The organism is Sporofaciens musculi (assembly GCF_009830285.1).
GTDB classification, from domain to species: domain Bacteria; phylum Bacillota; class Clostridia; order Lachnospirales; family Lachnospiraceae; genus Sporofaciens; species Sporofaciens musculi.
On the sequence record NZ_WUQX01000001.1, the window covers coordinates 3,592,459 to 3,707,801 of the forward strand.

Annotated in this window: 124 protein-coding genes and 3 pseudogenes (2 of these 127 only partly in view); 38 read left to right on the forward strand and 89 right to left on the reverse strand. The window is 43.6% G+C overall.

Annotated elements, in window-relative coordinates:
* The 15 genes from GN277_RS18245 to GN277_RS18300 form a co-directional block, all read right to left on the reverse strand.
* Nucleotides 1-372, reverse strand: partial view of a tyrosine-type recombinase/integrase gene (locus GN277_RS18245; RefSeq protein ID WP_159752415.1) — the start only. Its footprint begins 693 nt before the window's first position; 372 of the gene's 1,065 nt are visible here — the first part of the coding sequence; its start codon is at nt 370-372; its stop codon lies off the left edge, out of view.
* A 158-nt stretch (nt 373-530) separates the two neighbouring features.
* Nucleotides 531-695, reverse strand: a complete 165-nt coding sequence (locus GN277_RS18250; protein ID WP_159752417.1) for a hypothetical protein — start codon at nt 693-695, stop codon at nt 531-533.
* Nucleotides 673-978, reverse strand: a complete 306-nt coding sequence (locus tag GN277_RS18255; protein WP_159752419.1) for a hypothetical protein — start codon at nt 976-978, stop codon at nt 673-675. The genes GN277_RS18250 and GN277_RS18255 overlap by 23 nt, the downstream gene beginning before the upstream one ends.
* Before the next feature lie 9 nt (nt 979-987).
* Nucleotides 988-2,145, reverse strand: a complete 1,158-nt coding sequence (locus tag GN277_RS18260) for a YopX family protein (RefSeq protein WP_159752421.1) — start codon at nt 2,143-2,145, stop codon at nt 988-990.
* A 157-nt stretch (nt 2,146-2,302) separates the two neighbouring features.
* Entirely contained in the window at nt 2,303-2,707 is a 405-nt protein-coding gene (locus GN277_RS18265; RefSeq protein ID WP_159752423.1) for a YopX family protein, read from the reverse strand.
* 14 nt (nt 2,708-2,721) lie between these two features.
* Entirely contained in the window at nt 2,722-3,132 is a 411-nt protein-coding gene (locus GN277_RS18270; RefSeq protein ID WP_159752425.1) for a hypothetical protein, read from the reverse strand.
* Nucleotides 3,133-3,275: 143 nt separating this feature from the next.
* Nucleotides 3,276-3,440, reverse strand: a complete 165-nt coding sequence (locus tag GN277_RS18275; RefSeq protein WP_159752427.1) for a hypothetical protein — start codon at nt 3,438-3,440, stop codon at nt 3,276-3,278.
* A gap of 26 nt (nt 3,441-3,466) precedes the next feature.
* Nucleotides 3,467-3,772 carry a hypothetical protein gene (locus tag GN277_RS18280; RefSeq protein ID WP_159752429.1) on the reverse strand — a complete coding sequence of 102 codons (306 nt, stop codon included), beginning with the start codon at nt 3,770-3,772 and terminating at the stop codon, nt 3,467-3,469.
* A 230-nt stretch (nt 3,773-4,002) separates the two neighbouring features.
* A complete protein-coding gene (locus GN277_RS30375) occupies nt 4,003-4,287 on the reverse strand; it encodes an IS66 family transposase (RefSeq protein WP_244324778.1) in 285 nt (94 codons plus the stop codon).
* Nucleotides 4,256-4,588, reverse strand: coding sequence for a hypothetical protein (locus tag GN277_RS30380; RefSeq protein WP_244324779.1), 333 nt, complete (start codon nt 4,586-4,588; stop codon nt 4,256-4,258). Before GN277_RS30380 ends, GN277_RS30375 begins: the two co-directional genes overlap by 32 nt.
* Complete coding sequence (locus tag GN277_RS30385) at nt 4,585-5,061, reverse strand: hypothetical protein (RefSeq protein ID WP_244324780.1); 477 nt, start codon at nt 5,059-5,061, stop codon at nt 4,585-4,587. Before GN277_RS30385 ends, GN277_RS30380 begins: the two co-directional genes overlap by 4 nt.
* The gene (locus tag GN277_RS30390; RefSeq protein ID WP_244324781.1) at nt 5,021-5,467 is read right to left on the reverse strand and encodes a DUF6444 domain-containing protein; all 447 of its coding nucleotides are present in this window, start codon (nt 5,465-5,467) and stop codon (nt 5,021-5,023) included. Before GN277_RS30390 ends, GN277_RS30385 begins: the two co-directional genes overlap by 41 nt.
* A gap of 304 nt (nt 5,468-5,771) precedes the next feature.
* Entirely contained in the window at nt 5,772-6,413 is a 642-nt protein-coding gene (locus tag GN277_RS18290; RefSeq protein ID WP_159752431.1) for a DNA adenine methylase, read from the reverse strand.
* 118 nt (nt 6,414-6,531) lie between these two features.
* On the reverse strand, nt 6,532-6,885 hold the full coding sequence (locus GN277_RS18295) for a hypothetical protein (protein ID WP_159752433.1): 354 nt from the start codon (nt 6,883-6,885) through the stop codon (nt 6,532-6,534).
* Nucleotides 6,872-7,009 (reverse strand): hypothetical protein, encoded by a 138-nt coding sequence (locus tag GN277_RS18300; RefSeq protein ID WP_159752435.1) that lies wholly within the window; start codon nt 7,007-7,009, stop codon nt 6,872-6,874. The genes GN277_RS18295 and GN277_RS18300 overlap by 14 nt, the downstream gene beginning before the upstream one ends.
* A gap of 183 nt (nt 7,010-7,192) precedes the next feature.
* Between GN277_RS18300 and GN277_RS18305 the strand changes: the two genes are divergently transcribed.
* Complete coding sequence (locus GN277_RS18305; RefSeq protein ID WP_159752437.1) at nt 7,193-7,339, forward strand: hypothetical protein; 147 nt, start codon at nt 7,193-7,195, stop codon at nt 7,337-7,339.
* A 176-nt stretch (nt 7,340-7,515) separates the two neighbouring features.
* Here the strand turns inward: GN277_RS18305 and GN277_RS18310 are convergent, their stop codons facing one another.
* The 14 genes from GN277_RS18310 to GN277_RS18365 all read right to left on the reverse strand — a co-directional run bounded on the left by GN277_RS18310 (nt 7,516) and on the right by GN277_RS18365 (nt 16,397).
* On the reverse strand, nt 7,516-8,214 hold the full coding sequence (locus GN277_RS18310; RefSeq protein ID WP_159752439.1) for a hypothetical protein: 699 nt from the start codon (nt 8,212-8,214) through the stop codon (nt 7,516-7,518).
* Nucleotides 8,215-8,228: 14 nt separating this feature from the next.
* Nucleotides 8,229-8,405 (reverse strand): hypothetical protein, encoded by a 177-nt coding sequence (locus GN277_RS18315; RefSeq protein WP_159752441.1) that lies wholly within the window; start codon nt 8,403-8,405, stop codon nt 8,229-8,231.
* 80 nt (nt 8,406-8,485) lie between these two features.
* A complete protein-coding gene (locus tag GN277_RS30980) occupies nt 8,486-8,608 on the reverse strand; it encodes a hypothetical protein (protein ID WP_280178617.1) in 123 nt (40 codons plus the stop codon).
* Nucleotides 8,609-8,652: 44 nt separating this feature from the next.
* The gene (locus tag GN277_RS30395) at nt 8,653-8,991 is read right to left on the reverse strand and encodes a site-specific DNA-methyltransferase (RefSeq protein ID WP_244324782.1); all 339 of its coding nucleotides are present in this window, start codon (nt 8,989-8,991) and stop codon (nt 8,653-8,655) included.
* Between the two features lie 22 nt (nt 8,992-9,013).
* Nucleotides 9,014-9,460: a hypothetical protein gene (locus tag GN277_RS30400; RefSeq protein ID WP_244324783.1), complete on the reverse strand. Its 447-nt coding sequence runs from the start codon at nt 9,458-9,460 to the stop codon at nt 9,014-9,016.
* A gap of 89 nt (nt 9,461-9,549) precedes the next feature.
* Nucleotides 9,550-9,765 (reverse strand): hypothetical protein, encoded by a 216-nt coding sequence (locus GN277_RS18325; RefSeq protein WP_159752443.1) that lies wholly within the window; start codon nt 9,763-9,765, stop codon nt 9,550-9,552.
* 96 nt (nt 9,766-9,861) lie between these two features.
* Nucleotides 9,862-10,059, reverse strand: a complete 198-nt coding sequence (locus GN277_RS18330; protein WP_159752445.1) for a hypothetical protein — start codon at nt 10,057-10,059, stop codon at nt 9,862-9,864.
* A 4-nt stretch (nt 10,060-10,063) separates the two neighbouring features.
* On the reverse strand, nt 10,064-11,449 hold the full coding sequence (locus GN277_RS18335; RefSeq protein WP_159752447.1) for a ParB/RepB/Spo0J family partition protein: 1,386 nt from the start codon (nt 11,447-11,449) through the stop codon (nt 10,064-10,066).
* A 2-nt stretch (nt 11,450-11,451) separates the two neighbouring features.
* Complete coding sequence (locus tag GN277_RS18340) at nt 11,452-12,249, reverse strand: ParA family protein (RefSeq protein WP_159752449.1); 798 nt, start codon at nt 12,247-12,249, stop codon at nt 11,452-11,454.
* Nucleotides 12,221-12,691, reverse strand: a complete 471-nt coding sequence (locus tag GN277_RS18345) for a hypothetical protein (RefSeq protein WP_159752451.1) — start codon at nt 12,689-12,691, stop codon at nt 12,221-12,223. The genes GN277_RS18340 and GN277_RS18345 overlap by 29 nt, the downstream gene beginning before the upstream one ends.
* Nucleotides 12,692-12,703: 12 nt before the next feature.
* The gene (locus tag GN277_RS18350) at nt 12,704-13,192 is read right to left on the reverse strand and encodes a VRR-NUC domain-containing protein (protein WP_159752453.1); all 489 of its coding nucleotides are present in this window, start codon (nt 13,190-13,192) and stop codon (nt 12,704-12,706) included.
* A gap of 83 nt (nt 13,193-13,275) precedes the next feature.
* Nucleotides 13,276-14,004, reverse strand: coding sequence for a rolling circle replication-associated protein (locus GN277_RS18355; protein ID WP_159752455.1), 729 nt, complete (start codon nt 14,002-14,004; stop codon nt 13,276-13,278).
* Nucleotides 14,005-14,169: 165 nt separating this feature from the next.
* A complete protein-coding gene (locus GN277_RS18360) occupies nt 14,170-14,817 on the reverse strand; it encodes a single-stranded DNA-binding protein (protein ID WP_159752457.1) in 648 nt (215 codons plus the stop codon).
* 1,361 nt (nt 14,818-16,178) lie between these two features.
* The gene (locus tag GN277_RS18365) at nt 16,179-16,397 is read right to left on the reverse strand and encodes a helix-turn-helix domain-containing protein (protein WP_159752459.1); all 219 of its coding nucleotides are present in this window, start codon (nt 16,395-16,397) and stop codon (nt 16,179-16,181) included.
* 147 nt (nt 16,398-16,544) lie between these two features.
* Between GN277_RS18365 and GN277_RS18370 the strand changes: the two genes are divergently transcribed.
* From GN277_RS18370 to GN277_RS18420, 11 genes and pseudogenes are all read left to right on the forward strand, one after another.
* Nucleotides 16,545-17,567: an XRE family transcriptional regulator gene (locus GN277_RS18370; protein WP_159752461.1), complete on the forward strand. Its 1,023-nt coding sequence runs from the start codon at nt 16,545-16,547 to the stop codon at nt 17,565-17,567.
* Nucleotides 17,568-17,643: 76 nt separating this feature from the next.
* The gene (locus GN277_RS18375; protein ID WP_159752463.1) at nt 17,644-18,333 is read left to right on the forward strand and encodes a hypothetical protein; all 690 of its coding nucleotides are present in this window, start codon (nt 17,644-17,646) and stop codon (nt 18,331-18,333) included.
* A 66-nt stretch (nt 18,334-18,399) separates the two neighbouring features.
* The gene (locus tag GN277_RS18380; protein WP_159752465.1) at nt 18,400-19,065 is read left to right on the forward strand and encodes a hypothetical protein; all 666 of its coding nucleotides are present in this window, start codon (nt 18,400-18,402) and stop codon (nt 19,063-19,065) included.
* A 254-nt stretch (nt 19,066-19,319) separates the two neighbouring features.
* Nucleotides 19,320-19,517 carry a type II toxin-antitoxin system HicA family toxin gene (locus GN277_RS18385; RefSeq protein ID WP_159752467.1) on the forward strand — a complete coding sequence of 66 codons (198 nt, stop codon included), beginning with the start codon at nt 19,320-19,322 and terminating at the stop codon, nt 19,515-19,517.
* A 43-nt stretch (nt 19,518-19,560) separates the two neighbouring features.
* Nucleotides 19,561-19,983 carry a type II toxin-antitoxin system HicB family antitoxin gene (locus tag GN277_RS18390; RefSeq protein ID WP_159752469.1) on the forward strand — a complete coding sequence of 141 codons (423 nt, stop codon included), beginning with the start codon at nt 19,561-19,563 and terminating at the stop codon, nt 19,981-19,983.
* A 32-nt stretch (nt 19,984-20,015) separates the two neighbouring features.
* Nucleotides 20,016-20,873 carry a hypothetical protein gene (locus GN277_RS18395; protein ID WP_159752471.1) on the forward strand — a complete coding sequence of 286 codons (858 nt, stop codon included), beginning with the start codon at nt 20,016-20,018 and terminating at the stop codon, nt 20,871-20,873.
* 46 nt (nt 20,874-20,919) lie between these two features.
* Nucleotides 20,920-21,063, forward strand: coding sequence for a type II toxin-antitoxin system HicB family antitoxin (locus tag GN277_RS18400; RefSeq protein WP_322101261.1), 144 nt, complete (start codon nt 20,920-20,922; stop codon nt 21,061-21,063).
* A 401-nt stretch (nt 21,064-21,464) separates the two neighbouring features.
* On the forward strand, nt 21,465-22,496 hold the full coding sequence (locus GN277_RS18405; RefSeq protein WP_159752473.1) for a hypothetical protein: 1,032 nt from the start codon (nt 21,465-21,467) through the stop codon (nt 22,494-22,496).
* Nucleotides 22,497-22,566: 70 nt separating this feature from the next.
* On the forward strand, nt 22,567-23,109 hold the full coding sequence (locus tag GN277_RS18410; RefSeq protein ID WP_159752475.1) for a Uma2 family endonuclease: 543 nt from the start codon (nt 22,567-22,569) through the stop codon (nt 23,107-23,109).
* A gap of 181 nt (nt 23,110-23,290) precedes the next feature.
* The gene (locus GN277_RS18415; RefSeq protein WP_159752477.1) at nt 23,291-24,682 is read left to right on the forward strand and encodes a recombinase family protein; all 1,392 of its coding nucleotides are present in this window, start codon (nt 23,291-23,293) and stop codon (nt 24,680-24,682) included.
* A gap of 25 nt (nt 24,683-24,707) precedes the next feature.
* Nucleotides 24,708-25,505: pseudogene (locus GN277_RS18420) on the forward strand (ABC transporter substrate-binding protein); the annotation flags it as partial.
* A gap of 117 nt (nt 25,506-25,622) precedes the next feature.
* Here GN277_RS18420 and GN277_RS18425 read toward each other — a convergent pair.
* The 3 genes from GN277_RS18425 to GN277_RS18435 form a co-directional block, all read right to left on the reverse strand.
* Nucleotides 25,623-27,257, reverse strand: coding sequence for a class I adenylate-forming enzyme family protein (locus GN277_RS18425; protein WP_159752479.1), 1,635 nt, complete (start codon nt 27,255-27,257; stop codon nt 25,623-25,625).
* A gap of 145 nt (nt 27,258-27,402) precedes the next feature.
* On the reverse strand, nt 27,403-28,218 hold the full coding sequence (locus GN277_RS18430) for an AraC family transcriptional regulator (RefSeq protein WP_159752481.1): 816 nt from the start codon (nt 28,216-28,218) through the stop codon (nt 27,403-27,405).
* A gap of 127 nt (nt 28,219-28,345) precedes the next feature.
* Complete coding sequence (locus tag GN277_RS18435; RefSeq protein WP_159756920.1) at nt 28,346-29,200, reverse strand: AraC family transcriptional regulator; 855 nt, start codon at nt 29,198-29,200, stop codon at nt 28,346-28,348.
* Nucleotides 29,201-29,482: 282 nt separating this feature from the next.
* On the opposite strand from GN277_RS18435, the gene GN277_RS18440 reads away from it, so the two are divergent.
* Genes GN277_RS18440 through GN277_RS18455 form a run of 4 tightly spaced genes read left to right on the forward strand, consistent with a single transcriptional unit; the run spans nt 29,483 to nt 34,691 of the window.
* On the forward strand, nt 29,483-30,769 hold the full coding sequence (locus GN277_RS18440; RefSeq protein WP_159752483.1) for an ABC transporter substrate-binding protein: 1,287 nt from the start codon (nt 29,483-29,485) through the stop codon (nt 30,767-30,769).
* On the forward strand, nt 30,769-31,620 hold the full coding sequence (locus GN277_RS18445; protein WP_159752485.1) for a carbohydrate ABC transporter permease: 852 nt from the start codon (nt 30,769-30,771) through the stop codon (nt 31,618-31,620). Before GN277_RS18440 ends, GN277_RS18445 begins: the two co-directional genes overlap by 1 nt.
* A complete protein-coding gene (locus GN277_RS18450) occupies nt 31,620-32,468 on the forward strand; it encodes a carbohydrate ABC transporter permease (protein WP_159752487.1) in 849 nt (282 codons plus the stop codon). The genes GN277_RS18445 and GN277_RS18450 overlap by 1 nt, the downstream gene beginning before the upstream one ends.
* A 33-nt stretch (nt 32,469-32,501) precedes the next feature.
* Nucleotides 32,502-34,691 (forward strand): alpha-galactosidase, encoded by a 2,190-nt coding sequence (locus tag GN277_RS18455; RefSeq protein WP_159752489.1) that lies wholly within the window; start codon nt 32,502-32,504, stop codon nt 34,689-34,691.
* A gap of 122 nt (nt 34,692-34,813) precedes the next feature.
* Here the strand turns inward: GN277_RS18455 and GN277_RS18460 are convergent, their stop codons facing one another.
* On the reverse strand, nt 34,814-35,314 hold the full coding sequence (locus GN277_RS18460; RefSeq protein WP_159752491.1) for a CarD family transcriptional regulator: 501 nt from the start codon (nt 35,312-35,314) through the stop codon (nt 34,814-34,816).
* Nucleotides 35,315-35,717: 403 nt separating this feature from the next.
* Here GN277_RS18460 and GN277_RS18465 point away from each other — a divergent pair, with 403 nt between their 5' ends.
* Together GN277_RS18465 and glgD are read left to right on the forward strand one after the other, a co-directional pair.
* Nucleotides 35,718-36,857 carry a glucose-1-phosphate adenylyltransferase gene (locus GN277_RS18465; protein WP_159752493.1) on the forward strand — a complete coding sequence of 380 codons (1,140 nt, stop codon included), beginning with the start codon at nt 35,718-35,720 and terminating at the stop codon, nt 36,855-36,857.
* A gap of 1 nt (nt 36,858) precedes the next feature.
* The gene (glgD, locus tag GN277_RS18470; protein WP_159752495.1) at nt 36,859-37,974 is read left to right on the forward strand and encodes a glucose-1-phosphate adenylyltransferase subunit GlgD; all 1,116 of its coding nucleotides are present in this window, start codon (nt 36,859-36,861) and stop codon (nt 37,972-37,974) included.
* A 91-nt stretch (nt 37,975-38,065) separates the two neighbouring features.
* On the opposite strand, the gene GN277_RS18475 is transcribed toward glgD, so the two are convergent.
* The 6 genes from GN277_RS18475 to ptsP all read right to left on the reverse strand — a co-directional run bounded on the left by GN277_RS18475 (nt 38,066) and on the right by ptsP (nt 45,652).
* Nucleotides 38,066-39,193, reverse strand: coding sequence for an ROK family transcriptional regulator (locus GN277_RS18475; RefSeq protein ID WP_159752497.1), 1,128 nt, complete (start codon nt 39,191-39,193; stop codon nt 38,066-38,068).
* Nucleotides 39,194-39,350: 157 nt separating this feature from the next.
* Nucleotides 39,351-40,313 (reverse strand): ABC transporter permease, encoded by a 963-nt coding sequence (locus GN277_RS18480; protein ID WP_159752499.1) that lies wholly within the window; start codon nt 40,311-40,313, stop codon nt 39,351-39,353.
* A 17-nt stretch (nt 40,314-40,330) separates the two neighbouring features.
* Entirely contained in the window at nt 40,331-41,827 is a 1,497-nt protein-coding gene (locus tag GN277_RS18485; RefSeq protein ID WP_159752501.1) for a sugar ABC transporter ATP-binding protein, read from the reverse strand.
* 18 nt (nt 41,828-41,845) lie between these two features.
* Complete coding sequence (locus GN277_RS18490; protein WP_159752503.1) at nt 41,846-42,895, reverse strand: sugar ABC transporter substrate-binding protein; 1,050 nt, start codon at nt 42,893-42,895, stop codon at nt 41,846-41,848.
* Between the two features lie 11 nt (nt 42,896-42,906).
* The gene (locus GN277_RS18495; protein ID WP_159752505.1) at nt 42,907-43,731 is read right to left on the reverse strand and encodes an N-acyl homoserine lactonase family protein; all 825 of its coding nucleotides are present in this window, start codon (nt 43,729-43,731) and stop codon (nt 42,907-42,909) included.
* 295 nt (nt 43,732-44,026) lie between these two features.
* Entirely contained in the window at nt 44,027-45,652 is a 1,626-nt protein-coding gene (gene ptsP / locus GN277_RS18500) for a phosphoenolpyruvate--protein phosphotransferase (protein WP_159756923.1), read from the reverse strand.
* Between the two features lie 237 nt (nt 45,653-45,889).
* Between ptsP and GN277_RS18505 the strand changes: the two genes are divergently transcribed.
* Nucleotides 45,890-46,087 (forward strand): cold-shock protein, encoded by a 198-nt coding sequence (locus GN277_RS18505; RefSeq protein WP_159752507.1) that lies wholly within the window; start codon nt 45,890-45,892, stop codon nt 46,085-46,087.
* Between the two features lie 125 nt (nt 46,088-46,212).
* On the opposite strand, the gene GN277_RS18510 is transcribed toward GN277_RS18505, so the two are convergent.
* The 3 genes from GN277_RS18510 to GN277_RS18520 are packed head-to-tail and all read right to left on the reverse strand — an operon-like array spanning nt 46,213 to nt 47,659.
* The gene (locus tag GN277_RS18510) at nt 46,213-46,959 is read right to left on the reverse strand and encodes an SseB family protein (RefSeq protein WP_159752509.1); all 747 of its coding nucleotides are present in this window, start codon (nt 46,957-46,959) and stop codon (nt 46,213-46,215) included.
* Nucleotides 46,956-47,144, reverse strand: a complete 189-nt coding sequence (locus GN277_RS18515; protein ID WP_159752511.1) for a (2Fe-2S)-binding protein — start codon at nt 47,142-47,144, stop codon at nt 46,956-46,958. The genes GN277_RS18510 and GN277_RS18515 overlap by 4 nt, the downstream gene beginning before the upstream one ends.
* A 2-nt stretch (nt 47,145-47,146) precedes the next feature.
* Nucleotides 47,147-47,659: a ferritin gene (locus GN277_RS18520; RefSeq protein WP_159752513.1), complete on the reverse strand. Its 513-nt coding sequence runs from the start codon at nt 47,657-47,659 to the stop codon at nt 47,147-47,149.
* Nucleotides 47,660-48,101: 442 nt separating this feature from the next.
* Here GN277_RS18520 and GN277_RS18525 point away from each other — a divergent pair, with 442 nt between their 5' ends.
* Together GN277_RS18525 and GN277_RS18530 are read left to right on the forward strand one after the other, a co-directional pair.
* Nucleotides 48,102-49,565, forward strand: a complete 1,464-nt coding sequence (locus tag GN277_RS18525) for an IS66 family transposase (RefSeq protein WP_159750299.1) — start codon at nt 48,102-48,104, stop codon at nt 49,563-49,565.
* Between the two features lie 114 nt (nt 49,566-49,679).
* Nucleotides 49,680-50,159 (forward strand): helix-turn-helix domain-containing protein, encoded by a 480-nt coding sequence (locus GN277_RS18530; protein ID WP_159752515.1) that lies wholly within the window; start codon nt 49,680-49,682, stop codon nt 50,157-50,159.
* A gap of 264 nt (nt 50,160-50,423) precedes the next feature.
* Here GN277_RS18530 and GN277_RS18535 read toward each other — a convergent pair whose 3' ends face one another.
* From GN277_RS18535 to GN277_RS18555, 5 genes are all read right to left on the reverse strand, one after another.
* Nucleotides 50,424-50,867, reverse strand: a complete 444-nt coding sequence (locus tag GN277_RS18535) for an amino acid-binding protein (protein WP_159752517.1) — start codon at nt 50,865-50,867, stop codon at nt 50,424-50,426.
* 15 nt (nt 50,868-50,882) lie between these two features.
* Nucleotides 50,883-52,214 (reverse strand): phenylacetate--CoA ligase family protein, encoded by a 1,332-nt coding sequence (locus GN277_RS18540; protein WP_159752519.1) that lies wholly within the window; start codon nt 52,212-52,214, stop codon nt 50,883-50,885.
* A 191-nt stretch (nt 52,215-52,405) separates the two neighbouring features.
* Nucleotides 52,406-52,984 carry an indolepyruvate oxidoreductase subunit beta gene (locus GN277_RS18545; RefSeq protein ID WP_159752521.1) on the reverse strand — a complete coding sequence of 193 codons (579 nt, stop codon included), beginning with the start codon at nt 52,982-52,984 and terminating at the stop codon, nt 52,406-52,408.
* Nucleotides 52,984-54,738 carry an indolepyruvate ferredoxin oxidoreductase subunit alpha gene (gene iorA, locus GN277_RS18550; RefSeq protein WP_159752523.1) on the reverse strand — a complete coding sequence of 585 codons (1,755 nt, stop codon included), beginning with the start codon at nt 54,736-54,738 and terminating at the stop codon, nt 52,984-52,986. Before iorA ends, GN277_RS18545 begins: the two co-directional genes overlap by 1 nt.
* A gap of 62 nt (nt 54,739-54,800) precedes the next feature.
* Nucleotides 54,801-55,295 carry a pyridoxamine 5'-phosphate oxidase family protein gene (locus tag GN277_RS18555; RefSeq protein ID WP_159752525.1) on the reverse strand — a complete coding sequence of 165 codons (495 nt, stop codon included), beginning with the start codon at nt 55,293-55,295 and terminating at the stop codon, nt 54,801-54,803.
* 140 nt (nt 55,296-55,435) lie between these two features.
* On the opposite strand from GN277_RS18555, the gene GN277_RS18560 reads away from it, so the two are divergent.
* Complete coding sequence (locus tag GN277_RS18560; protein ID WP_159752527.1) at nt 55,436-56,617, forward strand: iron-containing alcohol dehydrogenase; 1,182 nt, start codon at nt 55,436-55,438, stop codon at nt 56,615-56,617.
* Here GN277_RS18560 and GN277_RS18565 read toward each other — a convergent pair.
* The 6 genes from GN277_RS18565 to GN277_RS18590 all read right to left on the reverse strand — a co-directional run bounded on the left by GN277_RS18565 (nt 56,614) and on the right by GN277_RS18590 (nt 64,771).
* Complete coding sequence (locus tag GN277_RS18565; protein WP_159752529.1) at nt 56,614-57,180, reverse strand: tRNA (mnm(5)s(2)U34)-methyltransferase; 567 nt, start codon at nt 57,178-57,180, stop codon at nt 56,614-56,616. The two genes, GN277_RS18560 and GN277_RS18565, sit on opposite strands and share 4 nt — an antisense overlap.
* A 45-nt stretch (nt 57,181-57,225) precedes the next feature.
* Nucleotides 57,226-61,851 carry a PolC-type DNA polymerase III gene (locus GN277_RS18570; RefSeq protein WP_159752531.1) on the reverse strand — a complete coding sequence of 1,542 codons (4,626 nt, stop codon included), beginning with the start codon at nt 61,849-61,851 and terminating at the stop codon, nt 57,226-57,228.
* A complete protein-coding gene (gene ispG, locus GN277_RS18575; protein ID WP_159752534.1) occupies nt 61,844-62,899 on the reverse strand; it encodes a flavodoxin-dependent (E)-4-hydroxy-3-methylbut-2-enyl-diphosphate synthase in 1,056 nt (351 codons plus the stop codon). Before ispG ends, GN277_RS18570 begins: the two co-directional genes overlap by 8 nt.
* A 100-nt stretch (nt 62,900-62,999) precedes the next feature.
* On the reverse strand, nt 63,000-63,503 hold the full coding sequence (locus GN277_RS18580) for a hypothetical protein (RefSeq protein WP_244324784.1): 504 nt from the start codon (nt 63,501-63,503) through the stop codon (nt 63,000-63,002).
* Between the two features lie 37 nt (nt 63,504-63,540).
* Entirely contained in the window at nt 63,541-63,771 is a 231-nt protein-coding gene (locus GN277_RS18585) for a hypothetical protein (protein WP_159752536.1), read from the reverse strand.
* A gap of 40 nt (nt 63,772-63,811) precedes the next feature.
* The gene (locus GN277_RS18590) at nt 63,812-64,771 is read right to left on the reverse strand and encodes a carbohydrate kinase family protein (RefSeq protein WP_159752538.1); all 960 of its coding nucleotides are present in this window, start codon (nt 64,769-64,771) and stop codon (nt 63,812-63,814) included.
* Between the two features lie 280 nt (nt 64,772-65,051).
* On the opposite strand from GN277_RS18590, the gene GN277_RS18595 reads away from it, so the two are divergent.
* The gene (locus GN277_RS18595; RefSeq protein WP_159752540.1) at nt 65,052-66,779 is read left to right on the forward strand and encodes a methyl-accepting chemotaxis protein; all 1,728 of its coding nucleotides are present in this window, start codon (nt 65,052-65,054) and stop codon (nt 66,777-66,779) included.
* 50 nt (nt 66,780-66,829) lie between these two features.
* Here the strand turns inward: GN277_RS18595 and GN277_RS18600 are convergent, their stop codons facing one another.
* The 6 genes from GN277_RS18600 to rho form a co-directional block, all read right to left on the reverse strand.
* The gene (locus tag GN277_RS18600) at nt 66,830-68,128 is read right to left on the reverse strand and encodes a sensor histidine kinase (protein ID WP_159752542.1); all 1,299 of its coding nucleotides are present in this window, start codon (nt 68,126-68,128) and stop codon (nt 66,830-66,832) included.
* Between the two features lie 2 nt (nt 68,129-68,130).
* Nucleotides 68,131-69,204: a peptide chain release factor 1 gene (prfA, locus tag GN277_RS18605; RefSeq protein ID WP_159752544.1), complete on the reverse strand. Its 1,074-nt coding sequence runs from the start codon at nt 69,202-69,204 to the stop codon at nt 68,131-68,133.
* Nucleotides 69,205-69,256: 52 nt separating this feature from the next.
* Nucleotides 69,257-70,180 carry a peptide chain release factor N(5)-glutamine methyltransferase gene (gene prmC, locus GN277_RS18610; RefSeq protein ID WP_159752546.1) on the reverse strand — a complete coding sequence of 308 codons (924 nt, stop codon included), beginning with the start codon at nt 70,178-70,180 and terminating at the stop codon, nt 69,257-69,259.
* The gene (locus GN277_RS18615) at nt 70,143-71,078 is read right to left on the reverse strand and encodes a DUF1385 domain-containing protein (protein WP_159752548.1); all 936 of its coding nucleotides are present in this window, start codon (nt 71,076-71,078) and stop codon (nt 70,143-70,145) included. Before GN277_RS18615 ends, prmC begins: the two co-directional genes overlap by 38 nt.
* Before the next feature lie 72 nt (nt 71,079-71,150).
* Nucleotides 71,151-71,354, reverse strand: a complete 204-nt coding sequence (gene rpmE, locus GN277_RS18620) for a 50S ribosomal protein L31 (protein WP_159752550.1) — start codon at nt 71,352-71,354, stop codon at nt 71,151-71,153.
* Between the two features lie 147 nt (nt 71,355-71,501).
* Nucleotides 71,502-72,839: a transcription termination factor Rho gene (rho, locus tag GN277_RS18625; protein ID WP_159752552.1), complete on the reverse strand. Its 1,338-nt coding sequence runs from the start codon at nt 72,837-72,839 to the stop codon at nt 71,502-71,504.
* A gap of 269 nt (nt 72,840-73,108) precedes the next feature.
* On the opposite strand from rho, the gene GN277_RS18630 reads away from it, so the two are divergent.
* The 4 genes from GN277_RS18630 to GN277_RS18645 are packed head-to-tail and all read left to right on the forward strand — an operon-like array spanning nt 73,109 to nt 75,703.
* Nucleotides 73,109-74,041 (forward strand): TIGR01212 family radical SAM protein, encoded by a 933-nt coding sequence (locus GN277_RS18630; RefSeq protein WP_159752554.1) that lies wholly within the window; start codon nt 73,109-73,111, stop codon nt 74,039-74,041.
* A complete protein-coding gene (locus tag GN277_RS18635) occupies nt 74,034-74,546 on the forward strand; it encodes a DUF4364 family protein (RefSeq protein WP_159752556.1) in 513 nt (170 codons plus the stop codon). Before GN277_RS18630 ends, GN277_RS18635 begins: the two co-directional genes overlap by 8 nt.
* Before the next feature lie 54 nt (nt 74,547-74,600).
* Nucleotides 74,601-75,152: a chromate transporter gene (locus GN277_RS18640; protein WP_159752558.1), complete on the forward strand. Its 552-nt coding sequence runs from the start codon at nt 74,601-74,603 to the stop codon at nt 75,150-75,152.
* Complete coding sequence (locus GN277_RS18645; RefSeq protein WP_159752560.1) at nt 75,149-75,703, forward strand: chromate transporter; 555 nt, start codon at nt 75,149-75,151, stop codon at nt 75,701-75,703. The genes GN277_RS18640 and GN277_RS18645 overlap by 4 nt, the downstream gene beginning before the upstream one ends.
* A gap of 76 nt (nt 75,704-75,779) precedes the next feature.
* Here GN277_RS18645 and GN277_RS18650 read toward each other — a convergent pair whose 3' ends face one another.
* The 9 genes from GN277_RS18650 to GN277_RS18690 form a co-directional block, all read right to left on the reverse strand.
* Nucleotides 75,780-77,483, reverse strand: a complete 1,704-nt coding sequence (locus GN277_RS18650; RefSeq protein WP_159752562.1) for an AAA family ATPase — start codon at nt 77,481-77,483, stop codon at nt 75,780-75,782.
* Between the two features lie 22 nt (nt 77,484-77,505).
* Entirely contained in the window at nt 77,506-77,847 is a 342-nt protein-coding gene (locus GN277_RS18655; RefSeq protein ID WP_159752564.1) for a hypothetical protein, read from the reverse strand.
* Between the two features lie 35 nt (nt 77,848-77,882).
* Entirely contained in the window at nt 77,883-78,119 is a 237-nt protein-coding gene (locus tag GN277_RS18660; RefSeq protein ID WP_159752566.1) for a hypothetical protein, read from the reverse strand.
* A gap of 35 nt (nt 78,120-78,154) precedes the next feature.
* Nucleotides 78,155-79,558 (reverse strand): AAA family ATPase, encoded by a 1,404-nt coding sequence (locus GN277_RS18665; RefSeq protein WP_159752568.1) that lies wholly within the window; start codon nt 79,556-79,558, stop codon nt 78,155-78,157.
* Nucleotides 79,559-79,750: 192 nt separating this feature from the next.
* The gene (gene hemW / locus GN277_RS18670) at nt 79,751-80,854 is read right to left on the reverse strand and encodes a radical SAM family heme chaperone HemW (RefSeq protein ID WP_159752570.1); all 1,104 of its coding nucleotides are present in this window, start codon (nt 80,852-80,854) and stop codon (nt 79,751-79,753) included.
* 18 nt (nt 80,855-80,872) lie between these two features.
* Complete coding sequence (gene lepA / locus GN277_RS18675) at nt 80,873-82,687, reverse strand: translation elongation factor 4 (RefSeq protein ID WP_159752572.1); 1,815 nt, start codon at nt 82,685-82,687, stop codon at nt 80,873-80,875.
* Nucleotides 82,688-82,730: 43 nt separating this feature from the next.
* On the reverse strand, nt 82,731-83,708 hold the full coding sequence (gene holA / locus GN277_RS18680) for a DNA polymerase III subunit delta (protein WP_159752574.1): 978 nt from the start codon (nt 83,706-83,708) through the stop codon (nt 82,731-82,733).
* Nucleotides 83,709-83,711: 3 nt separating this feature from the next.
* A complete protein-coding gene (locus GN277_RS18685; protein ID WP_159752576.1) occupies nt 83,712-84,725 on the reverse strand; it encodes an alpha-hydroxy-acid oxidizing protein in 1,014 nt (337 codons plus the stop codon).
* 44 nt (nt 84,726-84,769) lie between these two features.
* The gene (locus GN277_RS18690; protein ID WP_159752578.1) at nt 84,770-85,909 is read right to left on the reverse strand and encodes an acyltransferase family protein; all 1,140 of its coding nucleotides are present in this window, start codon (nt 85,907-85,909) and stop codon (nt 84,770-84,772) included.
* Between the two features lie 193 nt (nt 85,910-86,102).
* Here GN277_RS18690 and GN277_RS18695 point away from each other — a divergent pair, with 193 nt between their 5' ends.
* A complete protein-coding gene (locus tag GN277_RS18695; RefSeq protein ID WP_159752580.1) occupies nt 86,103-86,687 on the forward strand; it encodes a ribonuclease domain-containing protein in 585 nt (194 codons plus the stop codon).
* Between the two features lie 2 nt (nt 86,688-86,689).
* Nucleotides 86,690-86,965 carry a barstar family protein gene (locus GN277_RS18700; RefSeq protein WP_159752582.1) on the forward strand — a complete coding sequence of 92 codons (276 nt, stop codon included), beginning with the start codon at nt 86,690-86,692 and terminating at the stop codon, nt 86,963-86,965.
* A gap of 121 nt (nt 86,966-87,086) precedes the next feature.
* On the opposite strand, the gene GN277_RS18705 is transcribed toward GN277_RS18700, so the two are convergent.
* The 3 genes and pseudogenes from GN277_RS18705 to GN277_RS32195 all read right to left on the reverse strand — a co-directional run.
* Nucleotides 87,087-87,503, reverse strand: a complete 417-nt coding sequence (locus GN277_RS18705) for a cytidine deaminase (RefSeq protein WP_159752584.1) — start codon at nt 87,501-87,503, stop codon at nt 87,087-87,089.
* Between the two features lie 21 nt (nt 87,504-87,524).
* Nucleotides 87,525-87,659 (reverse strand): annotated as a pseudogene (locus GN277_RS30985) (deoxyribose-phosphate aldolase); the annotation flags it as partial.
* Nucleotides 87,656-87,923, reverse strand: a pseudogene (locus GN277_RS32195) (hypothetical protein); the annotation flags it as partial. The pseudogenes GN277_RS30985 and GN277_RS32195, both read right to left, overlap by 4 nt.
* Nucleotides 87,924-88,355: 432 nt before the next feature.
* On the opposite strand from GN277_RS32195, the gene GN277_RS18720 reads away from it, so the two are divergent.
* Together GN277_RS18720 and GN277_RS18725 are read left to right on the forward strand one after the other, a co-directional pair.
* Entirely contained in the window at nt 88,356-88,805 is a 450-nt protein-coding gene (locus GN277_RS18720) for a helix-turn-helix domain-containing protein (RefSeq protein WP_244324785.1), read from the forward strand.
* Nucleotides 88,806-89,338: 533 nt separating this feature from the next.
* The gene (locus GN277_RS18725) at nt 89,339-90,706 is read left to right on the forward strand and encodes a hypothetical protein (RefSeq protein WP_159752588.1); all 1,368 of its coding nucleotides are present in this window, start codon (nt 89,339-89,341) and stop codon (nt 90,704-90,706) included.
* Between the two features lie 321 nt (nt 90,707-91,027).
* On the opposite strand, the gene GN277_RS18730 is transcribed toward GN277_RS18725, so the two are convergent.
* From GN277_RS18730 to GN277_RS18745, 4 genes are all read right to left on the reverse strand, one after another.
* Nucleotides 91,028-92,509, reverse strand: coding sequence for a glycoside hydrolase family 32 protein (locus tag GN277_RS18730; protein WP_159752590.1), 1,482 nt, complete (start codon nt 92,507-92,509; stop codon nt 91,028-91,030).
* 76 nt (nt 92,510-92,585) lie between these two features.
* Nucleotides 92,586-94,232, reverse strand: coding sequence for an extracellular solute-binding protein (locus GN277_RS18735; protein ID WP_159756929.1), 1,647 nt, complete (start codon nt 94,230-94,232; stop codon nt 92,586-92,588).
* A gap of 148 nt (nt 94,233-94,380) precedes the next feature.
* Nucleotides 94,381-95,283, reverse strand: a complete 903-nt coding sequence (locus GN277_RS18740) for a carbohydrate ABC transporter permease (protein WP_159752592.1) — start codon at nt 95,281-95,283, stop codon at nt 94,381-94,383.
* A gap of 15 nt (nt 95,284-95,298) precedes the next feature.
* A complete protein-coding gene (locus tag GN277_RS18745) occupies nt 95,299-96,249 on the reverse strand; it encodes an ABC transporter permease (protein WP_159756932.1) in 951 nt (316 codons plus the stop codon).
* 413 nt (nt 96,250-96,662) lie between these two features.
* On the opposite strand from GN277_RS18745, the gene GN277_RS18750 reads away from it, so the two are divergent.
* The 5 genes from GN277_RS18750 to GN277_RS18775 all read left to right on the forward strand — a co-directional run bounded on the left by GN277_RS18750 (nt 96,663) and on the right by GN277_RS18775 (nt 100,728).
* On the forward strand, nt 96,663-97,733 hold the full coding sequence (locus GN277_RS18750; protein ID WP_159752594.1) for a LacI family DNA-binding transcriptional regulator: 1,071 nt from the start codon (nt 96,663-96,665) through the stop codon (nt 97,731-97,733).
* Nucleotides 97,734-97,749: 16 nt separating this feature from the next.
* Nucleotides 97,750-98,397, forward strand: a complete 648-nt coding sequence (locus tag GN277_RS18755; protein WP_159752596.1) for a YesL family protein — start codon at nt 97,750-97,752, stop codon at nt 98,395-98,397.
* 44 nt (nt 98,398-98,441) lie between these two features.
* Nucleotides 98,442-99,185, forward strand: a complete 744-nt coding sequence (locus GN277_RS18760) for a hypothetical protein (protein ID WP_159752598.1) — start codon at nt 98,442-98,444, stop codon at nt 99,183-99,185.
* A gap of 453 nt (nt 99,186-99,638) precedes the next feature.
* Complete coding sequence (locus GN277_RS18770; protein WP_159752602.1) at nt 99,639-100,070, forward strand: MarR family winged helix-turn-helix transcriptional regulator; 432 nt, start codon at nt 99,639-99,641, stop codon at nt 100,068-100,070.
* Nucleotides 100,063-100,728, forward strand: coding sequence for a YczE/YyaS/YitT family protein (locus tag GN277_RS18775; protein ID WP_159752604.1), 666 nt, complete (start codon nt 100,063-100,065; stop codon nt 100,726-100,728). The genes GN277_RS18770 and GN277_RS18775 overlap by 8 nt, the downstream gene beginning before the upstream one ends.
* 205 nt (nt 100,729-100,933) lie before the next feature.
* On the opposite strand, the gene GN277_RS32200 is transcribed toward GN277_RS18775, so the two are convergent.
* Nucleotides 100,934-101,065: a winged helix-turn-helix transcriptional regulator gene (locus tag GN277_RS32200; RefSeq protein ID WP_408641675.1), complete on the reverse strand. Its 132-nt coding sequence runs from the start codon at nt 101,063-101,065 to the stop codon at nt 100,934-100,936.
* A gap of 32 nt (nt 101,066-101,097) precedes the next feature.
* On the opposite strand from GN277_RS32200, the gene GN277_RS18785 reads away from it, so the two are divergent.
* Together GN277_RS18785 and GN277_RS18790 are read left to right on the forward strand one after the other, a co-directional pair.
* Nucleotides 101,098-101,430, forward strand: coding sequence for a transposase (locus tag GN277_RS18785; RefSeq protein ID WP_159751627.1), 333 nt, complete (start codon nt 101,098-101,100; stop codon nt 101,428-101,430).
* Complete coding sequence (locus GN277_RS18790; RefSeq protein ID WP_159752606.1) at nt 101,427-102,335, forward strand: IS3 family transposase; 909 nt, start codon at nt 101,427-101,429, stop codon at nt 102,333-102,335. The genes GN277_RS18785 and GN277_RS18790 overlap by 4 nt, the downstream gene beginning before the upstream one ends.
* A 26-nt stretch (nt 102,336-102,361) precedes the next feature.
* Here GN277_RS18790 and GN277_RS18795 read toward each other — a convergent pair whose 3' ends face one another.
* The 13 genes from GN277_RS18795 to GN277_RS18855 all read right to left on the reverse strand — a co-directional run.
* Nucleotides 102,362-103,072: a hypothetical protein gene (locus tag GN277_RS18795; RefSeq protein WP_159752608.1), complete on the reverse strand. Its 711-nt coding sequence runs from the start codon at nt 103,070-103,072 to the stop codon at nt 102,362-102,364.
* Nucleotides 103,073-103,094: 22 nt separating this feature from the next.
* Complete coding sequence (locus tag GN277_RS18800; RefSeq protein ID WP_159752610.1) at nt 103,095-103,640, reverse strand: DUF3879 family protein; 546 nt, start codon at nt 103,638-103,640, stop codon at nt 103,095-103,097.
* 14 nt (nt 103,641-103,654) lie between these two features.
* Entirely contained in the window at nt 103,655-104,452 is a 798-nt protein-coding gene (locus tag GN277_RS18805) for a DUF6033 family protein (RefSeq protein WP_159752612.1), read from the reverse strand.
* 132 nt (nt 104,453-104,584) lie between these two features.
* Nucleotides 104,585-105,328, reverse strand: coding sequence for a DUF6033 family protein (locus GN277_RS18810; RefSeq protein WP_159752614.1), 744 nt, complete (start codon nt 105,326-105,328; stop codon nt 104,585-104,587).
* A gap of 24 nt (nt 105,329-105,352) precedes the next feature.
* Nucleotides 105,353-105,466, reverse strand: coding sequence for a GHKL domain-containing protein (locus tag GN277_RS32205; protein WP_280178619.1), 114 nt, complete (start codon nt 105,464-105,466; stop codon nt 105,353-105,355).
* A gap of 6 nt (nt 105,467-105,472) precedes the next feature.
* On the reverse strand, nt 105,473-106,228 hold the full coding sequence (locus tag GN277_RS18820; RefSeq protein ID WP_159752616.1) for a DUF6033 family protein: 756 nt from the start codon (nt 106,226-106,228) through the stop codon (nt 105,473-105,475).
* A 57-nt stretch (nt 106,229-106,285) separates the two neighbouring features.
* Nucleotides 106,286-107,533: a M56 family metallopeptidase gene (locus GN277_RS18825; RefSeq protein ID WP_159752618.1), complete on the reverse strand. Its 1,248-nt coding sequence runs from the start codon at nt 107,531-107,533 to the stop codon at nt 106,286-106,288.
* On the reverse strand, nt 107,526-107,951 hold the full coding sequence (locus GN277_RS18830) for a BlaI/MecI/CopY family transcriptional regulator (RefSeq protein WP_159752620.1): 426 nt from the start codon (nt 107,949-107,951) through the stop codon (nt 107,526-107,528). Before GN277_RS18830 ends, GN277_RS18825 begins: the two co-directional genes overlap by 8 nt.
* Nucleotides 107,952-109,307: 1,356 nt before the next feature.
* A complete protein-coding gene (locus tag GN277_RS18835; RefSeq protein ID WP_159756935.1) occupies nt 109,308-110,999 on the reverse strand; it encodes an AAA family ATPase in 1,692 nt (563 codons plus the stop codon).
* Nucleotides 111,000-111,114: 115 nt separating this feature from the next.
* On the reverse strand, nt 111,115-111,870 hold the full coding sequence (locus GN277_RS30405; RefSeq protein WP_244324786.1) for a ComEC/Rec2 family competence protein: 756 nt from the start codon (nt 111,868-111,870) through the stop codon (nt 111,115-111,117).
* A complete protein-coding gene (locus GN277_RS30410) occupies nt 111,849-113,663 on the reverse strand; it encodes a ComEC/Rec2 family competence protein (protein WP_244324787.1) in 1,815 nt (604 codons plus the stop codon). The genes GN277_RS30405 and GN277_RS30410 overlap by 22 nt, the downstream gene beginning before the upstream one ends.
* A gap of 37 nt (nt 113,664-113,700) precedes the next feature.
* On the reverse strand, nt 113,701-114,657 hold the full coding sequence (locus tag GN277_RS18850; protein ID WP_159752622.1) for a GerMN domain-containing protein: 957 nt from the start codon (nt 114,655-114,657) through the stop codon (nt 113,701-113,703).
* A gap of 11 nt (nt 114,658-114,668) precedes the next feature.
* Nucleotides 114,669-115,343, reverse strand: partial view of a sensor histidine kinase gene (locus GN277_RS18855; RefSeq protein WP_244324788.1) — the 3' portion only. Its footprint extends 819 nt past the window's final position; the window shows 675 of its 1,494 coding nt (coding positions 820-1,494); its start codon lies beyond the right edge, outside the window; it ends in the stop codon at nt 114,669-114,671.

Consider the following 115,343-nt stretch of genomic DNA (forward strand, 5'->3'; position numbering starts at 1 on the left):
GCGGCGTTCATTGTTCACCGTGGCCTCTGCGTTCCCTTTCTTGGAGTAAGCGTGAAGATACAGCTCTACATCCATGTCCGTCACATTCATCAGCGACTTTCCGGTAAATTCTATAAACCGCTTAATTGTAAGCAAATAGTATCTGGATGTCTGTCTGCTGAGTTTCGGCAGCTTCTTTGCCTCATATAGCTTTAAGACATACTCATTTGTTGTCTCATAGGTTGCCGGTAATGTTTCCAGCTCTACGACATCCACTGGATATAATGCCTTAATAAGCACCTGGTTAAGTATGTCCATCGTCTCACTGTTCAGATATGGGTGCATCTGCGTTAATATCGTATCCCGCAGAATCTCTTTCTTTGTCTGTGCCATAATTTTACCCTCCTGTATATTCCCAAGAGAATAAATATGTGGTATAATTCTCTTGGATAGGCAGGTAACGGAATTCTCGCCAAAGAATTCACTCCGTTACCTGTTTTTATTGTTACAAAATGTTTTCACCTGCCTGCTGCCATTTTCAGCTTAATATTTTAGCCAGATTCATGGCTCATCCCAGATATATAGCCTCCACAGCCTTTCCTTGCACATTTTCCGTCACAGTCTGCGCAATATGTATTTGTACACGGCTTTTCAGCTACCGCATCTATGCTTTGCAGGATTTCCCTGATTACTTCATCCATGCTGCCTGCTGCCATCTGTATCACCTCCATTATCTTCACCATTTGCAGCCTGGTTTCTTTGACATGCTGCAAAGTGGGTTATATATCCTACGCCCTCAGCGTTGTTACTCCATACCTTGTCCGCAGATATGATGTCTCCATTCAGCGTTATAATCGTTTCAGAACCGTTTCCATCCTCTGGGATTTTATAGCATACCCGCCATGGTTCACACGGAATCGGCTTCCCTGATTTTCTCTTGAACCAACGTATTTCCTTCCCACAATATTTACACCTACACACCTTATATGATATCGACATCTTTCCGTCCTATCCATCTAACAAAAAATCTTTCAAAGCATCTTCCAACATTTTCCTATCTTTAAAGGCGATTGCTGACATAACTTCCTCATCTGCCTGCGTGATAGCGTCTATGATCTGCTCTACCGTATATCTTTCCTCCATTGTCTTTTCTTCTGTATTCACACCAACTAAAATATCTTTTAACTCATCAGGAAGAAGCATGTCTATATCTGCCCTTGAACTTAATATGTCGCACTCATGAATGAAGAATTCCATATCATTTCTTGGTTCCGGCATGATCACTTCTCCAGATTTATTTTTATTCCATTCACCGCTATGGGCTTCACACATACAAGCTATCATTTCTTTATATTCATCCGGAATGTCATGGTCAACATGTGTATTCCTCACCCATTCTGCTGCTAATATTGGATGCTCTTGAACCGTATATTGTTCTCCGTTCCATCCACACTTGACAGCATCATGGAATACTGATACGCACCTCATGCAATCCCTGATTTCTGGTGTATTGTATTTTTCTCTATTTGGCTTTAATCTGAGCCGATGATTCAAAATACTTGCGAACATATATGAATGATATATCTGTCCGTATCTTTCGCACTGAGTCGCATTATGGTACTTACCGCTGGTGCTGCTTGGTATCGTAAATATGTAATCCGGTATTTCAGCAACCATATCTCTAAAATATTCAGCAATCGTTTCTGTTTCAAAATCTTTTAAAAGCGGTTCAAACACTAATTGTTTTTCTTCCTTACGCTCTATATTCATCAGCATCCCTGGTTTGTCAAAGATATTACCAATAACCTCAACTTCATCAAACATTTCCTTATCGTACTGCTGAACGCTATTGTATATTTCATCTACCGCAAAACCTATGTAATCTCCTTCATACCAAACAACTTTTCCAACTGATCCAATGCCTAAATACTGAACAATATCCCCCTCAAAAATCTTCTGGTCGTTCTTATCCGTTATTCCGGTATATTCACAAATAGTTTTTGGAATGACCTCAACAATATCAAAGTCATGTACTGCCCCATTCCTCACGTCAAATAAATACCCAATATACGCCTTTTCCTCATCCCGTTCATTTGTGATATAGTTTCCTTCAACCCATTCTCCGTTATCAATCCGTTTTGCTCTGAATAATATTTCTTTATTCATCTTTTCCTCCATTAAAAATATTTTCCACATTTACGACATAACCAGTCATGATGATATTCATCCCATAACGTATGTGTACTTCCACAGTATGGACATGGCTCTCCATCAAATCTTCCGAATAAAATACTTATTAACCTTTTCACACCTAAACCTCCATTTAGCTCGCTATCAATTCAGGATTGTCAAAAATATTACCGATAACCTCAAAATTTCCCAATGGTCGCAAATTAAATCTACGCCATTTATTCTTCAAGCAAAATCCACCGTCTGAAAATTCTACCGAAAACGTATCAAATCCGGCGTAATTATGACCGTTTCCATCATCTACGCCATACTGACTTGTTTTTACAATATCCCCCTCAAAAATCTTCCTGCCGTTATTATCTGTTAATCCTGTGTACTGGCAGATGGTACTTTCATCAACCAAAAATTCTCCTTCCAATTCTGGAGAATTAATATAAGCTTTATCCGCTAAATATCCTTCAACCCACTTTCCATCAAGATGCTTGTTTTCAGGTAACTTATGGATATGCTTTGCCCTAAATAATATTTCTCTACCCATCAATGCCCCTCCGTTTAGTCATCATCAGTATTGCTATCATATTCTTCCTTTGATATTGTCCTTACACATTCTAGGGGAACCTTACAAAATTCGGCCATTCCTTCTCTTTGACTCTTAATGTATTCCTCCATAAGCTCTTTTTTATTAAACACACTTTCTTTTGCATAGTTGATTTTACAGCCATTAATCCCCGTACTTGCATAGCCTACTGACTCCAATCCACCATATACTTCTGAATCCTTTACTTCAAAATAGACTTCCAATTTTATATTATATTCCATTTCTAAATCTCTTTCCCACTTTCCTACCGCCCAATCTTCTTGACCATATACTACTCCCATTGCTGAGTATCCGGAATTATAACCAAATCCGCTAATGGTTGTATATGGTAGAAACTCGGCTCCTGCTTTGTTTCCAACAGCCATTCATTGAAGGCTTTATCAATTTTTTCCTGCAATTTGTCGGCATATTTATAACCTTTCCGAACTTCAAACTCCGGCCATCCTTCAGCGATATCCCCGACTTCTTCATAAGCATCTTCACTTACCTGATCCAGTAAAGTATCTACTTACAACTGCGGGACATAATCTTCACAAAGCCCTATAACAATCTTCTCTCCAGGCTTTTTACCACAACTTATAGCATCTTTTATACATTCATCTACAGAAGAAAATTTCCCGTGATACCAAATATCGTCAGTCTCGTTTTCTGTCCATGAATATTTTTCATTCATCTTTTCTACCTCCACTAAATCCCGATTTATTGCATTAAGCTAAGTACCCATTCAAAATCTTCTACCATTTGTCCCATATAGTTATGTGGATAGTTCGTGCTTGTCTTTAACTCTTGTATACGTTTTTCTATTTTTTCTCGTACATTCTCATACATCCCCAACCGATTAAAGCTATGATTGATCGCACACTCCTTACAATCCATGGTTCCTTCCTCTTTAGCTTTACAATACTCACAACATAGATCACAGTCATCTGCACCGCCCAATCTATCTATGCTGCATAATTCTTTTGGTACATAATCGCCACAGTATTCTATTGTCAATCTCTCCATCTTTCCCTCCATTTAATTAATCAATTCCAACTCCATCTGCTTCACCGGCTCATAATTCATCCAGATTATTTCTTTCTTTTTGCTACAAACCTGTGAATAACATGTAGTATATTCCTTGTGCCACCCCCGCAACCGGTCATTGTACAGCTTATTGTCATAACAGCTTATAATTACAGGACCTTTATGGTAACAGTTCAGCCTTGCGATTGACCTAACGGGTATTACACCGGCTAAAATATAGCCGGTGTGCCCATAAATAACATTTTTATATTTTCTATAATCCCCATTTTCCTTTTCTTAAGGGTTTCTATGACTGTCATAATGGAACAGTACATTTCACTGCCGCTTTCCTTGCGAAAACCTCCAGCCATTTTCTGGCGATTTTTTGCTTTCCGTAAATCTCGTTCCGAAATATTGTCATCAAAGGGCACGGAAAAATCATGCAAGAATAAAAGATGGTTATGACTGTATTTATCCATACGGTTAAGTAATGTCTTTTCCTCTTTTTTTCGCATATTTATGTCTGGTCGTTTTATTTTCTGCCTCTCCTTTTCGTATCAGGGAAAAATATTTTTCTTCATATTCCCTTAGGATTGCAGGCGGAAATGATGGGAACCCCTGCCCTAGTAATTCTTTCCGTTCCCGATTCATTTCACACAGGAGCGCACTCATCTCCCCGGACCATGCATTCCCTGTTTCCTCCGTATTTTTTCGGAGATAACGGATGATGTGGACATTGCATTCTGCGTGATCCGTGCCAAAGTGGTACAATGCGGTTTCATGGTCATGGAGAAGAATCCCTGTATAGTGTTTCAAAAATACAGTCCCTTCAGTGCTTCTATGGATTTGCCGCCCATGGCATGGTATACCACGCTGTTTTTTATGCTGAAATTCCGGATATAATTCTGTTTCCCATTTACTGTTACCACTGTGGCATCGGTTGCAACAACTTTTTGGTTCAACAGTTCGTTTTCCAAATTTGAAATGCTTGTTTGAGAAACCGACGCCAGTTTTTTGCAAAATCCATAGACGCTCCCTTCTGATAATTCGAGTTCTCCGTTACCGGCTGCATTTAAAAAAGAAGCAATCCTGTCGTTTGACATAACCCCTTCACTATACAGGGATACAGCCAGCGCTTTTACATTTGCTCCATAGGTAACATCACTGCGGTATTCTTTTGGAATGTGTAAAACCCCTTCTTTATCTGCATAGATACGGATTTCTGTAATCATCGGTTCCACAGCTAGATCAACCACATATTTTGTTGACGTATTTCTGTCCGGCTGCATTACCAATCATTTTTACTTCATGTCTGCATTTGCCGGAAGCAATTTTTACTTCTATCTCTGCTTTTGTAAGCGTTGTTCCTTTATGCCCTTTTTGTCCGCCTGCTTTACGTTTTGTTTTCTTTCTTCCGTTATAGGTATTTGCAGGTTTTCCGCCTTTTTGATCGGTAGATGGTGGAAGGGAAGTATTGGAGCTGTCATGATTGATAATACTTTTCAGACGTGCATTATCGTCTTTAAGCAGTCGGTTTTCTTGACGTAAGAGCTGGTTCTCTTCTTTTAAATCTGCGATTTCCGCTTTCAATTCCCCAACTTCCTGTTTGTGTTCTTTTTCAACCGTATCCAGACGCCCCATGATTTCCATGAGCTGCTGGTACATTCCATTTTCATAGTTGCTTTTTCTTCCCATGGGGCATCTCCTTCCGTTCATTTCTGATAACCATAGTTTATCAGAAATGAATAGAAAAGAAAAATCCTCTTTAGAATAGGTTCGTCAAAATGACGGTGGATTATTTTTGTGTATTCCAGAGGTTCTGTGGAATACCGGTCACAAAAACTATGAAAATGGGATTCTGAACAGACATGTTGTTCAAAAGTTATCCACATACTAATCACAAAGCAATTAAATTCGTGAAATTACGTGTTTCCATGTGGATAATCAGAAGAAAAAACTTTTTCAATTTCTCTCTTTTGCCAGTCGCAAGGCTGAACTGTTACCCTTTATGCGCTAAAAGCACATCTAGCAGATCATTCTGCCCTTTATCATCCAGTTCGCACCGATACTGTTTTCCATGCCTGGTACCCAGGACATAAGGCGGGTCATTGTATATCAGTACTTTGGGGTGGTTGAAACGCTCTATTACGTCCACTGCAGGTAGGCACTCTATCTGCACACCTCTCAGCCTCTCTGCTGCCTGCATAATCTTTGAAGGCAGATTGCACCAGTCCTGGGACGCATAGGAACGTTCCCGCCCTTGGACATCATTCTTCCAACCAACCTTTTCTCCGTTTGTCCTAAACCCGTGCCCCATATTAAGCCTTATGTAAAAATTTACGGCCTTTTCAAAGCTATCTACCGGTACCGTAGCAAATGCCTTATCATAAACCTGCCGTGCATAGGGTGTGTAGTAAATCTCACGTGCCAGTCGTTCGGGATCTTTTTTTATCCACTCGAACAGATTCACTGCGTTGCCATCCAAGTCATTTACTGTTTCGATATTACTTCGAGGCTTATTAAATAGGACAGCACCGCTTCCAAAGAACGGATCCAGATAACTATGGTGCGTAGGAAAGAATTCTATAATCCATTTCGCAATGCTCCATTTGCTTCCTGGATACTTAAATATTGCCTTCATATCCTTCCTCCAAGTGCCCGATTTACTGTATCAAACAGAACACAAACATCCTACGCAGTCCTTGCTTTTCCCCTTAGATTCAAGTGCAATACATTCATCGGAATCTGTCTGCATACGCTTAGTCCATTTTTTTTACTACATATCCGTTTCTACTCAAATGTAAAATACATCTCTTAACACTGCCGCTTTCTCTAAATGCTTTTAATTCCCTGAGCCACTTTGCAAGTTGCTTATGTTGCATACCACAATCATTACAGTCTATTTTATCTTCGCAATGCTTTATTGCTTCGTCCAATGTCATCATACTATTTTTATTAGTGACAACATCTATTTCTGACTCCCGAAAGTAATACCTTGAATCTTCACGCTTTACGGGTTCGCAGGTATAACCTTTTATTTTATCTATTTCTTCTTCCACAATTTTGTATAATTTCCCAGTTCGTTTACTTTTTACAACATCACCAATTTTCATACATCCTCCTAACTTCCAGTTCGTCAACCCACTCCCTGTACTGCATACAGTAATAATAGAGTTCCAGAAAGCGGTGTTTACTGATCTCGTATTTCTTTTTGTTTATTGGCCTTACATCCGGCACTCCAATCCCTCCCCTAATCCTTTGCTTATACTCTTAACTCTCTTACTTAATATCATTATTTTCCTACTTCCTAAGTCCGTAAATATAATAATTTCTCATTCAAATGTTTTAAAAACTTTTTCATTTAAAACATTTTATATTAATGGTATAATATTGCCATCTTAACTGAAAAGGGGGTTAATTATGGGCATAATTACATTTACTTGTCCAAAATGCGGCACAACAAGACATATCACGCCAAATACCGGATTTGCTTGTACCGGATGTAAAACGAAATATTCCATCGGTCCAAATGGTGAAATCCGCAATGCACGTGCACCTAAAAAATAATATCTCCTAGCCACATGTTAATTCCCACACAATTTTCATGTGGCTCTCACACACCGTTTCATATCTATTAGTCATTTATCTACCGCTTTACGTTAATCCTCCGTTAATTTCAACGCCTACTGCCATCTGCGACATCTTCAATCAAATCCTATCCTCCCACTCTACTCCGATCTAATTTATTGTATCCACGCCTCTTGTGGCATATTTGCCAGAATCCTGTCTAATTCTTCAACTCCCTTACCCCATTGATATTTGAATCCCACTGATTCCTCCTCCGCTTTTTCAAACACATCCTCTATCCGTTTCACCATCTGTAGGTATCCTGTGTTTTGGTCTCGCAATATATCCATTGCTGCTTTCAGACAGTCGTACCTATACCGCAAAGCTATAAATGATTGGTATATGCGAAAACACTGTCTTGCTGCCGCAATTATTTCATCTTTTGTCAGCCTTTTTAGCACCTTTTTACTTTCATCCTCCGCAAACGCCTCTGTGCATGACAATCCAAAATAATCTCCCTCATATGCATCATATCCAAGAAGTCTTCCAAAATCTTCACCGGCTCCGATTGCCACAAAGAATTTATCAAAACAATCTGGTATCCATTCTTCATTTAAATCTCGCTGCATCTGGTCACACTCCGCGCATAGATCAGCAAACATCATTTTAAATTCATAGGCTTCATCTTCATTTCCATCCAAAGCGTTGAACAGAGTATCTTCGTCTGTATCACAATACCAGTGCACATCCCCACATTCTCCTTGGATATTCCACAGTTCCTCCTGGATACTATCCAGGTTCAGATTCCTAACTATAGGCTTTTTGTACCTTAGATTAAGCGCCTTCTGTCTTTTTGTTTCTTCTGCATCTACCATTATTATCACCTTATCTAACATCCAGAACTCTTTTCATGCTCTTTATCAATAAGAACCCGTAGTTGATTCAGCTCTTTGTCTATGCCAGCAAATTCCTCATCATATTGTGGTTTCCAGTTTATTCCAGATGTGATAAGTGTTAATTTTCGGTCTACCAGATACAAATATCTCAATACATCTTTTTCAATCATATTCTTTTCTCTACCTCCGCTAACTTTCTGTTTAGCTTATAACCCCAACCACAAAAAAATATATCATTCACACCTATCACTTAATACGTCGCCGGTAATAACAACGCCCACATACACCATGCTGATTTCGTAACATACACTCCGACCGCAACCGCTATCCCTGTTGCGATCCATGCTGCTGCCCTTGCCTTCTTATCATCCATGCAATTACCCCCTTTCTTGCGCCAGCGCAATTTCTTCATCAATCTCAAAACCCTATAAAATCAAACAAATTCATCTGGTCTTCTTTATCAAATACAAGCATTTCTTCTTTTGCCCTCTGATAAAAATTTCGGTCAATCTCAAAACCATATGCACTCCTGCCAAGTTCAAATGCCGCCCTTAACGTTGCACCGCTTCCAGCACATGGATCTATCACTACATCCCCCTCATCCGTAAATATTTCAATCAGCTTTTTTAACACCATAATGGGTTTTTGCGCAGGGTGAATCTTCGGTATTTCTTTCCCATCACGCTCCCAGGAAAACCAGTTAAAAATCATACGTCCTGTACCGCGGATGTTCTTACCGCTTTCATCAATCTGCAAGCCATTTCTGAATTTAGGTAATTTATCGCGGTATAGAAGTAATGCATATTCTGTCGCCCCCCACAATACGCATATTGGCTTTCAGCACTTGCGGACTGTAATTCTTACAGAATATCAATGGTATATAATGAATAAATCCATGTTTCACCGCCGCATCAATCAACGTATGAATCTGTTCAAATGCACAAAATACAATCATGCATGGGGAATTACTGCTTCTTCCCCTTGACACTGGTTTCATATCATCTTTCTTCAACATTTTTGAACAGAAGTGGAAATACTCATACAGGTTGAAATTATAATCCGAATGAAACGCCGCCTTCCCTGCAAGTTTGCTTTCTCCCTTTTTGCTGTCTCCGCCGTTATACCACATTGGATTGCTGCCATAGAAATTATTGCCTACGTTATAGGGGACATCCGCTATGATAAGCTGTGCCGGTGGAATTCCATATCTCTTGTAATTCTGCATAGAATCTCTATACAATTCACATTTAATTTTTTTCTTTCTCTGGTCCATTTCTTTTCATTCCTTGCAATCTGTATTTAACTTGATATCTCTCATATTTTCATTGGCATAAACCAATCCAATTTCCGGCGCTTCACATAACTCCTAAAATTTCCATATGTGCTATAAACTTTAAAATATTTTTCTACATATTCGTAGGTATCTTTTATCGACTTACCACTAAACAGCAATTCTTGTATGCGTGAATAATAAGGGTCAAACATACTCCGCCCTTTTTGATATCTATGACGCAATTTCTTCTCTGTCAAACCATCCTCCTTTCCCCTCCGGCAAAAAAAGCCGGAGGCTGCTTATCGGTTATCCTGATGCCTGTGATACAATGTGCATCCCCACCAGTGTTGATGCTATAACTTTTTTATTTCTTCATAAGGTAATCCCCGTGTATATCCATCCGCCATACTCACCCATACTATATCTGTAAAACCTATCCTTCCAAATCCATACACGTTCCCTTGGCCGGATATCTTTTTCCCGAAATCTTGTACATTGCTAAATCCTACAAGGTCTCCTCTTTTCAAATCCTTAAATTCATTGAGGTTCATATTCTCAAACCCTTTCTATCGCCATGATGCAGTAACCATCAACAATCCCCGTGTAATCTTCCAAAATGTAGGTCACAAGAACCTTGAGCATTTGCCCTGTAAATAGCCCCTCTGCATATTCCATCAACTCAAGAACATCCCCCTCTCGGTAATTCCGGTCATTTTTCTGGAGTTCAAACGTTTTTCTTCCGCTGCTAACCTCCTCAAAGAAGGTCCTTCCAATCTTTATTTTATGTACCTGGTGTCCGCCGTTTGGGGATTCACTTGGAAGTTTTTCCATCCTTTCTTCATCCGCCTGCTGCCTGAGTTTTCTCGCTGTTTCCCTGTCTATTCTATCCTGTTCTTCAGAATACCTCTGTTCTTCTGTTTTTTCAGTCTCCGCCTTATTGATATATTGGTCACACTTCCGGCAGGTGCCAGTCCTTACATTACATGTGGAATAGTTTTTACATGAATAACAGATAGATGTCATACTCTCTGGGTGTGGGGCTTGGTATTCGCTGCCTGCTGCCATCCTGGCTTCATTTCCTGCATTTTCTTCATGATGGCTGCCTGCTGCCGACTGGATCGGATCCTCTGCTTTGTCTGTCTCAAATTCATCTGACTTTTCACTATTCTGGGCTTCTTCTTCGGTGTCAGAATCTGACACCGGCTTTTCTTTTAATCCCTTGATTGTCCGATAAGTCAACTCCCCTGTGTTCTCCAAAATCTCCAGGGCTTTTTTCTGGTCATCCTCCGTCATCCCCGATAGCTCATAAACTGCGGAAAATGTAAGGCGGTTTTTATCCAGCTCTTTCTTGAAATCAGGAATCAGATTGTTATTCACAGCCTCTATCTGTGCTGCCTTTGTATTAGATATATTCAGCAGCTCTGCAATTACCTCCCGAATCCTGCCCGACTGCAGGTTATAGCCTTTCAGTTCAATACCGTTTGCTTTCATTTCTTCCAAAGTCTCTTTTAATTCATTTTCTTCCCTGAGCAGGGTCGCAACATCCTTATTTCGATGGCTGTTAGCTATTATCATAGCTACCTTTTCCTCATGGGATGTGGCAGGTGCAACGACATTGCATGTCACAAATTCAAACTCTTTATACCCTCGTTCTACCAGCAGACGCAGCGCACGCCACCGACGCTCACCGGAAATCAATTTATACTCACCAACGGCTTCAAGCGGCTCATACTTAACGACCAACCCCTCCAATAATCCGATTGCAAGTATCTCCCCTGCTTTCTGCTCAATATCTTCCTGTGGGTAAAAATTATCTTCATTGGCATAAATCTTGAAGATGGACAAATCCCTTGTCCGAAACCTCGCCCTTGGTTCTGTCTCATCTATACCGGCTTTCGTCTGTCTATTTAAAGCGTTCAATACTGTATATCCTGTTGCCATTTTTATACATCCCTCCCTTCGCCTTCTTCCAGTTCCTCCACAAGTTCAGCCACAACATCCCTGTAATCCTTTGAAGCGATACATTTAGGTGAAAATTCCGGAAGGGGCCGCGCCTCTATGGCCGCCCGTTCCGCAATCACAGAACGCCTTATGGTGGTTGAAAATACATCAAACCCTGATGTATTCTTTAACCAGTCCTCAAACTCTAAGGAGGTTTTATTTTTCTGCCGCATGGTCAGCAGCGCTTTTATGCGGAGAGCTGGATGAATCTGCTTTAGTTCTTCAATCTGTTCAGCCATATTCATGATTGCACGCACTTCATAACCGCCTACCTTTATTGGCACAATGACAAGCCCTGCTGCCATCAGGATGTTAATGACCACCATGTCAAACAATCTGCCGCAATCACAAATACAGTAATCGTAAGCGTCTGTAACCTCTCCCAGTGCATCCCTCAGACGGAAGATCTGGTTATCTTCTGATTTCATCAAAAGATTCATGTCCGTCTGCATGAGATATCCGTTTGCAGGAATCATATCTATGTGTGTGAACCTGGTCGCCTTAATTGTGTCTGTGGTATGAAAACTGCCGCCGACACTCACATGCTTCTCTAGCAATTCACTCATGCCGATTCCCTCTGGTTCATAGCATCCATATGTATCAGAGGTATCCCCTTGCTGGTCTCCCTCTATGATTAATACGCGCTTTTTTAATTCCTCACCTAAAATGTAAGCTATGGAATCGGCGCTTGTTGTCTTTCCGATCCCGCCTTTAGGCGACATGACCGCTATAATCTTCATAACCGTCCTCCTGTTCTTCTTCTGGCAGCTTTTCCCAATATGGCGGTATCCCTCCGTACTTCTCAAAAACCTGCTCCCAATCAGAATCTTCCCCTATGTGCTGCCAATATGTGTAGTCCGGTTCTTTCTGTCCGGATACCATTTCATAACCTGTGATAATCCATTTCCCAATCATGACCCTGTCATCCGTCCAGTAATTCCCTTCACTGTCTATATATACATCTATCAGCCATTTCCCACGCTTTACAGTCCCTTCATATTCCGTCCTCAAATGGTCTTTGTACAATTTCCTGCGGCATTTATATAACCTTGCCTCTTTAACGCACTTTTCAAGGTATTCCTGATATTCTGGATTCTTATTCCGGTTACTTATATCTTCTAAATAGTCCTGATAAAGCAGTTCTTCCGGACACTGTGCAAGATAATCCTGTATGTACCCCATCACTGGAAGCCCTCACTTTATTTTTCCATTTTTAATGATACTGTTGTTAGGGAACCCCATGCAGCACTCCCCTATCTTAATACCTGCCTCACGGCAAATGCCCCGCAGACCATCGCCTTCAATATTCTTTGGCAGTTCCAGGTATTCCGTTATTACGTTTACAGCGTCCTCCATGGTATAGCATGTGACTGCATAATGCCCTGCTGCCGCCATATCCTCAAGAAATTCTTTCTGCTTATCTGTCTGGCGGTTGTTTCCGTATTTCATCTCAATATATAACCCGCAGTAGATGCCCTTCGGATATGGAAGGCACAGATCGGATACTCCGGCCTTCACTCCCATCTGCTTTAACTTTATGGCTTCTTGTTTGTTCCTGCTGCCACCGTTCGGACAATGGTGTAGCCATTTTAATTCCGGATAGCGGCTTGTCTGGTGCTGCGCCCATTGTATAAGGCTAATCTGCTCAGTATCTTCACTTCTCTGTGCATATCTTAGATTCATTTCTTTTTCCTTCCTTTCGTGCCGCTTATAATCAATCTTCTATGTACCCCTTTTCCTGTATCCGTCCAATTAAATTTCATCCTTTAAATCCTCCTCTTTATTTGCACCAATGTATAAAATAAAAATTCATATCCATCCTCGGTAATCCCTTCGCTTACGCTTTCTTTATCCAGATACCACCCTTTCGGAACCCTGATATCTTTCCGGAACCGTTCTCCGCGCATAACCTTCTTTTTTGGCTTTGGCCGCTTGAGATTACGGCTACAGTTATATGCCTTCTTTTGTATCTGTTTATCCGTTCTCCTTGTCTTTTGATAATATTTAATGAAATACTCTGCCAGTCTCCGGTACTGCCCCGTATCATCCAAAGGTTTTGATGATACAAATCCATATTTCCACAACTTTTCTATCTTGCGCATATCTATGTCATTGATTACCATATGGATATGTGTCGCACCCCGATCCCCTACTTCAGTTGTCTCCACATACTTCATCTCCTGTCCGTCTTGCTTATAAACTTTACGCATATTCTTAAGGAGTTCCCTTCTGTGGGAGAGTAATGTGTCTATATCGGGAGGTCTGTTTTTTACCGCATAAGAAAATGTTACATATCTGCTCGTTTCATCGAAATTCTCATTCAGTATCCGTGTCAGCTTCCTTACCAACTGCCTGTCATTTACCTTCTGCTGCTTCTCTGAGGTCTCTTTCTCCTTCGGATTCCTCTTTTCTCCCTTCGGCTTGTACCTCTTTGTATAATACTTTGCTATCTCCTTCGTCCTTCCAGCCTTGCATATGCTCTTTATATAAGGCATCCATTACCTCCATGGTTCTTAAGATAATATACTTATCGAGTCTAAACGGGGGCTAAAATTCCCCCGTCTTTCTTGACTTTTCGCCCCACATATGGTACATTGGATACGTAGGTAATATACGTATGGGGGCGGAAGCCTTCGGCACATCTATTGGCCGTAGATGTGCTATTTTTTTGTGTTTTCTTCTTCATTAACAAGTAAAATGCTTTTGACAGACACTTCATAGGCAATCCTCTTTTCTGCCTCTGTCTCCGTTAATTTCTTCATGTATTCCCTACTCTGAATCCTTCCAACAATCTGGACATGCGCGCCAACTTCAAGCCCTGCTGCTAATTCCGCACCCTTTCCCCAACAGATGCATGGGATGTAATCCGACTCTCCATAAGGCCTATTTACAGCAAGCAGAATATCTGTAATCCTCCGGCCTAATGGCGTTTCGCGGTAAAGTGGTTCTTTACATATGTAACCGTCAAGAAAAATATGGTTTGCCGCGGCGGTGTCTGGTTCTTTCCCGATCAACTCTACCCCTTGTCCAAATATGAACAATTTAAGCCTTCGCTTATCCCCGTCTTGCTGGTTGTAAGAACGGTACTGCCCGTTTATCAGGACAAATTGCCCTGTGTATTCTTGTGACATATCAACAGATTCATCTGATATCACCAGCGGAAGTATGTCTATTTCACCGCTATTGCGTCTCACATTCACTTTTGCCTTGTAAAATTTTGTACCATGCGTCTCACATTTAAATACAAACGGGGATACAATATCTCCCATAATACTCACTTGGTTACTTTCAATAAATTCAACTGACATAATCTTAAAATTTTCCTTCCTTTGTATTGTCATCTGCTATTTCGCTATTAAAGCAATGATTAATATAAAAAATGCAAGTAAACTTACTACCGTGCTTGCGACCTGAACTAATTGATAAATCTTCTCGTACATGCTACCTCACCGCCTCTCTTATCCCCACGAGGCTTTCTTCGAGAAATGCCTTGTATGGCTTGTCCGACTGGTTATCGCCTCAAGAGGCGATTTTCTCTAATTCGTATTCAATCGTTACTCCTTCCTGTTCTTCAAGCAGCGATATCAACACTTGTATGATTTTTACCATATCTGGTTCCACTTGCACCACCTCTCTAATATCTATGTATAACTGGTTGTACTTGTTTCCTTTACTTTTATCTTCCTATTATTTATTGATAGGTAATGGTCTTAAGGACGTACCAAGAAAATCAAAAAATAATACTATACAATCTAATAGAATGACTACATCTTCTGCGCCGGCTACTAAATCAGCGTATTGGATACCAAATAGTAGCTCTTTCCTACTGGGCATGTTATTCCACCCAAATGACCATCCTCGTGTAAAAAATAGTTTAGACTACTCGTAACTATCAACCATCCTCCAAATAATTCGTTACGCATCTTTCTCCATCACAGCTTCTTCTCTGAATTAGTCCTTGATAAACTTTCTACTACTTGATATACTGTATTTAGAAAGAAGTTCCTAACTATGAATGAGGATTTTTCAAACATTAATTTATACCATTCCGAAAAAACGAAACTTTTTATTATGCGCTTTAAGAAATGGGTAACAGCCGATTTTCTTGGCCCGTCCTTAAGACCACTACTTAACAATAAATTTATTGTCTGTAATTACCCCTTCACCAATACAAACGAATCTCCAACGTTACATAAAAGCCTGTATACTTTAACTGACAGATATTTCCGTTACTGTGTTTATCGCCGTAACAAATTCTGGGATAGTAAAATCTGGCCCTTCATCATATCCGTTGCAGCTTCCGTTATTACTTCACTACTAACAACACTAGTATTATTAAAATTAGGACTGCAATAATCCTTCTATAGATACACCTGCGCCTATAAAGCATTTAAAAAAACTTTTCTTCTTCTTCCGATATTCCATATAACTCAAAAAATCCGTCACGTTTCTCCACGCCTCCCCCTCCTCCGTCTATGATTGTCCTTACATTCATTACTATTATCGCTATTATTATCAGTATCGCAGCTATTGTAGTACCCTTAATATATTAATCACAAACGCCATTACCGATGTTGCCAGTGCAATTAATGGCAATATCGGTGGTTTCCATCTATCCTCTCTATTCACCTCACATCACCTCCAATACCCTGTGCCTTACTCTAATTTCTCATACCACCTTAGGTTTTATTCCATATAGTTCATTCGGTTCTACCTCAAGGGCATTTGCTATTTTTATTACATCTACATCCGTAATAATTTTTCTGCCATTCAACATATTGCTAAATGTCTTAATATTATATCCAGCTTTCATTCCGATTGCGCCCTGTGCCAAACAGCGCATTTTTATAATTTCTTTCACATTTGCTGCTATAGCTGATTTCACCATTTCACCTCCAAACTCAAATTTCTTTAGTTTAAATGTAATATATATCAAATTTCTTTAGTTGTCAATATTTATTCTAAAGTTTCTTGAATTTTTATCTTTACATATTAAGACTTGTGATGTATATTGAAATAGAAAGAAGGTGATTTATTGGGAATCGGCAAACGTATTAAAGAAGCTAGAGAAAATTTAGGTCTTACTCAAACCGAACTTGGAGAATTGATTGGGGTAACTGGTTCAGCTATTACTAATTACGAAAAAGAAACCAGTCATCCCAAAGAATCCATAATGTATAAACTGTTTGATGCTCTAAATGTAGACGCAAACTACCTTTTTCAAGACGTAGTCAATATTCCAAAAAAAGTAAACGATGTAACTTTATCTGAATTTGAGCATATAAAAAAATACCGGATTCTTGATTCTTATGGTCGGGATCTAGTAGATATGGTGCTTAATAAAGAAACTGAACGTATGGAAGCACTAGAAAAAGATTCACAAAAAGATTCAGAGCCTTTAGAATTTCCAACTTTGGATTCTGAACACTTAACCAGAACCCTCAATTACTACCAACGGCTCGCTTCTGCCGGAACCGGACAGATTGTTTTCGATGATGTGCCTGTAGACTTGATTGAAATCCCTGACATACCAAAATATGACAAGGTCAAATACGCCATCGGAGTTAATGGAGACAGTATGGAACCGCTTTATTACGACGGTGATATTCTTCTGGTAGAACCGATGCAGGATATAAGGGTGGATGATATAGGTCTGTTTATCGTTGATGGGGAGTCCTTGGTAAAAAAGCGTGGAAAGAAATCCTTGATTTCTCTTAATAAAAAGAAACATTATCCAGAGATTCCTATTACCGAGGAAACACGTTGTCTAGGTCGTGTTGTTGATAAAATATCAACATCCAATAGCTCTTTAGACAAACAAAATGAAATTTTTAAACAGTTTAAGGCTTTAGAAACCCAAAATGCGGCTTACGCAGAACTAAACGCAGAAGATATCTCTGCTCTGGAAAAAGGAAGGGACTTACTTTGGGCACAAGCGCTTGGAATTGATAAAAAGGAGAGTAAAAATTCACCAGATATATCTACACTCGATCCAAAAGATTTAGCTGCATTGGAACGCGGAAAAATTAAAATGTTTAAGCCTGAGAAAAATGCATAACTGGAAAAATTTGGAGTATTTGCAAAATTCTATACGGTGCTAAAATGTATATATAATTATACAGTAGGTGATATATATGCATTTTCATAAAAAGGAAAACCGTAGAAAACGTCCTTTAACCAAGGAGGAGGAAAAATTTATCAAATTCTCCGCTTATGACGCGCTAATAGAATTTGATGCAAAAGACCTTCCTGTTTTTCCTGATTTTTGCCAGATCATTGATTCCACTATCTTCATTTTTCCGATGCAGTTCGTGGCGGAGAAAGAAGGACATGCGGAGGACTATTTTTCTGCTGGAGGTAGTGGGGTCGTAATGTATGTTCGCGAGACAGGACACTACATCATTTTATACGATGAACAACTGGACTCAGAGCAAATACGCTGGACATTATCTAAATTGGTATACTATATAAAATCTGGCAATTTAGAAAGCTGTCCAAATATTTTCCACTATGCCGATCACGGCGACTCACTTGAACACTGTACGGCGTTTGCATACCAGTTCACTTGTCCAGACATTGTACTGCATGAATGTGGGATACAGGAGGCCAACGAAATCATAAAACATTGCCAGATACCTTTTTCCTATGCAAATATGAAAAGCCGTTTATTAAAAATGGCGACAAACTCAAAGTCTTTACAATTTGCAGAGAAAATTTTGAAAAAGAATTTTTCTGGATACATAAGCCAGATTCGGCAGAAAACAGGGCTATTTGATTCGCCTAACATAAATAATAACTCTGAGTACTTTCATGAGTCAGAATAAATGTCCCAGTGTTTATATAAATATTCTTAATGTAAGGTCTAACAAAAGAGAAAGAGAGGATATACTATGGATGAAAAGTTAAAAGAAACGCCTCAAGAAGCTCAAACTGAAATAGCTTCTACTAGATTACCGAGTATCCTTCGTAGCTTTAGGGGCAAACCGCGGTTAATTGTGGAAATAGTAGGTATTATTTTAATATTGTCCCTTTCTACTTCACTATCTGGGAAAATATCAAAAGACGATTATGAGTCCTTAAAAAATAACTATGAGTCTTTACAAATCGACCATGAAACTTTGGAGGGTAAATATAACTCCCTACAAACCAAATACAACCAAACTACATCTGATTTGGAATCTGCAAAAACAACTTTAAATGATACACTTTCTGCCTATGCCGAATACCAGACACGGATGCAACCTTTTGATTCGCTAACAGACGAAGAATTAAATACTGTTGCTTCTAGGATTACCCAAACATTAGAAGAAAAACAGGCGGAAGTTCAAGCAGCCGCACAAGCTCAAGCAGCCGCGCAAGCTCAGGCGGAAGCCCAAGCAGCCGCACAAGCTCAGGCGGAAGCTCAACAACAAGTCCAAGGAAGTATGGTCTGGATTCCACGATCAGGTTCAAAGTATCATAGCCGTTCCAGTTGTAGTAACATGAAAGGGCCTACACAGGTAACCTTATCTCAAGCCCAGGCATCCGGCTATGAACCTTGTAAAAAATGCTATTAAACAAAGATGGCTCTCTTAACATTTATCCCAATGATGAGTTAATCAATATAGGAGGGAAAGTGTTGGGGAAAATATAACCACTTCGACATTTATATAAATTTTTCAATGTAAGGTCAGGCAAAAAAGAAAGCGCGAAAAACTTATAAAGAAAAAAAGAATCATTTTGTAACTATTATAAATAATAAATTATGTACTCATTTCATTGACACGTAATATATTATGTATTATTATATATACATAAGGAGGAAGCCATAGTGAAAAGTTACTCATCAAGAGAAGTGCTGAAAATGCTCAAAGACGATGGCTGGTATGAAGTTGGCTGTGACGGAGACCATCACCAATTCAAACATCCAACAAAAAAGGGACGTGTTACAGTTACTCATCCAAGAAAAGATATTCCACTTGGAACACTAAAGAGTATTTCAAAACAATCAGGGGTTATCTTTGCATAGACTCATCTTCTCTTGAAAACTACAGATTGGAGGAATAATCATAGTGAAAGACAGATATTCTTATGTTGCTGTATTTGATTATGCAGAAGACGGGATTAATATTGAATTTCCAGATTTAGAAGGATGTTGTCCCTGCGCCGACAAAGACGATACTGATATGGCATTTAAAAACGCGCAAGAGGCTCTCGGATTACACATCTGGGGAATGGAACAGGACGGCGAGACACTCCCCGTTCCATCATCCATTACAGATATTGAGTTATCCGAAAATCAGATTCCAGCGCTTATTCATGTTTTCATGCCGCCGATTCGTGAACGTATCAACAGCAAATTTGTTAAGAAAACGTTATCCCTTCCCGCCTGGCTTGCGGCCCAGGCTGATAAGGATGGGGTAAACTGTTCAAAATTATTTCAAAATGCATTAATTGAATATCTCGGAATTAAAAAACCAGCACAACCTTTATAATGTAAGGTCAAACAAAATGGGACGGAATACTTATGAGAAAAATAATAATTGTTTTACTATTGTGTGTATTTTCTATTGATTTAACAGCTTGCAGTAACAATGGAGTTGACACTCCCAAAGAGTCTATAGAAAAAAACAATGAATATAACATAGAAGATTTTGGCCCTCTATATGATAAAACTAACAAGCTCTTTGAAAAAGAATCTGAATATTTAACTAAGGAAGAACTGGTTGGAGATAAAGCCTATTCTATTTATGAAAAATGTTCAAAGGAAATCGGACTACCATTTAATGAAACAATTACTTTACGAGGGAAAAAAGAAAGTTCTCTCTCTGGTTTTAATATAACCTCTGCGGACGGTGAATATTCTATTAGTTGCTTTTTTAGTGAAGGAACTCCGAACGATAGTTTATTTATAAAAGATGGGGAAAATATTGTAGTAAGTGGCGTTTTTTCAGAAAATGTAGATTCTTATGGATGTTTAACCAATGTAACTATAGAATTGCCCCAAAATATTGATATTATCTATGAAAATAACATTGACAGTGTACTTTCCGATTATGAAAATATTTCTGGAACAAGTATTGTACAAGGCGAACTCGATTCGATTCTATCTTTAGAAGAATTTGAACATGGCATAGAATTAATGAGTTATGCAACCTACGAACACCAAGATAACTATTTTGATACCGTTGCAAGTTTAAAAGGCGAAGAAGGGTCAATCTTTTTTATGTATAACAAAGAAAACTACACAGATTTAAAAGTTGGTGATAAAGTTGTTATATCGGGATTCGTAGATGATCTTATCCATGTGACAGATATCGACGGGAAAATAGAGGTCATTAGTGGATTAATGGGTAATATCTATGAAATTTACATATTTAATTGAATGGATAGTTTCCCAAAACAATGGAATTTAGATTAGAAGGTATTACATGTACAAATATAAACGTATTATTTATTGGTCCGATGATGACAACGCTTTTATCGTGGAAGTGCCTGAATTTCCCTGCTGTATAGCAGACGGTAAAACTATCGAAGAAGCTATTGCTAATGCTGAGGTCATTATAAAGGAATAGATAGATGTCACCCTAGAAAGAGGACTTGAAGTCCCAGAACCTAAGGGACGCTTAATGTACGCTTAATAGCAAGAAATAAGCATCAACGAAGATCAAAAATGGGGAAGATATAACCACTTCAGCGTTTATATAAATCTCTCATTGTAAGGTCTAACAAAAGAGAAAGAGAGGAATATATAAATGAAAGACTTGGCTATAATTGGACGTCTTATCGCATTTGTAGTTTTTCCAATCGGATTGCTTTTTTTATTATTCAACCTATGTATTGGACTCTTGATTATAATAGCGAGTATTGTCGTGTGGAATATTTGTGGGTATTATCTAACTAAAAACGCAATTTAGAAGATCAACTTAAAAGCGAAATAGAAAAAATTATAGGTAACAAAATAACAGCATTTTTTATGAATGGAAAGTTATATAGAGTAAGCCCTCCAAATAGCGAAAGCTATTATGATGCAAAATATATAGTATCAGATAATAAACTATATGACTTGGAAAATATTGAGGATATTACAAGAATACCGATACCAGAGTTTAAACAAATGGGACACGATAACTATGGTGTAACCGGATTATTAGATTATGTCTTGCGAATGAAGGCCGGCGCATTTTATAACAGAAAAGAAAAAGAGCTGTGTTCTGCTTGCTTATGGAAAGCAACAGAAATGATGTTCTGTGATTCTTTATGTTCTTGGAGTAAACGAGATTATATTAGGTTGATATATTGGCACATGGATCTTGGCATGGATGATGAGGCAGAGCGTGCAAAAAAATACCTAGAGAGTAAAGGCATGATATTTACAGAGCATGAAATACGAGAAAGGAAATATGCTTCTTCCATGCAGTCAAAAAATCCAGTTCAAAGGAAACATGAAAAACCAAAAGATAAGATAAGTCAAATCGAAAAAGAACACATCATGGTTAAAAATGTGACAACTGATGATATGCAAAAATTGAATATGCCATTTGTATGCAATACAGAGATTAAGAAAGATATACGCGAAGAAGGTCATCCATTTGCATATATGGAAATATTGGGGGAAAATATCAGCATTGTCAAGGCTGAAATCAAAAAAATGAATGCGGTAATAAAAGAAAGTATAAAGGCATATTCATCAATACCACAAGATTTAAGGATCCCTGAGAATGAGATTGTTTTTCAACCCCAAAATTACGGATATACACGGATAATGTGTACTCCTAAAACATTTACTGGGAGACCCTCAAAATATCCTTATTCGTTATTTTTTTGTACCGACCTATCAAAATCTGGGAATACTAGACACGGAGAATTGTACTATGGAAAAGACGGAACTATTCAAAAAGCAACCGTTTGTTTTTGGGAAAATAGTAATGGATTCTTTTTAAACTTCAAAATGATAGATGGAAAGCTAACATTTACAGGCTTGGGACAAAATAAACCGGAATGGTAAGGTTGGTGATAAACGCATTTATATGAATTTATCCAAATTTTAAGAATAGTTATAGAAAGGACGTGACAACATGTCAATGCCACAGGAACGCATTTATACATCTGAAGACTACTGGAACCTTCCAGAAGGCCAGCGGGCGGAACTGATTGACGGAAAGCTGTACGCCATGACGCCGCCAAACTTTATACATCAGAAAATTAGCTTCTCTCTTGCCCGTAAGATTGCGGATTATATAGATACCAATAAGGGAAGCTGTGAAGTTGTTCCTGCACCTTTCGCAGTAAATCTTGATGCAAATGATAAGACATGGGTTGAACCCGATATATCCGTTATTTGCGATAAGTCAAAAATCACAGAAAAAGGTTGTAAAGGCGCACCGGACTGGGTGGTTGAAGTAGTCTCTCCAAGCACCCAGAGCAGAGATTATCTTAAAAAATTATGGCTTTATCAGAATACCGGAGTCCGTGAGTACTGGATCGTAAACCCAATCATGAAAAATGTACAGGTTTATACTTTTGGCGACGAGGGGAATTCCTCTCAGTTTTCTTTTGATAATGAGATATCCTCTCACACATTTAATGGCTTAACTATTAAAATCGCAGATTTACTATAACGTAATACGCCTCTGAAAAGCCGTCCCTTTCACCAGGAACGGCTTCACAGAGGTGTATCCAAAGATGTACAGCCATAGTTTATCACAGACACATTGTATCATCTTCGGTGACAGACAGCAAGAGACTGTCTGTTATTTTTTATACTATCTTTACATAAAATAACAAAAGGAAGTGATAATCATGACGCAGAAAGTCATTCGCAGCGCAATCTATATCCGTGTCAGCACGGCTGAACAGATGGTTCACGGTAAATCCCTGCAGGCACAACAGGAGTGTCTGGAACGCTATGCCCATGAGCATAATATGACAGTGGCAGGCATTTACGCTGATGAAGGCAAAACGGCACGTAAGGAGTTAAAAAAGCGCAAAGCGATACATTCCCTGCTTTTAGATGTAAAGGCAGGGGAAATTGATACGATACTATTCTGGCGGTTAGACAGATGGTTCCGTAACCTTTCAGACTTCTACAAAGTTCAGGATGTTCTGGATGAATACGGCGTCAACTGGATATCCGTATCCGAGCCTGGCATCAATATGGAAACACGCGATGGGCGGCTCCAGCTCAATGTTGTCCTTTCTATTGGACAAAATGAAGTAGATACCACCAGTGAGCGTATTCGATTCGTTAATGAAGCTTCGATTCGTCAGGGAAAACTTATTTTCGGTAATGCCAACATGCCTCTTGGCTATAAAGCTGATGTTGTGGATGGCAAGAAGTGTATGGTCAAGGACCCTGAAGCCGAAGCAATGGTTAATGATTTCTTTTTGTATTTTAAAACACATCAATCAAAAACGGGAACTGTGAAATACATGCAGAATACATATGGAATAGATTTTTCTTATTCTATGCTTCGTACCATGCTGAGCAGCGAATTTTATAAGGGGACTTATCGAGGATTTCCTTACTGCCCTGCCTACCTGACAGAGCAGGAATGGGAAGATATTCAACAGATTGCTCATAAAAATATTAAACAGACTCCTTCCGGAAGAATCTATCTGTTTTCCAGCCTAATGCGCTGCCCTGAATGTGGCCAATTATTATGCGGTACCGGATGTTCTTCAATCATCAACAGAAAGACCCGTGAGAAGCGTACATATTGTTACTATCGCTGCAACCGCGCGGCAATCGACAAATTATGTAAAAACCGTCACAGAGTAAGCCAAAACTTGATTGAACAGTATTTACTTGACAATCTTGAGGACGAATATAGAAAATATCGGATGCGCTGTGAAAAGATTGAAGAAAAAAAGAAAAAAATCAAAAAATCAAAAACACCTGAAAAACTCCAACGTGAATTAGAACGGTTGAATCTTCTTTTTCAGAAGGATCGGATTGATTGGGAATATTATAACAAAGAATATGACCGGATTGAGAATGAATTGAAGGAGTTGTCCCCGATCCAGCCGGTAGAGCAGCGCGATTACTCCCATCTGGAAAAAATCTTAGACACCAATTTCAAGTCTATGTACGGGAATTTGACACCTGAGAATCGCCGTGCTTTCTGGCGGTCTACACTCAAAGAGATACACCTGAAAGATGACTGCACGGTTAATTATATAGATTTTTTGTAAAATGTCTTGTATTAACTATATGGTTCCATTTGGTGCCGACAAAACAATGACCGCCGTAATCTCCGGAAGCGCAGACATTGGCTTCATGGGCTCAGAAGCTTCCATCTATACTTATAACGAAGGCGCCAACGACTATGTGGTGAACTTCGCGCAACTGACACAACGCGCCGGAAACTTCCTGGTGGCACGGGAGGAGATGCCGGATTTCACCTGGGACGCCCTCAGGGGAACAAACGTTCTCGGCGGACGTAAAGGCGGAATGCCTGAAATGGTATTTGAATTTATCCTAAAACAACACGGCATCGACCCAGCCAATGATGTGAACATTGACCAGAGCATCGACTTCGGCTCCACAGCCGCCGCATTCGCAGAAAATCAGGGCGACTTCACAGTTGAATTCGAGCCAGGAGCAACAACCCTGGAAAAAGAAGGCAAGGGCTACGTCGTAGCCTCTCTGGGAACCGACAGCGGCTATGTTCCCTACACCGCCTTCTCAGCAAAGAAAAGCTACATGGAGGACCACCCCGAAATAATCCAAGGCTTCACCAACGCTCTGCAAAAAGGCATGGACTACGTGCAGTCACATACACCGGAGGAGATTGCAGCCATCATCGCGCCTCAATTCAAAGAGACAGACCAGGAAACCATCACCACCATCGTCACACGCTACTACGACCAGGATACCTGGAAAGAAAATCTGATTTTTGAAGAAGAAAGCTTCAATCTCCTTCAGGATATCCTTGAGGAAGCCGGAGAACTAAGCGAACGCGCCCCATATAAAGATCTCGTAACAACAGAATTTGCCGAAAAAGCAACGAAATAACCCCACATAATAGCAGCAAATTCTACCTAATATGGTAATATCCAAAACAGGGGACTGTCGAACGACAGTCCCCCAATAGTATTTCCATTCAACAACGCCAATGCTTTTGCTGCGCTCTTATCTCCGGTTCTGCTCCTCCACAAGATGGGCGGCCCCGTACATTTCTCTTAACCTTGGCTTCTCAATCTTCCCTGTCGCGTTACGCGGCACATCTGCAAAAATCACCTTCCTGGGGCGCTTATATCTCGGCAGCTTCTTACAGAACTGACTGATATCCTCCTCCATACAGATTACCCCTGGCTTCAACGAGATAATCGCCGCCGCAATCTCTCCCAGCCGTTCATCCGGCAGCCCGATTACGGCAACATCCAGAACCGCTTCATTGGTACGCAGGAAATCTTCAATCTGCACAGGATAGATATTCTCACCACCGCTGATAATCACGTCCTTCTTACGGTCAACCAAGAAAATAAAGCCATCCTCATCCTCCATGGCCATATCGCCCGTATAAAGCCATCCGTCATGGAGCACCTCTTCTGTCGCCTTCTTGTCATTAAAATATTCCACCATAACCCCAGGGCCTTTGACCGCAAGCTCTCCAGTCTCTCCCTGCTTCACAGGGTTCCCGCCTTCATCAATAATCTTGGTCTGCCAGCCAAACCCAGCCTTACCTATGGCGCCTACTTTATGAATATTCTCCACTCCAAGGTGCACGCATCCCGGCCCAATAGATTCACTCAAGCCATAGTTGGTATCATACTGATGATGAGGGAAATATTCCTTCCAGTGCTTAATCAGACTCGGCGGAACCGGCTGAGCCCCGATATGCATGAGCCTCCACTGTTCAAGCTGGTACATCTCAAGCTTTACATCCCCGTTATCCAGAGCCAGCAGAAGATCCTGAGCCCAGGGAACCAGAAGCCACACAATGGAACACTTCTCCTCTGAAACAGCGCGCAAAATAAACTCCGGATTAGTACCCTTTAACAGCACAGCCTTCCCGCCGGTTAAAAAGCTTCCGAACCAGTGCATCTTCGCCCCTGTATGGTACAACGGCGGAATACATAGGAATACGTCGTCCTTGGTCTGCCCGTGGTGGTTCTGCTCTACCTTGGCAGAATGCACCAACGCCTCATGGGTATGTAAGATTGCCTTGGGAAATCCCGTAGTACCCGATGAGAAATAGATTGCCGCATAATCATCGTCATTAATATCAATCCTTGGAGATTGGCTAGAGCAGTTAGCTGAGTGCATGGTATAATCCTCCGCAAACCCCGGACAGCCATCTCCCACATAGTACAAAAGTCGGTGCTTGCTGATATTGTCCGCAATCTCCTCCACACGGCCGATAAACTCCGGCCCGAACACCAGCACGTCCACCTCTGCCAATTCCACGCAGTACTGAATTTCCTCCGCCGAATACCGGAAGTTAAGGGGCACCGCAAGAGCGCCTGTCTTCAAAATCCCGAAATAGATGGGAAGCCACTCCAGACAGTTCATCAGCAGGATTGCCACCTTATCTCCCTTCTTAATCCCCCGTTCCAAAAGAAGGTTGGCAAAACGGTTTGATTTCTCGTTAAAAACATTCCATGTAATCTCCCGCCTGTAATAAGAGGCACGCACAGGCTCAATCAGCTCGTACTCCTTCCATGTCACACGTCTGGTCTCCGGCATCTCCGGATTAATCTCCACCAGACAAACATCCTCTCCGTACAGACGGCAGTTTTTCTCCAAAATATCTGTAATTGGCATTGGAAAACCCCTTTCTCGCGCTTTAATGCTTTTACTCATTAAAGTACATGATACATAATCCAAGAAAAAAAGTCAATGCCTAAATCGCTTTACTCAATTACTATTATTGAAACTTTATTACTGAATGGTATTGCTGAATTGCTTTTTATTGAATTGCTTCCCTGCGCGTCTGCTTCTTATACTGCTGCCGGTATTCCCTGGGGGACATTCCGTAAACACCCTTAAACGCTCTGGAAAAATGCAGCAGGTTTGGATAACCCACAGACGCACCCACATCGCCAATCGGCGCATTACTCGCCGTAAGCTCTGCCGCAGCCCTCTCCATGCGGAAGCTGATTAGAAATCTCTGAGGGGACTGCCCTGTAATTGATTTAAAAACCTTGCCAAAATAACTCCGATCCAGCCAGCACTGTCTTGCCAATTCTTCTACTGATATGTGCCGGAAATAGTTTTGTTTAATGTACCGAACCGCACCCTCCACATACTCCTCGCTGGTGCGGCCTTCTGTCGCCTGCCGCCGAAACTTAGACGTCCGAATCAGGCTGTCCATAAAAAGATAGAGATATCCCGTCGTCCGAAGGGGGCATTCCTCCTCGCTTCTTACCAACTCCATCATACTGGAAAAAAGCTCATCTCCTCCTCTTGGATCTTCGGGAAAATATACTGGCTGGTCAGAGGACAAGCCGGACATAATCACATACTCTTCAGCCCTCAGCCCTCCAAATTCCACCCACACATATTCCCACTCCCCGTCCGGAGACACTTCGCTGTTCTCCTCCGGTCCGATTAAAAACCCAGTCTTTTCAGACAGCGCGTGAAGGCAAGATGGTTCTTTTTCTATTCGCAAAACGCCTCTGCCTGAAATGATGTAACAAAAAAGATAATGACCGCCAGATTCATACTGCTTGATCTGTAGCGGACATCGTTTTTCATACCCGCATCGATAGATCGACAAATCCATAAAGCTTCCCACTCCTTAATTTGTATTATTAGGTTTTGCGTAACACATTTATTTGGCAATATTATAAACATATTAACTGCCGTTTTTCAAGAGTTTTTTATCATAAAAGAAATATAATATTACAAAACTACCTGTCTATAATCTTGTTCTTCTGCCTGTACTCCCGCGGCGACACCCCATATACCCCCTTAAATGCCCTGGAAAAATGCAAAAGGTTGGGATAACCCACAGACAGCCCAATATCGCTGACCGAATCGTCGCTGATAATCAGAGCATCCGCCGCCTTGGTCATCCGGTAACGGATTAAGAACTCCTGGGGCGACTGCCCTACCACCTTCTTGAATACCTTTCCGAAATAGCTGCGGTCTAACTGACATTTTTTTGCAATATCCTCCACCGTAATATCCTGGTCATAGTTATGCTCAATATACACCACCGCCTCCCTTGCATAGAACTCGCTGAGCTTCCCGCCCTGAAGCTGCTTCTTAGACGCAGAGTACTTAATCAGGCAGTCCAAAAATAAATAAAGATGCCCAATCATCTCCATATTGGAGGCGTTCTGGCTTTTCACAATGGTGAGCATCCTCTCCTGAAGGGTCTCCCCATACTCTGGAGACGCCAGACGATACACAGGCGACTTGTGTGACAGCCCCGCAAGCTCTACGCACTCCTTGGCCCGAAGCCCGCCGAATTCCACCCATACATACTCCCATGGCTGGTCATTGTCCGCAAAGTAGGTAGTGACATGTCCCGGCTCGATAAGAAATCCGTTCCCTGCTTCGATGTTATGGGGAACCGCCTCCCCCCTCTCGTCGTTGGCATGCAGACATCCCTTTCCTGAGATTACATAATGGAACAGATAATTATTCCGCACGTAAGGTCCAAAAGAATGTAGTGGTTCACACTTCTCATACCCATATTGGTATATTGTCAGGTCCATAAAACGCTCGTCCTGAAACACAGAAAACAAATGATTCGTCATTTTGCGTTTCCCCGCCTTTCTGATAGTTTCCTGGATTTTCGTGATATTGCTCAAAACTCACCCCCTTTTTTTATAAAAAATCACGAAAATTCATTTATTTTTAATATTATATACCATAATACGTCTATACTTCAATATTTTCTTCATTATCTCGCATTATGATAAAATCCCGCCTCATCTAAACATTTACCTTTGCATAGCAAACTGCTATCATTTTACCAGTAAATACATAAAAATTCATGCAACTTAACGAAAGCATGAAGGAAAAAGGAGAGGTGTGGAATGAAAAAGAGAGTAATTGCCACAACACTTGTGGCAGCAATGCTGATTGGGACCGCTTTTTCAGCTAGTGGCTGCAGCTCCGAAGGCAGCTCTGACGGAAAAACCCATATCACCATGCTTCAGTACAAGCCGGAGGCTGTTAAGGCTTTCGAGAAGATGGAGGCCGAATTCAATGCGACACATGATGATATCGTGTTGAAGATCGAGTCCCCCAACGATGCCATGACTGTACTGAAAACACGTTTGATCAAGGAGGATGCTCCGGACATCATCGGAATCGGCGGTGACGTCAACTATTCAAACTTCCTTGACGCCCAGATACTGATGGATATTTCAGATTTTGAAGGGCTTTCCCTGATCAAACAGGCCTACCTGGACATCGACAAGAACCTGGAATTCGTTCCGATGGACGGCGTATACGCTGTTCCTTACGTGGCAAATGCCGCAGGCGTACTCTATAACAGAGAGATGTTCAAGAAAAACAAGTGGGAAGTTCCAACCACATGGCAGGAATTCATGGATCTGTGCGACGAGATAAAGGCTTCCGGACAGCAGCCTTTATACTTTGGTTACAAAGACGTATGGACATGTCTGGCGCCATGGAACGCACTTGCCTGTGACCTGGCTCCTGCAGATGTCTGCCGTCAGGTAAACAAAGGCGAAACGAAGTTTATCGACGAGTACCCGGAAGTTGCCGAGAAGATGCTTGAACTTCTTGACCATGCACAGGACGATCCGTTTGCGTACAACTACAATGACGCATGTACTGCATTTGCAAACGGTGAATCCGCAATGTACTGTATCGGAAGCTACGCTGTTCCGCAGATCCAGTCTGTAAATCCAGATATGGATATCGATTCCTTCGTTATGCCGGGATGCGACAACGCAGATGATAACGTCCTGAACTCTGGTGTTGACCTTCAGTTCTGCGTTACAAATCAATGTAAGAACAAGGAGGCTGCCTATGAGGTACTTGAGTTCATGTTAGAGGACTCTACCATCCAGACATACTTAGACGATCAGAATGCCGTTCCTTGTAAAGACACAGAATTCGAGCTTTCACCGACTCTTGACGGCATGGTTGACTACATCAATGAAGGCAAGATGGTTGACTACCAGGATCACTACTATCCGGCAGAGATGAGTGTGGACGCCCAGATCCAGACCTTCTTATTAGACGGCGACGTAGAGAAGTTCCTGAACAAGTTCGACACAGACTGGATACGTTACAACCGTGACATCATCCGCAAAGTACAGGAATACGAGGAAAAGGGAGGGAATGAATAATGAATAAAAAATTAAGCAGAAACCAGACCTTTTTATTAATTACAGTTCCGATCCTGGCATTGTTCTTCTGCTTCAACACTCTGCCACTGATCAAGGGCCTGATCTACAGCTTCACGAACTTCAAAGGCTTCGGAAGCTACGACTGGGTAGGTATGCGTAACTATGCCGATTTATTTACGGACGCCCGTGTAGGGAAATCCTATCTCTTTACCTTCAAATTCGCAATTTTGGCAACTGTCCTGACCAATGTAATCGCTCTGCTCCTTGCATTGGGATTAAATGGTAAGATTAAGGCCAAGAGCGCATTGAGGGGTATGTATTTTGTTCCGAGAATCCTTGGCGGACTGGTTGTAGGTTACATCTTCGGATACATTTTCACCTACATCCTGCCTGCACTGACAGGAACCGGAAGTATGCTTTCCAACACCAAGACCGCATGGATTGCTATCGTAATCGTCGCTGCATGGCAGTCTATTGCACAGACCACTCTCATCTATATCTCCGGTCTGCAGACCGTTCCAGAGGATGTATATGAGGCAGGCGCCATCGACGGCGCTACCGGATGGTTAAGCTTTAAGTCCCTGACTTTCCCGCTGATCATCCCATTCTTCAGCATTAACATGGTATTAAGTATGAAAGACTTCCTGATGGTATTCGACCAGATCATGGCGTTGACCAAGGGTGGTCCTGCACAGAGTACTGAGTCCATCTCCTACCTGATTTACAACAATGGTATGGGCGGCGGACAGTTCGGCTTCCAGAGCGCTAACGCAGTAATCTTCTTCATCGTAATCGTTGCGATCTCTGTAGCTCAGCTTACTATTACAGGAAAGAAGGAGGAACAGTTATAATGAAACAGAAAAATAAAGTTGCGGCTACCACTAATTGGCCGCTTACCATCCTTTTGATTGTTGGCTGTCTGACTGTTATCTTCCCGCTTTACATGGCGCTGGTGATTGCTTTTAAGAAGCCGTCAGAGATGACCAACGACATTGCCGGAGCGTTAAGCCTTCCAAAATCCTGGAGCCTTGAGAACTTTGCAGAAGCAATGCGCGTCACAGACTTCTGGCACTCTCTGGGATACAGCGTTATGATTACAGTCGTAACCGTAGTACTTGCCATCTTAATCCACTCTCTTGCCGGATATGCAATCGGAAGAAGTATGGCTAAGAGCAAATTCTACAAAGTGTCTTACCTTTACATCGTAAGCGGTATGTTCGTACCTTTCGCCATCCTGATGATGCCTCTGGTAAAGCAGACTGCGCAAATGGGTATTGACAACTGGTTCGGAGTTATTATATGCTACCTTGTGTTCTATATGCCGATGAACGTAATGCTTTACTCCGGCTACTTAAAGAACATTCCAATCGCACTGGAGGAGGCTGCCTTTGTGGACGGCGCTACTACATGGTCTACATACTGGAAGATTATCTTCCCGATTATGACGCCAATGCACGCTACGGTTGCCGTACTGACAGCCCTGGGAACCTGGAACGATGTCATGACACCTCTTGTTATTATGTCCGGTACAGGAGTCAACACATTGCCTTTAGCACAGTTGACATTCCAGACACAGTTCGGTACGAACTACAACCTGGCATTTGCCTCTTACCTGCTGGCGCTGTTGCCAATCCTGATCTTCTACCTGGTATGCCAGAAGCAGATCATCAACGGTGTCGTAAACGGTGCGGTAAAATAATTTCAAACTACACTTTTCAATGGGGGCAAACTTATGGCGATATTATTTGACAGCACAAACCGATTATTTACATTACAGACAGACCATAATATGTACCAGATGAAAGCAGACAGGTATGGAGTATTACTCCATACCTGGTTTGGTATGAAGGGTTCTGCTTTCGACTACTCCTACCGGATTGCATACGCAGACCGAGGGTTCTCCGGCAATCCTTACGATGCAGGAGACGATCGGACTTATTCTCTGGACGCACTTCCACAGGAATTTCCTGCATATGGAAGCGGCGACTATCGTTCCAGCGCCTTAAAAGTCCGCTATCCGGACGGAACCTCTGCCTGTGATCTGCGTTATCTGAAACATGAAATCAGGGCGGGTAAGTATTCTCTACCTGGGCTTCCAGCGCTCTATGATGAAGCACAGAATTCAGATACCTTGATCATCACTCTGGAGGATATTCGCCGCATGTTCTATGTCCATCTCTACTATGGCGTCATGGAAGACCTGGACATTATCACACGGGCTGTCTGTGTTGAAAACCACAGTAACGAAGACATTTACCTGGAAAACATCCAAAGCGTATGTGTCGATTACCTTTACGGCGACTTTGACCTTCACACCTTCTATGGCCGCCATGTAAAGGAGCGCAACTGCCAGCGCACCCCTGTAAGACACGGAATCCAATCCGTAGGCAGCACACGGGGAACTTCAAGCCACCAGTACAATCCTTTCCTGATTCTGTCAAACCATGACACCACAGAGGATAATGGAAGCTGCTATGGCTTTTCCTTCCTGTACAGCGGAGACTTCATTGGAAGCGCGGAGCTTGACCAGTATGACCAGACAAGATTCCTCCTGGGAATCCATCCCGACAATTTCTGTTACTGCGTCAAACCGCAGGAACGCTTCTACTCTCCTGAAGCTGCCATGGCATACTCAGACCATGGGCTTGGCAAACTGTCACGCATCTTCCACAGGGCATACAGAAACCACCTGTGCCGTGGAAAATGGACCACAACAAGGCGGCCAGTCCTGTTAAATGACTGGGAAGGCGTATATTTTGATTTTGACGGAGACAAGCTGATTCAGATGGCAAAAGACGCGTCAGAGCTTGGAATAGAGCTTTTTGTCATGGACGACGGATGGTTCGGCAAACGCGACCTGGATGTATCCGGCCTGGGCGACTGGGTCGTAAACGAAAAGAAGCTGGGATGTACCTTAAAAGAGATTTCAGATCAAATTCACGCTCTCGGCTTACAGTTTGGAATCTGGTTTGAGCCTGAGGGCATTAACGAGGACAGCGACCTTTACAGAGAACATCCTGAATGGGCAATGCAGATTCCTGGAAAGCTTCCCACCCGTTCCCGCCAGCAGCTTTTGCTTGACTTTTCCAGGGAGGATGTGAGAGACTACATCTTCACCCATATCTGCCAGGTCCTTGATTCTGCCAGAATCGAATACCTAAAATGGGACTTAAATCGCAGCCTGTCTGACCTCTACAGCGCAGTTCTTCCAAGGGAAAGGCAAGGCGAGGTAATGCACCGTTATGTCCTTGGCCTTTATGACATGCTTGAGAAGCTGATTAATCGTTATCCGGACATGCTGATTGAAGGGTGCAGCGGCGGCGGCGGACGCTTCGACGCCGGAATGCTCTATTATACGCCCCAGATTTGGTGCAGCGACGATACAGACGCCATCGAACGGCTCAGTATCCAGTACGGCACCTCCTTTGGCTATCCTGTCAGCACCATGGGCTCACATGTCTCTCACTGCCCCAACGAGCAGACCAGAAGGATTGCCCCCCTTAACACACGGGCGACCGTCGCCATGTCAGGCACCTTCGGATACGAGCTGGACGTAAATAAAATGTCCGAGGAAGAAAAAGAAATCGTCAAAACTCAGATTCAGGAATTCAAAGAATACTATGACTTAATCCAGTATGGCGATTACTACCGGCTCACTAATCCGGATGCAGTAGAGGCATACCACGGATGGGAATTTGCCGCCCCAGACGGAAGCGAGGCCCTTCTGTGCATCGTAGCCCTTCAAATCCATCCCAACGGGCCAGGACGCTGGATGCGTCTAAAGGGGCTTAAAAAAGACAGCATTTACACAGTTGACGGAAAGGAATATGCAGGAGACGTCCTGATGAACGGGGGACTGCTGCTGCCAACAGCAACCGAGGAATATGAAAGCTTCCGCATCCATATTGTAGAAAACCACTAACTGAATAGACAATACGAAAGCTGCTGTGATAAATCTTACAATATACACCAGGATACACCTGATCTATTGTGAGATATGTCACGGCAGCCCCATTCCTTTAATCGACCTTATAAAATCTTCTGTTACTTTTCCAGACACTTCGCCAAATACCCCCGTACTTCTTCCTTTGACATATCTAACGCAACTGCCAGCTCCCCGAACAGGAACTTCTCTGCAATGCCCAGATATTTTTCATCTACGTTGACGGATTTCTTTCCAGATGCAATACGGCTCATCTTGCGCAAATAAGACGTCTTGATCAGAGAAACCCATTCTCTGCACTGATTCTTAAGAAGCGCTTCCTTATAATATACCTCCCGCTTCTTTTCATCCGTAACGCCAATCGTCTCAATGCTTCCCATGTTTCCAATTAACTCCTTCGCTTCCTCACAGGAGATCAACTCCCTGATCTGCTTCTTCTCGTTCTCCACAGGTGTATACAGAGTTCCTTTGGCATTATAGAGCGGCTTCAGCGTATAATATTCCTTCTGCTTGTCCGAACAGCTCATATTAAGCCGCCCAATATCCTTTACCTCACAGACACCCTCCTTATAATGTGCCACATAATCACCGATTTTGAACATAAACAACCTCCTCTTTGTTCTGACATTAATATACTAACAGAAAAGATTAAAAAACGGCGCACAATCCTAGCAGCTTCCCCCCTTGTTGCCTTCAGATTGTACGCCAGTATGTCTGGAGTTACACCTATGAAATTACATAATTCCCAATGACATATAATCCTTCTTATTATTTATTATATCACGAATAAACTACAAATGTAAGGATTATTTTCAGAAAATCTTATATTTGTCTAATTTTTATCTGATATTGGTAAGGTTGTTCTTTAATATTATCCATAAGAAAAGGCATATCCGACAATTTTTGATTAAAATTTTCTTTTTTTGTACAAATATATGGAAAGAATAAGAAAAAAATTGTATAATATCCATATCATGTAACACAAATGGAAAGAGAGGACTCACTATGAAGCAAAATACTATGTTAGCGATGATTTTGGCCGGTGGACGTGGCTCCAGACTGCATGACCTTACCAATAAGGTAGCGAAGCCGGCTGTATCATATGGTGGAAAGTACCGCATTGTTGATTTCCCGTTAAGCAACTGTGCCAACAGCGGCATCGATGTAATCGGTGTACTGACACAATATGAATCCGTTTTATTGAACAGTTACGTTGCAGCCGGACGCCGCTGGGGTCTGGATGCCAAGGACAGCGGTGTCTATGTACTTCCGCCCCGTGAGAAGGCTGACGCCAATCTGGATGTTTACCGTGGAACCGCAGATGCGATTTCACAGAACATTGACTTTATTGATACCTACTCTCCGGAATACCTGCTCGTCCTTTCCGGCGACCACATCTACAAAATGAATTACGCCAAGATGCTTGCTGAGCACAAGGCCAACAATGCTGACGCTACCATCGCCGTAATCGAGGTGCCGTTTAAGGAGGCAAGCCGTTTCGGTATTATGAATACAGACGAGGAAGGCCATATCCTTGAATTTGAGGAGAAGCCTGAGCATCCAAAGAGCAATCTCGCTTCAATGGGTATCTATATCTTTACCTGGAAGCCTCTGCGCAAGCTTCTGGTTGCTGACATGAAGAATCCGGATTCTAACCACGATTTCGGTAAGGATATTATTCCCCAGCTTCTGGCTGACCACAAGACTCTGTATGCATACAAGTTCAAAGGCTACTGGAAAGACGTAGGAACCATTGATTCTCTGTGGGAAGCTAACATGGACCTTCTGGACACGAACAATGAGCTTGACCTAAACGACCCCACATGGAAGATTTATACAGAGGACGTTACTACCCTGCCTCACTATGTAGGACCTGAAGCCAGCATTAAGCGTGCTTTTATCACCCAGGGCTGTATCATCGAAGGCGAGGTTAAGAATTCCGTTCTTTTCACAGGAGTGGAGGTTGGAGAAGGAGCACGGGTAATCGACAGTGTTCTGATGCCTGGCGCCAAGGTTGAAGCCGGTGCCGTTGTACAGCGCGCGCTCGTAGCCGACGGTGTGAAGATCGGCAGAGAGGCAGTCGTTGGAAGCGCCAACAGCGAACACATCGAACTTGTGGCAAAACGTGTAAAGGGGGTAGAATAATATGAGTAAAGCATTAGGAATCGTTAATTTTTCCGGAAATCATATCTGGGTGAAGGGAATGGAAGAATACCGTCCAATTGGAGCCTTCTCTTTCCTGGGCAGATACCGTGTAATTGACTTCCCTATTTCAAATATGAGCAACAGCGGCATTGACCGCATCCAGGTATATATTAGAAGAAAGCCTCGCTCACTGGTAGAGCATCTTGGTACTGGACGTCATTACAACATTAACTCCAAGCGCGGACGGCTGCACATCCTCTTCTCAGAGTCCAAGGGTGACAATGACCTCTACAACACGGACATTGCTGCATTTTCTGCAAATGTAGAATGCATCGAGCGTTCTCATCAGCCTTATGTTGTAATTGCACCCAGCTATATGGTTTACTCCGCAGATTTCAAAACCCTGCTTGCGAACCATATCGAATCAGAGGCAGATATTACGCTTCTGTACCACAGTGTAGACAATGCAAGGGAGTCCTTCCTGAACTGTAACGCTTTGAACCTGAACCGCCAGAAGGGTGTCTTGTCATTAGAGCCCAACCGAGGCAATGCCAAGAATAGGAACATTTTCATGGATACATATATCATGAAGAAGGATTTATTCCTTGACCTGATTAAGAAGGCGAAATCCTTATCCTCCATGTACACACTGGCAGATATCGTCAACAATGCCTGTGAGGAGTTGGATGTACGGGGTATCTCCCACAGAGGATATTTTGCATCCATCACGGATCTTAACAGCTTCTACAATGCCAATATTGAGCTGATTGATACTAAGAGGGCAACAGGTCTGTTCGACGACGAATGGCCGGTATACACCAGGACCAATGATTCCTGCCCAACACAGTACTTTGATACCGCAGACGTCAAGAGTTCCGTGGTATCCAACGGCTGTCTGATTGAAGGAACCGTCGAGAATTCCGTAATCGGACGCGGCTGTATCATCAAGAAAGGCGCAGTAGTGAAGAACAGCGTCGTGTTACCGGGCGCCCTTGTGGGGAATGACGTTATGATTGACTGTCAGGTGGTTGACAAGCACGCGAAGATTATCCACGCTAAAGAGATTATCGCTGATCCTGCGACTCCAGGATACATCAGACGTGAAGATACATTGTAAATGAGAATAAAAGGCTGCCGCATATCAACTCACGCGGCAGCCTTTTAGAAAAGTATGCCCAAGGGCACACTGTAACACATGCTTCTTTTCTCTATATCTGATCAATCACCTTCTGTACAAACGGCAGCGCAGCCCCCATTGCCGACGCCTCACCCTTTACCTTACAGATTTTCAGATAATCACTCTCCTTCTCAAAAGGATTCTTCTCAATCACACGCTTTTTTAATTCCTCAAGATAGGGCTCAAGATAGGCGCCCACATATCCCCCCAATATAATCTTACAATCAAACAGCATCCGTATATTATTAATGCCAAGGGCAAGATATCTTAAATAATTCTCCCATATATCCATACATTCCTGATCTCCCCTGTTCAAGCTCTCAAAAAAAGCGCCTAAATCACCGTCCGTATGCTCTGACAGGACGGTGGCGTTACAATACACATCCAGACATCCCTTCTGCCCACAAAAACAAGGCTCACCCTCCGGCTCAAGGGTCATATGTCCAATCTCTCCGCTTTTGGCCCTCTCCCCCCTGTATACCTGCCCATTGATTAAAATCGCGCCGCCTACACTGTTATTCAGGCTGACGTAAAAAGAATCCGGTATCACATTCCCAATATGAGCCTCCGCGTACCCCGCCGCATCAGCGTCATTGTAAAGCTCAGCCTCATATGGAATAAAGCCTGCCAATTCCTTACAGGTCATACCAGTAAAATTCAGGCTCTTTCCGTAGAAGATCTTATCTCCCTCTAAGGTAATCAACCCCGGCACCGCGATTCCCACTCCTGCAACCTGTTCCTCCTTAAGCTTTAAACATTCCACAGTCTCATCCACTAATTCTGACAAATACTTAGAATATTGGCTGCTACGCTCAAAAAGACGTCGAACTTTTTTCCTGTATATAGCCTCGCCGTTTAGATTGACACATACAATGATTATGTGGTTTTTCGTGATATCAATGCCAATAGCAACCCTTACATCTTCGCAAATCGAATACACGGTGGCACGTCTGCCAACCGTCTTCCCCACCAAGCCGGATTCCCTTATATAACCGTCCTCCATAAGCTCTGATAAATTCTGATTCACGGTAGGAAGGCTTAACTGAAGGGTATACGCCAATTCCTTTCTGGACACGTTCCCCTTTTCCCGTATCAAATTATATATTCTTGCTCTGTTCACTCTTTTTGTATCAAACAAATTCTGTCCGCTATGATCCATACCCATCGAGCCTGTCAGGTCTCTTTCTCCTTATATCTTTTATATATTTTACAAAATCACTTTCTATAATAGCATCATACCTTTTTCTTAACATACTGTCAACAAAAAACAGACCAGATTCCACATAGAATCCGGCCTGTGTTATAATTGGCTTAAACTAACCCTTTTTGCTGATTAAGTTAAGATTACTCATTGCCACAGCAAACAAAAATACGACTCCCTTGATAATCCATTGCCAGTATTCCAGTACGCCGCACATAACCAGTCCGTTTGAAAGTATACCGATAATGAACGAGCCAATCATTACATTCATCACGAACCCTTTGCCTCCCTGAAGGATGACGCCTCCAAGAACTGTGGCTGTCAGTACGTCCATGGCAAAATCTGAGCCAATGGAGGGCTGCCCTGTTCCCAGCCTCGCCATCATAAGGATTCCCGCGATTCCCGCCGTCACCGCCGACATCACAAATGTGCTGATTACATACTTATTGGTCTTAATCCCCGACAGCCTGGCTGCCTCTTTATTGCCTCCTACCGCATAGATACGCCTGCCTATATAGGTCTTATTCAGTACAATATATCCGCAGATAAACGCGATCACCATAATTATCAAAGGAAATGGAATAATTCCTAATATAAAGCCCTGGCCAAGAAATTTATAACTATCCGTCAATCCACTGATTGAGCTTCCCCCTGTCATCAGGTAGGTAAACCCTTTTATAATGATTTGCATAGCTAGGGTACAGATTAATGAAGGAATCTTGAATACGGTTGTCAGCGTTCCGGAGACCAGGCCAAAGACTGCGGATACCCCAATAATAATCACAAATACCACCGCCAAAGGCATATGATATCTAACAACCAGCTCTGCGCTCAGACAGCCGGTAAAGGCAAGGATTGAGCCTACAGAGATATCAATCTCCCCCATGAGCAATACCATAGTCATTCCAACCGCGGCAATTCCAGTAAACGACACCTGACGCCCTACCAGGAACAGATTATCAATGGTCAAAAAATTAGCGCTCGCCAATGAAAAAATAATGAATTCTATCACCAGTATAAATATAATGCCAAACTTTTCGTAAAATTCTATAAAACTAAATGACTTCTCTTTCTTCATATATTTTCTCCTTTACATCACATACCGGAGGCTTTGCGCAATACAAGTTCCTGAGTCGCATCTTTATATCCAAGCTCTCCCGTCATTCTTCCTTCATACATTACCAGAATGCGGTCGCTTAAGTTCAGTATCTCCGACATCTCCGAAGAAATCAGAATCACGCTTTTTCCTTCTTTTTTTAACCGAAACAAAAAGTCGTAAATCTCTTTTTTCGCACCAACGTCAATTCCTCTGGTGGGCTCGTCAAAAATCAAAATGTCACACTTTGTAGCCAGCCATTTTGCCAGCACTACCTTCTGCTGATTTCCTCCTGACAGGCTTTCCACCGGCTGCTTTACAGACTGAAGCTTAATATTGAGCATGTTAATCTCTTTGTCAAGCAGCGCCTTTTCTTTCTTATTGTTTACCAGAAGCCGACCGGCAAGCTCTTGAATCACCACCAAAGAAATATTGTCAGAAACCGACTGCCAAAGCATAACCCCCTGCCTTTTTCTATCCTCTGGTATCAATCCGATTCCATGCCTGATTGCCTGAAGGGGGGACTTCACCTTAACCTTTTTACCTTTTATATATATCTCTCCCTCAGTGATGGTATCTGCGCCAAAGATTGCCCTGGCTGTCTCTGTTCTTCCTGCCCCCACTAATCCGGCAATTCCAAGTATCTCACCCTGCTTAAGTTCAAAGCTTACGTTTTTAAGCTTGCCGTTTGTTAAGCCTTCTACTTTTAAAACTGTCTTTGTACCGTCACACTCCGCCTCCAAAAGCCTCTTAGGAAACTCTTGGGATAATTCCCGCCCAATCATTAATCTGATTAATTCTTCCTTGGTCGTCCCTTTGGTGTCCAAAGACGCGATGTAATTTCCGTCCCTTAAAACAGTAATTCTGTCACAGATTTGAAAAATTTCTTCAAGACGGTGGGAAATATAAATCATGGAGATTCCTCTGTCCTTTAGCTTGCCCAATACCCGAAAAAGGAGCTCAATCTCTTTCGTCGTAAGCGGAGCGGTAGGCTCGTCTAAAATCAGCAGCCTGCTGTCCTCCAAAAGGGCTTTTGCAATCTCAACCAACTGGCAGTAAGCCACCGAAATATCCTTGATTTTTTCTGTACAATCAATGTCAACTCCCATCTCGCGAAAGATATTCCTGCTCATCTCCATCATCTTGTTCTTATCCGTAAAGATTCCTTTTCTAATCTCTTTTCCCACAAAAAGATTCTCGTAAACCGTCATCTCTGATATCAGGTTAAATTCCTGATATACCATCGTCACCCCTTCCTCCTTGGCTTTCTTTGGGGTAAGTCTGTTATAGGCGGTTCCCCGAATTACGATGGTCCCCTCCGTCGGCTCCACGGCGCCTGCAATCATCTTGCAAAGCGTTGATTTTCCGGCGCCGTTTTCTCCGATTAGGGCATGGATTTCCCCTTTTTTGATTTCCATGCTGACTCTGTTTAAGACAATGGTTCCGGAATAACTTTTTGTCAGATTTTCTATACCCAGCATAGATTCCTTATCCATAGCAGCTTCCTTTCCCAATTACTCTTTTACATACTCCGCAATCTCTGGTGATAATTCATACTTCGGTTCTCTTGACCTGTATTCTTTTACATTGTCAACAGTAATAGCTGTGGTTTCAATAGGAAACGGATCGTCATATTCCATACCCAGAACAATCTTCACCATATTTTCTACCCAATAAAACCCAATTTCAGAGACAAATTTATCATTTCCCACAGTACAGCGGTATACACTGTCACTCTCAACATAATCCAACACCGTATCCGTACCGTCGCAGGAGCCTAAAAACATGTTTGTTGTGTCTAGTCCTGACTGTTTGATTGCCTCATAGGCCCCGATTCCAAGCTCATCATTATATACCAATACAACATCCGTGTCCGGATTCGCCTGCAGTGCAGATTCTACAGAGTCAATGGCATCCGACGCGCTTGTAGCCTCCACGGTATTCCAGGTAAGGTTATCTTCTCCGCAGGTATCGTTAATCTTTTCCGTCCATCCCTTACAGCGCTCAACCGCGCTTTCCTCCAAAGATGTGGTTACACTTAAAATTTTCGCCTTTCCATCAAGCTTGTCCTTAATCCAAGCAGACGCTGTCTCCCCCAGCTTCTCGCCCCACTCGTACTCATTATATCCAAAATACGTGGTGGCGCCCACGGTGGTATCATATGGATAGATGCCCACCGGAATATCTTTATCCATGGCATGTTTTAACGTGTCCTTCATCGTTTCAACGGAAATGCACTGACACAAGATACCGTCTACATTCTGGGAAATATAATTCTCTACGTTGGTAACCTGTTTGTCCGGCTCCATATTGCCCCCGTCAGTGATGATAATATTTACTCCTGTCTGCTCCTTAAACTCCTTATAACCCACAACCAGGTTTGCCATAAATTCATGCTGCAAAGACATTACGCTTGCACCAATATTAATCTCCGACAAATCTTCCTTTTTTGTCTTTTCTTCTTTTTTATCATCTTTTTGCACCGTCGAATCCATGCTGCAGCCCGCTGCAAGGCTAAGACACAGTAACATTGCGATTGCTGAACTTATCATTTTCTTTTTCATAGCTTTTCCTCCTAATCGTAATATCCTTCTGTTGATTTCTTCAATGCTTTAAATTGCTCCATATCATGTCCAAAAAGAATCTTTGATTCTGTTTCGCGGGCATACTCTACAATCTTCTTCGCGGTGCGCTTATATCCCAGAGAATCATATAAGATGCCCGGCACCTTAATCTCCGGCTCAATATTCTCTCTGCAATAGAGCGCGTCCGCAGCCACCAGCAGATTCCCCGTATTTTTTAGCTCTACTTTCATTCCAAGCATCCCGAAGGAATGTCCTGACCCCCAGTTCAGGATTGTTACCCCTGGTATCAATTCATATTCCGCTACCTCATCCCCCAACGTCTTCCAGTTCAAGCCTGCATCTATAAACCTTCTGATATCAGAAGGTACATGCACATCCAAATCCCGATTGGTTGCATAACCTTTTAATGTCTGAACCAGTTCATTTTCATTGACAAAAATCTGGGAATCCGTAAAATGATATAAATTGCCGGCATGGTCTACATGTAAATGTGAAATAATCACATAGTCTATATCCTTTGCCTCTAATCCCAACTGCCCTAAGCGATTCAGCAAATACTGTTCTTCTGTGACAAAGTATGGGCTCTGCTCTGGAATAAACTCTGGCCAGTTTTTCTTCCAATCTACATCGCATCCCGTATCAAACAGAATATTTCCATATTCACTGGTGATTAAGTATGCTTGAATGGGAATGTCAATCCATTCATTCACAGGATTTCTGTCTGATGCTGTCGCCGCATTGGCTCCTGCGATAAAATAAGATTTATCCAGCGTCTCCCACCCATTATCCAGTATGTAAAATTTCATTGTGTCCATATTCCTTCTATCCTCTCCTCTCTACAGCTCATTTTAAAAAGCTCATAAATTTATCTCATATTTCCCCCCTTTCGCTCTTAATCTTCTGACTTTCTTATCTTATTTCTGATTATATATTTACAATATATTTTTGTCAATATATTTTGTAAAATTATTTTGTAAAATTAATATTTTAATTAAAGAGGGCTGCCGCAAATTTCTCACCAGCGCGGTAGCCCCTTCTATTATAGCCTATATATTTGCACAAAAATGGAGGGAATATATTCCATATTCCCTCCAAGGTACAATCCTTATACTATTGAATCTCTCTTATCTTCTTGCGAAGGGCAAGCACCTGGTTAGGCGCTACCGAAAGCTCGTCGATTCCAATCTGTATCAAATACTCGGTCATCTCCAAATCCGCCGCCATATCGCCGCATATGCTGATATGCTTCTCTTCAAGATGTACATTATTCGTGATAATCCGAATCATCTTAAGGAGAGCTGAATGGTGGGGATTAAAATACCGTTCAAGCCTCTCGTTCTGCCGGTCCATTCCAAGGGTCAACTGCAGCAGATCATTGGTGCCGATGCTGAAAAAATCAACCTCTCTGGCAAGCTCGCCGCTAATCATAACCGCTGCCGGCGTCTCAATCATAACTCCTACCGGTATATCCGAATCAAAGGCAGTCTTCTCCTTCTTCAATTCCTTCTTTGCCTTCTCAAGCATCAGCTTCGCCAGCTTCACTTCCTCAATGGACGTAATCATAGGAAACATTATGGAAAGATTCCCGAAAGCAGAGGCCCGCAGTATCGCACGAAGCTGTGTCTTGAACACCTCCTCCTTGTCAAGAGACACACGAATCCCCCGATAACCGATGGCTGGATTAGGGTCCATCCCCAAGTCCAGACACTCTGCCATCTTATCTCCTCCTAAGTCTGCGGTACGAATAACCACCTTCTTAATCCCCATAGACTCAGCAGCCAGCTTGTACACCTGAAACTGATACTCCTCTGTGGGCGGCTTAGAACCGCTCTCCATATAGAGAAACTCACTCCGAAACAGACCAATCCCTCCTGCGTCACAACGCAGCACGTTCTCGATATCCTCCCGTGTCCCAATATTCGCACAGACATCAATCTTCTGACCGCTCTGGGTAATATTCTCCTTCCCCTTAAGACGCTCAAGATTCTGGGCCTGGGTATGGTTGGCATCCTGCTTCTGGCGCATCTTCGTAATCGTCGTGTAGTCTGGTTCAATATAAACCTTTCCCTCAAATCCGTCTACGATAATTGTCTTCCCCTCGTAGTCCTTCTTCAAAGCCTCTCCCAGCCCGATTACTGACGGTATGCCCTTTGTTCGGGCAAGCACCGCTGTGTGGGAGTTGATGGTTCCGTACCTGGTGACAAAACCCAGAACCTTCGTCTTGTCAAGCTGAACCGCTTCACTTGGATATAGCTCTCCTGCCGCCAGCACAAAAGGCTCATCCATCAGCATCTTATCTTTCCATCCTCTGGCAAGGGTATGCAAAAGTCGGTTTGTCACATCCTTGACATCCGCATCATGCCCCTGTATATAACCCTTATCATTCTCAACCGCCGTCGCCATAAGGTACTCCGCCGCATTCTGAATGGCGTACTCTGCATTCAGCTTCTGCTCAACAATGATGCCTGTCACCTTGTCAACCAGATCCTGATCCTCCAGTACCATCTCCTGCATCTCGAAGATTGCAGCGTTCGCCTCTCCCACCTCTTTTGACGCCGTCTCATATAACTCTTTCAATTCCTGCAGCGCCTTTTGACGTGCCTTCTGGAAACGCTGCACTTCCTTCTCAACATCTTTTACATAGATTCTCCGGATCTCCTTAGAATCTCGTTTATAAAAGGAAAGTTTGCCCATGGCGATTCCTTCCGATACCTTTTTCCCCGTCAATGTGATCATGCTCTTGTCCTCTGTTATCTCATTAATCATCCGATACCCTATACTTTACACTTTTACGGCCATTTCGTCAAGTAAAATGATGCCTCCACACCTACGGTTTTATAGTAAAAAATATAAAAAATGTTACCAAATCTCTTGACGCTTTTATAAATATATGCTAGTCTATTAGACAGTTATCTATAGATTTATTTTATAGATGCGGAGTTTCTAAATAACTTTAAGCTTGGAGGTATTGTCATGAAAGGTACAGTGAAATGGTTCAACAACCAAAAGGGTTACGGTTTCATTTCTGATGAAACCGGCAATGATGTGTTCGTGCACTATTCAGGGCTGAACATGGAAGGTTTCAAGTCTTTAGACGAGGGACAGAATGTTGAGTACGATGTAACAGAGGGCTCCAAAGGTCCTCAGGCTGTCAATGTAACAAAGATCTAATTAATGTAATGCAATGTAATTCTTATAATCGTAATTAATGTACCTTTTATATATTAAATAGCACTATGATTTAGATATTTAAAAGCAATACATGAAATTGAGATTATGAAAAGACCAGATAACTCTCAGTTATCTGGTCTTTTTCGTATCTTAAACTGGACGTTTACTCCCAAGGGATTAAGCACAACGCCTTCGCTTTCTGCCGGCAGAAGATTCGCAAGTTTATCTGCTTCTACCACCATAGCACGGAGCTTATTTGGTCCGTTAAACTTCTGAAATTCCTGGAAATCTGTGAACAATGGCTGGTACAGCTTACCATCCTTTCCTTTTAGGGCCGGAATTCCTTTATCTGCCCGAACTGCAAAGATATATTTACCTCTCCCAAAGTGTGCCAGCATTTCCTCATAAATTGACGTCAGTTCTTCCGTCATGGCCTTCCCCTGATTCTTATGGAGTCCCTGCATAAAATAGATTGCCGTTAGATGTAACTCTGGATTCTCCACCCATACCTGACCTTCAGGCAGTTTCTCAGGACGGTTTCGCGTAATCAGCTCATTTAACTGAACTGCCGTCCGGTCCGGCATCTTGTCATTTACCACGATACAGTTCACACCCATGGGATACAGACTGGTGTAAAAAGGAAGAAAACTCTTTTGCTCGACCTTGATGACCTGCACTAAGATTTTCTCCTCAAGCAGCTCCTTCGCCCGTCTCTTGGCGTCATCCACCCCATAAAACAGCAAAATCTGGTCGTCGTAGGTCTCAGAGTCACATTCCACGTAGGGCAGACGCGTACAGCCAGACATTAAAACGTAGACTGCTTCAGAGACTCTTAACATCTCCAAAGCCGTTTTCTTTATCTCCACACTCATTCTACTCTTTCCTTCAATAGCTTCTTTGTCAGCTTCTTCGCCTTTTTCTTGCATTTGCCGCAGCCCTTACCAACCTTCGTCTGCTTCTTTACCTCTTTGAAGGAATCGGCGCCGTCTTTTACAGCGTCCGCAATGTCGCCCTTCGTCACATTGCGGCATGAGCAGATTATTTTCTTGCGGTTCATGACTAAAGTACCAGGGACGGTGCGGAATATGTACGTGCCCCAAGCTCATTGTCCAGCATGTACAGGCTCTTCGGATCATCTCCGAACAACTCAAACCTCTTCACCAGATTATCTGCGTTGGTCTCCTCCTCACCCTGCTCTTTTACGAACCAGTCTAAGAACTGCATGGTGCGGAAATCTTTTACAGAATATGCCGCATCATAGATTGCATGAATAAGGCTGGTTACATACTGCTCGTGCTTTAAGCCTTCCGAAAGAACAGACTTGGCGCTCTCTAATGCAATCGCCGGCTTGTCGATTGCTTCTAGCTCTACCTTCTCACCGTTGTTCTGGAGATACTGGATGAAAAGCATTGCATGATCCCGCTCCTCCTGAGCCTGGATCTTATACCAGTTGCCGAAGCCGTCTAAACCGTGGTCAAAATAAAAATTGGAAAAATCCAGGTACAGATATGCGGAATAAAATTCCTTGTTTACCTGCTGATTCAATAATTCTACTACTTTTTTATCTAACATGATCGTTTTCTCCTCCTTTGTTTGATTAATTCTTCCTTATTATACACTCCGCTTCATCCATTTTCAAGTGGATTCCTGTGGTATTGTTTTTTGTGAAAAATTAAATATGCAACTGGTATTTGCTTTTTAGCACGTAACAGTTCAGCCTTGCGACTGGCAAAAGAGAGAAATTGAAAAAGTTTTTTCTTCTGATTATCCACATGGAAACACGTAATTTCACGAATTTTATTGCTTTGTGATTAGTATGTGGATAACTTTTGAACAACATGTCTGTTCAGAATCCCATTTTTCATAGTTTTTGTGACCGGTATTCCACAGAACCTCTGGAATACACAAAAATAATCCACCGTCATTTTGACGAACCTATTCTAAAGAGGATTTTTCTTTTCTATTCATTTCTGATAAACTATGGTTATCAGAAATGAACGGAAGGAGATGCCCCATGGGAAGAAAAAGCAACTATGAAAATGGAATGTACCAGCAGCTCATGGAAATCATGGGGCGTCTGGATACGGTTGAAAAAGAACACAAACAGGAAGTTGGGGAATTGAAAGCGGAAATCGCAGATTTAAAAGAAGAGAACCGGCTCTTACGTCAAGAAAACCGACTGCTTAAAGACGATAATGCACGTCTGAAAAGTATTATCAATCATGACAGCTCCAATACTTCCCTTCCACCATCTACCGATCAAAAAGGCGGAAAACCTGCAAATACCTATAACGGAAGAAAGAAAACAAAACGTAAAGCAGGCGGACAAAAAGGGCATAAAGGAACAACGCTTACAAAAGCAGAGATAGAAGTAAAAATTGCTTCCGGCAAATGCAGACATGAAGTAAAAATGATTGGTAATGCAGCCGGACAGAAATACGTCACAAAATATGTGGTTGATCTAGCTGTGGAACCGATGATTACAGAAATCCGTATCTATGCAGATAAAGAAGGGGTTTTACACATTCCAAAAGAATACCGCAGTGATGTTACCTATGGAGCAAATGTAAAAGCGCTGGCTGTATCCCTGTATAGCGAAGGGGTTATGTCAAACGACAGGATTGCTTCTTTTTTAAATGCAGCCGGTAACGGAGAACTCGAATTATCAGAAGGGAGCGTCTATGGATTTTGCAAAAAACTGGCGTCGTTTTCTCAAACAAGCATTTCAAATTTGGAAAACGGACTGTTGAACCAAAAGGTTGTTGCAACCGATGCCACAGTGGTAACAGTAAATGGGAAACAGAATTATATCCGGAATTTCAGCATAAAAAACAGCGTGGTATACCATGCCATGGACAGCAAATCCATAGAAGCACTGAAGGGACTGTATTTTTTGAAACACTATACAGGGATTCTTCTGCATGACCATGAAACCGCTTTGTACCACTTTGGCACGGATCACGCAGAATGCAATGTCCACATCATGCGTTATCTCCGAAAAAATACGGAGGAAACAGGGAATGCATGGTCCGGGGAGATGAGTGCGCTCCTGTGTGAAATGAATCGGGAACGGAAAGAATTACTAGGGCAGGGGTTCCCATCATTTCCGCCTGCAATCCTAAGGGAATATGAAGAAAAATATTTTTCCCTGATACGAAAAGGAGAGGCAGAAAATAAAACGACCAGACATAAATATGCGAAAAAAGAGGAAAAGACATTACTTAACCGTATGGATAAATACAGTCATAACCATCTTTTATTCTTGCATGATTTTTCCGTGCCCTTTGATGACAATATTTCGGAACGAGATTTACGGAAAGCAAAAAATCGCCAGAAAATGGCTGGAGGTTTTCGCAAGGAAAGCGGCAGTGAAATGTACTGTTCCATTATGACAGTCATAGAAACCCTTAAGAAAAGGAAAATGGGGATTATAGAAAATATAAAAATGTTATTTATGGGCACACCGGCTATATTTTAGCCGGTGTAATACCCGTTAGGTCAATCGCAAGGCTGAACTGTTACTTTAGCACTGATCAAATTCTTTATTCTTATTGCCATATGCTTTATAATGGCAATAAGAGGAGTGATTTTTATGAATATGAATATTATATCGAAATACTTAAAATTTCTGCGTAAAAGCCATAGCTACACACAAGATGATTTAGCCCAGCACTTAGACATATCAAGGCAGGCGGTATCAAAATGGGAAACAGGGGTGGCTATCCCTGACTTAGAGGTTTTGCTGAAAATTTCCAGATTATATGACATCACAATAAATGATATATTAGAACCTCAAATACAGCCACAAAGGATAACTGATTTTGAGCAGATTTCTACAATTTCTGAAAAGGAACTGAAAGAAGTGTTAAAACAGTTTGACGCTGATTCTCTTGTAACAGCTTTAATGGGGGCATCGCCCGAAACAAATAGTTTTTGTGAAAGACTATTTCCCGATGTAGCTTTTGAAATGATAAGAAACAATATTGGCAGAATTAAGATAGAAACTGTTGAGGATATGCAGAACCAAATAATTTCTATGATAAATTTGCAGAAGGCTGACAAGGAACTTTAGTATATAAAAGCAGGAGTTTTTTGGCGGTGCAGATATTAACCATGCGTCTTTTTTTGTGTCCAAAAGGAGGAATATGAGCTTGTTTACACGCCTCGGCATATGCCAGGAAATCTTTTTGATATTAGAGATATTATAGACAGAAAAATGTAAAAATATGACCAAAACATGGGGCGTTTCTATATATGGCCCCATGCTCCGGTCAGTTCTTTCATATGGATTTTTAGCTTATCTCGAATTCCTAACCGATACAGATCGAACTAAAATTTATTGATTCGCGCGGTATGCCTCGTCAGCGCTGTAGACGTCGAAGCCGCTGCCCTTCAGGATGTCAATTACGCGGGCGGGGTCGTCGCTTTTGAGGACTGCTGCCGCGTCGCTTCCGTTCGCAAAAGCGTACATATATTCTACGTTGACCTCGCCTTCTACGATCTGGTGCATGGCTTTGCTTAACGAGCCTGTGGCATGGGGAACGCGTAATGCTACCACGTCTGTGAGCATAGCGGTGATTCCTGCCTCCTTAAGCGCTGCACGGCCCTTGTGAGGGTCGGAAACGATCATACGCAACATTCCATAGTCGGAAGTATCCGCAAGGCTTAAAGCCACGATATTTACGTCCTTCTGCGCCAGAACCTTCAGCACGTCGTCGAGGCGGCCTTCCCTGTTTTCCAAAAAAACTGATAATTGCTGAATTGTATTACTTACACCCATGGTATTTCCCTCCTCTTACAACTCTCTGTTGTCGATGACACGTTTTGCCTTGCCTTCGCTTCGCTGGATGGTCTTAGGCTCGACAAGCTTTACTCTTACGGATACGCCGAGAGCCTGTTTCAATACGGCGCCTACTTTGTTCTTCAATGCGTCCAGCTTCCGAATCTCGTCGGAGAAATATTTCTCATCCACTTCTACCATGACGGTTAAGACATCCAGGTTGTTCTCCCTGTCAACGATAAGCATATAGTGAGGTGCAACGCCGCCGCCCATAGAAAGAAGGGCAGTCTCAACCTGGGTCGGGAATACGTTGACGCCGCGAATTACCTTCATATCGTCTGTACGTCCGGTAAATTTCTGGATTCTCGGCAAGGTCCGTCCACACTCGCATGTGCTGTGGTCAATACTGGTAAGGTCTTTGGTCCGGTAACGCAGGAGAGGCATTCCCTCTTTTGCAAGGGTGGTGAACACAAGCTCGCCCGTCTCGCCGTCCGCACACGGGGACTGGTCTGCCGGATTAAGTACCTCTGGATAGAAGTAGTCCTCATACACATGCAGTCCCTTGTGGTGGATACAGTCCATGGCAACTCCTGGGCCTGTAATCTCACACAATCCATAGATATCGAAGCTGTTGATATGGAAAATGCTCTCAATCTTCTTGCGCATCTCGTCTGTCCAGGGCTCCGCCCCGTTGACACTTGCCTTAATCTTAAGCCTGTCAACAACTCCTGCCTCCTGTGCCGCCTCTGCCAGATACAAAGCATAAGACGGGGTACATGCGAATGCAGTAGCGCCGAAATCCTCCATACACATCAACTGACGCTTCGTATTGCCTGAGGACATAGGGATTGCCATGGCGCCCAATGCCTGCGCGCCCAAATCCAGACCCATTCCTCCCGTAAACAGACCATAACCGTAACATACATGGATACGGTCTGCCGCGGTCAGTCCTGCCATCACCAAACCTCTGGCAACGCACTCGCCCCATACGTCCACATCCTTCTGGGTGTAAGAAGCAAGGGTCAGTTTGCCGGTAGTTCCAGAGGTGCCCTGTACACGGGCAATCTTCTCCTTAGGAACCGCCAATAGCCCGAAGGGGTAGTTATCCCTCAAATCCTCCTTGGTGGTGAAGGGAAGTTTGCAGATATCCTCAATCCCCTTGATGTCTCCAGGCTCTACGCCCAGAGCATCCATCTTCTTACGGTAGAATTCCACATTTTCGTAGACATTCTTCACCTGCTTTACCAAACGCTCACTCTGGAGGGCATTCATCTCATCCCTGCTCATACACTCAATCTTTGGATCTCTGATGGTTTCTTTCCAGTTCTCTATTGATACTCCTGCCATTTTCTCATACTCCTATTCTGAATTTTATTCATTCCTGAAGCCAACCTGAAAAAATACCCTTCGCCCCTGTTGGCGGATCATGGCCGCAATTATCTCCATCATCACATATCGTTAGCGGGACGAAGGTTCCCAAAGTATGAGGAGCTAAAGAGTCTTATTTTCCTATACAAACTATCACCTCCAAATATATATTATTCGGACACAAGATTGTATCCCACCTCAAACGCCTGCCTGTTAATCTCTATGGTTTTCGGCGGCACGGTGTTCTCAATCACCTGATACCATTCTTCCTTGGAAAAATCCATATGCTGGGCAGCAATCCCCAGTACAATCAGGTTAAATACCTTGGGATTGCCAAGCTTCTTTGATTCCTCGGTAGCATTTACAGTATAGACCTTATAATCCTTCTTCAAGGTCTCGATAATCCCTTCCGGATACTCCTCTGCTCCAATCACTACAGGAATCGGGTCGATTCTCCAGTCATTCACAATCAGGGCGCCGTCTTTCTTAAGGAAATGTGCATACCTGAGGGCCTCAAGCCTCTCAAAAGCAATCAGCACATCTGCCTGCCCTTCCTCCACAATCGGCTCAGAAACCTTCTTACCGTAACGGACAAAGGTTACCACGCTTCCGCCTCTCTGCGCCATTCCGTGTACCTCTGACAGCTTCACATCATATCCTCCGGCAGTAGCAAGGCCGCCCAATATTCTGCTGGTCAGAAGGGTTCCCTGTCCTCCCACGCCCACAATCATAATATTTTTTGTCGCCATTATTCGTCACCTGCCTTTACTAATTCGATTGCGTCAAACTTACACAAATCTTTGCAAAGCCCGCAGCCTGTACACATAGTATCGTCAATCCGAATCGTCCCATTCTCTCTCCTTGTCATGGCAGGACAGCCCGGCTTCATACACATGCCGCATTTCCTGCATTTGTCCTCCAACGCCGTATATAAAGGCTTCTTTTCTTTGCTAAGCAGCACGCAGGGAGTCTTGGTGATAATCACAGATACCTCGTCCCTTGCCACTTCTTCTTTGAGCGCCTTCTCCAGCCCCGTAAGGTCAAATGCATTCACCTCTGTCACATTCTTCACGCCGATCGCCCGACAAAGAGCCGGAATATCAATGGCATAGGCGGGGTCGCCCTGCAAAGTCTTTCCAGTGGCTGCATGGTCCTGGTGTCCCGTCATGCCTGTGGTAGAATTATCCAGAATCAACACCGTTCCTGTGGCTTTGTTGTATACCATATTCATCAGCGAATTCACACCTGTATGGAGAAATGTAGAATCACCGATTGCCGCTACCCAGTTCTTTATGTATTCCTTTCCCTTGGCCTTCTCCATACCGTGAAGGCTTGATATGCTGGCGCCCATACAGATGGTCGTATCAACCGCGCTTAAGGGCGCAACGGCTCCCAGTGTATAACAGCCGATATCTCCCGCAACATGAAGTCCCAGCTTCTTCACCACATAATAGACACTCCTGTGGGGACATCCTGGACAGAGAATTGGAGGTCTGACCGGCGCCTTTGCAGGCGTCCTAATCTCCAGCTTCTCTCCAAGAACCGCCCTGCGTATCATATTGGCGCTGTACTCCCCCTGTACGGTAAAAATTTCTTTTCCAGTAGCTTTGATCCCCCAGGACTTCACCTGCTCCTCAATAACTGGGTCCAGTTCTTCAATAATATACAGCTTCTCCACCTTCGCCGCAAAATCCTCAATTAACCTCCTTGGAAGAGGGTTCACCATCCCAAGCTTTAACACAGAGGCTTCTGGCAGGGCCTCCTTGACATACTGATAGGGAATCCCGCTGGTAATGACTCCAATCTTAGTATCGTTCATCTCTACTCGGTTCACAGAAAGCGTATTCGCCGCCTCCATAAGCTCTAAGTTACGCTTTTCAATCTCTATATGGCGCAGCTTGGCATTTGCCGGCATCATAACCGTTCTTCTGACATCCTTCTCGTAAGGCTTATCCTTTACTTCTTCCCGATCTTCAAGCTCTACGACACCCTGGGAATGGGCAAGCCTTGTAGTCGTGCGGAACACGAAGGGGCGGTCAAACTGTTCACTTAGTTCAAATGCCTGCTTCATGAATTCCTTTGCCTCAAAGCTGTCCGACGGCTCTAACACCGGCAACTGAGCCGCGCGGGCAACCATACGGGTATCCTGTTCATTCTGCGAGCTGTAAAGCCCTGGATCGTCTGCAACCACAATCACCAGACCGCCATTCACGCCCATGTAGGAAACCGTGTAGGCCGGATCTGCCGCCACATTGAAGCCCACATGCTTCATGCAGGACATGGCCCGCACTCCTGCAACGGACGCACCGATGGCTACCTCTGTGGCAACCTTCTCGTTAGGGGACCACTCACAGTACAGCTCCTCTTTATACTGTACCAGATATTCGCTAATCTCGGTACTCGGAGTACCCGGATATGCGGCGCTTACCTTCACGCCTGCCTCATATGCGCCCCTGGCAATAGCCTCATTGCCAAGCATAATGACTTTCTTCTTCTCTGACATTCTATCTTCCATCCTTTCGTAATCTTTAATAGTATATCATAATACTTTTACGGTTTAAATCATTAATCGACAGAATTTTCTTTACAGTGACGCTTACAGGTGAATTCCTCCACATCCACCCTGATAATCCCAACCGCCTGTCCTAACTTGGGATTATCTTCTAATTCCCCAAACTCTTTTCCCGTCTGCTGCTTCATAATGACTGACAGTGCCTTTGACTTCTCCTTTGGCTCTGTAACCAGCCTCGCGCTGCCATTTCCAATGATACTAGCATAATAATAACTGTACTGGCAGGCTGTTTTCCCAGTCGCCAGCCCATAAGCTTTGTCCAGTTCAATTCCCACTGTGGGATTCTTCTTTAGCAGGCCAAGCTTCTTTCCCTCCTTAGCGCCATGGAAATACAGTACCAATTCTCCGGCTTCATACACATATCCATAATTCATGGGAACAATATAAATCTTCCCCTCGTCCATCATCCCAAGCCTGCATACTTTACAGGAATCAAGGACCTTAACTATATCTTCTTCGCCCCTTACCTTGCGGTCTGCTCTGCGCATGTCTTTTCTCCTCCTAATATCAGTGTGCTCCCATTATAACATCTACCTTTCCTTCATGAAAATAAAAAATTGAAAAACACATTAAATTGGCGTATGATTAAGATATCATTTTGTAAAATTAAATCCAAGGAGGAACATCTATGCTTAATTTTGATTACTACACCCCCACCAGGGTTGTATTTGGCCGAAACACAGAAGCAGAGACAGGGAAATTAATCCGTGAACAGAAATGTCAGAAAGTCCTTGTACACTATGGAAGCGGAAGCGTGGTCCGCTCTGGCCTTTTAGAGCGCATTTATGCATCGTTGAAAGCAGAAGGAATCCAGTACGTTTCACTGGGCGGCGTCGTTCCCAACCCCCGTCTGTCGAAGGTGCGGGAGGGAATCGCCCTTGGTCAAAAGGAGGGCGTTGACTTCATCCTTGCAGTAGGCGGCGGAAGCGTCATTGATTCCGCCAAGGCAATCGGCTACGGAATGACCAACGAAGGGGACGTGTGGGATTTCTACGCCAAAAAACGAACTGCCAAGGCATGTCTTCCTGTAGGCGCTGTCCTCACCATCGCCGCTGCCGGAAGCGAAATGAGCAACTCCTCTGTCATTACCAATGAAGACGGCTTAATCAAACGCGGATACAGCAGCAATTACAGCCGCTGCCGTTTTGCCGTCCTCAATCCTGAGCTTACCTACACTCTGCCAGACTACCAGACCCAAAGCGGATGTGTGGATATCATGATGCACACGCTGGAGAGATATTTAAACCACGGAACGAATATGGAAATCACCGACGGAATCAGCGAAGCCTTGCTTAGAACGGTAATCAAAAATGCACAGCTTCTCAAAAAAGAGCCTGAAAACTACGAGGCGCGCGCTGAGGTCATGTGGGCGGGAAGCCTCTCCCACAACGGTCTTACTGGCTGCGGAACCGATGGCGGCGACTTTGCTTCTCACCAGTTAGAACATGAACTAAGCGGCATGTTCGACGTTACCCACGGCGCCGGCCTTTCCGCTGTCTGGGGAAGCTGGGCGCGGTATGTATATAAAGAGCGCCCAGACAGGTTCGCCAACCTGGCCGTCAGAGTTTTGAGGGTTTCCAAGAAGGACTCAGAAGAAGCCACAGCCCTTGCAGGAATTGAAGCTATGGAGGATTTTTTCCGCAGTATCGGAATGCCTGTCACACTTCGGGAGTTAAAGGTTGAGCCTACAAAGGAACAGATTCTTAAATTGGCAGAGAAATGCAGCTTCGGAAATACACGTACCATCGGAGTCGTAAAGAAACTGGGACGCGAGGACATGGCAGCGATTTATCGGATGGCTAAGGGCTAAATATTCTTAAAAACAAACACAGGCATCGGGGGATTGTTCCCCCGATTAAAATATTCATTCACAATCACAGTATACTCCCCTGCCGGCAGCTTCTTAAGATATTCCAGAAGCTTCTCCTTCTCCTCAAATCCCGTATCGCCGCCGCTATAGATACACAGGCTCATCATCCCGCCATGCTTTAGAAGCCCAAGTCCCTTATTGACTGCCTCCACGCTGGTATCTGCCGCTGTGGCAATCCTATGGTCGCCTCCTGGCAGATACCCAAAATTAAAGCAGATTACATCCGCAGTTTCCGGCTTGGCATACTGATTCATATGCTCATGTCCGTCCAAAACAAGCTCTGCCCTCTCTCTTACGCCCTGGGCTGATAGCAAAGCTTCCGTCATCCTCAGTGCATCCTTTTGCACGTCAAAGGCCAGAACATGACCTGCCTCTCCCGCCAGATTGCATAGGAACAACGTGTCGTTGCCCTTCCCCATAGTAGCGTCAATATAAAAGCCCCCTTTTGGCGCCTGAGAGCAAATAATCTGGTGACACCAATGTGTAATCTGCGACTGCCGCAATCCAATCTCCCCCTTTCGTTTCCTTTTATCCCTCGTTCATTATGACTACAAATCAAACAGCGACAACTGGTTGGACTCCGGCAATCCCTTCAAAATCCCCAGCTTCACCATATAATCAATCACGCTTTTACTGGCCTTCGTCCGCTGCCTAAAATCGTCCAGCGAAAGATACTGCCCATCCTTGGACGCTTCTTCCACAGCCTCAGCCGCCTTATCACCCATGCCCTCAATGCTGACCAGCGGCGGCATTAGTTTCCCGTTTACAATCAAAAACTTTGATGCCTTGGCCTGATAGATATCCATTGGCTCAAACTCATACCCTCTGGCATACATCTCCTGCACCAGCCGCATGTCCTTCATGGTATCCTGCTCCTTTTTGCTCAGAGAATCTAATCGTCGATTGTAATCATCAATGTATCGTTTTAGATTCTCCTTCCCCAGACACATGATTTCATAGGAAAATGCATCCGCACGAATTCCAAAATAGGCTCCATAATACGCCAGCGGGAAATTAATCTTACAGTACGCAATCCGGTACGCCATCATGACATAGGCCGCTGCGTGGGCTTTCGGAAACATATACTTAATCTTCTCACAGGACCAGATATACCAGTCCGGCACGTCATGAGCCTTCATATCCTCCTTAAACTGAGGCCAATCCTTACATTTCCCCTTGGCCACAGCCCCTTTTCTGACTCTCTCCATAATGGTAAAGGACTGCTCAGAATCCATCCCCTTGTTAATCAGATAGGTCATAATATCGTCACGGGTACAGATTGCCGTGGAAATCGTGGCCTTTCCAGAGCGAATCAATTCCTGGGCATTGTTAAGCCACACATCCGTTCCATGGGAAAGTCCGGAAATCCGAATCAAATCCGACAAGGTCTGAGGCTTGGTATCCACCACCATCTGAATAACAAAATCCGTTCCAAATTCCGGTATCCCAAGGCATCCCACCGGACATCCTCCGATATCCTCCGGCGTAATTCCAAGGACTGACGTATCATGAAACAGGGAAATCACGCCCTTATCATCCAACGGAATATTCGTGGCCACAAACTTATTGTCCGTCTCATTGTACTCATTTTCCATAGCAGGAGAACTGATATACTCCTCTAAAGTCTTAATCATCGTTGGATCATCATGCCCCAGAATATCCAGCTTAAGCAGGTTATGGTCAATGGAGTGATAGTCAAAATGGGTAGTCACAATATCCGTATTCATATCATTGGCCGGATGCTGCACAGGCGTAAAGGTGTTAATCTCCTCTCCCAAAGGCAGGACGATGATTCCGCCTGGATGCTGACCCGTACTTCTTCGGATTCCCGTACAGCCAAGCACAATCCTGTCAATCTCACATTTTCGTTTTCCCTGTCCCCGCTCGGTAAAATAATTCTTCACATAGCCAAAGGCCGTCTTATCCGCCAGCGTTCCAATGGTTCCCGCCCGATAAGTCTGCCCTGCCCCAAAGATGACCTCTGTATACTTATGGGCAAGACTCTGGTAATCTCCGGAGAAATTCAAGTCAATATCCGGCTCTTTATTTCCCTTGAACCCAAGGAAGGTCTCAAAAGGAATGTCAAATCCATCCTTCACAAGAGGCTGGCCGCACACCGGACACGTCTTGTCCGGCATATCCCATCCGCACCCCCCTGCATATGCCCTCACCTCCTGAGACTCAAAATCACTGTAATGGCAATGTTTACAATAATAATGGGGACTTAATGGATTTACCTCCGTGATACCCGCCATGGTCGCCACAAAAGACGAGCCGACAGACCCTCTGGAGCCCACCAGATACCCGTCCTCATTGGACTTCCACACCAGCTTCTGGGCAATAATATACATCACGGCAAATCCGTTGGAAATAATGGAATTAAGCTCTCTCTCCAATCTCTCCGTTACTACAGGCGGCAAATCCTCACCGTACATGGAATGAGCCTTCTGGTAACAGATTTCCCGCAAAAGCTTATCTGAATCCGGAATCACAGGCGGACATTTATCCGGACGCACAGGCGTAATCCTCTCCACCATGTCCGCAATCCGGCAGGGATTGTCAATCACAACCTCCTGAGCCTTTGCCGAGCCAAGATACTCGAACTCCTCTAACATCTCGTCCGTGGTACGCAAAAACAAAGGCGACTGATTGTCCGCATCAGTAAAGCCCTTTCCCGCCATGATAATGCGGCGGTACACCTCGTCGTCCGGCTCCATGAAATGTACGTCGCAGGTTCCCACCACAGGCTTATTAAAGCGCTCGCCTAACTCCACAATCTTTCGGTTTAAGTCTTTTAAGTCTTCCTCGCTCTGAACCCTCGTCACACGCTCACTGTCAATCATGAACCGGTTGTTGCCAAGAGGCTGGATTTCCAGATAGTCATAGAAATTCACAATCCTGGCAATCCTCTCATCCGACTTCTCATTTAAGATCGCCTGGTAAAGCTCTCCCGCCTCACAGGCGCTTCCAACAATCAGCCCCTCTCGATACTTTGACAGCTCGCTTTTGGGAATCCTTGGCCTTCTGGCATAGTATTCCAGGTGAGACTTAGACACCAGGGTATAGAGATTCACCCGTCCAATCTCATTTCGGGCAAGAATAATCACATGGTAGGTAGGAAGCTTCTTGACCGCATCCGAATTTTGGGAGCCAAACTGATTAAGCCTAGTAAGGTCCGTGATATTCCGTTCTCTTAACATCTCTATAAACTTCACAAAAATCTCCGCCGTCGCGCCGGCGTCATCCACGGCACGATGATGGTTCTCCAGGGAAATGTGAAGGGCATTTGCCACCACATTCAGTTTAAATTTCGACAGAGTCGGAAGCAGAATCCGCGCCATGGCCACCGTATCCACAGAAGTGAATTCCGGCACCATATCCTGATACCTACAGTTCTGCTCAATAAATCCCACGTCAAAAGAAGCGTTGTGAGCTACCAGCACAGCGTCCCCTATAAATGTCAAAAACTGGGGAAGCACAGTCTCAATATCCGGCGCGTCTAAGACCATATCATCCGTGATGCTGGTAAGCTGGGTAATCTGGAAAGGAATAGGCACCTTGGGATTCACAAAGGTACTGAATTTCTCTGTAATCTTCCCCTTCTCCACCTTCACGGCGCCAATCTCGATAATTTTATCCTTAATCGGGCTAAATCCCGTGGTCTCAAGGTCAAACACCACATAGGTCCCGCTAAGAGACTGTCCCTTCTCATTCACAGCCACATCCGTAAGGTCATCCACCAGATAACCCTCCACGCCGTAAATCACCTTAAAGGGATCATCTTTGTCCAGCGTCTCAATATAGTGGTTCGCATCTGGGAAGGACTGAACAACCCCATGGTCTGTAATAGCTAATGCCTTATGCCCCCAGTCATGAGCCCGTTTTAACAAGTCCTTCACCTCTGTCACACCGTCCATGTCGCTCATTTTCGTATGGCAATGAAGCTCTACCCGCTTCTTAGGAGCAGTATCCTTCCTCGACTCAGTAAAATCACTTATTTTGCGGATACCCGCTACTGAAGAAATCACCAGCTCTCCGTCAAATTTATCGATATTCGTAACGCCTTTAATCTTAAGAAACGCCCCCATCTTCACATCGCCAATGATATTCGCAAGCTGGTCATTCCTTACAAACAGCTTGATTGTAATGGTATCTGTAAAATCCGTTACAGAAAATATAACAATAGTCTTCTCATTGCGAATCTCACGGGTGTCAAAGCTAATAACCTTTCCGCGGAAGGTAATCTCTCCCATTTCCCCCACAACCTGGCATAACTCCATAGGCTCATCGTTAAAATCACGGCCATAGATAAGATTTGGGTCATCAGAGGCTTTCCCCCATGTTCCTTTGGATGAGCCTCTGGAAAATTTCTTCGATGAACCAAAAGAGCTGCCTGCCTGTCCAAAGCCATCTGCAAATCCGTTTCCAGAATTCTTCAAAGGGCTGTTTTGGGCGCTGCCGCCAGATGTTTTTCCTCCATTTCCAGAACTACTTCCCGCATCGGCCTTCTGCATATTCTCAGACTGGTTTCTTCGGTTCTTGCCCAAGTCCACGTCTGCCGGTTGATTGCTGTCTGCCCCATTTTCCTGCTGAATAGAGGCATTAGACTTCAGAATTTCATCTACCTCCTGTTTCAGCTTTATCTCATTATACTTTAACACGCTCTCCTTTGGCTTCTCATACAACACCCGAATCTCAATGGGACGGCCAAATCTATACTGGAATACATCCGTAAGATAGGAGGTAATGGACTCCCGCTTTCCCTGGGCCACAATAGAATCCTGAAGGGTAAGGCACAAAATGTTCTCATTCTGGAACTCATAGCTTGAATTCTGAAGCATACTGCGCTCCACCACGCTGCGCTTTTCAAGCTCAAAAAGAAAACTGTCAAAATATTCATTCATCAGATTCTCCGGCGTATACTGCTCGGAAAGATCATACTGCTCTTTTACCTCAATCTGAATATAACTGCGTCCAAACAACTGCTCCTTAAGCCTTCTCTCAACCTCATCTACACATTTTTTCTGTATCAGATACCGGCTTAACAGATGTACCTTAATAAAATCTCGGTCAGAATTCGTCGTCACCTTACTGACCTCTGCCTGCGCAAATATGCTGCGCAGCTCCTCATCTACTTTTAACGTAGGAAATACCTCAAAGAATGGCTTACTCATTCCAGTTCAACAACTCCTGTCTCAATGTCTCCAACAACTGGTCCTCTCTTACCTTCTTCACTACCTCACCCTTTTTAATCAAAAGCCCCTCGCCAATGCCGCCGGCAATGCCGATATCAGCCTCCTTCGCCTCTCCCGGTCCATTGACCACACAGCCCATAACAGCCACCTTAATATTCAGGGGGATATCCTCCACCATCTCCTCCACCTGGTTTGCAAGTCCAATCAAATCAATCTTCGTCCTGCCGCAAGTCGGACAGGAAACCACTTCAATCCCTCCCTGACGCAGTCCTAAGGTCTTAAGGATTAGCTTGGCAGACCTAATCTCCTCCACAGGGTCCCCAGTCAGCGACACACGAATGGTATCACCGATTCCCTGATTCAGAATCAGCCCTAACCCCACAGAGGACTTAATATTCCCCGCAAGAAGGGTTCCAGCCTCTGTAATGCCAACATGCAGCGGATAAGGACATTCTCTGGCAATCAGCTCATGGGCCCTGACGCACATCATAACATCCGAGGACTTGATACTCACTACCAGATTGTCATACCCCATCCCCTCAATCATATGTACCTTGTCCATGGCGCTCTCCACCAAGCCTTCTGCGGTCACGCCTCCATACCGCTCCACCAGAGGCTTTTCAAGAGAACCGCTGTTGACCCCTACCCGAATCGGCACCTTACACGCCTTCGCCTTATCAACCACAGCCTGCACCCTGCTGCCATCCCCAATGTTACCTGGGTTAATTCGGATCTTGTCCGCCCCGTTCTCAATCGCGGCAATGGCAAGCCGGTAGTCAAAATGGATATCCGCAACCAACGGAATATGAATTCTCTCCTTAATTTTACCAATGGCCTGAGCTGCCTCCATAGTCGGCACGGCACAGCGGATAATCTCACAGCCCGCCTTCTCAAGAGCCAGAACCTGCGCCACAGTCGCCTCCACCTCCTCCGTCCTCGTATTGGTCATAGACTGAATGGCAATCGGGCTGCCTCCCCCGATTATCACATCTCCAATTCCAATCTTCTTCGTCGCCTCTCTGTACATACTGTCTATTACCCCTTTCTCTAAAAAAATTTATTCTATCCCTCGTCCAATAAGGGATACCCCTCTACCGCATATGAAATTCGATAGAGGGGTATTTCTGTTACTCTTTTATCAATATTAACTGTTCACCGTACTCACGCTCAGTCAAGGTCAACTGCTCCTGATCCACGCTGTAATCAAAGGTTGTAATCACAGTGGATAGAGCCTGACGGATATCTTCCTCCGTATACTGACCTCCCATCTTGTCAGCCATCTTCTGAAACCCTGCCTCATCCGGCGTAATTGTAATAGTCTTCTCATCCTTATTCAGCGTATACTTCATATCCACGGCTACGCTTAGAGCATCTTCCGCCTCTGGAATCGAAATCACCATGGAACCATTCTTCATAATCGACATATAAAAGCTTCCATCTTCATCCGCCCATTCGCCCTCCAAGGGATTCGTTGTAAATAACTTCGCAAGCAGCAGAATGACTCCCACAATGATTACGATTGTCGAAACCGTAGTAACGATTCTCCATATCTTACTCCTCTTAACTTCATCATTCTTCGCAATCATCTGTCCTGCCCCCACTCTTTCTATTAAATCATTTACCACTTTCATTATATGTACTTTTTTACCTGATGTCAACGGATGGCTGCTACTCTGTCTCCACCAGCAGATAGAAGCCCTTGTCCGTCTTCTCTATCTTCTGAATGATTCCCTTTCGGGCATGTAACCTTTCACTGGTCCTGTAGATTCCAGACATGGCAATCGACGGCTCCACCAGATAGGTATACTGCCCTGTCACGGCGCTTCGCTCGCTAATCTCAACCTCCTGCCCTTCCTTTACAAGTCCTTCTCTCTCCATCTTAAATCGGTCTACTCTCATAATCTGCCACTCTCCGTGCGAACACCTCCAAACAGAATCCTTAACCCTCCAACAGCTTCGTAATATCCTCCGGATTCGGCATGGAGCGGATTGCACCCTTCTTCATGGTAATCAGAGCAGCTCCCCCATTGGCATAAGTCAGGATATCTCCCAGAATGTCTTCCGTTAAATTGTCAATGCCGTGACTTAGAACCCCGTTAATCGCACATCCGCAGAACGTATCTCCTGCTCCTGTCGTCTCGATAGCCTTCACAGTAAATCCCTTACGCTCTACACGCATATCCTTATAATATGCCCTGCTTCCATCCTTCCCCATGGTCAGGAAGATTAACGGAATCTGGTACTTCTCCTGAAGGTAATGAATTCCTTCGTCATAATCCTCCTTACCTGAGATAAACTGAATCTCATTGTCAGAAATCTTCAGCACATCACAATATTGGAAGCCATACTCCATCTGCTCCTTTGCTTCATCCAGCGAACGCCACAGCGGGGGACGAAGGTTAGGGTCAAAGGTAATCAGACAGCCCGCCTCCTTCGCAGCCTTAAGCGCCTTCTTCGTAGCCGACTTTACCGGCTCGTCGGTCATCGACAACGTTCCAAAATGAAAGACCTTAGACTGGCGGATGATCTCAAAGTCCACATCATCCTCTGTCAGCATCATATCTGCCCCTGGTTTACGGTAGAAAGAAAACTCCCTGTCGCCATCTGGAAACGTATGTACGAATGCCAAAGTCGTAGGAATCTCTTTATCAAGTATCAGCCCCTTAGCCTCAATCCCAAGGTCTTCAATCGTACTTTTCAGCAAACGTCCAAACTGGTCCTCACCGACTTTTCCAATAAATGCTGTCTTTCTTCCAAGTTTATTTAACATTGCAAGTACATTACAGGGCGCGCCTCCGGGACATGCCTCAAATAGATTATTCCCTTGTTCGCTTTGTCCATTCATTGTAAAGTCAATTAACATCTCGCCTAATGCAGTTACATCATATAATTTGTCCATACATAAGTCTCCTTCTTTTCATTTCAGGTTTGCAAATATTTTAACATATGAGAGAGAATTTTAAAAGGGGGTCAATTTTTATAATATTTAATATAAAAACAATAAAAGTTATTATTTTCGTCAATCTATACTTGAACAATTATCAAGGTTTTGCTATAATGAAAGAAAATTTAGAACGGAAGTAATACAAATTGCTAAAAGAGGAATAAAAAATGAAGAAAAAAAGATTAATTCTATCCGCAAACAAATTCTATCAGGGTATCGCCATGTAATCCTGGTCATGTGCCTGTTAGTTGCAATTTCTCTGATCTCACTGATTCAGATTAGCAGAAATTACCGCGTCGTATCCAACAATCGGGATAATCAGGCGGCAACTCAGTCGGCTTTAGCGAAGCACTATGAATGGCTGGAGATGTACAATGAAAGTATTCTGAACGGAACAGAATTTAAGGGAAGTCTGGATTACAATACCTGTCTTTTGGGGCAATGGTTGGCAGGCGTCAGTGATTCGGATCTGTCCGATACCGTTATACGCAATACTCTGACAGAAGTTCAGCCTCCTCATCAGAATATGCATATGCTTGCTTCTGAGATTCTGGAGCTTGCCAAGACAGACAAAGACGCTGCATATTCAAGATTCCTTCAGGAATTGAAGCCTCTGACGGCAGAAGTAATCGACGGATTGGAGACAATCTCCTCCCAGTACAGAGATATTGCCAATGAAGCTTCCGAGAAGATGGATAATCTGATCTTCATCATGATCGTCCTGAATATCATTTGTGCTCTGCTAGGCTTCATGATTGCATTATTCTATGGTACTCGCTCGGCTAAGCAGATTTCCCGTCCGATTACCGCAGTAGCCGAATGGTCAGAGAAGCTTTCTGTAGGCGCTGACCAGATTGACTTTGATCATAAGGTGCTGAAAGGTAATGAAGACAATGAGATTGGCTCTATGATACATTCATTCCAGCGTATGGTAGACAGCATCCATGAGAATGTAGAAGTTGTGAAGCGTCTTGCCCAAGGTGATATGACCGTGTTCGTCAACATTCGTTCACAGGAGGATTCTCTGGGAAGGAACCTGTATCATCTTGTTCAGTCCAATGATTTTATGTTTGCCAAGATTATTGAGATTGCAATGTCTGTGGCAACTGCTTCCCAGAATATAGCCAATGCAAGCCAGATGCTGGCAGACACAGCGTCAAAACAGGTGATTGCAATCAATGAGCTGAACAGCTCTACCGATGAAACAAGAGAGCTTGTCACACAGAACGGAATCGAGGTTCAGCATGCAACTGACCTTTCTCACTCCATCCTACAGGATATGCAGGATAGTAATGCCAAGATGGGCTTACTGGTGGAGTCCGTAGATGAGATTAATAAGTCGTCTCAAAAGATTGCCAATGTTATCAAATTAATCGACGACATTGCATTCCAGACGAATATTCTTGCATTGAATGCCGCTGTAGAAGCCGCCCGCGCCGGTGAAGCCGGAAAGGGCTTTGCGGTAGTTGCAGACGAGGTGCGTGTCCTTGCCCTTAAGAGTGCGGACGCAGCCAACGAGAGTAAACAGTTGATTGAGGCTACTATGCGTGCAACAAAGGATGGAAGCCAGATTAGTTCAGAAGCATTCGATACCTTCCAGCATGTTGTGGATGACCTTGACAGTATTATTGAAACAGTAAATAACATTTCAAATTCATCACAAAAACAGGAGGATGCGATTTCAAGGATTCATGAGCAGGTTGAATTTATCAATGAATCTATTACCTCCAACCTGTCTGTAAACGAAGAAGCCGCTGCCGCAAGCAGCGAGATGCGAGAGGACGCAAGGTTGCTTGAGGAGGAGATGAACCAGTTCAATCTTCGCCAGAGAAAGATGGGCCATGCATATATTCCGCCGGAGAAGCGTAATGACGAAGAATTTATCCGTCAGGCTAATGAAAATTACCAGAAATCTCTTAAGACTGGTCAGTATACTCCTCTGGATACGAAAAATAATAAATAAAAAATTTGCATTACATAAGGGGCTGTCTGTGACAGCCCCTCCTAATTTTACTAAATTTTCATTCTTTCTTTCAACGAATGGCAGGATATCATCACATCCAACACAAAGCTCCCATCCTCCGTATAACAGAGCATGTCCCCGCCAAGTCTGCCTGCCGCCTCCTGCACAGTCACAAGTCCAAATCCATGATCATCTCCCGCCTTATCCGTGGCAGGTATCTTCCCCTTTTCCACATGCAGGTCATTCCGACAACGATTCTGTATCCGTATTGTGAGATACTTCTTATTGTACTTCATCTGCACAAATATTTCGCGTTTCTCTGCGTCCAGCGTTTCCAACGCATCGCAGGCATTTTCCAGCCCATTCGACAAAATCTGACACAACTCCATATATGGAAGTTCTTCTTCCCCTGCCTGTATATCAATGGTAAGCTTTGTCCCTAGTTCCTCCAGCTTTGCGAAATGCTGAACAAATACTGCATTGATGTATGGGTTAGCACAAAACTGTCCATACGCGGCGTCCATCTCTGTCTCCACACCTTTTAAATACGCCAGCGCCTCTTTAGTCTTCCCTGCTGCAAGCAGGCCCGAAAGCGTGACTGTATGTCCCTTCATGTCATGCTTCATCCTTCGTATACGCTGCTGGTTCTCAAGCTGCGCCTTCAGCATGTTCTTCTGCTCTTGCAGGATACGCTCACTTTGCTGCTTCCGGTAAAGCAAAAGCTGTCTGTAGAGAGACGTAAAAATCGTTCCATAGACAAATACCATCAATACCAGTACCAGTATACATAAAAGCAGATCTTCCGGCCGGTTGACAATATTCGTGGGATACTGTACTGTTACCACCAACAGAAGATAGTACAGCATCGTCATGCCTGCAAAAACTCCCCATCCCTTTTTCACAGAATCCTGCAGCTCCAGATATGGCTTTCTCAAATACCGCCACACCAGATACTCAAGAAGGGGAAACGCAAGCAGTCTGCTTACTAACAGCAATATATACTTCTCTCCACCCAGGTAATAATCCAAAATATTTGTAATTGCCATAAGCCACAGGCAAGTGGTATCCGCCAGACAGAAGGAAAGCAGGAAACGAAACCTCTTATCCGCACTCATCACATACAATAATATAAAACTGGGTATGGAGCAGGTAAACAGGAACACCTTCCCCAAGACCTCCATACCGTATATGACCATGCCGACTCCATTTGCTAACATTAAAACGCCCATAGCGGTGTATGATGCCACTCTTATTTTCCTACTGGTAAACCGTGACCGGTAAAGCATGATAAACAGGAACACCACATGGAGCATTGCCCAAAATATTGAAATATCACGAAGTATGGTCATTTTTAGTTATCCTGCATCTTTGTCAACTTAACTGCCTGGTCTGCCGCAATACATGCATCGATAATCTCCTGAATATCCCCGTTCATAATCTTATCCAGCTTATAAAGCGTAAGCCCAATCCTATGGTCTGTCACACGCCCCTGCGGGAAATTATAGGTACGAATCTTCTCAGAACGGTCTCCCGTTCCAATCTGGCTCTTTCTCGCCTCCGCCTCTGCATCATGCTGCTTCTGGCACTCAATATCATATAATTTTGCCCGCAGCAGCGCAAACGCCTTATCCTTATTCTGAAGCTGTGACTTCTCTGTCTGGCTGTAAATCACGATACCTGTGGGATAATGGGTCAGACGTACGGCAGAATCCGTGGTATTGACACACTGACCTCCATTTCCCGAAGCCCTCATAACATCAATACGGATATCCTTCTCATCAATCTGGATATCCACCTCCTCAGCCTCCGGTATCACGGCCACTGTAATTGTGGAAGTGTGAATCCGCCCGCCGGACTCCGTCTCAGGCACACGCTGTACACGATGTACGCCGGACTCATATTTCATTACAGAGTAAGCGCCGTTTCCATTAATCATAAAGGTAACATTCTTCATGCCGCCGATGCCGATTTCTTCACATTCTACCAACTCCACCTTCCAGCGCCTGCTCTCTGCATAATGCAGATACATACGGTAAATCTCTGCCGCAAATAAGGCTGCCTCGTCGCCGCCTGCGCCTGCACGAATCTCCACGATAACGTTCTTGTCGTCATTAGGGTCCTTAGGGAGAAGCAGAATCTTAAGCTCTCTTTCCAACTCCTCAACCCTTGCCTTGGCTTCGTTTAACTCCTCCTTGGCAAGCTCACGCATCTCCTCGTCCGATTCCTCCTCCAGCATCTGAAGGCTGTCGTCGATTGCCTGTTTACACGCCTTATATTCCTTATATGCCTCCACAATAGGAGACAGGTCGTTTTGTTCCTTCATAAGCTTCCGGAATCTTGCCTGGTCACTGGCAACGTCCGGCTCTTGAAGCTCACTTAATATTTCCTCCATACGAATGAGCAAATCTTCTAATCTATCAAACATCTTTCTTCCTCCTGGATTGTTTTTCTCATATACATTAATGGACGAAGTCCACCTACCCTCCATTGTAAATACCCGTCACCACACGGTCAAGACCTGATAAATCTTTTTTTATCTCCACATTTTCATAGCCGTAATTTTTCATCAGACCTTTTACATCCTCCCCCTGGTTAAAGCCAATCTCAAACAGCAGACTTCCCCCTGTTTTGATATGGAAAATGCTGTCCTCTATCATCCTTCTGTAAAAATACAGGCCATCCTCTTTGCCGTCCAGTGCAATTCTTGGATCATGGATACGCACCTCTGGCTGAAGTTCTTCAATATCTATTGTGGGGATGTAGGGAGGGTTCGACACGATCACATCGAATTGGGGCTTGTTTTCCACAAACTCCGTAAACAGATCCGACTGCACCCACTCAGCCTTCACATCCAGCCGCTCTGCATTTTTCCTTGCAACCTCCAATGCATCCTTTGAAATATCACATCCCTTGCCTTGTATTTCCGGACACATTTTCAGAATACTCACCAGAATACAACCGGAGCCGGTGCACATATCCAACACTTGAAGCCTTCCGTCCGACGTATTTTCTCCAAACACACTTTTGCTGCCCCTCTGACTAGCTTCCCGCTGCTTTTCACGAATCAATTCCACTGCTTCCTCCACCAGCGTCTCCGTATCCTGGCGAGGGATTAGCACATGTTCATTCACATAAAAGGAGTATCCCATGAATTCCTGCTCTTTGGTGATATGCTGCAGCGGAATCCGTTTCTTTCGTCTTTCGATATACCCAAGATACTTTAAAGCCAGCCCTTCGTCTAATTCCCTGTATGGGTCCGCATAGTATGCCGCCCTGCTGATCCCTGCCGTATATTCCAATAGATACCATGCATCAAGAGCTGCCTCCTCAATACCGGCTTCCCTTAATGCCTCGGTTCCTTCTTCAATGGTCTGCCGCAGCGTGAAAATTCTCTGCTTCATATGCTCTCCAATCAAATACTGCCTCAACCGCCTGGATTGCCACCTCAATCATACCGTCGTCAGGCTCTTTTGTCGTAATCTTCTGAATCGCAAGTCCTGGTTTACTGAACAGGTTGACGATAGGATTCTCGCTGCGCCCCGCCAGCTTCAAAAACTCATAGGATATTCCTGCAATCACTGGGAGCAAGGCAATCCGGATTACAATCCGCATAACCGGCGTCTCTGCCCGTACCAGAACCAGCATAATAATACTGATTGCAAGCACCAGAAACAAAAAGCTGGTTCCGCACCGCTTATGCTGCCTGGAGCTGCTTCTCACATTCTCCACGGTCAGCGGCAGTCCATGCTCGATACAGTTGATACACTTATGCTCTGCGCCATGGTACATGAAAGTCCGCTGGATATCCTCCATCCGCGAAATCAGCAGCACATACAGCACAAAAATCCCAATCCGCACAAAACCTTCAATCACAGTGCGAAGGCTATAAGACGGTATATATTTTTCCAGCAAAGAAGACAGAAAATAGGGAAGCACCATGAAAATAGCAATGGCCATCACAATGGAAAACGCCACCGTCACCCCCATCATCAGGCTCTCGTTCTTCTCCTGCTTCTTGGCCTCCTTCTCTGTCATCTCTTTTTCTTCTTCCTCCTCGAAGAAGCTGGCGGAATAGGTCAGCGTCTTCATTCCAAGCACCATGGAGTCTATAAAATTAAAGACTCCCCGAATAAATGGAATCTCTGTAAGCTTCCTCCACCTGTGAACAATGCTCTTATACGATTCCTTGCTCACAAGGATCTCCCCGTCAGACTTGCGGATAGCCACCGCATAATCATCCTTATGCTTCATCATAATGCCTTCTAACACAGCCTGACCGCCTATATTTGATGATTTCATAATTTATAATAACTCCTTTGCATATATAGAAAAAGGTTGAGATCATACAACCTCAACCCGATACCTGCAATCTTATTTACCCATTCCGTATTTCTTATTGAACTTATCAACACGACCGCGAGCCTGAGCTGCCTTCTGCTGTCCTGTATAGAATGGGTGGCACTTGGAACAGATCTCCACGTGGATATCTTCTTTTGTAGAACCTGTCACAAACGTGTTGCCACAGTTACAAGTTACAGTTGCCTGATGATATGTTGGATGTATTCCTTCTTTCATGATCTTCACCTCTTCTTTATTACGTCATATGCTGTCAGCAGACTTCACTAGCAATGTCCGGTTACTATTGAGAAGCCTGTACCGTCAGCTATGCATTTCTTATTATCTAAACAGCGTTGTTATTGTACCACAAAAACGAGACGTTGTCTATATTATTTTTGTCTTTTTTACCATTTGGATTAACTCTGCATTATTGCGGGTCCTGCTGTACATATTCAGGATATTCTCTACTGCTTCATCCGCACGCATACCATTAAGAGCGCGGCGCATAGTGTCAACCGCCTCCTGCTCCTCCCTGGACAGAAGCAAATCTTCCCTTCTGGTTCCAGACTGTGGGATATCGATTGCAGGAAATACTCTCTTTTCGGATAACTTTCGGTCTAATACCAGCTCCATGTTGCCGGTTCCTTTAAACTCCTCATAGATAACGTCGTCCATCTTGCTCCCTGTGTTGACGAGAGCCGTGGCCAAGATGGTAAGGCTCCCTCCGCCGCGCATGTTTCTCGCCGCTCCAAAGAATCTCTTTGGCATGTGCAGCGCCGCCGGATCAAGACCGCCGGACAGTGTTCTTCCTGACGGCGGAACCGTTAGGTTATATGCCCTTGCCAGACGTGTAATACTGTCTAAAAGAATCATCACGTCCTTTTTATGTTCTACCAGACGCTTCGCGCGCTCAATTACCATCTCCGACACACGCTTATGATGCTCTGGCAATTCGTCAAATGTAGAGTAGATAACTTCCACGTTGTCCCCTTCGATGGTCTCCTTGATGTCCGTGACCTCCTCCGGGCGCTCATCAATTAACAGAATCAAAAGATGAATCTCCGGATTATTCTTCCGAACAGACAGCGCCACCTGCTTAAGCAGGGTTGTCTTACCTGCTTTCGGCGGAGAAACAATCATGCCTCGCTGACCTTTCCCTATGGGCGACAGAAGATCCACAATCCGCATGGCAGTGCTTGTCTTGCCGCACTCCATCCTAAGCCGCTCATCCGGAAAGATTGGCGTCATGTCTTCAAAATTCGTCCTCCGCATGGCCCTCATTGGGTCTATGTTATTAATCTTAGTCAAATATAATAAAGCGCTAAACTTCTCCTGCTGCGTCTTGATTCGTGTATTTCCTTCCAATATATCCCCTGTCTTTAAATTAAACTTACGAATCTGCGACGGTGACACGTACACGTCATTCTCCCCTGGCAGATAGTTCGCACTCCGGATAAATCCATACCCGTCCGGAAGTACCTCTAAGATTCCGCATGCCGTGATTCCGCTGTCCAGCCTGTCTATATCATGAACCTCTTTATCTCCTGTATTTGCAGACATCTCTTTTACCTGTTCTCTTGACGCCTGCTTCTCCTTCTCGTCTTCTTCTAACATACGCTCAATCAACTCTGCTTTCTTCATTGTCGATATTCCTTTTATGCCTCTTGCTTTGGCAAGGTCTTTGAGTGTAGATAAAGGTAATGATTCATACTTTTCTCTCATATATATATCCTTTCATGTATTTATTTTTCCACATATACAAATATCTGACATACCAATATCCATATATTTTTTCCCTGGGATATGAGGGGCCTGAACTGACCCAGTTGGAATTAAATGTTATTATACTACATTTACCCAAAATTTAAAAGCCTTTTTATTGATTTGCTCTTATAAGAATGATATTATAGTAATATCGTTCAGTGAAAAGCTGGGTAACGATATTTACCATGAACACATTTCACAGTATTTAAAAGGGCGGTTGATTTGATATGGCTGTCTTCTGGGGAGACGAGAGATATTATTCTCTGAACCACTACCTAAAACAGACCTTCGGGGAAAAACTTTATAAAATCTCACTGAATGGGGGTATGACCTGCCCGAACCGCGACGGTACTCTTGGAAGCCGGGGCTGTATCTTCTGCAGTGCAAAAGGCTCAGGGGATTTTGCTGAAGACGGCCGGCTTTCCGTCACGGAGCAGATTACACAAGGTAAGGCCCAGGCTGCCAGAAAATATTTTGGCAGCTCATATATCGCCTATTTTCAGGCATATACCAATACCTACGCCCCCGTCCCTCGCCTGCGGGAGCTGTTTTTTGAAGCCATTCGTCATCCAGATATCCGCATCCTGGACATTGCCACCCGTCCGGACTGTCTTGGAGGGGATGTGCTGGAATTATTGGACGAGCTGAACCAAATCAAACCTGTGTGGGTGGAGTTGGGACTACAGACCATCCATCCAAATACAGCCGCTTTAATCCGAAGGGGTTATGAACTTTTGGTATTTGAACAAGCGGTTCACAGTCTGCGCCTCCTTGGGATACCGGTTATCGTTCACACCATCCTGGGGCTTCCCCATGAGGATATGGAGCATCAGCTTGCAACCGTCAGATACTTGAACACTCTGGATATCCAGGGTGTAAAATTTCAATTATTACATATATTAAAACATACGGACCTCGCTGTCTATTACCGCGAGCATCCCTTCCACCTTCCAGACATGGAGGAGTACTTCGGGATGGTGGGGAAATGTCTGTGCGCCTTACGGCCCGATATTGTGGTACACAGGCTGACCGGAGACGGCCCGAAGCCTCTCCTCATTGCCCCGCTGTGGACAGGAAATAAACGCCAGGTGCAAAATGGTCTGCGGGCATATCTAAAAGAGCAGGATATCTGGCAGGGAAAGGAAGGATACGATGGATAAACCTCTCAAACTATATAAGCTGATTATTCTGTATATATTAAATAAGGTGGATTTTCCCCTGACAAATGCTCAGATCTCAGAATTTATACTGGAGGAAGGGTATACAACTTATTTTAAACTCCAACAGGCCATCTCGGAGCTGGTGGAGGCCAATTTGGTGCGGGAGGAATCTACTCATAACCGAACCTTCTACCACATCACGGAGGAGGGGACTGAGATTGTCTATTACTTCCGTAACGATATTTCTTCCGCCATCCAAAAGGATATCAATGAGTTTTTGAAAAAGAAGAAATACGAGCTTAAGAATGAGGTTTCGGTAAAATCTGACTATTACCGAAACCCAAACGGAGAATATTCGGTAAAATGTCAGGTTATTGAGCAGCGTTTTCCGCTGATTGACTTGACTGTAACCGCCCCCACAGAGGCAGAGGCAGAGACGATTGCACATAATTGGACGAAAAAGAATCAGGAGATTTATGCGTTAATTATGTCAAAACTATTATAAGACATACGCCCAGGACATAGTATAACAAATTAAATTCAGGAGAAGCATTATCTTATGAAAGCAAAAAAATTAGGTGAATTATACGTTAGTTTTTTTAAAATCGGCGGTCTGACCTTTGGCGGCGGGCTTGCCATGCTGCCTATGCTGCAGCGTGAGGTGGTACAAAAGTACGGCTGGTGTACAGAAGAAGAACTTCTGGATATCTACGCCATCGGACAGTGTACCCCTGGGATTATTGCGGTCAATACCGCTACTTACGTAGGCTATCAGCAGGCCGGTTTCTTAGGCAGCGTAGCCGGAACTCTGGGGATGGTGTCCCCGTCGCTGATTATCATCTGTCTGGTTGCGTCCATTTTACAGAATTTCATCCATACGCCAGTAGTGCTTCATGCGCTGGCGGGCATCCGGATCGTGGTCTGTGCTCTGATGCTGAACACTGTATTTACCATGGCGAAAAAAGGTATTGTAGATAAGCTGGGCGCCGTAGTATTTCTGGCCGCATTTGTGCTGGCCTGTTTTACTCCCATTCCCACCGCTGTGGTTATCGTCCTTTCCGGCATCACGGGGATCGCCGCTAAGCATATGGAAAGGAGGCGGTCCGCATGATTTATCTGATTCTTGCATATGAATTCTTTAAAATCGGTCTGTTTTCCATTGGAGGAGGCATGGCGACTCTGCCCTTTCTGATGGATTTGGCCAACAAATATGATTGGTTTACTGTAAGTGAGCTTACGAATATGGTGGCCATCAGCGAGAGTACGCCTGGTCCTGTGGGGATTAATATGGCCACTTATGCGGGATATAACGCTGCCGGAGTCCTTGGGGCGATTGTGGCGACTCTGGCCCTCACGGCCCCTGCATGGATTATTATTATATTGATTGCAAAGTTTCTGGAGAATTTCAGTGAAAATGCCAATGTGAAGGCTGCGTTCTATGGAATTCGTCCGGCGGTTGCCGCTTTGATTGGCTATGCTGTGTGGGAGCTGCTTAAGATTGCCATTGTGGCGGTTTCAGGAGGACAGGTGCAGGTAAATCTGACCAATGTGGCGGTCTGCGGGGTGACTTTTGTACTTTTGCAGGTTAAGAAGCTTGGGAAGCTGCATCCGCTGGTTTGGATTGCGGCGGGCGCTTGTGTGGGGATTGTGCTTAAGATGTGATGGTAAACTTAAACAGGAGTTGCCGGACATATTGTTTTTTGGCAACTCCTGTTTGGGTTGGGGAATCCATAAGTGGCTATGTTTCTTGTTTATGTTCTACTTTACAATTCTTTCTATAACAGGCAATTCCGTATTTGTGAATACATTTTATTCCACTCTGTTTCAACCTTTCCGTATACCCCATTTTTTCAATCTGTTTCATAGATTTTTTACATGTCGCATCATAGGAACCATTTTCCGCATATTTTACCTCAATGATGCATCCTGTTTTTTCAATAGGAACGGAAATCTCTATGTCCACGTATCCTACTCCCGATTCTGAATTAGATTTTACAATCCAACCTCCTTGTGCCTGAAACAGACCGAGCAGCATACCATGGTAAAAATTTTCTTTCATTTCTTTTTTAATGCATGTATCCCGAATACTAATCGAATCTTCCATATATTCATTCAATATTGCCTGTACTTTATCAGCCTCACCATTCTTTACTGCACTACACAAACACTCCCACCGCCCTGTATCACTGGTAACTCTGACACGGAACCATGAACGTATTTTCTTTTCAAAGATTCCCCTAACTTCCCGATTTGGAATCACCAGTTTATGAGTACCCTCCTTAGCTGCACCTGCTTCTGTCAGATACCCTGTATAAAAAAGTACACTCCACAGATAATTCTGACGTACTTCATAATCTTTACTCTCAAGATCCGTATATGTCAGTTCCGGAATCAATGCTTTTTCTACACACTGGCCTGAAATCAATGCCTCAATCTCATCTTTGACGGTCGCATTAGAATTTTCAAGAATATCCTGTACAATCCCATTACTGCTGCTGTTTTCCCAATGTGCCTCCATTGGGGCAGTTATGGAACACCGGAATTTATCACACTGGTTCAATACATCCCAGGGACAATAAATTTCAGCATGTCCAAATTGATAACCATCATACCATTCCTTCATCTTGTTATAGGTTTCTTCGATTCCATAATAATGTAGTATTTCTCTGACTTCAATATCTGTAAATCCAAAATATTCCGCAAAATCTACGTCTGAAATTGTCCTTACCTTAAAATTATTGAGCCCAGTAAATATACTCTCCTTTGCAATTCTTAAACATCCTGTTATGACCGCAAATTCCAGATTCACATTGGTCTTTAAAGCCTCGCTGAACATCACACGAATATGGTTTACCATCTCAGAATAGTAGTTTCTCTGATATGCTTTATCTAAAGGCACATCATACTCGTCAATCAGAATTATGACTTTTTTACCATAATGCTTATGCAGCATTTCCGAAAGAAGATATAAGCTTTCTTCCTGTACTTCTTCCTCCAAATACAGGGAGTACAATACCTTAAGAGTTTCTTTATCCACATCTCTTAACCGGTCACTTTCAAGGAGATATTGATGCCGGCGCGCCTCTTTTCTGATTGCCGAAGACATTCTCTTTAATGCAGCCTCATAGGATGAGCCGCTTACATCCTTCAGACTAATGGAAATAACAGGGTATTTTCCCATATACTGTTCGCAGAGAGCCGTATCTTTCGCGATTTCCAGCCCGTCAAATAAAGTCGGCTCTGTCCCAATCTCAAAAAAACTCTTGAGCATGTCCATATTCAGGCTCTTTCCAAAACGGCGGGGACGCGTAAAGAGATTGACGCTTCCCCAGGAAGCAAGCAAATCCCGAATAAACGCTGTTTTGTCAACATAATAGAAGCCCTTAGTCCTTATGTCGCTGAAAAATTCCATGCCTATTGGCAATTTCTTTTTTGTTTCCATAGATTGAGCTCACCTCTTTAATCTATTCTATACAGAATAATTTTTCTCCGTTTCCCTCAGAATCTAATCGAATCTTATCATGCCGGAAACATTTTTCCACAGAATCCACTTCCAAAGTCACAATATTTTCCTGCCATTCTTTATACGCTTTCACTTCTGCCGAAGAATTCAATCCACGCATAATCGTAGGCGAATAAGGTTGATTTCGTAGATTCCAGTCATTGCGATATGCTGTCTCCAAGACAATGCTGTCAATCTCCATATTCAAAAATGCGGCCAATGCTCTTGCATTCATGATTCCATATTGAAACTGATTTTTGATTTTCTTCCATTTATCGTGTTTGATACTTTTCTTAAACTCCAAAATATGTAGCTGCCATTTTTTATTTCCAGTTTTTTTTATAAAAATGAACTTATCCGCACATTGGCAGGCTTTTTCTCTCTATCCAGATAAGGCAGAGTCCGTTTCTCTGGGAAATGGAAGACAACTGCCTCATCTTCAAATCTGCTTTTCAGCGATGCCAAGCCTTCTTTTTCTCCCTCTGTAATGAATATAACTTTTTCTTTATCCGAAACGACTGTATATTCGCCCGTCTGAAACAAATCCAGATTCCGCCTTAAATATTCAGGAATCATCTGTACCTTCCTCCTGTTATATATCCCCGATTCACTCAAATATCATAGGTCAGCTCAAGCATTTCCTCAAAAGCATCACTGAAAGTCGTTGTCTCAAATCCCATCTCTGCGGCCTTTAATTCGACAACCTGGGAACTGTCATTTCCCTGGCAGGAAAATTGATAAACTCCAACATCCTCTGTTCCAAGTAAATCCTGTTCTTCAATCTTGTATTTAGCCATAAGCTCCTGCTTTTTATGGCTGTTTTTCACACGAAGCATATTATTGATATGTTGGATCATGATATCGCTGTGAGTAGTCATAGTTACAGGAACTCCCATATTGCACAGACGCACCAGGACTCTCGCAACCAGGACTTGCAATTTGGGATGCATACACATCTCCGGTTCTTCGATAAACATTTGTGACATTCCATAGCGATATTTACACAGTAGGTATAAAGGCGTAATCTCCGTCACGATTGCAGAAGCCAGATACATCTGGATTGGTTCATTGAGTGTTTCTGGTTTATACATAAAAGACTTAGATATTGCATTTTGGATTTCTACCTTCCCATGCAAGATTGTCTGTTCAATGAAATCTGCCAACTGTTCTAATTTTTGTCTTCCAGATTCCCTATCTCCTATATTATTCAATAATTTCAAAAAACTAATTACCGGTTTCGTGAAATAAGAATCCTGTTCTTCCCGTATATCTTCTTGAATGACATTGCTAAACCGATTGAAGCTATTTTCATATATATTATTAATCAGCAAATTCTTTGATAACACAAATCCTGTCCGCGACGAAGGAAGAAATACAGTATTATTTTGTCCTATCCTCTGCACTCTCTTACTCCCACTGATCCACAGACGCAAAAAAACCCTCAATATAAATTCAACATACCGCCCTGTCTGCGTCATATAGTCGTCCACTATGCGAATTCCTATCCAATATCCAGAATCAATCCAAATACATATCATTTTTATATATTCATGTTCAACATCTTCTTTTTCCCACCTGTTTCGCCTATCCTCGCCATACTCTATTCTTGTCTCAATTTTTAAATCCGCTAAACCTTCTATCACCAATTCTAATTTCCCGATATACATATCTTTATTAAATATATCTGAAACAAATTGATCCTTATTTTGCTCAATACAACAATTCAATAAACGCCAAAACCGTCCAACCCATTCCTGAGAAAAACTCCTTATTTCTTCTCCCCCTCCAATTAGTTCTCTCACATAGCGCTCACATTCTTCATATAATTTAGAATTCCTGACTTCATCCGTCAAATGAGTCAATATTTCGCTAGTATCCGACAAAAGCCCCCAAAGCAGGCTCATCAGATAACTCTTACCACTATTATTATCTCCTACAAACATCATCATCGGTTTCATCTCTAATTCGGCATGTTTTATTTTACCAAAATCTTCAACGATTACTCTTCTTTTCATATGATGACCTCTCCTAAAAAACATTGTTTACTTAACTCAACCAAATCTCATCTGCAATCCGCTAAACTAACCATGATACCCCTATCATAGCCGATCGAATTTAGAATATCAAGTATGGATATCCTCTATTTTTCCACATTTCTTTCAGCAATATGCCGCATCACCCGCACAAAAACTACATCCCCTGCATTTTCAAAGCAAGAACTCGCACATTACCCCATTGCTGACGTCAATCCCCCTTTCTGTCAGCCGCACAAACTCCCCCTCTCCTTCCATAAGCCCCATTGTGTACATCTTCCCCAACACCTTTCCATATACTTCCTCCATCCCACGCCCGAAGCTTTCCTCAAACTTCGCCTTTGACACGCCCTCCATTTTCCGAAGTCCCAGAAACATAAACTCCTCCATCTGTTCCCGCACACTTAACCCCACAGGCTCCTCCCCATAATTCCATCTCCTGTTATCCATAAGGGACGCTGCCCCCGTACCAATCCCAAGATACTCCGTCCGATTCCAATAACCCAGATTATGCCTGCACTCATACCCTGGCAGGGCATAATTGGAGATTTCATACCTGCAATATCCATAATCCTTAAGAAGCTTGGCTGTGCGCCAGTACATCCGCCGTTCCTCCTCCTCAGAGGGCAGCTCGTCCACATGGCCTCCTTTTCCGTATCTCTCGAAAAACGGCGTCCCTTCCTCAATGATCAGACTGTACGCTGAGATATGCTCTGGCCTAAGCCCCAAAACCTTTTTAAGAGTCCTCTCCCATCCTTCTACGGTCTGCCTCGGAATTGCCGACATCAAATCCACATTGATATTCCCAAATCCCATCTCTCTTGCCAGCCCGTAAGTGGAAAGAAATTCTTCGTAAGTATGAATCCTCCCAAGAAGCTGCAATTCCTCATTCTTTGCTGACTGAAGGCCAATGCTTAGGCGGTTAATCCCCGCCTTAAGATATGCCTTAAGTTTTTCCTCGGTCACAGTGCCAGGATTCACCTCTATGGTAATCTCCGCATCCCCATCAACCGTAAACGTGTCCCTGACCGCATCAAAAATCCCAAGAAGCTGCTCTTTATCCAATATTGAAGGCGTCCCGCCGCCAACGAAAATGCTGACAACATGATAAGCCTTCGCCAGCTCACCGTAGGTACGGATCTGCCGGCAAAGGCTTTCTGCATACTCCTGCCGTTCCCCTTTAGACGAAGGGGCTGACAGGAAATCACAGTATTGACATTTTTTGATACAAAAAGGGACATGGATATATAATTCTAATTCTTTCTTTTCATTTCCCACAATCTAATACCTGTACCCTTACTTATCATCCAGCTTCAGGACGCTCATAAATGCTTTCTGCGGAATCTCTACATTACCCACCTGGCGCATCCGCTTCTTACCCTCCTTCTGCTTCTCCAGAAGCTTTCTCTTACGGCTGATATCTCCGCCGTAACACTTGGCAAGCACGTCCTTACGCATGGCCTTGACCGTCTCTCTTGCGATAATCTTGCTTCCGATTGCCGCCTGGATTGGAATCTCAAAAAGCTGCCTCGGAATCTCCTCTTTTAACTTCTCGCACATCTTACGCCCGCGCTCATAAGCCGTATCAGCATGGATAATGAAGGATAAGGCGTCCACCTCCTCCTTATTAATCAGAATATCCAGCTTCACCAGATTAGACTGTACATAGTCATCCATCTCATAGTCAAACGACGCATAGCCTCTGGAACGTGATTTCAACGCATCGAAGAAATCATAGATAATCTCATTCAAGGGCAAATGATACCGAAGCACAGCCCTTGTCTCCTCGATATACTCCATCCCGTCGTACACTCCCCTGCGTTCCTGGCAGAGATCCATAATCGCCCCGATAAATTCGGACGTAACCATAATCTCTGCCTTCACCATAGGCTCCTCCATATAGTCAATCTCCGACGGGTCCGGAAGATTGGAGGGATTCGTAAGCTCAATCACATCACCGTTGGTCTTATGCACCTTGTAAATAACCCCTGGCGCCGTAGTCACCAAATCCAGATTATACTCTCTCTCCAAACGCTCTTGGATAATCTCCAGATGGAGAAGCCCCAAGAACCCACAGCGATATCCAAACCCTAAGGCAATAGAAGTCTCTGGCTCAAACTGCAGGGAGGCGTCATTCAACTGAAGCTTCTCCAACGCATCCCGAAGGTCGGGATACTTCGCCCCGTCAGCAGGATACATGCCACAGTACACCATTGGATTAACCTTCTTGTAGCCTGGAAGGGGAGTGGCACATGGATTGGAGGCATCCGTAATCGTGTCGCCCACCCTGGTATCCTTCACATTCTTAAGGCTTGCCGTGATATAGCCCACCATGCCTGCACTCAGTTCGTCACAGGGAATAAACTGTCCCGCGCCGAAATATCCTACTTCGACCACCTCTGCCTTAGCGCCGGTAGCCATCATCAGAATAGGCGTCCCTCTCCTGACGGCTCCTTCCTTAATTCTGCAAAATACAATCACACCCTTATAGGAATCGTACAGGGAGTCAAAAATCAGCGCTTTAAGCGGCGCCGACGAATCTCCCTGGGGCGCGGGAATCTTCTCTACAATCTGTTCCAGAACCTCCTCCACATTCAGCCCTGTCTTTGCCGAAATCTGCGGGGCGTCCATAGCCTCAATCCCGATGACATCCTCAATCTCCTCAATCACCCTCTCCGGCTCTGCACTTGGAAGGTCAATCTTATTAATCACCGGCATCACGTCCAGATCATGGTCTAACGCCAGATAAACGTTGGCCAAGGTCTGGGCCTCCACCCCCTGGGCGGCATCTACCACCAGAATCGCCCCGTCGCACGCCGCAAGGCTTCTGGACACCTCATAATTGAAATCCACATGTCCCGGCGTATCAATCAGGTTGAAAATATATTCCTCCCCGTTCTTCGCCTGATAGACGATACGCACCGCCTGGGCCTTGATGGTAATCCCTCTCTCCCTCTCAAGGTCCATATTGTCCAAAACCTGAGACTGCATCTCCCTGCTGGTCAGAAGCCCCGTCTTCTCAATAATCCGGTCAGCCAGCGTGGATTTCCCATGGTCTATATGTGCGATAATACAAAAATTACGAATCTTACTCTGCTCTATTCCTGCCACTATTTTCGTTCCCCTAACTTCATAAATTTTATCAAAAAATACCCTACGCGCTGAATTTTACGATAAATATCTCCACGCTCATCACATCATTCAGCCGCCCTGTCTTCACCATTTCTTCCATATTGGCAGCCTCCTCCATAATATTACGAAGCTCTGCCTTGGTAAACGTCCTGCTCTGCTGCATGTACTTCCCCGCAACAAAGGGATGGAGTTTCGCCGTCTTTGCAATCTGGGACTTATCGTTTCCCCTCCCCATCAAATCCTTTACTTCCAACAGAAGTTTAAACTGGCGCGTCAAAAGATAGAGAATCCGCATTGGCGGCTCTTTTAACGCAAGCAGATCGTAATAGTAATTCAAAGCCAGTCTTTGCTTTTTCGCCGCAACCGCCTCAATCATATCAAAAATCTTATTGGAAATCTGGGTCGTACAGATATCGTCGATATCTGCAGCAGTAATCTCGTTCTGACCCAATGTGTAAGAAAATAACTTTTCCAACTCCTTTTCCAGATTCTCCATATCCGTACCTGTCTTGGACACCAGATAGCGGGCGGTAGATTCCTTAATCTGCCGCCCCTCTCTCTTTACATTGCCCGCAATCCAGTAGAGCAGCGTTTTCTCGTCCTGACGCCCCATCTCCACGATCCGGCCTTTATCCTTCACAGCCTTGTACATCTTTCCCCGCTTGTCTACTTCATTTTCAATAAAGAGAATACATACGGTATCTGGCATGGCCTTAATATAGTCCGCCATCTCCGGCGTGGCATTCTTGAAAAAACCGGAATTCTCCACCACCACCAGCCGCCTCTTAGCAAAAAACGGCATGGTCTCCGCCAGATCAATAATCTCCGCCGGATTGATTCCTTTTCCCTCATAATATGCATAATTCATGGTATCCCCGTCCGAAACCACGGCTTTTGTCATCCGGTCCTTGTACTGCTTCTTCAGATACGTCTCCTCCCCGTACAGGAGATAGACGCTCTTAAACTGTCCGGATTTGATATCTTCATTCAGACTCTTCATGGACTACCTTACCATATCTCTCGTAATCTCCTCCAGAGAATGTGCGCCGCACATAGCCATAGCATCCTCCAACTCGGAAATCAGCTTCGCGGTGTAAACCTTCACCCCTTCTGCCGCCCCGCCATATACGGCAGTCACGAATGGACGCCCGATCAAAACCGCATCTGCGCCAAGCGCAAGAGCCTTGAATACGTCCACTCCGGAGCGGATTCCACCGTCAACGAAAATCTTCATATGGTCTCCTACTGCGTCGGCAATCTCCTCCAGCACCTCTGCCGTTGCCGGACACTGATCAAGCACCCGTCCGCCGTGGTTCGACACAACGATTGCCGAGGCATTGGCTTCCTTTGCCTTAAGAGCGCCCTTTACAGTCATGACTCCTTTCACTACAAACGGCACCCCTGCCGCATCCACAATCTCTTTTAAATCCTTCACAGACTTGCTTCCTGCCGGCGGAGTCAGATTCTTCAAAAACGGAAGCCCTGCGGCGTCGATATCCATTGCAACAGCAAAAGAACCGCACTCCTTAATCAAGGCCAGCTTCTCCTTCAATGTGTTGATATCCCAGGGCTTCACCGTCGGAATTCCGGTTCCGTCCTTTTTCCCGATAGCCTTTGTCGCAGCCTCCATAACTGCCGGATTGGTCCCGTCTCCCGTAAATGCGGCTATCCCCGCATCTGCACAGGCTGATACCAGAATATCATTGTATTCCAAATCGTCATATTTATCGCCATAATGAAGCTTCATGGCGCCTATTGGCGCGGCAAAAATCGGCGCCTTAAAAGTCCTCCCAAATAAGTTAAGGGAAGTATCCACAGGCTTATTCTCACAGATTGTATCCATATTCACGAAAATCTCCTGCCATTTATTGTAATTCCGAATCGCCACGGTTCCCGTTCCTTTTGCGCCAGGCCCCGGAATCTTACTGCCGCACGCCTTTCCATTACAAACCGGACACGCCTTGCAGATCTCTCCTACACAGGTTCTTGCATTTGCTAATACTTCTTCATATAACATCTTTCTTTTCCTCCATTTTCTTTTTTATACCCGAAGGGTATGCCTTACGGTGTGCCCTTGGTTATATTATAACTCCATCTGCCTGTCAGCCGTCGGAACGCTTCTGCCAAGGCAAATGTAATGAAATAATTTAAAACCATCACAAAGATACGGCTGGCTGTACTGCTGCCCGTCAGCCCGAAATATGCAAAATAACCGTAGATTACCGGATGGATTAAAAACATATACGCGGAATCGTTTCCCAATATTACAAGCGGCCTTAAAGACAAGCTTCTGGTGAGGATTCCCTTAGAGCTGTGCAGACTCCATAAAAGTACAGTATTGGGGATAATCCACACTACACTCCTCACTAGCCATTCCGGTATGGACACAAAGAAAATCAGCATGGCAATCACGATTCCAAAGATTATGCCCGAAATTCCGGATATTTTCCCAAATGGCAGCGATAAACCGGCCTCTGCCGATGAAAGCCTGTCATCCTTACAGGAACACGCGTCACAAAATACCCTCTGGGTAAACATTCCCACAATCATTGCAGTCATATACTCTCCCAGACGCGACAGAGGGAAGATATAAATCCAGTATTCTACATTCCAGTCCGTCCGCCCAATCAGAAAACAATAGCTAAACTGTAATATCCATATGGCAAATATAGCTTTAAGCGCTGTCTTGAACTTTTTATTCTCCAACATATGCGCTGTCTTATGAAGCAGCACAGGCGTCAAAAGACTGATGACTGCATAGGCGGACAAAAACCAGGAAACACCGTTAAATCCCCAGTAATACTTTGGATACAGGGATTTCGTCAGGGTGACACTCATCAGAAATACAAGACCCCAGAACAGAAGACCCGACGGACCGCTTTGGCGTATCTGCTCAGGGATTCCGGAAACAGGGATACACAGAAGGGTCATGATAATATGCAGCAGGTACAACTTCTTTATGTGGCGCAGCATATAAAAGATACTGCTCTTTAAGTCCTTTGGAGGATGTTTTCCATTAGACCAGGATATACCGTTCAGATAACCGCTTAACATGAAAAACATGCTGACTGACCATGCCGCATACGTGGACAAACCAGGATTATTATAATGGTAGAAAATGATTCCTGCCAATGCGATGGTTCGCAAACCCTGGAATGCTTCAATCTTCGTATTTGACGAAACCGCGGTCTCCTTCCCCATTCTTTTGACCCTTTCTTCTGCTTGTCCTGCCGCCTCTTTAATACGCCCAGGCTCACCTGTGTGCTATCCGATAGACTTAGTATAATGTAGAAGTTTTACTTTTACAAGGTTTTTAATATCTATTATTCAATGATTTTTTATAGCAAGGGTTTCCGACGTATGTTATAGTATAAATTAGGAGGGTGTATTAATTATGAAACATATTTTAGAGAACCACATTAAGAATCATGTAAAATCAAAAAAATGGCTGCAATATTTTCTGGCTTCTTTATTAATCTTTGTACTGACAATAACCGGATGCGGCGCAGTAGAAGAAAATGATAACGGGAATACAGGGGATACTGCTGTTAGCAAGACTGTGGAAAGTGAACCGGATACGCTGCCAGAAGAAGCGTCAGAACCGGATACGCCGCCAGAAGAAGCGTCAGAACCGGCGGAGGACGGAGTATACAGCAGTAAAGATGACGTAGCACAATATATCCATATCTATGGACATCTTCCGTCCAATTTTATAACAAAAAAGGACGCCGAAAAACTGGGTTGGCAAGGCGGCTCCTTAGAACCCTATGCACCGGGCAAATGCATTGGCGGCAGCCATTTCGGCAATTATGAGGGAATTTTACCGGAGAAGGAAGGCCGGACATATACGGAATGCGATATCGACACCTTGGGGGCTGACAAGCGCGGCGCGAAGCGAATCGTATTTTCCAACGACGGCCTGATCTATTATACAGAGGATCATTATGAATCCTTTGAACTTTTATATGGAGAAGACTGAACATGTGCACATGTATTTTAAACGGTAAACTGATTACGGACAGGGAAATGCTGCATGAAATCTTGGCAGAGCTTCCGGTGCTTCCGAGCTGGTATGGAAGGAATCTGGACGCTCTGCATGACTGCCTCACAGATGTGCAGGAGGAGGTATGGATTCGGATTCAAAACGAAAATGACCTCACCTTACATTTGGGGAATTATGCCGCCGCATTTCTGAATGTACTCGCCGCATCATCAGAGGAAAATAATAAGATACATTATGTGGTTGAACCGGACTAAAATCAGGATGTCCTAAAAACGTAACAAGGTATCTGGAATTGAAAAAACCGCAAAATCTGTCGATATCCCGATGGATTTTGCGGTTTTTCAACATAGATATATTGATTGTCTTAAGAATCTATTATTTGTCAAGATTATCCGGTCCAAAACCAAGCGGGAGTAATTCTTCCAATGTATACTCCACCTGCTTGTCCTCTCCGTTTGCCAAAACAATCTTGAATGTCTTTGGATTACAGAATTCCATCATTACCTGACGGCAGACGCCGCATGGAGCGCACAGCGTATTCCCGTCTGTCCCTTTCATTCCGCCTACAACGGCAATCTTGGTAAATTCCCTTTCTCCTTCATACACAGCCCTAAAGAATGCTGTTCTCTCTGCACAGTTTGTCGGTCCATATGCAGCGTTTTCAATGTTGCATCCATGATAGATTTTTCCGCTTTTTGTTACAAGTGCCGCTCCCACGCTATGATGTGAATAGGGTACATACGCGCGTTCTCTGGCTTTTTTTGCTTCTAAAATTAATTCTGCGTTCGTCATCTCATAATCCTCCCAATAAATCTAGTAACCAAAACCATTGTCAGCATTTTGTATAATTTTAATTAATCTGCTTGTTCCAAGCCTTTCTGCTCCAAGGCTTATAAATTTCTCTGCGTCGTCAAGTGTAGCGATTCCGCCTGCCGCTTTTACTTTCACGTCTTTTGCTTCAAAAACTTTTGCTGCCGTTGTACTGCAATCGTAGCTCCAATCACAGTGAATGTATTATCTTCTTCTAATTTACCATTATCTCTCATAGCGGGCCAATATGCAAGGAAAGGAACTTTTTTCTCTTGTATGATCTATTCCCGTATGAGTAAGATCTTTTCTATGGTCGGCCGTTATAATCAATAAGTCATCTTCTTTTAGAAGACTCAGCAATTCTCCCAGCTTCTCGTCAAATTTTTCCATTTCATTTACATACTCCAGCGCCATTTCTCCAACCATCAATAAAGAAATCCATCGATTCCAATACAGCACCTTATTGCTTATTATACACGGAATCTTGTAGATATTCTATGAATATGCTAAACTGAACGTAACAACAAACGGGAAGTTGTACTGGGAGAAACAAAATTATTCTGGCAATAGATAATAATAAGTAAAAAGATTTAATATTTAAGATAATTAAGATTTAAAAAACAGAAAATTTATTGCTGTCATGTTTAGTTTCTTTTAATTTTTGCTTTATTTGAATACAGAACAGACAGGAAGTATGAATAACATACATGCTTGTGCAAGGGGGATTGTAGAAGGGGAAGTTATTTTTGCATAAATCCAACACAGCGTTTAACATTTCAACGGAGCGTTTCTTGAATATGGTGTTTCTCGTGATATTATAAAATCAGAAAGAAGGTGAAAATATTGAACGCTCAAAAAACAGGCAGCCTAATTGCTGCTATCAGAAAAGAACAAAATCGAACGCAGCAGGATTTAGCGAATGAATTGGGAGTATCAAGTGCAGCTGTTTCAAAATGGGAACGAGGTATCGGATTTCCAGATGTATCTCTTATTGAACCATTAGCTGCATCCCTAGGGATTACCATAGCAGAATTATTCAAAGGCGAAAGAACAGAAAACAGCGTTGATAACGAGTATGAAAGTCTGTTGTCAGATGTTGTAAAACTATCAGCTAATGAAATAACCAAGAAGAAAAAAATAACGAATTGGATGATTGCTATTACTGTTGCTGTTCTTTATTTGATGATTTCTGTAATATCACACAAGTGGGAAATAACCTGGGTGGTCTGGATTATATACTGTTTTTATCGAATTTTTACTGAATATATCTATAAAAAATATTAGCAATCTATAGAAACGTAAGAAACGGAGGAAAAAATGGTCGATTATTCACAATTTGAGGCAAGTGTAAAATCCGGCATCCATGCAGATGTGAGCCGGATACGGCAGAAGGATGAAATAATAAAAGCCGTCGTCAAAAAGCGGAGAAGCTCCGCGATAATCTGCGTGTGCTTCCTATGTATGGCAGGGATTTCTTTGTTTAAAAGCTGGATTCCCGCCGTTATCTGTTTCCTTCTTGCATTGTTTTTCCTATGGCGGGCTGTCGGAAAATTTTCTGACGAATATTTACGGTGTAACGGTCTATTCAGACGGCAGGGTAGTTTTCACTTTCCGTAACGGAGTGGAAGTTAGTACGGCGATTTAAAGCCGGAAGCGGCCGGGGTATCGGGTTTGTGCCAGATGCCTCCGGCCGCTTTTTCTGTGCGTGGAAATAGGGTACTGCTGTGTATGGAAATTTGCGAAGAATTGAGGTATAATTTTGATGTTGATAGTGTATAGCAAATCGGATTTATATTATTTTAGAAGGAGTAATTATAATGCCCAAAAGTAAAATGCAAAGCGGTTATATGGAGCTGGAAGAAAAATGTTATATTTTTACTTATGATGGAGAATTATTACAGCTCGTGCCAAAGGAACAAAGTTCAATTAAGTCATATGATTCTTTGGCAAATAAAAATATTTATTTAGAAATTCTGGAAGGAACAACAATAGGTTTTGAAAGAATCTTCTTTTTGAATTGTTCTTTGAAAGTAAATCGTTCGGGATATATTGCAAAACCATCTGGGTTTGTGTGTTTTGATGGTAATGAACGATATTTTGATACAATGACATTTAAAGGTGGGATAATTGACTACTTTTATAGACCAAACCATATTATTGATGAAGAAAACACTTGCTATGATTATTTCAATGGAGGTGGAGGTGAAATAAAACTAAAACCGTTTGATGAGATAAGTAAAGAATGTGAAGTTGAAATTGATGGAAAAAAAGCTACGCTTTTACTTAGTGTTACCCTGCCAGGGGAACCTATTTATATGCAAATAGATTATAATTTAGGAAAACCAAGATCTATACTACGGCTATGCTTTAAAGAAAAGATAGATGTGATATATTTTAGAACAATTTATATGTGGATATATAATTTGATGGTCTTTGTAAATTTTCGGGAAAATATTAGGCTTGGAGAGATAAATTTAGGGAAAATAAATGATGAGGGAAAGATTGCTCCAGTAGCATATACACATATAAACGAATTAGATAAAGAGGATATTGTGGATATAAATCAAATCATCGGGTATTATTTTGTTTTTGCTCATATAAATGACCTTATTCAAATTGTAAATAAAAAAGATTTGAATTTGTTATTTATACCTAAAAATATAAAAAGCGGAAAATATGTAACACCTGAATCATATATGATTTGCTGTACAAGTTTTGAATCTGTTTTTAATTATGTATTTCCAAATGCAAAAACGGAATATTCTGAAAAGGCAAATGAAGTTAAGGAAGAATTTCTTCAATTTATAGAGAAAAAGGATGAAGAATATAAAGGGGCTGATTCAAAAAAACGTAAGGAATTCAAGAAATATGCTGATATGATAAAATTATTAGATTTTGGTTTAGGAGAAAAATTTGAACATTGTCAAACGAAATTTGATAAATTGACTGTTAATTATAGAAATCGTGTATTGATGAGATTTCACTTGAAACAAGAGGAAATAGATGAAATGTCAAGTAAATTTGCTAAAATGAGAAATTTGCTTATGCACAATAGTTTAGAAGAAATAGAAAACATTCATGTGTATGCATACACCTTGGCTAGAGTTTATATATACATTATGATTATGAAACAAGCGAAAATAGAGGACAATTTAATAATACAAGCAATTGATCTGATTTTATAAATATTTAGTTATAGGTGATTATTTTGTGGGTGCAAAAAATAACGATAGCCCCTCTCAAAAACAGGCTATCGTTATTTTTTACACTAAGAAATATCGAAAGTGCAACAATTCCAACTAAGAAAACGATAGCCGCCTATGTATGGGTGCATCTGCCTTTCTGAAAAGTGTTGATTTTCGGGCATTTGCAGTAAATGTAAAAACGATTGCCCCCACTCAAAAATTGTATCAATCTGGACACGCAATATGGTGTGGGAGGTCGGTTGCTCAACTAATGGGTAGCCTCCTACCCGATATTCATAACAACCGTTCTATTTCATTACATTATAGCTCATATTTCACAACATCTATATTTGCCGTTCCATCTGCAAAAAATGAGATTCCATCCGCCTCTTGCTTCGTATACATGGTAGCCGTCAGCACCTGCTCTCCGTCGCCGACAAAGACTTCCACGCTAAAACGGTCCAATATAATTCTTAATCTCAGCTCACCGTTCGGATTATTGACCAGAGCGCGCCGCTGATGGATAATGGCTCTTCTGGAACCGGAGAATTTCCGGTCTACCTTAAGGATCGACTCCCGCGGGCGGAAACTCAAGGAAGTATAGCATGTATCCTCCTGCGCAAAGCGGACGGCGAATTTCTGATACAGATCTTCCCCGTCAACCGGACGGACGGCCAGCTCCATATCCACTCTTCTGCCTTTCATACCATCCAGCTTTACGACTCCCGATACCGCAACATCCGTATACTCTACTTTACCATGCCGCATTGCATCCAGTTCCCTGACCGGTCTCTGGTACAGCCTGCCGTTTTTCAGAGACAGCTCCCTTGGAAGGCTCATCTGGCCAAACCACGGATCTTCCGGCGAACGCATGCTGCAGGAATCCCAGTTCTGCATCCAGCCGATCATGATCCGGCGTCCATCCGGCGCCAATACGGTCTGCGGAGCATAAAAATCAATCCCATAGTCAACGGACTGGTTATGCATTTCAATAAATGCGCCGTCTTCCTCGTTATAATCACCGACCATACAGAGCGTCCCATTGCCATTATGGTATTCAAATCCCTGCGGCAGCATATCCTGCGGGCTTGTCAGCAACACCCATTTCCCGTCCAGCTCAAAGAAATCCGGGCACTCCCACATCTTCCCAAACCGTCCGTGGTTGGACGCCAGCACGCTTTTAAACTTCCAGTGAAATCCATCAGCGCTGTTATACAGCAAGATCTGCCCGCTTCCGTCCGCCGGACGGTTCCCTACGACGCATGCATAGGTTCCGTCCGCCTTCTTCCACATCTTGGGATCGCGGAAGTCAAACCTGCTGCTGCCCTCAGGGATATCCTTTTCACCAATCACAGGATTCTGCTCATACTTTTCATAATCAACCCCGTCGCCTACGGCAATACATTGCGTCTGCACTTCCCTGTAGATATCGCGTTCCTCATGCTCTTTTAACACACCGGTATACATCAGCAGATGCCTTCCGTCCGGGAGCACAACCGCACTTCCGGAAAAACATCCGTCCCTGTCATACGCTTCGTCCGGCGCCAGAGCACAAGGAAGATATTCCCAATGAAGCAGGTCGTTACTCACCGCATGCCCCCAGTGCATGGGACCCCATTTCGATTCATAGGGATAATACTGGTAAAACATGTGGTACTGACCCTTATAGTAAGAAAAGCCATTGGGGTCATTCATCCAGCCTGTACGTGGAGTCAGGTGGAAATCGGGACGCTCCTCTTCTCTGATTAACTTTCCGGAAGCTTCTTCATATTTTCGCGCTTCACGTAATGTCTGACTTGTCATAAATATTTCTTCCTTTCATTCTAATTATATACCAGCATACAGCAGTCAGGATATTAACATACCCAAGGGCATTACTCTATTTATTCTCCGCTATACTTGCATTATACGAATCCAGATATCCCTGGAACAATTCCAGATATTCGCTCAACCCATACGCCTCAAGCTTATCCAGATATTTTTCCCAATCCTTATCCGTAAAGCCATTCATGATCCAATCCGCCTTCTTCGCTTTGATCTCCTTATGGATATCCGCCTGCAGATTCGAGAACCTCTCCGTATCCTCTCGGCTCATGAAAATATTCGGATATACATACTCCTTATTCATATCAGGCGTATAGTACTCCTTGATCCAGTCCAGACGGTACTGCGCATCGTCCGGACAGGTCACATACACGTCATAATATTCATCCAGAATGGCAAGCGGGCCTCCTACCGCTTCCGCCTCCCTTACCTCTACCGGGGACGCGTCGCCTAACGGCGCATGCTTTAACATATCCTCACCGTCGGCATTCTTGCCCATCTCGAAGATATCAAAATCATCGTCCTCACCATATGTTCCCCAGTTGTTCTGCGGAGACTGCAGTGGCGCATACATCTGATCCAGCCATGCGCATACCAGCGCCGGATTCTCTGCCACAGAGGTTACCACGCAGCGTCCCCGGTTGAATCCGCTGGTGAATGAGCCGTTCTCAGGCGTCAGGTTCCGCGTATCTGCCGTCAGGACCGGAAGCGGAACCCAGTCCTTCAAGTTGTCGATGTTCCCTACATCCCAGCTAAAACATACGCCGTAACGCCCGGACTTACCCTTGGATACATAGGTAGACCATTCCTGCGTAAATGCCTCCGGATCGATCAGGTCTTCCTCGTACAGCTTATGCAGCCACTCGATTCCTTCTTTATAGCCTTCCTGCGTGGCGCAGCAGATCACTTCCTGATCATCCGTCACCACAATATGTCTTCCATTATTCTTATCCTTATCAACGTCCCCGTATCCTTCACCGAAACCATTGATCAGGATTCCCATATCCTCGTTACCACTATTCACCATACAGGACATGGGAATAATGCTCCCTTCAATCCCGAATTTCTTTTGAAGCTTTGACGCATTGTCCCGAAATGCAATCAGTACATCTTCGAATTCATCCACCGTCTCCGGAATCTCAAGATCCAGAAAATCCAGCCATTTCTTATTGATAAAGCTCATGTTCCCGACGCTCTGTATTGCCGTCTTGCCGGAACCAAGCTGCTCGATCCAGGGCAAAGCCCAGATATGCCCGTTTACATCCGTACACATCGTCCGGTATTCCGGATATTTGTCAAAAGCCGCTTTCAGATTCGGCATATAGGCGTCAATATATTCCTCCACCGGGATAATCGCACCATAATCCGCATATTTCAACAGATTGCTGTCTGTAAAATCCGCCGAAAAGATAAAGTCCGTCAGCTTATTTGGATCGGACATGTTCAAGGAGATCTTATCCGGCCACTGATCGGACTGTATCGCCGTCCAGTCAATCTCCACGTTGGTCTGCTCCTGCAGACGCTTAAAAATCGTCCGGTTATTCGGCTCTGATTCCGTATTTGCCGGATAACTGATCATACCCGTCAGAGTCGTCTTTTCCTTAAGCGGAAATTCCAACTCCGCCTCATCCACCGGCCGGAATGTACCGTCATTAATCTTTACCTTACCTCCGCATCCTGCAAGGGAAACCGCCATGCACATTGTAAGCGCTAAGGCCGCGGTTCGCTTTCCATACCTGCGTCCGGACTTATATCCGAATCCATTTCCCAATCTGTCACTCAATCTATTTCTCATCGTCTGCCTCCTTCTTATTATAACCGTCTGCAACCATTCAAGCAAGCAATTCCGCTTATCCTTTTACGGCGCCGGCCATGATTCCGCTGTCAAAATATTTCTGGAAGAACGGATACATGATCAGAAGCGGTAAACTGGAAATAATAATGGTTGCGTATTTCAGAAGCTCTGCAAGCTGCGCCCGCGCCGCCGTGCTCTGCATATCTGCAATCATACCGGATTCCGGCTGGTTCTGGATCAAGATGGAACGCAGGACAAGCTGCAGAGGCTGTTTTGCAGAATCGTTTAAGTAGATCATTGCGTCAAAGTAGCTGTTCCACATGGCGACAAACTGCCACAGTACGAGAACGGCGATGACAGGCGTACACACCGGAAGCAGGATCTTGAAGAAAAACGTCAGCTCGCTTGCCCCGTCTACATCCGCCGCCTCACGAAGTTCCTGCGGGATTCCTCTGTAGTAGGTCCGCGCAATGGTCATATTCCACACGCTGAAAGCGCCTGGGAGGATCACTGCCCACATGCTGTCCACAAGCCCCAGATTACTTACGATCAAATATGTAGGAATCAAGCCGCCTCCAAAAAACATAGTGATCATGAATATAACATTGAAGAATCCTTTTCCTCTGAAATCTGCCCTTGACAGCGGGTAGGCTGCCAGAAGCGTCACTACTACAGACACAACCGTAAACACTACGGAATAAATAATCGCATTTTTAAATCCGATCCAGATCTGGCCGTTCGTCATGACACGTTCATAAGCAGTCGTCGTCCATTTGCTGAAATCAAAGGTAATTCCCTTGTTCTGCAGTGTAATGGGATCCATGAAGGATGCAACAATAATATATATCATCGGTACAATAATCGCAATCACAAACAGTCCCAGCAGCACATATCCGACCGTCAGCAACACCTTATCCTGTCTCGAATATCTTGTAAATAAACTCTTTTTCTTATTCACCTTGCATGCACCTCCTTAGATTCCCTGTCCGTCATTCATCTTCGCCACGATCTTATTTACGACGATCAGAAGGATGACGTTAATCACGGTATTAAACAGGCCTACTGCGGTTGAAAAGCTGTAATCACCGTCGATCAGACCTTTTCTGTATACATATGTAGCAATAATCTCAGACGCGGGAAGGTTCAGGTCCGTCTGCAATGCATAGGCTTTCTCAAAACCGATGCTCATGATGTTTCCTGCCTGAAGGATGAACTGGATCACAACCATATCTTTTATTGCCGGCCATTCTACCGTCCGGATCTGCTGCAGGATATTCGCGCCGTCCATAACCGCAGCCTCCCGAAGTTCCTGGCTTGCGTTGGACAGGGACGCCGTGTACATGATAGACGCCCAGCCGGCCCCCTGCCAGATACCGCTGATGATATAGATGGATCGGAACGCCTCCGGCATGGTCATGAAATTAATGTCGGTTCCAAGCAGCAGGTTCACAGGTCCTGTCACAGAAAGGAATATCCGCACGATACCACAAAGTACGATTACTGACACAAAGTTCGGAAGATAAAGCACTAACTGAATTTTTTTCTTAATACCCGCGCTCTGAATCCGGTTCAGCAAAAGCGCAAGTATAATTGGAACCGGGAACCCCCACAACAGGCTGTATACACTTAACTTCAATGTATTTACAAGATACCTCATGAAGTCGGGGGATGACAGGAATCTTGTAAAATGCTTAAATCCTACCCACTCGCTTCCCGAGACTCCCTTAAACGGATTGTAATCTTGAAAAGCAATCAGTATACCGCTCATAGGCGCATACTTAAAAATCAGCGTCAGCAATAATGCCGGCATTAGGAATATCAGATAAAGCTGCCAGTGCTGCCTGATATACACCAGCGTATTGTGAAATCCGGTATCCTTGCTTCCCTGTTTTCCATTTGAAACAGTTTTTGAATTAGTTGTCATAATTTCCTCCTTTCTCTCAAATCCCTTCATCTTCTGCACATCTTTACTCCTATTTCCCGCTTCAGTCTCCTTTCTTTGACTATTTTGTGCATTTGTAAAATATATATTTTACATTAGTTTGAGATTTGCATATTATATTTATATCATTAATTTTATATTTGGTCAATATGTTTTTGCTATTTGCATATTTTTATTTTTACATTTTAAATTAGATATACATTATGAACAATATATTTGTCTGTGTTTTATTAGAAATAAAATCTCCAAATTTTTATATTTTTACATTTGACACATAATTATTTGTGCATTATAATATAAACAACACACCACTTAACCATACAAAGTCAAGATAAACAATCATGCTAAGAAATTATGTAAAACCATATAAAAGAATCATGTAGAAGGAGGAGAATATGGGTACACGAGTTACCATTCAAGACATCGCCGATGAGCTTGGCATTTCCCGCAATACCGTCTCGAAAGCGATCAACAACACCGGCATTCTTGCCGACGCCACCAGAGACAAGGTCTTAAAAAAAGCAATGGAGATGGGGTATAAGCAGTTTTCATATGTAACGGCCGCCAACGCCGGAATCCCCATGCTTTCGATCCCGGCTCCAAAAGAGAAGACCGAGATTGCATTGTTTCTTACAGATTTTGTAGGAGGCTCTCATTTTGCACTTGTTATGCTGGATAAGTTCCAGAAAGAGCTTGCCGGACTGGGATACAGCATTACCATGCACAGAGTACTTACGGAAGAATTAGAGAACCGGAATCTTCCCACCTCTTTTTCTCCGGAACGGACTGCCGGCATCGTCTGTGTCGAGATGTTTGATTACGAATATGACAAAATGCTCTGCAGCATGGGACTGCCGATTTTATTTGTAGACACGCCGGTGACCCGTCTGGAAGAACCGTTGGAAGCAGACGTTCTGTCCATGGATAATCAATCAGGTATCTATTCATTTATAAAGGAGATGGCAGACAGAGGAAAAACAAGCATCGGATTCATCGGGGAATACATGCACTGCCAGTCCTTCTTCGAGCGGTATATGGCTTATCGTAATGCCATGTATCTGATGGGGCTTTCCTGCCCGGATGAATACAGCATCATACGGAACAAAGAAGGAATCCGACGACCATCCTCTGCAGATTACCATGGATATCTGACAGAAAGCTTTCAGAAGCTTAGCCAATTGCCGGAAGTTTTTATATGCGCCAATGATTTTATTGCTCTGGATGCGCTGCAGGTATTAAAAAAACTGGGTCATTCTGTCCCGGACGATATATACCTGTGCGGATTTGACGACTCTCCCGAATCGAGAATCGTTACACCCGCCTTTACAACCATCCATATACACAGCCAGATCATGGGATTCTCTGCCGTAAACCTGCTGATGTCCCGTATCAACGAACCGTCCTTGAATTACCGCACGGTGCATACGGAGACGACCTTGATCTATCGGGAATCCACAGAAAACTAATCTTAGGAGGAAAATTATGAGTAATTTATTTAATCTGGACGGTCCTGTTCTGCAATTTATCAATAAAATTGTTTACAGTGTATATTTGAACATTTTATGGTTTATCTGCTGTATTCCCGTTGTAACGATCGGTGCATCCACCACCGCTCTTTTCTATGTCACACTTAAAATGTCAAAAAACGAAGAAGGCAATCTCACGAAAGCATTCTTCCATTCTTTTAGGGAGAATCTGAAGCAGGCGACAATCATATGGCTAATCCTCCTGTTTCTTGGCATTGTTCTTGGCATTGACGGTTATGTACTGTATCATCTGCGGTTCGAAAACATATTTTGGACCCTTTGTACGGCAGTGTTCTTTGTAACGGGAGCTGCCTATGCCATCGTCCTAATGTATATATTCCCTCTTCTTGCCAGATTCGATAATACGGTTGGCGCCATGTTCAAAAACGCACTGTTTATCGGTCTCCGTTTTCTGTTCTGTACCGTATTGATGGCTGTTATTTATTTTGCCATGCTTCTGGTTGTAATCCGCATCTTTACTCCGGCCGTCATCTTCGGGGAGGGCCTCTGCGCATTGCTCTGCTCCCATCTGCTGTCCAATATTCTGGCGTTATGCGAAGAAAAGACGGAAGAACACAATGAAGCCGCATCCGAAGTATCATAAATTAAGAGATACCATCAAAATCTTTGAATCAGAGGGGAATCTATATGAAATCTAAAACGACTACATCTGAAAAAAAAGAATATTGGAAGAACCTTCGCAGAAAGCAGAAGGTGCAGTATGTCTGGGATTATTATAAATTCCCCATCGCCGTCGCCCTTATTTTTTTCTATATCATCGGCTATACCATCTGCGGGCATTTTGGAGAAAAAGATACTCTCCTTTATACCGGACTTATCAATATATCTGCCGGAGAAGAACTTACCGGACAACTGAGCGACGGCTTTCTGGATTATTCCAATAAGAACCCTGACAAGCATGATCTTCAGTTATATACAGGATTATATCTGACCAATAATCCTAATGACCCCAACCACGAATACGCCTCCTCCTCCCGCATCAAGCTCCTTGCCTCTATCGACGGCGAACAACTGGATGTAGTCCTTATGAACAAGGAGGTTTTCGATGCATTCTCCCAGAATGGATATCTGGTTAATCTGGAAGAACTGCTTCGGGCTTCGGCTCCCGGCGATTTTGCGGAATTAAAGCCATATCTCGTCACTAACAAAGTCATATCAGAGGATAATTCTGAGGATCTGCTGACGGATGATTCTCTGTCTTACCATGCTGTCTCAAGCGAATATCCTATGGGGCTTAATGTATCACAGAAAGGTCTTTTTAAACAGGCCGGATTTGAAGACGACGTATTTCTTGGTGTAATCGGCAATTCGCCGCGCACAGATATGGCGGTGAACTATATCAGATATCTATATTCGCAGACACGTCCGTAAATTATACATAAAACATTATAATTCTACCGCTTCCCCAACATCCCCGATGACATGGAAAAACGGGGCTGTCGCTTTAAAAAGGCCAATTAATCAGGAACAGTTTATTCATTATTCACTTTCGCCTTCACCTGATGATGGGAAGAATTGAATGGAAATGGAACCGTCAATGGACAAAATTACTGGCTAATGTGACTGATTAGAAACGTGTTAATCAGAGCTATTGGACGGCAATTCATGTAAGGATGCAGAACGCTCCAAAACCGGATGGAATGATTGCGGCACAGGTAAAATTGGAAAAAGATTTAAGAAGCTGTATGCACTGCAGGTTCTTTTATGGAAACAACAGCCAGAGCCTAAAATGCTATAATTTCAGTTATTTCTTGACAAATATTTTCTTTCGTATATAATTTGTTTGAAAACTAATTGTTTGAAAGCTTATTAAAGGAGGAGAATATGGAAGAATCATTACACTATTTGCTTATGACAGACTATTTATTGTTCCAGAAAGCCTTTCTTGCCGGTGTTAAAGAAACAAATCTGACTCCAGGACAGCCAAAGATTCTTGATTATTTATTGTATCATGATGGTGTTGTTCAAAAAGAAATTGCCAGCGCCTGCCACATTGAACCAGCAACCATGACATCGGTATTGTATGGGATGGAGAAGAAGGGTTATATTTTACGGAAGAATCTCAATGGAAACCGACGCAGTATCTATATATATCTGACGGATGAAGGGAGGTCGCTTGCAAAGCAGGTAGAGTCAACTTTTAGGACAATGGAAGAAAAGACGCTTAAGGATTTCTGCAAAGAAGAGAAGGAAATGCTTACTGCTTTTTTAATGAGAATAAGTAAAAATATACAGGGAGAGGTCAGTGATGAGTAAAAGTGAAATTGCAAAGCGGTATATACTATTTATAATCAGCCTCTTTTTTTCTGCTTTAGGCGTGGCATTTACAAAACATGGTGAATTGGGAGTATCACCTATTTCCTCCGTGGCAAATGTCATGAGTTATAAGTTTCCCTCGCTTTCTTTGGGAACATGGCTTATTATCTGGAATTGTGTGTTGATAGTTGGGCAGATTTTCATACTTCGCAGAAAATTCCAGCTCATACAGTTGCTGCAAATTCCACTGTCTTTTGTATTTGGTTGGTTCACTGATTTTGGAATGTGGCTGATGTCATTTATTCCGGCAAATTCATATCTGGTGCGTATTATTATGGTGATTATTGGAATTTTAGTTCTTGGTTTTGGCATCTCTCTTTCTGTTATTGCGGATGTCATTATGAATTCCGGCGAAGCCTTTGTAAAAGCAGTTTCAGATACACTGGACAAGGATTTTGGAAATGTGAAAATCGCATTTGATGTTTTTTATGTTATTATAGCTATCGCTTTATCTTTACTGTTTTTTGATTTTACTGTTGTGGGGACAAGGGAGGGCACTATTATTTCTGCTTTGTTTACCGGAATAGTGGTAAAATTTTTTTGCAGTAATCTGAAAGCCCCTGTAAATGCTGTCTTATCTCACCAATCAACTGGCTAAGACAGAGAGTTTCTGCTTTGTATTCATCCAGCATTTTTTTAGTCCATACTTGACAGAAGAATGTCCAATCTGGCTTGCGTACCACAATTTGATCCAATGCACCCAAGTATACCCAAAGGGCACACCGAAATACATGCCCTGCGGGCTGGTGGACTTCGTCCATTAAGGTATGAGTTTTTGGGTGTATTGGATTCACGATAGGAATTTATGGCAGTCTGTTTTTATCTCCCCATTCACACATCCCATCTAATATAGGAATGAGCGATTTCCCACGTTCTGTCAAGCTATATTCTGATGTGGTATAAAAAAGTTGACAGCTTATTCTCAAGGATTTCATAATAAAACCAAGAGAATAAGGAGGTATTCAAAGTGGCACGTAAATATGACCATGAATACAAAGTACAGGCAGTAAAACTTGCCAAAGAAATCGGCGGCGCTAAGGCTGCTAAAGAATTAGGAATCCCTGAAGGAACCATCCATACATGGCTGAAAGCCGTAAGAGCCGGTAAGTTAGACATTGGGGAAGGTTCCCATACCCCTGCCAGTGCAATGAGCCTGTCAGAAGAAATTACCATGCTGCGTAAGCGGGTTAAGGAGCAGGACAAAGAAATCCGACGTCTGGAAGAAGAAAACGAATTTCTGGAGGAAGCCAGCGCTTTTTTCGCCGCCAGCCGTCGCAAGTCAGCAAAAACCAGAGGATGATATTCCTGGCTTTGAAAACAGAGGACGGCAGGATTACCAGAAAAATTTCATTTTATTGCCGGATGCTTGGTGTCAGCCGGCAAGGCTTCTATAAATATCTCGCGAACAAAGACCGTCCCTGGAAGTACCAGGATCTGGCGGATGCCATGAAAGAAATCATCAGCGAGGATGAATGCAATGATACTTATGGACGGATCCGGATGTGTCAGGCGTTGCTGCTAAAGCAGCCGAAGGGAGTACATATCCCCAGTGAGAGGACTGTGTACAGGGTCATGGATCGGATTGGCCTGGGCCACCGTCCAAAGCGCAAACCGAACGGAATTACAAAAGCGGATCGGGAAGCGATGAAATCAGACGATCTTTTAAGGAGGGATTTCCGTGCGGATGCCCCATTGGAAAAATGCATCACAGATATCACGGAGATTCCAGCGTCCAATGGGAAACTGTATGTATCTGCGATTTTTGACTGCTTTGATCTTAGCGTTCTCGGTCTTGCAATGGGAACAAATATGAAAGCAGATTTGTGTATCCAAACATTGAGGAATGCCCTGACAGCTTACCCTGCACTGGAAGGCGCAGTGATCCATAGTGACCGGGGAACACAGTATACCAGTGAGTGTTACCGGAAGACCATCCTGGAACACCATATCCATCAAAGCATGAACAGTGCCGGAGGACGCTGCCATGATAATGCACGCTGTGAAAGTATGTGGGCCAGAATGAAGACGGAACTTCTGTACGACCGCCATGACACAAAACAAATGACTGTAGAGGAATTAAAGGTACACATTTGGAGATACTTCCTCAGCTACTGGAATAACCGAAGGATCTGCTCTGCAAATGGCGGACTTCCTCCTATGATAAAACGCAGGCAGTATTATGAGGCTTTGGAACTGGCGGCATAGGCAGTGATACCCTTGAGAAAAATGTGTCAACTAATATTGACAATATCACTCCATTCCTGCGCCAGCCTTTTCATTTTCGTTCCGGCTGTTTCTGGGGTATTCCCATCTGTACCCTGCGGCTTTTTATTGTTTTTTGAGGAAAGTCCTTTCCCTCCTTCAGTTCTGAGCCTCTTAAACTCGCCCTCAATCATTTCCTTAGCATCCGCCCTGTCCGCCATCTTCTGGAATGCCCGGTCAAGCCCGCTTAATTCTTCTTCCATTGTCATTTTGCGGAAACCCGTCTCTGAATTTTCATCCTCCACATAACGCTCCCTTGTGCCGTCCTGGTAGCCCTGCACAATCGCATCATAAAGGTTCGCATAAGCCCTGACGGAATCCTCCAGCTCGTCTGCAATGCCGTATGCGCTTCCTGTCCTCTGCCCTTTCAGCTTTTTCAGCTCCCCTGCCAGTTCGCCGCCATAAGCGTTTGCAGACAGTGCGCTTGTGGCCTGTTTTGCCTGCCTTATAACGCTCTCCTTGTTCCCTTTTGCAACAACCCTGCCCGATATCCCTTTTTCACGGGTCTGTTTCCGATAGTTCTCAATTCCCTCCTGCGAAATGGAAACTTTCACCGCATTGTCCGCCTTCGGTTGCGGCGCATCCTTTTCCTTCTCCTGCGGACTGGCCACTCTGCTATTCTGATACCATCCGCTTGCTGCACTGGCCTGGCTTGTATATCCCTCTACGTTTACTGACATATCAAATCCTCCATTTCTAAACTTATGCTTTGAAATCCACTCCGCCGAGCATCCCGTCAAGCTGGTCTAAAATACTTGTGTCAAAAGCGTCACCCGGCTTCCATCCCGGATTGTTCTGTTTAACCAATGCCTCTAAACGGCTGCCATAATCCCCTGCCATTCTGTCCAATGTCCACGAAGCAGAACTGCGCTGTTTTGAAGGAAGATTGTTTAAATACTTATTGATGACATCGTTTCTCCTGGTTCCTTCCGGTATGCTCTTTCCATTAGTGCTGATAAAATCCTGTTTTACCACCTCTGCCAGTTCTGCTTTTACTTCATCTGACACAGACACAATTTTTTTCCAGTCACTTCTCCCCGATATACATCTGTCCGCCTGCTCTTTTGACATCCATGGAATACCGTTCTCATCATAATATAAATTGCTGTGCTTATGCTTTACCCCTCCGCTAATAGCAGCACTCATCTGGTTAGATGTACTTGTTTTATTTCCATTCTTCTGCGAAAACAGTTTATTCAAAAGGGAATACTGCGAAAGCCCTCTCAGATTGTTACTGCTGATATTCATATCCTCGCCTCCTCTTATATCTTCAAATCCAGATTTGCGCCAACCTGCGGCTGATCTTTTACTGTGGTTTTTCCTGCATCTTCTTCCTGGGCAGCTTCGATGATTGTTTTCATATCTGTGTCATTCAGATAAATCGTGCCTTCTTTGGAAGTAGCCATTTTTTCATTTATAAGCTGTTCGGCCTTGTTCGGAGTTGTTGTTCCATCTTCCTTTACTACTTTCTTTTCTTCCGACTTTTCGCTTTCCTTCGCTTCCTCTGCATTTTCCTCTAATTTCTCCGCATTTTCACGGGCTTTCTCTCTTGACTTCTCAATCCGCTCTTCGGCATTTTCCTGCGCTTCTTTGCGGAGTTTTTCATTCATTTCATCTTTTCTCACTACAACGGCAAAACTGGAAAAATTACCATTTTCATCTACATAGCCATGCCTGCAAACCGCAGTATATCCCATTGATTTTTCAAAATTATCAACCCATTTGGTAGCAGATTCCACATCTTTCAATCGCTGCGTATATTCCTTTGCTGCCTGCGGATCATTCTGCATTTTCTCCAAAAGTTTGGGATTGACACTAACAACATTCACTTTACTGTCATTACTTGTGTTAAGTCCATATCCTGTCTGCAATTTGATATATGGTACTTGCTTCTGCAGATTTTTTAGATATTCCTCATTGCCGCCACTCTTTGCTGTTTCAGCATTTTTCTGTGTAGCCGCTGTTTCTTTTGTTTCCTCTTTCTTTGCCGTTTCCTTTCTTGATAAAGCATATGTGTTTTCATAAACACTGCTGTAATTGCCCACTCCTGTAATTGCCATGATTTCGTCCTCCTTGATAAAATTTTTATTGTTAATGACGGCCCCTCTGTCATTCGGAGCCGCCCATGCCCCCTTATGGTAAGTCCGGGCATATCCTGTTTTACTTCAAATTTTGTAACATTAGTACAGTTATCAGATATTCCCCAACACATTACTGCTGTATGCGCCAATCGCACTTTCATAATCCATTGCCGCCGCTGACACCTGTGACCGGCTGATGAAGTGATAGTTTACAGCCGTATCAAGACCACTTTTTTTCAGGGCATCTTCCATAAGCTGTTTATGATATTGCAGCTCTGTCCGTTCTCTGCGCTCCTCCGCCGCTTCCTCGGCAAGCTCCTGATACCGCACCCGTCTTGCCCGTTTTGCCGCCTGTTCTGCTCTCACCTTTGCTTCAATCTTTGCCCGCACTTCCGGTTTCAGATCCCCGGTCACATATACATACCCCACACCTTTTTCATCAATACTCACGGCATAAGAAGACATCTCGAATCCATTCATTGACATTTCTGCCTTACATCTTGGAAGGTCATCGAGCCCTTTCTGGATTATTTTTTCATAATGGGCTGCTTTCTCCGGGTCGTTTGCCATCTTCTCTAAAATATTTGGAGCGATTACAATATTGTTATACCCCGCTATGCTTGCGCCGAAGTTGTCAATACTCCTTTGGTCATTACCGATATTTTTCACCATCACGTTTGCGCCATACCGCTGTTTCAGATACTCCACATACTGCTCCTCCCGCGATGCGGAACTATTTTCTGCAGTTTGCTTTACGGTGTCCGCAAAACTGGTTTTCCCTGTGGCATTATTTTTCTGCGCCTTATTCGCATACTGATATGCCGCCAACATATCATTTACTCCTAAAATGCTCATAATAATTCTTCTCCTTCCTGCTGATTAACTTTTTACCATGACCGACAATGTGAATCTATTGCCTTTTACAATACAGTCCATATTGCCGCCATATTTTACTGCACATTTCCTGATATTCTTTAGCCCTATTCCATGCACCTCCTCTTATATCTTCAAATCCAGATTTGCGCCAACCTGCGGCTGATCTTTTACTGTGGTTTTTCCTGCATCCTTTTCCTGGGCAGCTTCGATAATTGTCCGGATATCTGTATCATTCAGATAAACCGTTCCGCCTTTGGAATCAGCCATTTTTTCATGTAAAAGCTGCTCTGCTTTGTTCGGAGTTACTGTTCCATCCTCTGCTTTCTCCGTTTTCTTTTCTTCTAATGTTTCCTCTAATTTTACTTTCTTTTCGTCTGCCTTTTCTTTCGTTTTTTCAATCAGTTTCTCGGAATTTTTCCGTCTTTCTTCCCGGAGCTTGTCGCTCATATTCAGCATAAAGTCATTTCTGACAAGGGCAATCTGGCGGTATTTTCCGTTTTCATCTATATAATCATGCTTAAATACCACTCTCCATCCACTGGCATTCATTACGCTGTCCAGCATATTCACCGCCGATTCAACACCTTTAATCAACTCTTTCATTTCTTTTTCCTTCTCCGGATCATTCTGCATCTTTTCCAAAAGCTGCGGATTGATCGTCAATGTTTTGCCGCTTTTAGCTGTTGAAAAAGAATTCCCAACCTTAAGTTCCACACTTGGAACAAGTTTTGCCAGTTCGTCCACATACTCTGATGTGCTTCCTAACTTGCTGCCCCCTGCCGTTTCTGATGTGTTTTCTGTTTCCTTCTTTTTCGTGCTGCCTGCCGCATTGCTCTGTGCCGCATAGCTGCTGTAATTGTTTGTAATCTCCATTGCCATAATTTTTTTCTCCTTGATAAAAAAATTTTTGAAATCCATTTCTTTTACACGAAATACTTATAACATTTTAAGTAATCCAAAATACCAGTCGTCCGTGATGCTTTCATATGGAATCCGCACTACTTCATCCTCTGAATTGTTTTCATAAATACAGCTTTCTGCCATGCCAGTTAAACCCGGAAGTTTATAAAACCCGCCGAAAACAATCCAAACCTCTCCTTCTGCATTGTTTTCTTCTAAAAAATCCTCAAATGCCTCGCTGTCTACATAAACGTAGCTGTCATCATATGAGATCATTTGCTGAATGCTGCTGTCATTGTTTGAAATGACAGTGCTCTGACCATCAGCATATTCATATACCAGTATGTTTTCATCATTACTATAACGTGCATAGGAATGGCTATATACCGCCAGCAACATAATTATAATTACCAGAGAAGCTATGGCTGCCGCGCCCATGCACATCCTTTTACGATATGGGCGGAAACCTGCAATCTCGCCCATCCGCCTTTTCATGTCTGCAAATCCCATTTCCCCGGCATAGGTGACGGCAGGCGGCGTACCCTCTGTCCCGGAACGCAGCAGTTTCAGGGTTTTCAGCAACACCATTCCATATTCATGAGCCGCCCTCCCGCTGTTCTGTATGCACACCCTATCACAGATATCCTCCATATCCGCTCGGAACTGTTTCTGGCAGACTGTCAGGAAGGGGTTCACCCACAAAAGGCACCGCAGGACGTCCCATGCAAGTCCAAACCATAAATGCCCCAACCGGATATGCGTCCGCTCATGCTGTATGACAGATTTTAATTCGTCATGACTGTAATTCTCCAGCATTACCTTTGGAATGACAATCTTCGGTGCAAACAGCCCCACGGTAAATGGCGTGACATTCATGTCCGTAACACTGACCACGGTATTATACTGGGAAACCTTTTCCATCTCGGCAACCGACTTCTGGAGACAAAGCCGTTTCCCGAATATGCATATGGTAGCTACAAAAACGCCCACCATATAAATGCGGTCAGCCCACAGGCAGGTCATAGTTCCATGCGTTACCCACCATGTCATTCTCAGCACAGCCGCATTTTCATAAAACAGCTTCAGCTTTCCAAGAAACGGGATGAGCAGGAAGGATGACCATAACAGCCCCCTTATGAATGTCCGTCTTGAAAAAAGCATCTTTCGGAGCTGCATCACCAGTCCGAGCAGCAAAAAAGAAAAGGCCGCGCACCGCACAAGCTGGGTAGTGTAATATACTGCGCAGAAATCCAGCAGACTGCCAATCCATGACCAGTCAGACATGGGGTTCACCCTCTTTATCCGGGGGCTCTGTGCCGCGGTCACGGCTTCTCTCCAGAATCTCCTCCAGCTCTTTTATCTGTTCGTCCGTCAGTGCAAAGCTCTGCAAAAGCGCCGCCATCGCATTTGTCCCGCTGCCGGAAAAATAGCTGTTCACAAACTTCCTGCTTTTCTCCTTTACACATTCCTCCCTTGACCTCTGCACATAATAGTGGTAAACCCTTGAATCATGCTCATCTACCGTGTATCCGAGGATGTCCTTCTGGTTCAGGCGGTTCATCAGCACCCGCACCATCCTCATCGACATATCCACATTCCCCTGCATCCTCTTGTAGACCTCGGAGGATGTCAAAGGCTCCCCGCACGCCCACAGGACTTCCATGATCTGCCATTCACTCGGTGTAATCTCTTCCTTTGCCATACCGTTTCCTTCCTTTCGATATATATTGTCAATTTATATATCGGTCAATTACCATTAATTATTAAGAGCCGTTGACGCTTTTGCATGATGCAGGTACGGACAGTGAGCAGATGATGGGATATTATTCCCCGCTTTCCAAGTAATTTCTGTTATCAGTCCGCCTGGCCTGCCTGCGGAAAAGGCAGACCGCCGCATATGGAGGATGAAAGCCATAGTGCGGCGGTTAGCTTTTGTGTATTTCCAATTAAAAATTTAAGCCATATGAAGGCTGCCACGCTTTAAGCTCAAAACAACATCCGCCTGTGCCGCTGTTAAATATTTTTTACCGCTTCCTGCACAAGACTCTGCCTCTGCCCTATTCAAACCTTTTAACGATTGCCTGCTATCGTTAAAAGGAGGTGCAAATTTTGAGGACGAAACAGCCTCCGCAACAGATAAAAGACCCAAAAAGCCAAAAAATAAAACCGCAGAATCCGTGGAAAGGCTTATTTCCACGCATTTCTGCGGTTTTCCATTGTATCAATTTCGTTGTTGCGATGTTTCCATACATCTGCGGATAGTTCCCCGATAGATGCTTAAAATTCCTATCGTTAAAATTTGCACCCAAACTCATGCTTGGGTGCATTGTATCAAATTGTGGTACGCAAGCCATATTGCGTGTCCAGATTGATACAAATTCTGCGTGGGTGCTATCGTTTTTACATTTACCGTAAATACAGTGAAATCAACACTTTTCAGAATAACTGACGCACCCAGGTATAGGCGGCAATCGTTCTCTTGGTTGGAATTGCCACATTTTCGATATTCCATAGTGTAAAAAATAACGATAGCCTGTTTTTGAGAGGTGCTATCGTTATTTTTTGCACCCAAAGGACTATCGCAAATTTAGAAGTTACCTCTTCTCCTTTTACAATACATTTGGTGGGTAGTCGATCACATTATTTGAACAATATATGTATGATAGCCTAATTATTCTATCATACAGTTCATTCTGGCTTTTCAATTCTTCCATACGTAAGTGTAAATGTTTAAGAATATATAACAAGTAACCTCCATATATTTCTTCTATGATATTGTATAGGGATTCCCTCAATTCTGTTTCAATAAAATATACCGCCACATAATCACCTATTACTTCCATCAAAGTATTGTGAAATTCAAACAAATTCTTAGTCGTATTTATTATACTAATAATTTCCCTTGGTTTACTGAAACGCCTATCATTAATATGTTTTTCCATTATTCTTTCTTCTATTTTCCCATTAAGTATCCCTTTTTTACTTCTTCAAAATAAACAGCATGAAAAAGCTCTGAAACATACTTGCTCCAGAGCTTTCAGTTACCTCTATTTTTTAATTATTTTTCTGCGAGCATAACTCTGCACCGCTTCTTATAACATGCAATCCCATATTTCAGGATGTTCTCTACTCCGTCATCAGATAGATCATCCTCATATCTAGTATACTCAATCTGTTTCAATGCCTCCTTACATGCCTCGTCCAAATCTCCGTCATGTGCATATTTTACTTCTATGATAATCCCCATATCTCCAGTATCCGGTTCTGCAAGAATGTCCGCATATCCTTCTCCCATTTCCCGGTTAGAAGAAATTCCCCACCGATTTTTCACGCTTAAAATTCCAAGCAGAACACCATGATAAAAATTTTCTTTCACTCCCGTTCTTACAGCTGTATCACGGATACTGATGGTCTTCCTTAAATAATCATTAAAAATCTTTTCGACATTCTCTGCATCCTTATTTTGCAGGGCATCACAGAAACAATTCAGCGTATCCCCATCTTCCCTGACGTTCTCCCTAAAGAATTCCATAATCTGCGTCACAAAAATATCCCGGATCTCCAGATTAGGAATTGCCAGTTTCATCTGCCTTCCCTCTGCTTTTCCCCGCTGGGTCAGATAACCGGTGGTAAAGAGCAGGCTCCAGATATTATCTATCGTCTGATAAATCTCTGGATATGTGAGCTCCTGGTGAATCTCCTTCGTAATAACCTCACCTGCTATCAGGCTCTCAATCTCCCGTTTGGTCGTATAATTCGCCGACTCCTGAATAAATCGCTTCACTGCATCGTTACTGCTGGTATTGATCCAGTAATTCTCCGGCTGCGCCTCCTTATCATCCAATAATGAATCACAATAATTTAAAACATCCCATGGACAATATACATCTACATTGCCAAAATGGTATCCGTCATACCATTTCTTCGCTACATCATAGCTATCTGGATACCCATAATATTGTAAAAGCGTCTTTACTTCCATATCTGTAAATCCAAAATACTCATCAAACCGTACATCCGTAACAGAACGTACCTTCAGATTATTAAGTCCGGTAAAGATACTCTCCTTTGAAATTCGAAGGCAGCCCGTCAATACTGCAAGTTTCAAACTGCTGTTTGTTTTGAGCGCCTCTCCGAGAAAACTTCGGATCAGTGAAATCATCTGATCATAGTATCCATTCGCATGAGCCTTTGCCAGTGGGACATCATATTCATCAATCATCAGGATAACTTTTGTACCATAATGTTTCTCCAACATTCCCGAAAGCAGTTTCAGGCTACTGCCAAACATGCCTTCATTCATAGTATCATCCAAAAGCTTTTGATACTCTGCTTTATCATGCGCATTTAATTTTTCACTGTCCAAAAGGAAATAAAATTTTGCCGCTGCGTCTATGATAACCCGGACTGCCATCTGATATGCCGTCTCATAAGACCATGCATCAATCCCTTTTAAGGATATGGATACAACTGGATATTTTCCCATATATTCTTCACAAAGCGCAGTCTCTTTTGAAATCTCCAGTCCATCAAAAATACTCTTATCTCCATCCAATGAGAAAAAGTTTTCCAGCATGCTCATATTCAGAGTTTTCCCAAATCTCCTGGGGCGAGTGAACAGATTCACCTCTCCCCAGTTGTTAAGAAGTTCCCTGATGAGTCCTGTTTTATCAATATAGTAAAAATCCTCTAAACGTAATTTTTCAAAATTTTCAATTCCAATAGGAAGTTTCTTCTTTCGCATCTCCATCTCTTTCCACGCTCCTTCCATCATCCTTAATCCGTTTCCTGCCTTAGTTTATTATTTACATTATAGCAACTAAGCGACGGCATTTCCATAGAAACCTTCCGGTTCTCGTCCGCTTCTATTTTCCAACTTTCATTGTTTCCCCGTCTTCAACCTCCACTATAAGTGCTCCATTTCCTTGTGTTGAATAAATTTTGCTTCCTACATCCGTAAGCCTTTCTATTGTTTCCTGATGCGGATGCCCATATAGATTTTCTCGTCCCGCTGAAATAAACGCATATGCAGGCTTGACCTGTCGGAGAAATTCCTCAGATGATGAGTTCTTTGAGCCATGATGCGCCGCCTTCAGAATCTCCCATCTACAATCCCAGTATCGTTTTTCCAACTGCTTTGTAAGTTGTTCTTCTCCTTTTCCCTCTACATCTCCGGTCAGCAGCATATCAAACTCTCCAAACTTAACTGCCAATACCATAGATGACGCATTCCCCGGTTCGTATTCTTCGTCTGCATCCCGTCCCTCAGATTCCCTATTCTCTGCCTCCGTTCCTGGATTCCCCGGCTGTATGCATGTAATCGTCATATCCCCTTCCTTAATACTTTGTCCCGGTTCTATCACAACTACGCGAATCCCATACTCTTTCGCTTTTTCCGCTATCCCTGCCAATGCTTCATCCCACACCTCCTGCATCGGCAGTACCAGTGTCTTGATCTTTACGCCGATATTCTGTCTTTCCATCAATTCTTCCACACCATTCACATGATCACTGTCGCCATGGGATATCAATACATAGTCAATCATCCCAACACCCTGGGATTTCAAAAACGGTTCTATCCTGTACTGCCCCACTTTCTTCACATCGCTGCTCCCCGCCATCCACCAGATATGTCCCCGCCCACCGGGCCTCTCATAAAGATTCCGTCTCCCTGTCCTACATCTAAAACCACCGTCGTCAGTTTTCCCCGCTCTCCCCATCGGTGTGTCAGAACAATAATACCTGCCATCCCAAGCATAATCGCAAATCTTCCAAGCCTTGTCATATATCTTTGTATACCTGCATCAAACTTACTGACCGCATTTTTTTGCACATTTACATCTGACTCTCTGACTGCATTTTTCTGCATACCCGATCCCGGTCCACGCCCCACATGCTTTCGGGCAGCTATTCCTCTTCTGCATGTTTTATACTTCTTACTCTCTGTCCCTTCAACATCATCTACATATTCCCTCAGCCTTTCCTTTTCTCTCAATAGCAACATAACGATCACTAATATCCCATAATATGCCGCGATCTGCCATATCTCAGGCTTCCCCGCCACAAACCGCGCCCCCGGAAGATTAAGCGCAAGATTACAGCCCATCTCATATAACCGCAGAATCCCGCCGCATATCCAAAAGCACGCACCTGATAACGGCAAAAAGCATACAAAAAACAAACTTCCCGCCATCCCCATAAATAAAAGCACAGACATCAACGGTATCACAAATAGATTCAAAAACAAAGAGTAGATTGGAAATTCAAAGAAATAATAAAGCAAAACCGGAAGAAGTATCAGATTAATGCCAATACTTGCCATACATCCCTGCACAATTGACACACAAATCCTATATAACCCAGATATTCGACCACTCTTTCCCCTTTTGTTTCCTTTATTTTCAGGAAAAGTCCTCTTCACCCACCCCTGCAGCACCGGAACTACCGTCAAAATCGCAAACACCGCCCCAAAGGACAGCCAGAACCCTCCGTCATATAGACTAAGGGGCCTCCACAACAACACCACAACCGCCGCCACAGAAAACGCCGTCGGCCCATCGTAATGCCTCCCCGTCATATCCGCCCCCACTCGAAACAGAAACATCGTAAGCGCCCGCACCGCAGACACGGTAAGCCCAATCATAAGAATATACAACAACAGAAACAAAATACCAAATGCCCCTCCAACTGGATAAGACCCCGTAATCCTCCGCAAAAGCTTATACATCCCAATCCCCATAAAAGAAAGATGCAGACCCGATATGGCCAATATATGCCCAATCCCATTTACCTGATAGAGCGTTTTCAACTCCTGCTCCATTTCTGCTTTCTCTCCCAACAGCATGGCCCCCAACGTTGTCCCATCCTCCCTGCCAAGCCCTGACGCCAATACCTCCTTCCACCTATTCCTGAAAACTGAAATCCTAGTTCTCCATTTCCACACACAGCGATCCACAGCCCTAACATTCATTGCCCGTACCTGGCAATGGATATCCTGAATCTGATAATAACGCTTCTGGTCGAAATTTCCTGGATTTCTTGCATTTTGGAAAAAGAAGACCTTCCCCTTAGCTCTCACAATATTTCCCATATCAACTTGTAAATCGGGATCTGTATAGATAATGATTCTTGATTCCTGAAATAATTTCTTCTGATATTGAATAGAATTGTCTTTTAGATACAATGCCTGACTCTCTGGTTTTGCCTCCACTCGGTACACCTGTCCCTGCACCGTGACTGTCTCCCCTGGGAGTACGGAGGTTTCCAGCGGGGAAGGACGAAGCTCTCTGATGAGCCTGTCCTCCCCACACAGAATGGCCGCAGTAATGACTGCCAGCACAACCAGGCACACTGATAATAACTGCCTGTTTTTCACTTTACACAGGCACATTGATAATATTTGCCTGCCTTTCAATCTTCAATCTCCTTCATGAAATTTGGGTCTCTCACTCTCATCTCTCCTCCACAAGATTCTGATCCCTTGACAGAGGCTTGCTCAGATCGATAATTCCCATATATTTGATGTTAGACTCTCCGTTCACAGAAATCTGCACCTGGCTTGACGCTCCACCGTCCACAATAGAATTTACCATCGCATAGACGGCAACCCTGGGGTCTGACACACAGGTATTATTCAGGAATCCTTCATCCAGATTCACATAACACACCGTATCCTTGACAGACACACCGATTACCTTGGTCTCCGGCGGAATGACAGGGCAAAGCCCGTCAATGGAAGGTCCCTTAATTAACTGGTCCACAATCAGCCTCTCAATCGACATGTTACTGTTATAACGGACGCTGACCTCCTCTGAAATCAGCCTGTCTCCATTCTCATTCGCAAAATACAGCTTTAATTTTCTTGGCTGGTACAGATGCAGGGAGGAGCCCTTATACTGGAGGAAATCTTCCGCCCCCATATATCCAATCGCATTTCCCATGCTGTCGGTCAGCGGTTCATCCTCAATAAAAAAATCAATGTACTCGATTCCCTTAAGCTGTGACAGCGTCAGCACCACGGCCGCCCGAAGCAGCACCTCCTCCTCTGGTTTCATCCTGCCATACGCGCTGCTGAAATGAATATCCAGAATCTCATCCGTTAAAACCCAATCCCTAACGTAAACTCCAAGGGGAAAAACACTTTTATTCTCTATAGATTCTGGTTCTTCGCGCATCGCTTGCAGCATATCCTCAATCATATTTTCCTCTGTTGAATTCATCGTAGTATATTCCACTTTAGCAAGGGATGTGCCTTCCATATTCATGTAATATATATACATCCCACCCTTGCCTGACTCTTTTCCCGATTCCTTCACCAAACTGCATCCTGCCGTAAAAAGCAGCGCCCCTATCAGACACAAGAGAAAAACCTTGTTATACTTTCTGTTATATTTTCTTTTCTGTACCATACTTAAGCTCCCTAAGATACATATGTCAACGGAATCCTCACAGTAAACGTAGTCCCTGCGTCCACCTGACTGTAGACTCTTACCGCACCCCTATGCATAACCACGGCACTCCTGGCAATCGCAAGCCCAAGACCTGTCCCTCCAATCTCCCTGGAATGGGACTTGTCCACACGGTAAAACCGCTCAAAAACATGCTCAATCGCACCCTCCGGAATCCCAATACCAGAGTCCGCCACTTCAATATAACAATTCTTATGGTCCGCATTCAGAGATACATGCACCCATCCGTCATCTTTATTGTACTTGATCGCATTTTCCACAAGATTCGTCAGCGCAAGGGACATCTTCATCTCGTCAATCTCCGCCGTAACCGGACGGAAGCTTTCCAGTACCAGCTCGATATTACGTGTTGCCGCAATCGGACGAAGCCTTTTCAAAATCTTCTCAATCAACACATTCATATTCTCTGACTTGATGTTCAGCGTATTGGCAGTCTTGTCCATCTTAACCAGAGAAAGAAGGTCGTTGATAATCTTGTTCTCCCGTTCAATCTCCTCGGACAAATCCCCCATAAACTCCTTGTATAGCTCTGCCGGTACATCCTTCTGAATCAGAAGGGAATCAGCCAGCACCTTCATGGAGGTAAGAGGTGTCTTTAACTCATGTGATACATTAGAAACAAATTC

What these genes read in the sequence shown, in the direction of transcription:
- GN277_RS18250 (WP_159752417.1), bottom strand. Translation starts at nt 695, where the DNA reads ATGGCAGCAGGCAGCATGGATGAAGTAATCAGGGAAATCCTGCAAAGC.
- GN277_RS18255 (WP_159752419.1), bottom strand. Translation starts at nt 978, where the DNA reads ATGTCGATATCATATAAGGTGTGTAGGTGTAAATATTGTGGGAAGGAA.
- GN277_RS18260 (WP_159752421.1), bottom strand. Translation starts at nt 2,145, where the DNA reads ATGAATAAAGAAATATTATTCAGAGCAAAACGGATTGATAACGGAGAA.
- GN277_RS18265 (WP_159752423.1), bottom strand. Translation starts at nt 2,707, where the DNA reads ATGGGTAGAGAAATATTATTTAGGGCAAAGCATATCCATAAGTTACCT.
- GN277_RS18270 (WP_159752425.1), bottom strand. Translation starts at nt 3,132, where the DNA reads ATGGCTGTTGGAAACAAAGCAGGAGCCGAGTTTCTACCATATACAACC.
- GN277_RS18275 (WP_159752427.1), bottom strand. Translation starts at nt 3,440, where the DNA reads ATGAATGAAAAATATTCATGGACAGAAAACGAGACTGACGATATTTGG.
- GN277_RS18280 (WP_159752429.1), bottom strand. Translation starts at nt 3,772, where the DNA reads ATGGAGAGATTGACAATAGAATACTGTGGCGATTATGTACCAAAAGAA.
- GN277_RS30375 (WP_244324778.1), bottom strand. Translation starts at nt 4,287, where the DNA reads ATGCGAAAAAAAGAGGAAAAGACATTACTTAACCGTATGGATAAATAC.
- GN277_RS30385 (WP_244324780.1), bottom strand. Translation starts at nt 5,061, where the DNA reads ATGCAGCCGGACAGAAATACGTCAACAAAATATGTGGTTGATCTAGCT.
- GN277_RS30390 (WP_244324781.1), bottom strand. Translation starts at nt 5,467, where the DNA reads ATGGGAAGAAAAAGCAACTATGAAAATGGAATGTACCAGCAGCTCATG.
- GN277_RS18290 (WP_159752431.1), bottom strand. Translation starts at nt 6,413, where the DNA reads ATGAAGGCAATATTTAAGTATCCAGGAAGCAAATGGAGCATTGCGAAA.
- GN277_RS18295 (WP_159752433.1), bottom strand. Translation starts at nt 6,885, where the DNA reads ATGAAAATTGGTGATGTTGTAAAAAGTAAACGAACTGGGAAATTATAC.
- GN277_RS18305 (WP_159752437.1), top strand. Translation starts at nt 7,193, where the DNA reads ATGGGCATAATTACATTTACTTGTCCAAAATGCGGCACAACAAGACAT.
- GN277_RS18310 (WP_159752439.1), bottom strand. Translation starts at nt 8,214, where the DNA reads ATGGTAGATGCAGAAGAAACAAAAAGACAGAAGGCGCTTAATCTAAGG.
- GN277_RS18315 (WP_159752441.1), bottom strand. Translation starts at nt 8,405, where the DNA reads ATGATTGAAAAAGATGTATTGAGATATTTGTATCTGGTAGACCGAAAA.
- GN277_RS30980 (WP_280178617.1), bottom strand. Translation starts at nt 8,608, where the DNA reads ATGGATGATAAGAAGGCAAGGGCAGCAGCATGGATCGCAACAGGGATA.
- GN277_RS30400 (WP_244324783.1), bottom strand. Translation starts at nt 9,460, where the DNA reads ATGCAGAATTACAAGAGATATGGAATTCCACCGGCACAGCTTATCATA.
- GN277_RS18330 (WP_159752445.1), bottom strand. Translation starts at nt 10,059, where the DNA reads ATGAACCTCAATGAATTTAAGGATTTGAAAAGAGGAGACCTTGTAGGA.
- GN277_RS18335 (WP_159752447.1), bottom strand. Translation starts at nt 11,449, where the DNA reads ATGGCAACAGGATATACAGTATTGAACGCTTTAAATAGACAGACGAAA.
- GN277_RS18340 (WP_159752449.1), bottom strand. Translation starts at nt 12,249, where the DNA reads ATGAAGATTATAGCGGTCATGTCGCCTAAAGGCGGGATCGGAAAGACA.
- GN277_RS18345 (WP_159752451.1), bottom strand. Translation starts at nt 12,691, where the DNA reads ATGGGGTACATACAGGATTATCTTGCACAGTGTCCGGAAGAACTGCTT.
- GN277_RS18350 (WP_159752453.1), bottom strand. Translation starts at nt 13,192, where the DNA reads ATGAATCTAAGATATGCACAGAGAAGTGAAGATACTGAGCAGATTAGC.
- GN277_RS18355 (WP_159752455.1), bottom strand. Translation starts at nt 14,004, where the DNA reads ATGCCTTATATAAAGAGCATATGCAAGGCTGGAAGGACGAAGGAGATA.
- GN277_RS18360 (WP_159752457.1), bottom strand. Translation starts at nt 14,817, where the DNA reads ATGTCAGTTGAATTTATTGAAAGTAACCAAGTGAGTATTATGGGAGAT.
- GN277_RS18365 (WP_159752459.1), bottom strand. Translation starts at nt 16,397, where the DNA reads ATGGTGAAATCAGCTATAGCAGCAAATGTGAAAGAAATTATAAAAATG.
- GN277_RS18375 (WP_159752463.1), top strand. Translation starts at nt 17,644, where the DNA reads ATGCATTTTCATAAAAAGGAAAACCGTAGAAAACGTCCTTTAACCAAG.
- GN277_RS18380 (WP_159752465.1), top strand. Translation starts at nt 18,400, where the DNA reads ATGGATGAAAAGTTAAAAGAAACGCCTCAAGAAGCTCAAACTGAAATA.
- GN277_RS18395 (WP_159752471.1), top strand. Translation starts at nt 20,016, where the DNA reads ATGAGAAAAATAATAATTGTTTTACTATTGTGTGTATTTTCTATTGAT.
- GN277_RS18400 (WP_322101261.1), top strand. Translation starts at nt 20,920, where the DNA reads ATGTACAAATATAAACGTATTATTTATTGGTCCGATGATGACAACGCT.
- GN277_RS18405 (WP_159752473.1), top strand. Translation starts at nt 21,465, where the DNA reads ATGAATGGAAAGTTATATAGAGTAAGCCCTCCAAATAGCGAAAGCTAT.
- GN277_RS18410 (WP_159752475.1), top strand. Translation starts at nt 22,567, where the DNA reads ATGTCAATGCCACAGGAACGCATTTATACATCTGAAGACTACTGGAAC.
- GN277_RS18415 (WP_159752477.1), top strand. Translation starts at nt 23,291, where the DNA reads ATGACGCAGAAAGTCATTCGCAGCGCAATCTATATCCGTGTCAGCACG.
- GN277_RS18425 (WP_159752479.1), bottom strand. Translation starts at nt 27,257, where the DNA reads ATGCCAATTACAGATATTTTGGAGAAAAACTGCCGTCTGTACGGAGAG.
- GN277_RS18430 (WP_159752481.1), bottom strand. Translation starts at nt 28,218, where the DNA reads ATGGATTTGTCGATCTATCGATGCGGGTATGAAAAACGATGTCCGCTA.
- GN277_RS18435 (WP_159756920.1), bottom strand. Translation starts at nt 29,200, where the DNA reads ATGACGAATCATTTGTTTTCTGTGTTTCAGGACGAGCGTTTTATGGAC.
- GN277_RS18440 (WP_159752483.1), top strand. Translation starts at nt 29,483, where the DNA reads ATGAAAAAGAGAGTAATTGCCACAACACTTGTGGCAGCAATGCTGATT.
- GN277_RS18445 (WP_159752485.1), top strand. Translation starts at nt 30,769, where the DNA reads ATGAATAAAAAATTAAGCAGAAACCAGACCTTTTTATTAATTACAGTT.
- GN277_RS18450 (WP_159752487.1), top strand. Translation starts at nt 31,620, where the DNA reads ATGAAACAGAAAAATAAAGTTGCGGCTACCACTAATTGGCCGCTTACC.
- GN277_RS18455 (WP_159752489.1), top strand. Translation starts at nt 32,502, where the DNA reads ATGGCGATATTATTTGACAGCACAAACCGATTATTTACATTACAGACA.
- GN277_RS18460 (WP_159752491.1), bottom strand. Translation starts at nt 35,314, where the DNA reads ATGTTCAAAATCGGTGATTATGTGGCACATTATAAGGAGGGTGTCTGT.
- GN277_RS18465 (WP_159752493.1), top strand. Translation starts at nt 35,718, where the DNA reads ATGAAGCAAAATACTATGTTAGCGATGATTTTGGCCGGTGGACGTGGC.
- glgD (WP_159752495.1), top strand. Translation starts at nt 36,859, where the DNA reads ATGAGTAAAGCATTAGGAATCGTTAATTTTTCCGGAAATCATATCTGG.
- GN277_RS18475 (WP_159752497.1), bottom strand. Translation starts at nt 39,193, where the DNA reads ATGGATCATAGCGGACAGAATTTGTTTGATACAAAAAGAGTGAACAGA.
- GN277_RS18480 (WP_159752499.1), bottom strand. Translation starts at nt 40,313, where the DNA reads ATGAAGAAAGAGAAGTCATTTAGTTTTATAGAATTTTACGAAAAGTTT.
- GN277_RS18485 (WP_159752501.1), bottom strand. Translation starts at nt 41,827, where the DNA reads ATGGATAAGGAATCTATGCTGGGTATAGAAAATCTGACAAAAAGTTAT.
- GN277_RS18490 (WP_159752503.1), bottom strand. Translation starts at nt 42,895, where the DNA reads ATGAAAAAGAAAATGATAAGTTCAGCAATCGCAATGTTACTGTGTCTT.
- GN277_RS18495 (WP_159752505.1), bottom strand. Translation starts at nt 43,731, where the DNA reads ATGGACACAATGAAATTTTACATACTGGATAATGGGTGGGAGACGCTG.
- ptsP (WP_159756923.1), bottom strand. Translation starts at nt 45,652, where the DNA reads ATGATCACATTGACGGGGAAAAAGGTATCGGAAGGAATCGCCATGGGC.
- GN277_RS18505 (WP_159752507.1), top strand. Translation starts at nt 45,890, where the DNA reads ATGAAAGGTACAGTGAAATGGTTCAACAACCAAAAGGGTTACGGTTTC.
- GN277_RS18510 (WP_159752509.1), bottom strand. Translation starts at nt 46,959, where the DNA reads ATGAGTGTGGAGATAAAGAAAACGGCTTTGGAGATGTTAAGAGTCTCT.
- GN277_RS18515 (WP_159752511.1), bottom strand. Translation starts at nt 47,144, where the DNA reads ATGAACCGCAAGAAAATAATCTGCTCATGCCGCAATGTGACGAAGGGC.
- GN277_RS18520 (WP_159752513.1), bottom strand. Translation starts at nt 47,659, where the DNA reads ATGTTAGATAAAAAAGTAGTAGAATTATTGAATCAGCAGGTAAACAAG.
- GN277_RS18525 (WP_159750299.1), top strand. Translation starts at nt 48,102, where the DNA reads ATGGGAAGAAAAAGCAACTATGAAAATGGAATGTACCAGCAGCTCATG.
- GN277_RS18530 (WP_159752515.1), top strand. Translation starts at nt 49,680, where the DNA reads ATGAATATGAATATTATATCGAAATACTTAAAATTTCTGCGTAAAAGC.
- GN277_RS18535 (WP_159752517.1), bottom strand. Translation starts at nt 50,867, where the DNA reads ATGGGTGTAAGTAATACAATTCAGCAATTATCAGTTTTTTTGGAAAAC.
- GN277_RS18540 (WP_159752519.1), bottom strand. Translation starts at nt 52,214, where the DNA reads ATGGCAGGAGTATCAATAGAGAACTGGAAAGAAACCATCAGAGATCCA.
- GN277_RS18545 (WP_159752521.1), bottom strand. Translation starts at nt 52,984, where the DNA reads ATGGCGACAAAAAATATTATGATTGTGGGCGTGGGAGGACAGGGAACC.
- iorA (WP_159752523.1), bottom strand. Translation starts at nt 54,738, where the DNA reads ATGTCAGAGAAGAAGAAAGTCATTATGCTTGGCAATGAGGCTATTGCC.
- GN277_RS18555 (WP_159752525.1), bottom strand. Translation starts at nt 55,295, where the DNA reads ATGCGCAGAGCAGACCGCAAGGTAAGGGGCGAAGAAGATATAGTTAAG.
- GN277_RS18560 (WP_159752527.1), top strand. Translation starts at nt 55,436, where the DNA reads ATGCTTAATTTTGATTACTACACCCCCACCAGGGTTGTATTTGGCCGA.
- GN277_RS18570 (WP_159752531.1), bottom strand. Translation starts at nt 61,851, where the DNA reads ATGAGTAAGCCATTCTTTGAGGTATTTCCTACGTTAAAAGTAGATGAG.
- ispG (WP_159752534.1), bottom strand. Translation starts at nt 62,899, where the DNA reads ATGTACAGAGAGGCGACGAAGAAGATTGGAATTGGAGATGTGATAATC.
- GN277_RS18580 (WP_244324784.1), bottom strand. Translation starts at nt 63,503, where the DNA reads ATGAAAGTGGTAAATGATTTAATAGAAAGAGTGGGGGCAGGACAGATG.
- GN277_RS18585 (WP_159752536.1), bottom strand. Translation starts at nt 63,771, where the DNA reads ATGAGAGTAGACCGATTTAAGATGGAGAGAGAAGGACTTGTAAAGGAA.
- GN277_RS18590 (WP_159752538.1), bottom strand. Translation starts at nt 64,771, where the DNA reads ATGGACAAATTATATGATGTAACTGCATTAGGCGAGATGTTAATTGAC.
- GN277_RS18595 (WP_159752540.1), top strand. Translation starts at nt 65,052, where the DNA reads ATGTGCCTGTTAGTTGCAATTTCTCTGATCTCACTGATTCAGATTAGC.
- GN277_RS18600 (WP_159752542.1), bottom strand. Translation starts at nt 68,128, where the DNA reads ATGACCATACTTCGTGATATTTCAATATTTTGGGCAATGCTCCATGTG.
- prfA (WP_159752544.1), bottom strand. Translation starts at nt 69,204, where the DNA reads ATGTTTGATAGATTAGAAGATTTGCTCATTCGTATGGAGGAAATATTA.
- prmC (WP_159752546.1), bottom strand. Translation starts at nt 70,180, where the DNA reads ATGAAGCAGAGAATTTTCACGCTGCGGCAGACCATTGAAGAAGGAACC.
- GN277_RS18615 (WP_159752548.1), bottom strand. Translation starts at nt 71,078, where the DNA reads ATGAAATCATCAAATATAGGCGGTCAGGCTGTGTTAGAAGGCATTATG.
- rpmE (WP_159752550.1), bottom strand. Translation starts at nt 71,354, where the DNA reads ATGAAAGAAGGAATACATCCAACATATCATCAGGCAACTGTAACTTGT.
- rho (WP_159752552.1), bottom strand. Translation starts at nt 72,839, where the DNA reads ATGAGAGAAAAGTATGAATCATTACCTTTATCTACACTCAAAGACCTT.
- GN277_RS18630 (WP_159752554.1), top strand. Translation starts at nt 73,109, where the DNA reads ATGGCTGTCTTCTGGGGAGACGAGAGATATTATTCTCTGAACCACTAC.
- GN277_RS18635 (WP_159752556.1), top strand. Translation starts at nt 74,034, where the DNA reads ATGGATAAACCTCTCAAACTATATAAGCTGATTATTCTGTATATATTA.
- GN277_RS18640 (WP_159752558.1), top strand. Translation starts at nt 74,601, where the DNA reads ATGAAAGCAAAAAAATTAGGTGAATTATACGTTAGTTTTTTTAAAATC.
- GN277_RS18645 (WP_159752560.1), top strand. Translation starts at nt 75,149, where the DNA reads ATGATTTATCTGATTCTTGCATATGAATTCTTTAAAATCGGTCTGTTT.
- GN277_RS18650 (WP_159752562.1), bottom strand. Translation starts at nt 77,483, where the DNA reads ATGGAAACAAAAAAGAAATTGCCAATAGGCATGGAATTTTTCAGCGAC.
- GN277_RS18660 (WP_159752566.1), bottom strand. Translation starts at nt 78,119, where the DNA reads ATGATTCCTGAATATTTAAGGCGGAATCTGGATTTGTTTCAGACGGGC.
- GN277_RS18665 (WP_159752568.1), bottom strand. Translation starts at nt 79,558, where the DNA reads ATGAAAAGAAGAGTAATCGTTGAAGATTTTGGTAAAATAAAACATGCC.
- holA (WP_159752574.1), bottom strand. Translation starts at nt 83,708, where the DNA reads ATGAAGAGTCTGAATGAAGATATCAAATCCGGACAGTTTAAGAGCGTC.
- GN277_RS18685 (WP_159752576.1), bottom strand. Translation starts at nt 84,725, where the DNA reads ATGTTATATGAAGAAGTATTAGCAAATGCAAGAACCTGTGTAGGAGAG.
- GN277_RS18690 (WP_159752578.1), bottom strand. Translation starts at nt 85,909, where the DNA reads ATGGGGAAGGAGACCGCGGTTTCGTCAAATACGAAGATTGAAGCATTC.
- GN277_RS18695 (WP_159752580.1), top strand. Translation starts at nt 86,103, where the DNA reads ATGAAACATATTTTAGAGAACCACATTAAGAATCATGTAAAATCAAAA.
- GN277_RS18700 (WP_159752582.1), top strand. Translation starts at nt 86,690, where the DNA reads ATGTGCACATGTATTTTAAACGGTAAACTGATTACGGACAGGGAAATG.
- GN277_RS18705 (WP_159752584.1), bottom strand. Translation starts at nt 87,503, where the DNA reads ATGACGAACGCAGAATTAATTTTAGAAGCAAAAAAAGCCAGAGAACGC.
- GN277_RS18725 (WP_159752588.1), top strand. Translation starts at nt 89,339, where the DNA reads ATGCCCAAAAGTAAAATGCAAAGCGGTTATATGGAGCTGGAAGAAAAA.
- GN277_RS18730 (WP_159752590.1), bottom strand. Translation starts at nt 92,509, where the DNA reads ATGACAAGTCAGACATTACGTGAAGCGCGAAAATATGAAGAAGCTTCC.
- GN277_RS18735 (WP_159756929.1), bottom strand. Translation starts at nt 94,232, where the DNA reads ATGTGCATGGCGGTTTCCCTTGCAGGATGCGGAGGTAAGGTAAAGATT.
- GN277_RS18745 (WP_159756932.1), bottom strand. Translation starts at nt 96,249, where the DNA reads ATGACAACTAATTCAAAAACTGTTTCAAATGGAAAACAGGGAAGCAAG.
- GN277_RS18750 (WP_159752594.1), top strand. Translation starts at nt 96,663, where the DNA reads ATGGGTACACGAGTTACCATTCAAGACATCGCCGATGAGCTTGGCATT.
- GN277_RS18755 (WP_159752596.1), top strand. Translation starts at nt 97,750, where the DNA reads ATGAGTAATTTATTTAATCTGGACGGTCCTGTTCTGCAATTTATCAAT.
- GN277_RS18760 (WP_159752598.1), top strand. Translation starts at nt 98,442, where the DNA reads ATGAAATCTAAAACGACTACATCTGAAAAAAAAGAATATTGGAAGAAC.
- GN277_RS18770 (WP_159752602.1), top strand. Translation starts at nt 99,639, where the DNA reads ATGGAAGAATCATTACACTATTTGCTTATGACAGACTATTTATTGTTC.
- GN277_RS18775 (WP_159752604.1), top strand. Translation starts at nt 100,063, where the DNA reads ATGAGTAAAAGTGAAATTGCAAAGCGGTATATACTATTTATAATCAGC.
- GN277_RS32200 (WP_408641675.1), bottom strand. Translation starts at nt 101,065, where the DNA reads ATGAAATCCTTGAGAATAAGCTGTCAACTTTTTTATACCACATCAGAA.
- GN277_RS18790 (WP_159752606.1), top strand. Translation starts at nt 101,427, where the DNA reads ATGATATTCCTGGCTTTGAAAACAGAGGACGGCAGGATTACCAGAAAA.
- GN277_RS18795 (WP_159752608.1), bottom strand. Translation starts at nt 103,072, where the DNA reads ATGTCAGTAAACGTAGAGGGATATACAAGCCAGGCCAGTGCAGCAAGC.
- GN277_RS18800 (WP_159752610.1), bottom strand. Translation starts at nt 103,640, where the DNA reads ATGAATATCAGCAGTAACAATCTGAGAGGGCTTTCGCAGTATTCCCTT.
- GN277_RS18805 (WP_159752612.1), bottom strand. Translation starts at nt 104,452, where the DNA reads ATGGCAATTACAGGAGTGGGCAATTACAGCAGTGTTTATGAAAACACA.
- GN277_RS18810 (WP_159752614.1), bottom strand. Translation starts at nt 105,328, where the DNA reads ATGAGCATTTTAGGAGTAAATGATATGTTGGCGGCATATCAGTATGCG.
- GN277_RS18820 (WP_159752616.1), bottom strand. Translation starts at nt 106,228, where the DNA reads ATGGCAATGGAGATTACAAACAATTACAGCAGCTATGCGGCACAGAGC.
- GN277_RS18825 (WP_159752618.1), bottom strand. Translation starts at nt 107,533, where the DNA reads ATGTCTGACTGGTCATGGATTGGCAGTCTGCTGGATTTCTGCGCAGTA.
- GN277_RS18830 (WP_159752620.1), bottom strand. Translation starts at nt 107,951, where the DNA reads ATGGCAAAGGAAGAGATTACACCGAGTGAATGGCAGATCATGGAAGTC.
- GN277_RS18835 (WP_159756935.1), bottom strand. Translation starts at nt 110,999, where the DNA reads ATGGAGATGCGAAAGAAGAAACTTCCTATTGGAATTGAAAATTTTGAA.
- GN277_RS30405 (WP_244324786.1), bottom strand. Translation starts at nt 111,870, where the DNA reads ATGGCGGGGAGCAGCGATGTGAAGAAAGTGGGGCAGTACAGGATAGAA.
- GN277_RS18850 (WP_159752622.1), bottom strand. Translation starts at nt 114,657, where the DNA reads ATGGTACAGAAAAGAAAATATAACAGAAAGTATAACAAGGTTTTTCTC.